Source organism: Actinoplanes sp. NPDC051470 (assembly GCF_040682035.1).
Classification (GTDB): Bacteria; Actinomycetota; Actinomycetes; order Mycobacteriales; family Micromonosporaceae; genus Actinoplanes.
Genome location: NZ_JBFBAA010000004.1, coordinates 67,152 through 182,494, shown reverse-complemented (window position 1 = coordinate 182,494; position 115,343 = coordinate 67,152). Strand labels below are relative to the sequence as shown.

Sequence of the window (115,343 nt, the reverse complement as noted above, 5' to 3'; positions counted from 1 at the left end):
CCGAACAGCGCGACCGCGGGCAGCAGGTAGACGAACGAGGGCATGGTCTGGGCCGCGTCGAGCAGCGGGCGCAGGCCGCGGGCGAAGCGGTCGTGCCGGGCCGCGAGCACCCCGAGGAGCAGGCCGAACAGCAGCGTCAGCACGGCCGCGACGAGCACCGTGGCCAGCGTCTGCATGGAGTGCTGCCACAGGCCCAGCCCGGACAGCCCGGCCGTGGCCAGGGCCGCGATCAGCCCCGAGCGCCAGCCGCCGGTCAGCGTCCCGAAGGCCAGCACCACGGCGACCAGCAGCCACCACGGCGTCGTCACGAGCAGCGACTCGAGCGGGTTGAGCAGGGCGGCGGTGATCCCGTTCTTGATCGCCTCGGTGGCGTCGTACCAGTGCAGCTCGGCCCAGCCGGTGACGTCGTTGACCGGCGCCGCGAAGGAGAACCGCCAGTCGCCCGGGAAGTCGTTGGTGAACCCGATGACCAGGGCGGCGACCAGGACCACGGCCGGCGCCACGAGCCAGATCCGGCGGACCCGCCGGGACGCCGCGTTGGTCGTCACCCGGTCGAGCACGATGGCCAGCACAACGATGGCCAGGCCCGCGTCGAAGGCGGCGCCGACGTTCACCCGCTCCAACGCGACCACGATGTTCAGGCCCAGGCCGGGCGCGTCGATCAGCGCGGTGACCACCACCATGGACAGCGCCATCATGATCGTCTGGTTGACCGCCAGCACCAGCGTCGGCCGGGCCATCGGCAGGCGGACCTTGCGCAGCACCTGCCAGCGGGTCGAGCCGAGCGCGGTGGCCGCCTCGACCGTGGTAGCGGACACCTCGGAGATGCCGAGCTGGGTGATCCGGATGGTGGCCGGCACCGCGTAGATCAGCGTGGCGATGATCGCGGCCGGCTCGCCGATCAGGAACAGCAGGGTCATCGGGGCGAGGTAGGCGAACGTGGGCAGGATCTGCATGACGTCGAGCACCGGCCGCATCGCCGCGCCGACCCACCGCACGCGCGCGGCCAGCACACCGAGCGGCACGCCGATCAGCACCGTCAGCACCACCGCGGACAGCGTCAGCACCAGCGTGTCGACGCTCTCGGTCCACAGGTCGAGCAGGCCCAGCGCGACGAAGCCGCCGACCGCCAGCAGCGCGCTCCGCCACCCGGCCAGCACCAGCGCGATCGTCCCGGCCGTCGCGATCAGGCCGATCGCGCCCAGCCCGTACAGCAGGCTCTGCACCGCGCCGACCAGCACCACCACGCCGAGCCGCAGGTAGTTGACGCCGTACAGGAAGACCGGGCTGGTGTCCCGGTTCTGGTCGACCCAGGTCCGCACGTCGGTCAGGAACCGGAACGCCCACGCGTCGTCGGAATCGGCCGCGCCATCGGTCCGGAAAATCAGATAGGCAACGATCGAGACCAAGATCAAAATCGCTATGAGGGTACGGCGCAGGGGCCACCGGCGTGCCGGTGCTGACTCTGCCGCCGGGGTGCCTTCGGCAGTGGCTGTGGCGGTAATGCTGGTCACGCGTGCACCTGTGGCCGATGGCCGATCAACGCCGGCACCAACTGGCCCGCGTCCACGACACCGATCCGCGAGTCGCCGTCCACCACCGCGATCGGCCGGGAAGCGCCCAGCACCCGGGACACCGCGTCGCGGATCACCGTGGACGCGGGCAGCGGCTTGTCCTCGGTCTCCTCGCCGTCGGCGACCGGCCGCACGATCCGGCGCAACGTCAGCACGTCGGCCCGTGGCACCTCCCGGACGAAGTCGGCCACGTACTCGTCGGCCGGGTCACCGACCAGATCCTCGGGCGTGCCCACCTGCACCAGGTCGCCGTCGCGCATGACCGCGATCCGGTCGCCCAGGCTCAGCGCCTCGGCCAGGTCGTGGGTGATGAAGACCAGCGTCTTGCCCACCTCGGCGTGCAACCGGCGCACCTCGGCCTGCATGTCCCGGCGGATCAGCGGGTCGAGCGCGCTGAACGGCTCGTCGAACAGCAGCACCGCCGGGTCGGTGGCGAGCGCGCGGGCCAGGCCGACCCGCTGCTGCATGCCGCCGGAGAGCTGGTCCGGGTACTGGTGCTCGTGCCCGGTCAGCCCGACCAGGTCGAGCACCTCGCCGGCCCGCTCGTGCCGCTTCGCCTTGCCGACGCCCTGGATCTCCAGCCCGTAGGCCACGTTGTCCACCACCTGCCGGTGCGGCAGCAGGCCGAAGTGCTGGAACACCATGGCCACCCGGTGCCGGCGCAGCTCGCGCAGCCGCTTCGGGCCCATCGTGCGCACGTTCTCGCCGTCGATCGACACCTCGCCGCTGGTCGGCTCGATCAGCCGGGTCAGGCACCGGACCAGCGTGGACTTGCCGCTGCCGGACAGTCCCATGACGACGAACACCTCGCCCGGCGCCACCTCGAAGCTGACGTCCCGCACGGCGGCGACGCAGCCCGTTCTCGCCCGCAGCTCGGCGCGGGGCAGCCGGCCGAGCTCGGTGCCGGGCACCCGCTCGGGCTTGAGGCCGAAGACCTTCCAGAGGTTCTCGACCTTGATCGTGGGAGTCACTGCTGTCCTCTGGTCACAAGTCCTGGGCAATCAGGTCGGCTGCCCGCTCGCCGATCATCAGCACCGTCACGACCGGGTTCACCGAGGTCATGGCCGGCATCACCGAGGCGTCCGCGATCCGGACGTTGGCGAAGCCGCGCAACCGCAGCCGGGGGTCGACCACGGCCAGGGGATCATCGTCGGCGCCCATCCGGCACGTTCCGGCGGGGTGGTAGACCGTGTGGTGCACGGCCCGTCCGTACGCGGAAAGCTCCTGATCGGTCTGAAGCTCTGGCCCCGGTGCGATCTCGCGGGTGATCCACGACGCGAACGGCTCGGTGGCGGCGACCTCACGGGCGATCCGGAGACCGTCGACGATGGTCTGCTCGTCGTAGCCGTCCGGGTCGGTGAAGTAGCGGAAGTCGAGCGCGGGCTTGGTCGCCGGGTCGGCGTCGACCAGCCACAACCGGCCGCTGCTGCGGGGGCGCGGGATATTCGGGGTCATCCCGAAGCCGTGCGCCGGGACGTCGTAGCCGAGGCGTTCGGTGTGCACGGTGAACGGGATCTGATAGAGGTGGAACATCAGGTCGGGGCGGGGGTCGGCGGGGTCGCGGCGCACGAAGAGGCCGACGTCGGCGTCCATCGCGGACTCCGGCGGCACCGGGCGGCTGGCCTCCCAGAGGATCAGCGACTCGGGGTGGTCGAGTAGGTGCTCGCCGACGCCGGGCAGGTCGCGGGCCACGTCGATGCCGAGCCGGCGCAGGTCGCCGGCCGGGCCGATGCCGCTGAGGAGCAGCAGGCGCGGGGTGTCGATGGCGCCGGCGCTGAGGACGTACTCCCGGCCCCGGATCGTGCCCTTGTCCGTGCGTACCCCGACGACCTTGTCCTTCTGGGTCTCGAGCTTGGACGCCCAGGTGTCGGTGAGGATGGTCAGATTCGGACGGTCGAGGTGCGGGTGCAGATAGGCCACCGAGGACGACGAGCGGACCCCGGTCTCGGGGTGGTAGCCGACCGGGAAGAAGCCGGTGCCGTCCGGGAAGGGCGCCGCGTTCAGGTCGGCGATCACCGGCACGTCGAGCGCCTTGTGCGCGGCCTCGACGAAGTCCACGGCGAGCGCGTTGCGCTCGGCCACCGGCACGATGTTCACGGCCAGGCGCTGCCAGTAGGGCAGCAGGTCCGGGTACGCCCAGCCGGCCGCCCCCGCGGCCACCCAGTCGGCGAAGTCCTCGGGCGGCGGCAGCAGGCTGATCATCGTGTTGTGCGACGAGCAGCCGCCGAGCACCTTGGCCCGGCTGTGCCTGATGTGCGAGTTGCCCCGCGGCTGCTCGACCGTCCCGTAGTCATAGTCGAACTCGGACTCGAGCAGGTTGATCCAGTTGCGCAGGCGCAGCACCCGGTCGTCGCCCACATCCGACGGTCCACCCTCGATCAGACAGACGGTGACGTGCGGGTCCGCCGAAAGCCGCGAGGCGACCACGGCGCCCGCCGTGCCTCCACCGACGACGACGACGTCGTATTCCTGCGTGTCCAGCGCACCCAACCTTCCGTGATCCGGTGATCACTAAAGAGGGTTCACCCACTGTCGTCAATCGAACACTGAGACTTTTACCTCAGTGCAACAAATGACCTGGGCAGTTCACAGGAACGTCTTGCCGTGTCGTCACCCGGCCAGGCGGAATCGCTCGGCGTGGATCTGGCTCTTGGGGACACCCAGCTCGGTGAGCGATTTCAGGACCGCGACGGTCATCTTCTCGGGTCCACAGATGTAGATGTCCCGTGCGGTGATGTCGGGGACCAGGGACTGGAGGCCGGCCGGGGCGAAGGGGTTGTTGCCCTCGCTCGTGCGGCCGGTGAGCACGTGCATCGTGGCGTCGCGCATCCGGGTCAGCGAGTCCAGCTCGTCGAACAGCACCGCGTGGCCCATGGTCGGCACCCGGTAGAGCACGGTGATCGGGCCGGTCAGCTCCTCCAGCAGGGCCCGGATCGGGGTGACGCCGATGCCGCCGGCGATCAGCACGCTGCCCGGGCGGGTGCGCTGCACGCTGGTCAGGGCGCCGTACGGGCCCTCCAGGAAAGCGCGCGTGCCGACCGGCAGGTCGCGCAGGCCGGCGCTCGTCCTCCCGATCGCCTTGGCCGTCAGGCGCAGTGACTTGCCGTTCGGCGCCGCCGACAGCGACCACGGGTTGACCTGCCACCACGGGTTGTGCCCGGGGAAGCGCCACAGCATGAACTGCCCGGCCCGGGCCGGCAGCTTGTCCAGGTTCCGGCCGGTGACGTGCACCGAGACGACGTCGTCCGACTCGGGAACCACGGCCGCCACCCGGAACTGGTGCCGGGAGTTGCGCCACACCGGGAGGACCACCCGGCCGATGATCAGCCCGGCCAGGGCCAGCGTCCAGAGCAGGAACCAGTACCGCCGCGACCACGACGACGCGGTGAATGTGGTGACCTCGAACAATTGGTGAATGAGAGCGAGCACGATAACCAGATAAAGCAGAAAGTGAATGGCGTGCCACGCTTCGTAGGAAAGGCGCCGCCGGGCATATCGGGCCGACACGATCGCGACCAGACCGATGATCAGGAAGGCCACCATTCCCAGCAACACCGGGAACGAGCCGGCCAGGCTGATGATCTGCACCGGCGGCGAGTTGCCGTCGAGCTGGGCGAAGCCGAGCACGATGAAGGTGACGTGCGCGAGCAGCGTCCAGAAGAGCGTGAAGCCGACCCAGCGGTGCAGCGTGGTCAGCTGGTCCATGCCCAGCCGGCGGTCGAGGAACGGCAGCCGCGAGATCAGCACCAGCTGGAAGATCATCACCAGCGCGACGTGCAGGCCGAAGAACTTCCCCACGGTGATCAGGGTGTTCTTCTCGGGGCCGTCCGAGGTGAAGAACATGTACCAGACGAACAGCAGGTTCACCCCGAGCACCCCGAACAGGACGAGTCGGGCGGCGGTCGCCGGGTGCACAGCGGATCTTGTCGGTGCTTGACTGGTGGCCGTCATCGCAGTCTCCTGTTCCTGGTGTCTCCTGTACTACACGCCGGAGCGGGCAACCGGTTCACTCTGACGTTCAGCCGACGCTGAGGCCCTTGACGCCCGACATCGGCCGAACGGCTGATATAGAGAGTTCGAGCCGAGTCCCATATTTCTTTCTTAATTGCGGCTCAAGACCGGCTCAATTCTTTTCCGGCAATTAGCTTTCTGACCTGCCAACTCCTAGCCTCCATCGAGTCAGCTCAGAAAAATTCTGGGATTTTCGAACCAGAGGTAGCAGTTATGCGTAGGTCCGCCACCCGCCGCGCCGCACCCGATCCGTCCGTCCGCCGCCGCCGTCTGATCGGCGCGGCCGGCGCGCTCGTCGTCTTCGGCGCCATCGCCGGGGTCTCGCAGCTCTCCTTCGCCGACGACGAAGCCGCACAGGTCAAGAACATCCAGATCAACGGCCTGGACGTGCTGACCAACACGTGCGACACGAGCCGGCTCGAGGGCCACGACGGCTTCCAGAAGGGTGACCGCTGCGTCTCCACCGAGTTCGGTGAGGTGCCGGTGGCGGCCAACTCCGCGACCCTGCTGATCACGTCGGCGCCGAAGACGGTGAAGGTCGGCGAGCCGTTCACCCTCAAGGTGAGCACCCGCAACCTGATCCGCGACCGGTTCCTGGGCGCCGCCGCGGGCGGTTACTACATCGAGAGCTCGGTCCTGAAGGACGGCATCGTCCGCGGCCACTTCCACACCGCCTGCCGCGTCCTCGACCGTGAGGACCAGGCCCCCGACGGCGCACCGGCGCCCGCCTTCTTCGTGGCGACCGAGGACCGCAAGGGCGGCAAGACCCCCGACGTGGTCGACATCAACGTCCCCGGCCTGCCCGCGGCCGGCAGCTTCCAGTGCTCCTCCTGGGCCGGCGACGGTTCGCACCGCATCCCGATGATGGAGAACGCCAAGCAGACCCCCGCGTTCGACTCGATCCGCGTCAAGGTCGAGAACGCCGACGACAACGGCGGCGACCAGGGCGGCGACAACGGTGGTGACCAGGGTGGCGACAACGGTGGCGACCAGGGTGGCGACAACGGGAACGGCGGCGGCGACCAGGGTGGTGACGGCAACCAGGGCGGCGGCGAGGTTCCGCCGGTCACGCCGGGTCAGCCCGAGACCGACTCCGGCACCGTGACCGAGCCCCCGACGAAGCCCGCGGACAAGCCGACCAAGCCGGCCAAGCCCGCGGACAAGCCGACCAAGGACACGGCCAAGCCGGCCGACAACAACGACGACGAGGAAGCCGTCCCGGCCGAGAACCTCACCGGCGGCTCGACCGCCGTGAAGCCCGCCACGGGTGACAAGAAGAAGGACGACAAGGCCAAGGCCGACGCGGCCGTGGCCGGTGGCGACGACGACCAGTCCGGCGACGACCAGTCGGCCGAGACCCCGGTGGCCGCGGCCGACACCAAGGACGACAGCAGGCTGGCGCTGACCGGCGCCAACACGCTGGTCATCGCCGGTGGCGGCGTGGCGCTGATCCTGGTCGGCTTCGTGATCTTCGGCTTCGCCCGCCGCCGGCGCCCGCAGCGCCACTACTACGGCTGATCGATCAGCGCCGCTACCAGAAGACCGCCGGGTCCCGCTCCAGGGGTCCGGCGGTTCTCTTGCGGGGTGTTCGTGAACCCGGGCGGGGCGAGCAGCGACCTGGCGCTGGCCGCGCCCCGGTTCCTCAGCCCCGCGCTGCTGGCCGCCGGCCTGGTCACAGCGCTCCGCGAGATCCTGAAGCGCCGTGACCGGGCCGGCGACGTGTACTGCCCGTTCGCGGCCGGCGACCCGGTCCGGAACCTCGAGACCATCGCCGCAAGCAACGGCCAAGCGCCCGCCGGTCGCGACCCCGCTCCCGCAGTCCGTCCACAACGGCAGCCGCTGATCCCGGTCTCCACACAGCACCGGCCGGCGCCCCGCCCGTGGGGCGCCGGCCCTTTTGCTCTGAGCGCGTATAGGCACCACCCGGCTCCCCGCGAATGCGCCCGTCAGGCCGCCCGCGCCCGCGACACGCCGCGACGACACGCCAGCTCTGAGCGCGTATAGGCAACACCTGGCGTTCCTTCGATCTGGGCACAACAACCGCGGACGCCCAGCTCAGCGGGGGTGGTGCCCATACGCGCTCAGAGCAAAGGGCGTGAGCGTGTGTGCCTTGGGTTGGCGTTACAGTGATCGACATGTCCGCTGCGCTGGAAGCCGTCGAGAAAGCGGGGCTGGCGCACGAGGTGGTGCGGCACGGGCCGGCCGGGAGTGTGGCCGAGGCGGCGCTCAAGCAGGACGTCGAGGTCCACGACGTGGTCAAGACGCTGGTGGTGCGCCGTGCCGACGACGACTTCCTGTTCGTGCTGGTCCCTGGCGGCCGGTCGATCTCGTGGCCCAAGTTGCGCGCCCTGCTCGGCGTGAAGCGGCTGTCGCTGCCGGACGCCGAGACGGCCAAGGCCGCGACCGGCTACGAGCGCGGCACGATCACCCCGTTCGGCGCGACGACGGCCTGGCCGGTGATCGCCGACGAGACGGTTCGCGGGCGGACCATCAATCTCGGCGCCGGCGAGCGGGGTGTCGGCCTCCGGGTGGCGGCCGACGACGCCGTGACACTCCTCGGCGGTGATTTCGCCGACATCTCGGAGCCCGAAGCAGAAATCGCAGAGCCCGAAAAAGATCAGTGACGGGAGCGCTCCCGCAGATGGCTCAACAACGGCCATCTGGGAAACGGGGGTCACTCCTCGGTGGATCGCCGCTGCTCAGGGCCCCGGTCAGCGGTAACGTCCCGGGCACGCGATCGTCGTCGGGACTGTGATGTCGTCCTCTGTCCTGATGCGTTGACGTGCAAGTTGCACACTCATAGTGTCGTTCGGGTGACGTCGGGTTTATGCAACGGATCCGGGCCGGGCGGCCGTGAGGAGTCTCGGTGAGTGTTGCGATCGGCATCAATGGCTTCGGACGTATCGGGCGCTGTCTCACCCGCATCGTCACCGCGCATCCCGACCCCGGGGTGACCATCGCGGCGATCAACGATGTGGCCGCAGCGGATCGTCTCGCCTACGGGCTGCGACGCGACAGCGTGCGCGGGACGTTCCCGGGCACGGTGACCGCGCGAGCCGGCAATCTGGTGGTGAACGATCAGTCGATCCGGGTGTTCAACCAGGCGCAGCCGGAACGCATCCGGTGGGCGGAGGCCGGGGTCGACGTGGTGATCGAGGCGACCGGCCGGTTCCGTTCCGGCGACGTGGCGCGCCGGCACATCACCCACGGCGGCGCCCGCAAGGTGGTGATCAGCGCGTCCGCCGACAACCCCGACGCCTTCCTGGTGGTCGGGGCCAACCAGCGGGCGTACGACCCGGACCAGCACGATGTGGTCTCACCGGCCTCGTGCGGGGTGAACGCGCTGACCATCATGGCCAAGGTGCTGCTCGACCGGTTCGGGCTGCACTCGGTCAGCACCTCGGTGATGCTCGCCCTGCAGGGCTGGCAGAAGGTGCACGACGGGCTGGTCGGCACCTCCCGCAACGATCCGCGGCTGGGCCGGGCGTCCGGCGACAGCATCGTGCCGCACAACTATGTGGTCGGTGACCTGGTGCGCGAGATCCTGCCCGGGATCGGCGACATGATGTTCAGCTACTACTGCGTCCCGACCCCGGTGGGCTCGCTGGCCGAGCTGGCCGGGCGGACCGACGAGCCGGTCACGGTCGAGGAGGTCAACCGGGCGATGGCCGAGGCCGCGGCCGGTCCGCTGCGGGGAATCCTGGGGTACGACCCGGACCCGACCGTCTCGATCGACGTGAAGAACAATCCGGCGTCGTGCCTGCTCGACCCGTCCGGCACCCAGGTCACGCCCGAGGGCGGGGTCCGGGTGCGCGGCTGGTTCGACAACGAGTGGGGCTTCTCCCACCGGCTGCTCGACCTGGCCCGCCTGGTCGGCGACCGGCGGTCCGAGACAACCCTCACGTCCGGCGCCTCCCGCTGGAGCATCGCCTAGGGTCGGTCGGGTGATCACTGTCGAGGATGTGCGCGCGGCCGAGGAGCGGATCCAGGGCCGGGTGCGGCGGACGCCGGTGCTGCAGGCCGGGCCCAAGACCTTCTTCAAGCTGGAGTACGCGCAACACGCCGGCTCGTTCAAGACGCGTGGCATGTTCAACCAGATCCTCGCCGCGGGGCAGACGCCCGCCGCGGGCATCGTGGTCGCCTCCGGTGGCAACGCCGGGCTGGCCGCCGCGTACGCCGCCGGTGAGCTCGGCCTCCCGGCCAGCGTCTTCGTGCCGGAGACCGCGCCGCCGGTGAAGGTGGCGAAGCTCGGCAAGCTGGGCGCCCGGGTGACCCAGATCGGCGCCGAGTACGCCGAGGCGTACGCCGCCGCAGTGGTGCACGCGGAGCAGACCGGCGCCCGGTTCTGCCACGCCTACGACGACCCGGCCATGGTGGCCGGCAACGGCACGCTCGGCCTGGAACTGCTGGACGAGCTGGAGTTCGACACCGTGCTGGTGGCGGTCGGTGGTGGCGGGCTGGCCGCCGGGGTCGCCGCGGCGCTGGCCGGCTCGGGCGCCCGGGTGGTGGCCGTCGAACCGGAGAACTGCCCGACGCTGCGGCGGGCGCTCGACGCAGGCGAGCCGGTCGACGTGCCGGTGTCCGGGGTGGCGGTCGACTCGCTGGGCGCGCGGCGGATCGGGCTCACCCCGTACCAAATCGCGATCTTGACCGGAATGACCTCGCTGCTGGTGGACGACCGGGCGATCGTGGAGGCCCGCCGGCGGCTGTGGGACGACTACCGGATCGTGGTGGAGAACGGCACGGCCGCGGCCTATGCGGCGCTGACCAGTGGGGTGTACAGCCCGGCCCGGGACGAGCGGGTGATGGTGCTGCTGTGCGGCGCCAACACCGACCCGGGTGATCTCGCGTAGCGGCTCAGGCGCGGCCCGGTTGCGCCGAACATTGAGAGCGTGGGAATCGAGGGAGTGACCGGCCGGATCGCCGACATCCAGAGCCGCATCATCGCCATGCAGACCCAGCAGGCGGCGACGGCCACGAAATCCACCTCCGCCACCAAGGCCACATCCGGCTCGGAGTTCGCGTCCTACCTGAATGACGCGGTGGCGACCCAGGACACCGGCGCGGCCAAGAAGAGCTACAAGCTGAACGGCAAGGGCATCCCGGACGATCTGGTCAAGTACGGCAACGGCAAGATCCCGCCGAACGCGCTGGGCCAGGTCGGCAACACCGGTCACAAGATGTGGGCACCCGCCGCCGAGTCGCTGAACACGATGATCGCCGCCGCCAAGAAGGACGGCGTGACCATCGGCATCACCGACTCCTACCGCTCGTACTCCGAGCAGGTCGACGTGGCCAAGCGCAAGGGGCTCTACTCGCAGGGCGGACTGGCCGCCAAGCCGGGCACCAGCGAGCACGGCTGGGGAATGGCGGCCGACCTCGACCTGAACGCCAAGGCGCTGTCCTGGATGCGCAAGCACGGCAACGAGTACGGCTTCGACGAGAACACGCCCCGCGAGTCGTGGCATTGGGCCTACAAGCCCAACGGCTGAGGTGTTGCCTATAGGTGCGCAGAGCTGCTCTGCGCACCTATAGGCATCACCCGGTCGCGAGCAGCTCGCCGTGCAGGATCGAGAGCCATCCGTCGGGGTTCTCCGCCCACGCCGTCCAGGCCGCGGCGATCTCTTGAAGACTTGCCTCGGTGGCCGCGCCGGTCGAGACCGCCTTGCGGGCGATGTCGGAGTTGGTGATGCGCTCGGCCCACATCCCGCCCCACCACGCGCGGTCCTCCGGCGTGGCGAAGCACCACGTGCTGGACGTCGCTGTCACGTCGGTGAAGCCGGCGGCATGCGCCCAGCTGAGCAGCTTGCGCCCGGCGTCCGGTTCGCCGCCGTTGGTTGTCGCCACGCTCCGGTAGAGCGCCAGCCACTCGTCCAGGCCCGGTGACTCGGGGAACCAGGTGAACGCGGCGTAGTCGCTGTCGCGTACCGCCACCAGACCGCCCGGGCGCACCACCCGGCGCATCTCGCGCAGCGCGGCCACCGGGTCGGCGACGTGCTGCAGCACCTGGTGCGCGTGCACGACGTCGAAGCTGTCGTCCGGGAAGTCGAGCGCGTGCACGTCGCCGACCGTCAGGTCGACGGTCGTCAGGCCCTGCTTCTCGATCTCGGCGCGGGTGATCGCGAGGGCGTCGGCGGAGATCTCCAGGGCCGTCACCCGGCCGGGTGCGACGCGCCGGGCGAGGTCGGCGGTGATCGTTCCCGGGCCGGCGCCGATGTCGAGCAGCGAGACTCCGGAAGTCAGCCGGGGCAGGAGGTACGCCGCCGAATTCTCTGCGGTACGCCAGCGATGCGACCGCAGAACCGACTCGTGGTGGCCGTGCGTGTACGTCGTCATGCCACCGACGCTAGCCCCGTCGTCCTCGAATGTGGGACAAGAATCCCGCGATATGGTATCGCTTTCTTCCCGGGGCGAGGTCAGGCCGTACCTTTGGTGCCCATGAGGATCGGCATTGTGGGCGCGACGGGACAGGTCGGCGGCGTCATGCGCCGCATCCTGGCCGAGCGCCGGTTTCCCGTGGACCAGCTTCGTCTCTTCGCCTCCGCCCGGTCGGCGGGCCGCACCCTGCCCTGGGCCGACGGCGAGGTGACGGTGGAGGACGCGGCGGTCGCCGACTACCGCGGCCTCGACCTCGTGCTCTTCTCCGCGGGCAAGGGCAGCTCCAAGGAGTACGCGCCACGCGTGGCCGAGGCCGGCGCGGTGGTCGTGGACAACTCGTCGGCGTGGCGGATGGACCCCGACGTACCCCTGGTCGTGGCCGAGGTGAACCCCGAAGCCGCGCACCACCGCCCGAAGGGCATCATCGCCAACCCGAACTGCACGACCATGGCCGCGATGCCGGTCCTGCGCCCGCTGCACGACGAGGCCGGGCTGATCGCGATGGTGGCGACCACCTACCAGGCGGTGTCCGGGGCCGGGCTGGCCGGCGTGGCCGAGCTCGACGAGCAGGTGCGGAAGGTCGCCGACCGGGCCACCGAGCTCGCCCACGACGGCTCGGCGGTCGAGTTCCCCCCGCCGCGCAACTTCGCCCGGCCGATCGCGTTCAACGTGCTGCCGCTGGCCGGCTCGCTCGTCGACGACGGAAGCGACGAGACCGACGAGGAGCAGAAGCTGCGCAACGAGAGCCGGAAGATCCTCGGGATCCCGTCGCTGCTGGTGTCCGGCACGTGCGTCCGGGTGCCGGTCTTCACCGGGCACTCGCTCCAGGTGAACGCGCGCTTCGCCCGGCCGCTGGCGCCCGAGCGGGCCCGGTCGTTGCTCGCCGCCGCTCCCGGGGTCGAACTGTCCGACATTCCGACGCCGCTCCAGGCGGCCGGGAAGGACCCGACCTTTGTGGGACGGATCCGGGTGGACGAGACCGTGGAGAACGGGCTCGCCTTCTTCCTCTCCAACGACAACCTGCGCAAGGGCGCCGCGCTCAACGCCGTGCAGATCGCTGAGCTGCTGGTCTCCTGACCGCCGGCCTTCCAGGACCCGCTCGGACCACGTCCGGGCGGGTCTTGTCGTCTGATCGGGGGGTCTTTCGCTCATTCCAATGTGGAAATTCTGGACTTTTTACCCGAATCGGTAGCGCATGGTCGGTTTGAGGTGCACAGTGATTTCATGAACGACAGTGGGCTTGGCGGGGGCGAGTACTTCTGGTGCCTCCGACACAAGCGGGTCGAGGCCGGGGATGACGTGTGTCCCAACAAGTACCGGCTCGGTCCCTACACCTCCGCCGACGACGCCACGCGGGCACTCGACACGGTCGAGAAGCGCAACGCGGCGTGGGACGCCGAGGACGCTCGCTGGACAGGGGAGAAAGGCTAAACCGGCGCCGACTTCCTGTGTCCAAGCCGGATTCTCGCAGTCTCCATGCGGAGACGATCCCGCAGTCATTCGCTAGGAGGAACATCCCCATGGCCGCTGCCAAGAAGGCGACGACCCGAACGGCCGGCGCCGCGAGCACCGCCGCATCCCGCACCACCGCAGCCCGGTCCACCGCAGGCCGGTCTTCGGCTGCTCGTCCCGCCGCTTCGCGGTCCGCCGCTTCCGGGGGCGCCGCTTCTGGGGCTGCCGCTTCTGGGGCCGCGGCTTCTCGGCCGGGCGCTTCGAAGGCGGGGGCGGTTAAGAAGGCTGCTACGGCTGCTAAGTCGGCTGCCGCTGCGGCTGGCGCCACGGCTAAGAAGGCTGCTGCTAAGGCGACGGCGGCTAAGAAGGCTGGTGCTGCTGCTAAGCCGGTTGCCAAGCGGGCGTCGGGTGCTGAGCCTGCTGCCACGCGCACTTCGGCGGGTTCTTCCGCTCGGTCGGCCGCGTCGAAGACGGCCGCTACTCGCACCGCCGCTACTAAGACGGCTGCCTCCAAGGCGACTGCCTCTAAGTCGGCTGCGTCCAAGGCTGCTGCTCCTAAGACGGCTGCCTCCAAGGCTGCTGCTTCTAAGACCGCTGCTTCCAAGACGGCCGCGACCAAGACCCCCGCGCAGAAGGCCGCCGCGACGAAGACGGCTGTTGCGAAGGCGACCAAGACCGCGATCGCCAAGACCGCCGCGGCCAAGACCACGGCGGCCGAGACGACGGCGGGCCGGACCACGGCGGGCAAGGCGACGACCGCTCGGAAGGCGGCCGCGAAGCCGTCCGCGACCGGAACCGCGCGGAAGGCGGCGGCAAGCCGTCCCACGACGCCGCGTTCGGCCGCCGCCGGCGCGACTCGCAAGGCGACGACCCCGCGCAGCTCGGCCAAGCGGGTCAACGCCGCGTCGTCGGCCACCCCGGCGGCGGCGGTCCAGTCACCGGCCACGGACGAGCCCACCGTCAAGCGGGTAAGCGCGGCGTCGAGGGGTTCGAGGGCGACGACGGTCCGGGCCACGACGGCGAAGCCCGCCGCCAAGCGCACGTCCGCCGCCACCAGCACGGCCGCCAAGAAGACCACGACCGCCAAGACCACGACCGCCAAAGCCGCGACCGCCAAGGCCACGACCGCCAGTAAGACGGCGGCCAAGTCGTCCACCGCAAGCCCGGCCCCGGCGAAGAAGGCGGCAACGAAGTCAGCCACCTCCCGCCCGGCTGCGACGAAGTCGGCTGCATCGCGTCCGGCCGCGGCGAAGAAGACAGCAACGAAGTCGGCCGCGGCCCGTCCGGCCGCGGTGAAGAAGACCGCGGCCAAGGCCACCGCGGCGAAGAAGGCCGCGGCCAAGAAGGCGCCGGCGAACAAGGCGACGAGCACCCGCCCGGCGGCGGCCAAGTCGACCACGGCGCGTTCCACGGCAGCGGCTAAGTCGACCACTTCGCGTTCGACCGCGGCGGCTAAGTCGACCACGGCGCGCTCGACGACGGCGGCCAAGAAGACCGCGGCTAAGAAGGCCGTGGCCAAGAAGGCGCCGGCCAAGAAGGCGACCAGCACCGCGCCAGCTACCGCCAAGAAGACGGCGACCAAGGCGACGGCCGCGAAGAAGACGGCCGCCAAGTCGACCACCGCCCGGCCGGCGGCCGCGAAGAAGACCGCGACCAAGGCCACCGCCGCCAAGAAGGCCCCGGCCAACAAGGCGCCGACCAGCAAGGCGACCGCGGCGAAGACAGCGACCGCCTCCAAGAAGGCCACCGCCGGCACCGCCCGCAAGGCCACCGCCACCAAGTCGGCCGCGGCCAAGAAGGCCTCGTCCGGCAACGCCGCCCGCAGCTCGACCGCCGCCAAGTCCGGTAACGCCCGGACCGCCAACACGGTCAAGACCTCGGCGACCAACGCGTCCCGGGTCAAGGCGCCGAAGTCGGCCGCCGCTTCGCGGACGGCCTCGGCCGGCAACGCGCGCATGGGCCGCACCCGCGTCCCCGCCCGCACGGCCTGACACTCAGCACCTCTGGACAGGGCTGCGCCTCTTTCGGCGTGGCCCTGTCCTTTTTGCGTACTTTGCGCGTGCCCGCCGCCACCCCCACCCCGGCACTGGGTGGGCGAAGAACGTAGCGCGGGCGGAGGGGCGGGAGGCGGTTGTCCACAGGCGGAACGTTGTGCGGTGTTGTGAGGCTGGTCGCGGCGGGCGCGTCGGCACTCGGCCTGGTAGGAAGGACCCGTGCCGACGAAACGGGTGGTTGCGCCGCAGATCGACTTCTCTGTGCTGCGGCGGGAGTTGAAGCTGCCCGAGGCGTTCCCTGAGGCGGCTCTTCACGAGGCCGAGAGCGCCGCGCGCCAGGAGCCCGAGGGTGTCGATCTGACCGCGGTGCCGTTCGTGACGATCGACCCGGCCACCTCGCGCGACCTCGATCAGGCGATGTGCCTGGAGCGCAACGGGCGCGGCTACCGGGTGCGTTACGCCATTGCTGACGTCGCGTCCTACGTGCGGCCGGGTGGTCCGCTCGAGGCCGAGTCCTGGGTGCGGGGGCAGACCGTCTATCTGCCGGACGGCAAGGTGCCGCTGCATCCGCCGGTGCTCAGTGAGAACTCGGTCAGCCTGCTGCCCGATGTGGTGCGCGCGGCCGTCGTGTGGGACATCGAGGTGGACGCCGACGGGGCGATCACGCGGGTGGGGCTGCGGCGGGCGAGGGTTCGGAGCCGGGCCAAGCTCGACTATGTGGGGGTCCAGGCCGAGGTCGACAAGGGTACGGCCGGTGAGTCGTACGCGTTGCTGCCGGAACTGGGCGGCCTGCTGGCGAAGAGGGCCGCCGCGCGGGGGGCGGTGAACCTGCCGCTCCCGGAGCAGGAGGTCGAGCCCGAGGGGGACGGGTGGCGGCTGGTGCTCCGGGCGCCGCTGGCGGTGGAGGAGCACAACGCGCAGATCTCGCTGCTCACCGGCATGGCGGCCGCCGATCTGATGCTCGGCGGCGGGGTCGGGTTGCTGCGGACCATGCCGGCGCCGCGGGCCGATGCGGTGGAGCGGTTGCGGGCGGCGGCGCGGTCGCTGGGGGTGGCCTGGCCGGACGGCGCGGATGTGGGCGCGGTGGTGGCGACCGTCGACCCGGGTGAGCCTCGTGGCGCGGCGTTCCTCGATCAGGCGGCCGAGTTGTTGCGCGGGGCGGCGTATACGGCGTTCGACGGGACGCCGCCCGAGCTGACCGATCACGGCGGGGTCGGTGCGCCGTACGCGCATGTGACGGCGCCGTTGCGGCGGCTGGCCGACCGGTACGCGACGGAGGCCTGCCTGGCCCTGCACGACGGGCGGGAGGTTCCGGGGTGGGTGCGGGAGGCGCTTCCCAAGTTGCCGAAGGTGATGGCGGACACCGACCGGGTGGCGTCGGCCGCGGGGCGCGGGGCGATCGCGCTGGCCGAGGCGGTGCTGTTGAGCGGGCGGGTCGGTGAGACGTTCGAGGCGGGTGTGCTCGATGTCGACGATCGGCCCAAGCGCGGGCCGGGCGGCACGGTGGCCATCGACGACCCGGCGGTGGTCGCGCGGTGCGCGGGAGAGCTGCCGCTGGGCGAGCGGGTCCGGGTCCGGCTGACGACCGCCGACCCGGCCAAGCGGGTGGTCGAGTTCACCCGGGACTGACGACCGGTCAGGATGGTTCGTGGGTGACCGCCCACAGGTGGCCGTCGGGGTCGGTGAAGTAGCCCAGGTAGCCGCCCCGATCGGAGCGTTCGCCCGCCTTGACCAGGGCCGCGCCGGCCTGCACGGCGGCGCGCAGGGCCTCGTCGACCGCGCCGGCCGAGTCGACGTTGATGGTGAGCAGCACGCCGCGGAAGTCGGTGGACGTGCGTGGGGTGATGCCGGCGTGCGTACTGATGTCGTCGGTCTTGACCAGCGACAACCGGCCACCTTCGGTCTGCAGGTAGCTGACGATGGCGGGCACCGAGTCGGGGGAGAGACGCCAGCCGAGCGTCTCGTAGAACTCGGTGGCCCGGGCGACGTCGGTGACGCCCAGGGTGGCCAGGCTGACTCGCGGCGGAACGGACATGGCCCGAATTGTGCCACTCGTGATCTTGCCGCGAGTCAGCGCGGAGGCTACTCGAAGGTGTGTTCGGCCGCCGGGAACTCGCCGCCGCGGACCTCGTCGGCGAAGGCCCTGGTGGCGTCGCCGAGGACGCCGGCGAGGTCGGCGTAACGCTTCACGAAGCGCGGGGCCTTGCCCGTACGCAGACCCGCCATGTCCTGCCAGACCAGAACCTGCGCGTCGGTGTCGGGGCCGGCGCCGATGCCGATCGTCGGAATCTCGAGTTCTTTGGTGACCGTCTTGGCGACCTCGCCCGGCACCATCTCGAGCACCACGGCGAACGCTCCGGCCTCGGCCACCGCGTGCGCGTCGGCCAGCACGTCGGCGCCGTCCCGCTCGCGGCCCTGGACGCGGTAGCCGCCGATCTGGTGCTCGCTCTGGGGCGTGAAGCCGATGTGGGCCATCACCGGGATGCCGGCCGTGGTGATCGCCTCGATCTGGCGGGCCATCCGGCGGCCGCCCTCGAGCTTGACCGCGTGACAGCCGCCCTCCTTCATGAAGCGGACGGCAGTGCGCAGCGCCTGGGTCGGGCCTTCCTCGTACGAGCCGAAGGGCAGGTCGCCGACGACCAGGGCGGTGCTGGTGGCGCGGACCACCGCGCGTACCAGCGGAAGGAGGTCTTCGACGGTCACCGGGACCGTCGTCTCGTAGCCGAAGACGTTGTTGGCGGCCGAGTCGCCGACCAGCAGGACCGGGATGCCGGCCTGGTCGAAGATCGAGGCGGTGTACTGGTCGTAGGACGTGAGCATCGGCCACCGGTCGCCGCGGGTCTTCGCGTTGATCAGGTCGCGGGTGCGGACGCGACGGGTGGGCGGGCCGCCGTACAGGGTGGGCACGTCAGACATCGGACTCTCCTTCCCTCGAGGCCGCGCTCGTGCGGTCCCCGGGTACCGGATTCGATCGTCGCACCGGACCCCGTCCTGCGGTCAGGGGTCAGTGCAATCTCTCACACACCCTCGCGAAACCGGTTCGTAATGGGCAGGCGGCGGTCGCGGCCGAACGCCTTGATCGAGATCTTGGTGCCGGGGGCGGACTGACGGCGCTTGTACTCGGCCAGGTCGACCATGCGCAGCGTGCGGTCGACGATCGCGGGGTCGTGGCCGGCCTCGATGAGCTGGTCGCGGCCCTGGTCACCGTCGATGTAGGCGAGCAGGATCGGGTCGAGCACCGAGTAGTCGGGCAGCGAGTCGGTGTCCACCTGTCCGGGCCGCAGCTCGGCGCTGGGCGCCTTGGTGATCGAGCTCTCCGGGATCGGCGGCTCCGCGCCGCGCCGGGCGGCGTCCGCGTTGCGCCACCGGGCCAGCTTCCAGACCATGGTCTTGGGCACGTCCTTGAGCGGGTTGAAGCCGCCGACCGAGTCGCCGTACAGCGTGGAGTAGCCGACCGCCAGCTCACTCTTGTTGCCGGTGGTGAGGACGAGGTGGCCCTCCTGGTTCGACAGCGCCATCAGGATGACCCCGCGGACCCGGGCCTGGAGGTTCTCCACGGCCAGGCCGGAGAGCGACATGTTGGCCAGGAACGCGTCGACCATCGGCTGGATCGGCTCGATGCGGTAGTCGAGGCCGGTGCGCTTGGCCAGGTCGGCGGCGTCGTCCTTGGAGTGGCCGGAGGAGTGCCCGCTCGGCATCGAGACGGCGGTCACCCGGTCGGCGCCGAGCGCGTCCACCGCGATCGCCGCGACCACGGCCGAGTCGATGCCGCCGGAGAGGCCGAACACGACCGAGCGGAAGCCGTTCTTCTCGACGTAGTCGTGCAGGCCCATGGTGAGCGCGGACCAGATCTCGGCCTCGTCGGTGACCCGTTCCGCGACGCCGCCGACCGCCGGGCCGTCGTTCAACGGGCGAGGTTCGATGGGTACGTCGACCCGGTGCACCGCCATGCCGTCGTCGGTGGCCGGCTGCTCACCCGGGTCATCCGCGCCGACCGGGAGCCCGAGGTCGTGGATCAGGAGCTCCTCGGTGAACTGCCCGGCGCGGGTCAGCAGCTCGCCGCCGGCCGTGACGATCATCGAGTCGCCGTCGAAGACCAGCTCGTCCTGGCCGCCGATCAGGTTCACGTAGGCCACGGTGGCGTTGGCCTCGGCGGCGCGGCGGCGGACCAGCGGCAGGCGGACGTCGTCCTTGTTCAGCTCGTACGGGGAGGCGTTGATGTTGACCACCAGGCCGACGCCGGCCCGCCGGGCCGCGGCGAACGGGCCCCCGGCCTGCCACAGGTCCTCACAGACGCTGAGCCCGACGTCCACGCCGCCGAAGCGCACCACGGTCAGCGTGTCGCCGGGCTCGAAGTAGCGGTCCTCGTCGAAGACGCCGTAGTTGGGCAGGTGGTGCTTGTAGTAGGTGGCGGTGACCACCCCGCCGATCAGCAGCGCGGCCGCGTCCCGGCGGCCCTTGCCGTCGTCGTCCACGAAGCCGACCAGCACGGCCAGGTCGCCGAGCCCGTCGGTGGCGAGGTCGGCCGCGAGCTGGACCAGGCCGCGCTGGGACGCGCTGACCACCGAGTCGCGGAACACCAGGTCTTCGATCGGGTAGCCGGTCAGCATCATCTCCGGGAAGGCGACCAGCTGGGCGCCGGCGTCCGCGGCGGCCCGGGACCACCGGCGTACTGACGCGGCGTTGCCGGGCAGGTCACCGACGGTGGAATTCACCTGGGCCAGGGCGATCCGGAGGGTAGGCATGCATTCATTCTTCCCCACCCAATGCCTCGGACCACCTGGTGGTCAGCGTAATCTCCATGAAACGGGGCCCGGCCAGACTGACGGCCGCTGCAAGACACAAAGGGGTGGACGTGGACCGACAGCAGGAGTTCGTGCTTCGTACGCTCGAGGAGCGCGACATCCGTTTTGTCCGGCTTTGGTTCACCGACGTGCTGGGCACCCTGAAAAGCGTGTCGGTGGCCCCCGCCGAGCTGGAGTCGGCCTTCGAGGAGGGCATGGGCATCGACGGCTCGGCCATCGAGGGCTTCGCCCGGGTGTACGAGTCGGACATGGTCGCCATGCCCGACCCGACCACGTTCCAGGTCTTCCCGTTCGAGGGCGGCGCCAACGGCGAGAGCGCCCGGATGTTCTGCGACATCCTGCTGCCCGACGGCAACGCGGCCTGGGCCGACCCGCGCCACGTGCTGCGCCGGGCGCTGGCCCGGGCGGCCGAGAAGGGCTTCACCTTCTACACCCACCCCGAGGTCGAGTTCTTCCTGGTCGAAGACGGTCCGGTCGACGGCAGCGTGCCGGTGCCGGTGGACACCGGGGGCTACTTCGACCACACCACCCACTCGGTGGCCCGCGACTTCCGCCGCCAGGCCGTGCTCGCGCTCGAACGGATCGGCATCTCGGTCGAGTTCAGCCACCACGAGGTCGCGCCCGGCCAGCAGGAGATCGACCTGCGGTACGCGGACGCGCTCACCACCGCCGACAACATCATGACCTTCCGGCACGTGGTCAAGGAGGTGGCGCTGTCGCAGGGCGTACGGGCCACCTTCATGCCGAAGCCGTACACCGACCAGCCCGGCAGCGGCATGCACACGCACGTGTCGCTGTTCGAAGGCGAGCGCAACGCGTTCCATGACGGCGACGACCCGCAGAAGCTGTCCAAGACGGCGCGGGCGTTCATCGCCGGCCTGCTGGTCCACGCGCGGGAATACACCGCGGTCACCAACCAGTGGGTCAACTCGTACAAGCGGCTGTTCCCGCTGCAACTGCCCGACCGGATCACCGAGTCGCCGGCCTTCGTCAGCTGGGGCCACCTCAACCGGTCGGCCCTGGTCCGCGTGCCGGCCTTCGGCAAGGCCAACTCGGCCCGGGTCGAGGTCCGCTCGCTCGACTCGGCGACCAACCCCTACCTGGCCTTCGCGGTGCTGCTGGGCGCCGGCCTCAAGGGCATCGAAGAGGGGTACGAGCTTCCGCCCGGCGCCGAGGACGACGTCTGGTCGCTGTCGCCGGCCGAGCGCAAGGCGATGGGCTACGACGCGCTGCCCGAGAACCTGTCCGAGGCGATCGACGTGATGGAGAAGTCGGAACTGGTCGCCGAGATCCTCGGCGAGCACGTCTTCGACTTCTTCCTGCGGAACAAACGGGCCGAATGGGAGCAGTTCCGCCGCGAGGTCACGCCGTACGAGCGGGCTCGGTACCTCGGCGCGCTGTAAGCCTGGTTCCAGATTCGTTCGCGAGGCGTCACCTCGCGAGGCGTCACCTCGCGAGGTGAATCTGAAACTTGGCTGTTTTCGGCCCTTGGTGGATCACCTGTTCGCGCAGGTCCGGTAGGTTGCCTGTCGAATCGGAAACGCGAGGGGGAAAGTCGTGCTGGAAGATCTGCTCAACGGCGCCGGGCGCAGTGTCGTCTTCGGACTCATCGGGGTCGGCCTCATGGCGGTCGGTTTCGTCATGGTCGACCTGCTCACGCCGGGCAAACTTCGAGACCTGATCTGGCGGGACAAGAACCCGAACGCCGCCCTGCTGCTCGCGGCCAACCAGCTCGGCATCGCGGTCATCGTGTTCACCGCGGTCTTCACCAGCTACGACAGCTTCGGCCAGGGTGTCGCGTCGACGCTGATCTTCGGCATCATCGGCATCGCGATCATGGGCTTCGGGTTCCTGGTCCTCGACTGGCTGACCCCGGGCAAGCTGGGCGACGTGATCTGCACGCCGGAGCGGCACCCGGGCGCCACGGTCAGCGCGGCCTCCCACTTCGGCGCGGCCCTGATCGTCGCCGCCTGCATCGCCTGAACGCTCCCAGCCAGTGGTAGCGCATCGCCTGAGCGCTCGAAGCCAGTGGTAGCCAGGAGCGGCATCCGCCCGGCGGATGCCGCTCCGGCCTACCACTTTCTTGTCGTACCTCGGCCGTAGGGTCCGGGCATGAACCGAACCGATCGGCTGTGCGGGATCGTCGAGGAGCTGCGCGCGGTCGCGCCGCGGCCGCGCAGCGCCCGCTGGCTGGCCGCGCGCTTCGAGGTCAGCGTCCGCACGATCGAGCGCGACATCAGCGCGCTGCAACAGACCGGCTCGGCGATCTACGCCGAGCCCGGCCGCACCGGTGGCTACTGCCTCGACAAGGCGGCCACGCTGCCGCCGGTCAACCTGACGCCGGCCGAGGCGGTGGCGATGGCCCTCGCGCTCCACCGGCTGCGGGGCACGCCGTTCGACGGCGACGCCGGCACGGCGCTGCGCAAGCTGGTCGCGGCCATGCAGACCGACGACGCGTCGGCCGCTCAGGCCCTGGCCGCCCGGGTCCACCTGATCGACGGCCTGGCCCCGGCCGCGCCGATGCCGCGGCTGATCACCGACGCGCTGTCGGCCGGCCGGGTGCTGCGCCTCTGCTACGGCGACCGGGACGGCGCCATGACCGAGCGCGAGGTCGAGCCGCTGGGCTACGTCGGCGGCGCCGACCACTGGTACCTGATGGGCTGGTGCCGCCTCCGCGACGGCGTCCGGGCCTTCCGCACCGACCGGATCCTCCGGGTGACCGCCACCGCCGAGGTCCCCGCCCCGCGTGTGCTGGGCGAGGACGACCTCGACATCCCGCGCCACCGCGTCGAACACCTGATCCTGGTCTAGTTGCGTATAGGTGCGCAGAGCTGCTCTGCGCACCTATACGCAACTACGCGACGGTGGTCAGCCGGCCGGCGGGGTGAAGAAGCCGAAGCGGTTGCCGTCCGGGTCGAGCACGTGGGCCCAGGTCAGCCCGCTCGGGGTGGTCGTCAGCGGCACGACGACCTTGCCGCCGGCCTCCTCGACCTGCCTCAGGGTGGCCGCGGTGTCGGCCACGACCAGCATGAAGACGGCGTAGCCGGGCTCACCGGTCAGGCCGTCGATGCCACCCGACGGCGGCTCGCCCGGCCCGGTCGTGACCATGCGGTACGACTTGCCGTCCGGCGAGGTCGAGTCGTCGTCCCCGAAGCTCCAGCCGAAGACGTCGCCGTAGAAGCGCTCGCTCGCCGCCCGGTCGTTCGTGCCGACCTGGAACCAGGCGTTGCCGTTGATACCCATTCGTTCCTCCTTGGAAGTTCCGCTCGGGATCACTGTCCGGCGGCGGAGCGACAACCCCCTGTCGGTGATTCCGGCCGGTTCGCGGGATAGCCTCAGGGCGTGGGCACCGCGCTTGTCATCGAGAACGATCCGTCCGATCCGCTCGCCCGGCTGGGTGAGTGGCTGACCGAGGCCGAGCTGCCGCTGACCGTCCTGCGGCCACATGCCGGTGACGCGCTGCCCGAGACGCTCGACGACTTCACCGCGCTGGTGGTGCTGGGCGGCGATCAAGACGCGTTCGCGGCCGCCGACGGCACCCCGGGCGCGCCGTGGTTCCCGGGGCTCGAGGGGCTGCTGCGGAAGGCGGTGCGTCATCGCGTACCCACGCTGGGGGTCTGTCTCGGTGGTCAGCTCCTCGCCGCGGCGCACGGTGGGCTGGTCGAGCGGTCGACGTCGGGGCCCGAGATCGGGCCGGGGCTGATCGGCAAGCGCGACGCCGCCGACACCGACCCGCTGTTCAAGTTCGTCCCGCTGCTGCCCGACGTGTTCCAGTGGCACCGCGACGAGATCACCGAGCTGCCGCTCCACGCGACCCTGCTGGCGGCGTCGACGCGCTGTCCGAACCAGGCGTTCCGGATCGGCGACCGGGCCTGGGGGCTCCAGTTCCACATCGAGTGCGACCTCGACATGATCGCACGGTGGGCCGGGGAAGACGCGGCCACGCTGGCCGAGATCGGGTACGACCCGGACGCCGTCGTGGCGGCCTGCGCCGACGCGCTCGCCGACGTGGAAGAGGTCTGGCAGCCGTTCGCCGCCCGGTTCGCCTCGCTGGCGCTGGGCACCCTGCCGGACGCCGACGTCCCCCCGAGCCCGGGCCCGGGCGGTCGCACGCTTCCTCTCCTGGGGCACTGATGTCTCTCCGGGGCCACTGATGACCAGGCCGAGCCGGTTGGCGCGATACGGCTTCGCGGACAACGGCGCCAAGGCGGGCGACCTGCTCGGACGGCACGGGCTCGGGCTGTGGGACGCGGAGAGCCAAGAACCGGTCGACCCGCGCGCGGGCGAACTGCTGCACACCATGTCCCGGGTGGCCGACCCCAACCTGGCGTTGCGTCAGCTGCACCGGATGGTCGAGACCTCGGTGCGCGACGCCGCCCGGGGCAACGGCGGCGGGGCCGCTCCGAAGAAGGACATCGAGCTGGCCGAGCAGGCGGCGGCGGTCGACATCATCGAGACGCTGCACGCCGACCAGGGGCTGCGGCGCCGGTTGCTGGCCGTGCTGGGCGCGTCCTCGGCGCTGGGCGATCACCTGGTGGCCAACCCGGGCGAGTGGCGGACGCTGGCCACCGGCAAGACCGGGCTGCCGCCCAGCGCGGAGGGTCACCTCGAATTTGATCAAGCGGTGGGGGACGGGCCGCCGACGGTGCCGCAGCTCCGGAAGGCGTACCGCATCGGGTTGCTGCGCATCGCCGCCGCCGACCTGACCGGCGGGCGGGGGCTGGAGCCGACCATGGGCGCGCTGTCCCGGCTGGCCGACGAGACGCTCGCGGCCGCGTACCGGATGGCCGTGGCCGGCGTGCCCACCGAGCCGGCGCTGGCCGTCGTCGCGTTGGGCAAGTGCGGCGGCAACGAGCTCAACTACGTGTCCGATGTGGACGTCATCTTCGTGGCCCGCGGCGACGAGGACCTGAGCGCCGGCACCGCGGTCGCGGCCAAGCTGATCGAGATCTGCGGCCAGGTGGCGTGGCCGGTGGACGCCGCGCTGCGCCCCGAGGGCAGCCGGGGGCCGCTGGTCCGCACGCTGGCCTCACACCAGGCCTACTACCACCGCTGGGCGCGCACGTGGGAGTTCCAGGCGCTGCTCAAGGCCCGCCCGGCGGCCGGCGACCTGGCCCTCGCGCAGGAGTGGATCGACGACCTGGCCCCGCTGGTGTGGCACGCGGCGGAGCGGCCGGAGGCGGTCGTCGACGTCCGCGACATGCGCCGCAAGATCATCGAGAACGTGCCCAAGGACAAGGTCGACCGCGAGATCAAGCGGGGCCCGGGCGGGCTGCGTGACATCGAGTTCGCCGTCCAACTGCTCCAGCTCGTGCACGGCCGGGTGGACGAGACGCTGCGCGGTCCGGGGACGCTGCCGGCGCTGCGGGCGCTGGTCAGCGGCGGGTACGTCGGGCGCGAGGACGGCGAGACGCTGCTGCGGGGCTACCGCTTCCTGCGCAGCGTCGAGCACCGGTTGCAACTGCAGAATCTCCGGCGTACGCACACCGTGCCGGACGACCCGGCCGGCGAACGCTGGCTGGCCGCCGCCCTCGGCTATGTCGCGCTGCCCGGGCGGGACGCGGTCGAGGCCTTCCGCTCCGACTGGGTCGGCCACGCCGCGCAGGTCCGCCGCCTGCACGTGAAGCTGCTCTACCGGCCGCTGCTCGAGGCGGTGGCCCGGGTGCCGGCCGAGGCGCTGCGGATGACGCCGGAGTCGGCCGGCAAGCGCCTCGAGGTGCTGGGCTTCGCCGACCCGACCGGCGCGCTGCGTCACCTCCAGGCTCTGACCGGCGGCGTCACCCGCACCGCGGCGATCCAGCGCACCCTGCTGCCGATGCTGCTCCAGGAGTTCGCCGACGCGCCCGAACCCGACCGCGGCCTGCTCAGCTACCGCCACGTCTCGGACAAGCTCGGCAGCACGCCGTGGTACCTGCGGCTGCTCCGCGACGGCGGCCCGGTGGCCATGCGGCTGGCCCGGGTGCTGAGCCTGTCCCGGTACGCGACCGACCTGCTCACCCGCGACCCCGAGGCGCTGCGGCTGCTGGCCGAGGACGCCGAGTTGCAGCCACGCTCCCGCGAGAAGCTGTTGGACGGCTTCACCGCCGCCGCCGACCGGCACACCGAAGACCCGGCCAAGGCCATCGCCGCCGTCCGGGCCTCCCGCCGCCGCGAGCTCTTCCGGGTGGCCTGCGCCGACATCCTGAGCCGGGCCGGCGAGCTCGCCCCGGCCGACCCGCTCGACGTGGACGCGGTCGGCATCGCCCTCTCCGACATCACCGACGCCACGCTGACCGCCGCGCTCAAGGTCGCCCGGCGCAGCCGTCCCGGCCCGCCCGGCCTGAAGGTCGCGGTGATCGGGATGGGCCGGCTCGGCGGCTACGAGATGAGCTACCCGTCCGACGCCGACGTGCTGTTCGTCCACGAGGCCCCCGAGGGGATGCCCGAGGGCGACGCCTCGGCCGCCGCGCGCGCGATCGCCGAGGAGATGCGCAGCCTGCTCAACGCGCCCGCCCCCGACCCGGCGCTCGGCATCGACGCCGACCTGCGCCCCGAGGGCCGCCAGGGTCCGCTGGTCCGCAGCCTCAACGCCTACCAGCAGTACTACGCGCGCTGGTCGAAGGTGTGGGAGTCGCAGGCGCTGCTGCGCGCCCGCTGGGTCTGCGGCGACCTCGACCTGGGGCGCCGCTTCGAAGACCTGGCCAACAGCATGCGCTACCCGCGGGGCGGGCTGAGCCGCGAGCAGGTGGTCGAGATCCGGCGGCTCAAGGCCCGGGTGGAGACCGAGCGGCTGCCGCGCGGCGCCGACCCGAACACGCACACCAAACTCGGCCGCGGCGGTCTGACCGATGTGGAGTGGGCGGTCCAGCTCCTTCAACTCCGCCATGCGTACGCGCTGCCGGAGCTCCGCCTCACCCGGACCTTGGAGGCACTGACCGCCGAGCGCGCCGCCGGCCTGATGACGGCGCAGGACGCGGCGGCGATGACGGCCGGGTGGACCCTGGCCGCCCGGGTCCGGAACGCGCTGACGCTGGTCCGGGGCCGGCCCACCGACCAGCTGCCCCGGCACGGCGTCGAGCTGGCCGGTGTCGTGCTGCTGCTGGGCGCCACCGACCCGGGCGAGTTCGTCGACTCGTACCTCCGGGTGTCCCGCCGCTCGCGCGCCGCCATGGAACGAGTGCTGGACAGCTGACCCCGACCGGCGAGCGCCGCCAGCCGCATCGAGGCGCGGAACCCCTAGCCGGCCTGGCGCGGGTCGGGGCCGTACTGGTTGGGGCCCGGGTTGCCGGGGAGCACGGTCAGCACCAGCACGATGAGGCCACCGATGGCCGGGATCAAGCCGAGCAGCTGGAACCAGCCGGTCATGCCGGCGTCGTGCAGGCGCCGGGTGGTGACCGCCAGGGTCGGCAGGAGGACGCCGGCCAGGTAGACGAAGATCAGCACCCCGGGCAGCACACCCGAGCCGTTCATCGCGGAGTCGAGGCCGAAGCCGACGCCCAGGGCGATGGCGTACAGGATGAAGTTGAACAGCTGGTACCACCAGTACTCGGCGCGGCGGGCGCGGCCGCTGAAGGTGGCGTACTTGCGGAAGCAGCCCAGCCAGTAGCCCAGCGGGCCGGCCTGCGGGGTGGATGTGACGGTCACTCTGTCCTCCAAGGACATTCGGAATCCGGGACGCTCATCCTAGGGATGTATCGAAACAGGTCAACCCGGTGTGGCCGGATCGGGACATTAGGGCCTGTCCTGCCGATCAGCCGAGTGCGAGGCGAGGTCCAGAGGGTGGCTGGCGTCGCCCGCGGCGCGCCCTCATCCTGGTGTTGGATGTGGGTGTGTCGCGGGTGCCGTCAGGCGCGCTCTGGACCACGCCGCAGCCCCGGTTGATCGGCAGGACAGGCCCTACAGTGATCTGATGAGGGACATTGCCGTGAACGGGCTGCCGGTGGCCACCTATGTCCCGGCGCCGGACGTGGACATCCGGCTGGGTCCGCGCCCCTACCTTCATCCGGTTCGCACCCTCGGCGGCGTGGTGGTCACCGACGTGCTCCGCGCCGACCACCCCTGGCATCTGGGCGCGTCGCTGGCCATGGCCGACGTCAACGGCTGGAACCTCTGGGGCGGCCGCACCTACGTCCGCGACGAGGGCTACGTCTGGCGCGACGACCACGGCCGCGTCACCCACGACGAGGACGACCGGCTGCGCTGGCGCGACGGCGCGGGGGAGGTGCTGCTCACCGAACGTCGCACGATGCGGGCCGCGGTGGTCGAGCTCGGGTGGGAGCTGACCATCGGGTACGCCCTGACGGCGCCGGCCGGCGCCGATGTGGTGCTGGGCAGCCCGGCGACGAACGGCCGTCCGGGCGGCGCGGGCTACGGCGGCTTCTTCTGGCGGGCCGGCGAGGGCGAGGCGACGGCCTTCACACCGTCCGGGGCCGAGCCCAACGGCAGCACCGACGACTGGGTGGCGCTGACCGTCGGCGGCGCGTACACCCTGGTCTTCTCGGGCCTGGCCGGCGACGACCGCTGGTTCGTCCGCACCTCGGAGTACGCGGGGGTCTGCGCCGCGCTCGCCTTCGAGCACCCGCTGACCATCCCGGCCGGCGCCACCCTGTCCCGCGAGATCCGCGTCCTCATCGCGGACGGCGTGCTGGACGGGGGTAGGCTGACGTAAACCTTACCCATGACTAGGGTGCGGGGTATGACTCAGTTGCGCCTCCTCGGGATGAGGGAACTCAGCGACCGGCTCGGCGTGAGCCGCCAGCGGGCCGACACGCTCAGCCGCCGCCGCGGTTTCCCGGCGCCCCTCGCCGCGCTGGAGCGGGGCCGGGTCTGGGACGAGCACGCCGTCGACGCCTGGATCGCCGATCACCGCCGGCCGGCGCTGGACGACGACGAGCCCTGATCCACGCGAACAGCGGCTGGTCAGGCGAAGGTCAGGTGCAACGCACCTTCCGAGGACGCCCAGGGCACGTCGAGCTCGGACGGCAGCCGACCGGTCGAGGCGGCCCGCCACAGCACCGCGTTGATGCCGGTGATCACCCGGACGCGGCCGGCGCCGGCACCGAGGTCGGTGATGAAGGCGTCGTCCAGCAGCGCCGGCAGCGGCCCGCCGGTCAGCGCCGCGGCCAGCGTGGTGAAGCCGAGCGTGCGGGCCAGCGGCGCCACCAGGGGAGTGCCGTCGCGGCGGTGGGCGATCAGGTTGTCGAGCAGGTCGATCCGTCCGGGCACCTCGACCGGGTCGGAGCCGGGCAGTCGCAGCCGGTCGGTCGGATATTCGAGCACCACCCGCCCGGCCGGGCCGTCGGCGATCACCTCGCCGGCGATGAAGTCCTCGCCGGCCAGCGTCACCGCGGCCAGCAGGGTGGCGCCGCCCCGGAATCCGACCCGGGCGAACACGGTGTCGTCGGTCGCGATCGGCCGGGTCCGGTAGCGTTCGGCGGTCAGCGACACCGGGTCGTCGCCGATCACCGCCAGGCTCTGCATCAGCGCGTGCGCGAGCGGATTGACCAGCGCCCCGTCGCCCAGCCCCTGCCGACCGGCCCAGGTCGCGCGGGCGTAGTAGGCGTCGTCCCGCTGCCAGGACGCGACCGTCGCGACGCGCGGATACGTGCCGGGGACGAGCCGGGCCAGCGCCGCCGACCCGAGCGCCTGGAACCCGACCTGACACGCCCGCCCGGTCGAGGCCAGCGCCGTGGCCAGCACCTCGTGCTCGGCCCGCGAGACCACCGGCGGCTTCTCCAGCAGCAGGTCGCAGCCGGCCCGGAGGGCGTCCAGGGCGATCGGCAGGTGGGTGTGCGGCGGCGTGCAGATCACCACGACATCGAGGGGCACGGAGCTGAGCAGCTCCCGATGGTCGGTGAAGACGGGTACGTCCCCAGCATCCTCGACCGGCGCCGGATCGGCCATCCCGGCCAGGGTGACGTCGAGCGACGCGATCCGCCGCCGGTGCCACTTCCCGTGTCCACCGGCCCCGATCAGCCCGACCCTCACCGGACGCCGGCCAGCACGGCGGCCGCCCCGTGTCTGGTCAGCGCCTCCAGCCACTCGCCGCAGAGCTCCCGGACGACCGCATCGCCGGCCAGCTCGGGCGGGAACACCGCGGACAGCCCGAACAGGGCGTCCCGCACCTCGGCCGGTGTCGAGGCGCCGGCCAGCGCCGCGCGGATCGCCGGCCCCAGCGGGTCGTCCAGCGGCAGCGCCGAGCCGTCGTCGGCGACGCCCTGGACGTAGCGCATCCAGGCCGCCACCACGAGCGCCGCCCAGCGTGGCGACGCGCCCGCGGCCCGCCGGTCGGCGATGGTGTGCAGCACCCGCTGCGGCAGCTTCTGCGACCCGTCCTTGGCGATCTGGACGGTCCGGTGCTCGATGGCCGGGTCGGCGAACCGCTCCAGCACCGAGTCGCCGTAGCCCACCACGGTCACCCCGGGCGGTGGGGTGAGGCTGCCGGCCACGTCGTCAGCGATGAACCGGCCCATCACCTCGCGCATCCCCGGCAACTCCAAGGCCGACAACACGGTCCTCCGCCCGGCCAGCGCGCCCAGGTAGGCGATGCCGGAGTGCACGCCGTTCAGCGTCCGCAGCTTGAGCCGCTCCCACGGTCCGGCGTCGCCGGTCAGCACCGCGCCGGCCGCCTCCCAGGCCGGCCGCCCGCCGGGGAAGTCGTCCTCGATCACCCACTGCTTGAAGGGCTCGGCCGCGACCGCCGCCCGGTCCTCCACGCCCAGCGCGGCGGCCGCCGCGGCCAGCGTCGCCGCCGTGCCGGCCGGGACGATCCGGTCGACCATGGTGCCCGGAAACGTCACGCCGGCGGCGATCCAGTCGGCCAGCGGCCCGGACGGGCACAGCTGCTGGAAGAGAGATCGGGTACGTCGTCCGTTGGACGGCAGGTTGTCGCAGCTGACCACGGCCAGCGGCCCGGCATCGGCCCGGCGCCGCGCGTCGAGCCCGCGCAGCAGCAGCCCCGGGATCCCGGCCGAAGCGCCCGGCAGCAGCTTCCCGGTCGCCGGGTCGGTGAAATACCCCTTCTCGGTCATGCACAGGGTGACCACCCGTACCCGCGGATCGGCGATCTTGGAGATCACCGCGTCGGCGTCGGCGGCCGCGTGCAACACCTCGGAGAAGGCCCCGATCACCCGGGTGGAGCGGCCGAGCGACGTGACGCTGAACAGCCGATCCTGAGCGCGCAGGGCCGCGACGACATCGGCCGAGTGGGGCGCCACCGCGGCGATGCCCCAGTCGCCGCCGGCCGCGGCCACCGCCTCCTCGGTGTAGACGGCCTGGTGCGCTCGATGGAACGCGCCGATGCCGACGTGGACGATCCCGGTCGAGGCCGGGCCGGGCAGCGTCAGGGGGCGGGACGCGGCCGGGACGCGCGACAGCGTTCCGAGTCCGATCAGCGCCATGCCGGACCGTCCGGGAAGGTGAACTCGGCGATCGACTCGGGCTTCATCGTGGCGCTGTAGCCGGGTTCGGCAGGGAGGACGTAGCGGCCGTCGCGCGTACGCACCGGATCGGTGAAGTGTTCGTGCAGGTGGTCGACGTACTCGACCATGCGCCCGTCGAGCTCGGTCGCCACGCGCAGGTAGTCGAACGCGAACAGGTGCTGGACCAGCTCGCACAGGCCGACGCCGCCGGCGTGCGGGCACACCGGGACGTTGAACTTGGCCGCCAGCAGCAGCTCGGCCAGCACCTCGGGCACCCCGCCGACCCGGCACGCGTCGACCTGCATGACGCCGATCGCCTCGGCCTGCAGCAGCTGCTTGAAGATCACCCGGTTGGCCGCCATCTCGCCGGTGGCAACCCGGACCGGCGCGACGGCCCGCTGGATCCGCGCGTGCCCGAGCACGTCGTCGGGGTGGGTGGGCTCCTCGATCCAGTACGGTCCGGCCTCGGCCAGCCGCGCCATGTTGGCGATCGCCTCGTCCACGTCCCAGACCTGGTTGGCGTCCATCATCAGCAGCGCGTCCGGGCCGATCGCGGCGCGGATCAGGCGGGCCCGCCGTACGTCGTCCTCGATGTCACCGCCGACCTTCATCTTCATCGCGCGCCAGCCGTCGTCGTACGCGGCCCGCGCCAGCGCTGTGACCTTGTCGTCCGGGTAGCCCAGCCAGCCCACGCTGGTGGTGTACGACGGCAGCCCGTCCCGTTCCAGCTCGGCCAGCCGCTCGGCCATCCCGACCTGGCCCTTGTCCAGGATCGCGGTCGCCTCCGCCGGGGTCAGCGCGTCGCGGATGTGCCGGAAGTCGATCTGCGCCACCAGCTCGGCGGTCGGCATCTCGGCCAGCAACCGCCACAACGGCCGGCCGGCCTCCTTGGCGCGCAGGTCCCACACCGCGTTGACCAGCGCCGCGGTGGCCAGGTGGATGACGCCCTTCTCCGGGCCGAGCCAGCGCAGCTGCGGGTCGGCGGTCAGCGATCGGCTGAAGTCCAGCCCGTCGAGCTCGGTCAGATCAAAACCGACGACGTGGTACGCGAGCGCGCGGATCGCCGCGCACACGACCTCGTTGCCCCGCCCGTTGGTGAAGGTGAAGCCGGCGCCGATGTGCGGGCCGTCGGTGCGCAGTTCGACGTACGCCGCCGAGTAGTCGCCCCGGTTGATCGCGTCCGAGCCGTCACCGGCCGCCGCGGTCGGGAAACGGACGTCGTGCACGGTGACGGACTCGATCCGGGTCATGCTTCAGCTCCCAGCCGGAAGATGCGTTTGGGCAGGTGGTAGGCGAGGTCGGCGATGGTCTCGGCGGCCTCGTCGAGCGGCAGCCGGCCCTGGGCGACCAGGGTGGCGAGGTAGGCGGCGTCGACCCGGCGCGCGACGTCGTGGCGTACCGGGATGGAGCAGAACGCCCGGGTGTCGTCGACGAACCCGGCGGTGTTGTAGAACCCGGCCGAGTCGGTGACCGTCTCGCGGAACCGCCGCAGCCCGTCCGGGGTGTCCAGGAACCACCACGGCGCGCCCAGGTAGAGCGCGGCGTAGCCACCGGCCAGCGGGGCCAGCTCACGGGTGAACGTGTCCTCGTCCAGCGTGTAGAGCACCACGCGCAGGCGCGGGTCGTTGCCGTACGCGTCGAGCAGCGGCGCCAGCCCGTGCACGTAGTCACTGGCCTGCGGGATGTCGCCGCCGGTGTCCCGGCCGTGGGTGCGGTGCAGCCACCGGTTGTGGTTGCGGACCGCGCCCGGGTGCAGCTGCATGACCAGCCCGTCGTCGATCGACATCCGGGCGAACTCGAGCAGCATGTGGGCCCGGAACAGTTCCGCGTCCCGGGCCGACGCGCGCCCGCTGAGCCCGCGCTGGAACAGTTCCGCCGCCTCGGCCTCGGGCAGCGAGACGGTCAGCGCGGTCGGGTGCCCGTGGTCGGAGCTGGTCGCGCCGGCCGCGACGAACGCCTCCCGCCGCAGCCGCAACGCGTCCAGGTAGCCGCCGAAGCGCGACGTGTCGGTCCCGGCCACCTCACCCAGCCGGGCGACGTTGCCGGCCCAGCCCTCGAACTCCATGTCGACCACGTTGTCCGGGCGGAACGTGGTGATCACCCGGCCACCCGGCCCGCCCCAGCCGTCGGCGGCGAGCTTGGCGTGGGTGGCCAGGTCGTCCAGCGGCGACTCGGTGGTGGCCAGGGTCTCGATGCCGAACTGCTGGAACAGTGCCCGCGGCCGGAACGCCGGCTCGGCCAGCCTGGCCGCGATCGCGTCGTAGATGTCGTCGGCGGTCTCCGCCCGCAGCGGCGTGTGCACGTCGAAGACGCCGGCGAACGTGCGCTCCATCCACAGCCGGGACGGCGTGCCGCGGAACAGGTGCCAGTTCTCGGCCAGCAGCCGCCAGATGACCCGGCCGTCGGTCTCCACCGGCTCGTCGCTGCCGTCCCGCGCCGGCACGCCCAGCCGCCCCGGCCGGATGCCCTGGCTGAGCAGCATCCTGGTCACGTAGTGGTCGGGCACCACGAGCAGCCGCGCCGGATCGGGGAACGGCCGGTCCTCGGCCAGCAGCGCCGGGTCGACGTGGCCGTGCGGGCAGATCAGCGGCAGCGCGGCGGCGACCGCGTGCAGCTCACGCGCGATGTCCCGCTCCCGGTCGCCACTCGCGAAGATCAGATCGTCGGCCACGCCCACTCCGTTCGTCCGGTCGCTCTTCCGCAGTGGTAGCCCAGGGCGGTATCCGAGGCCCGGATGGCGCTCTGGGCTACCACTGGTGGTCGTTGTCGAGGTCGAGCAGATCGGCCACGTGGACGGCGGCGCCGGTCTCCATCGAGCGGTTCGCCGCCAGCCCGGTGAGCAGGGCCAGCGCCCCGTCCCGCGCGGTCGCCGACCGGTTCAGCGGGTCGGTCGCCCCGCCGAGGAGGACCGCGAGCATCCGCTTGTCCGCCCCGCCGTGCCCGTCACGCTCGTCGTCGTCCCTTTGCTCTGAGCGCGTATAGGCAACACCCGTCTCGCCTGCGGCTTGCTCTGAGCGCGTATGGGCAACACCCGTCTCGCCTGCGGCTTGCTCTGAGCGCGTATGGGCAACACCCGTCTCGCCCGCGGCCTGCTCTGAGCGCGTATAGGCAACACCCGCCTCGCGGGCGGCGTCGCCGGGACGGGGAGTGCGGCCGGGCAACGGGACGACCTGCGGCGGCGCCCAGAACGGGTGCAGCGTGAGGGAGGCCCAGCCGCGTTCGGCCGCGGCCGCCTCGCCGTGCACCGCGGCGCCCTTCAGCGCGCTCGCCTCGCCCAGGCTGACGTGGTCGCTCTCCACGACCTCGAGCTCCAGCCGCCCCTTGCTGCCGTTGACCATCACGCGGTAGCCCTCCCACGGCGCGTAGGCCGTGAGGTGGTAGGTCATCGTGGCCCCGGTGTCGTACCGGACCAGCACCGCCATGTCGTCCTGGATGGTCACGCCGGGCGCGAAGACGTTGCGGTCGCGCAGGTAGCCGTCGGCCGACTCGGCCTCGAGGTAGAGCGCCCGCAACCGGTCGTTGTCCTCGAGCCGCATCGCGAACGGGTCGTCCCGGGCCGCCGGGCTGCCGTGCGCCCGCTCGTAGTCCCGCGCGTACCCGTGCCGTTCGCCGGCCGGCGAGCCGTAGAAGAACAGCCGGCCGGACGCGAAGACCGACTCCGGCCGCGCGCCCAGCCACCAGTTGACCAGGTCGAAGTGGTGGCCGGACTTGTGCACGAGCAGCCCGCCCGAGTTGGCCCGTTCGCGGTGCCAGCGCCGGAAGTAGTCGGCGCCGTGGCGTACGTCGAGCAGCCACTCGAAGTGCACCGACCCGATCTCCCCGACCGCGCCGGACGCGAGCAGCGTGCGGACCTTCTCGTGCACCGGGTTGAAGCGGTAGTTGAAGGTGACCGCCACCTGCTTGCCGGTTCGCCGCTGGGCGTCGAGCACCGCGCGGGCGCCCGGGGCGTCGGTGGTCATCGGCTTCTCGGTCAGCACGTCGCACCCGGCCTCCAGGGCGGTCACGATGTGCCCGGCGTGTTCCCGATCCATGCTGGTGACGACCAGGGTGTCGGCCCGCTGCTCGGCCAGCATCTCGGCGAGATCGGCGTACCCGGGCACCTCGGGGTGGCCGTCGAGGCGCAGCCACCGCTGATGGGCGGCGACGCGCAGCGGGTTGCGGTCGCACAGGCCGACCAGCTCGCTCGTCGCGGCGTGGTCGTGGGTGAGGGCCCGGACGAACATCTCGGCCCGTGCGCCGGTGCCGACGAGCGCGTAGCGGCGCGGCATTGGGGGACCCCCATTCTGATGACAAACCTTTGCAGCGGACGCTAGGCCCATCGACACAAATGAGTCAACGGCGTGCTCCACTTCGTACGTGAAGATGGGTTTTTGCGGGGAATAGTCGAAATGGTTTCGAAACATGTTGGCAGTCCGGATGGATTGACAGCACTGCAACCGCTTGCATTAATTGCGTCCCAGGCATCGATGAACACCGAAGGAGGTGGGGAGCGTGCCGGCCACGATCCGGGACGTCGCGCAGGCGTCCGGCGTACACATCTCCACCGTCTCGCGCACCTTCTCGGCGCCCCACCTGGTGAACGTGGAGACCCGCAGCCGGGTCCAGGCGTGCGCCGAACAGCTCGGCTATCGGCCCAACCGGGCCGCGCGGGCGCTGATCACCGGCCGGACGTTCAACATCGGCCTGATCGTCGCCGACATCGCCAACCCGTTCTTCCCGCCGCTGATCAAGGCGGCCGAGAGCCAGGCCCGCCGGCACGACCACCTCATCTTCGTGGCCGACACCAACGAGGACGCGGTGGTCGAGGAAGACCTGGTCCGGGCGCTGGCCAAGCAGGTGGACGGGGTGCTGCTGTGCAGCCCGCGGATGAGCAACAGCCTGATCGAGCAGCTCAGCCGCGAGGTGCCGCTGGTCGTGGTGAACCGCAGCATCGCCGGGCTGCCCGCGGTCGTGATGGACGTGGCCCAGGGCGCCCAGCTCGCCCTGGACCACCTGGCCGGCCTCGGGCACCGGCGGATCGCGCTGGTCACCGGCCCGCGCGGATCCTGGACCAGCCGCGAGATCCGGCGCGCGGCCCAGTCCGCCGAGCGGTCCGGCCGGTTCGAGCTCACCGTGATCGGGCCGAACCAGCCGACCGAGCACGGTGGCCGGGCGGTCGCCGAGCAGATCCAGCGCGGCGGGGTGACCGCCGTGCTCGCCTACAACGACCTGATGGCCATCGGCCTGATGGAGGGGCTGGACGCCCTCGGCCTGCGGGTGCCCGAGGACGTGAGCGTGGCCGGCATCGACGACATCACGCTCAGCCGGTTGACCCGCCCCAAGCTGACCACGGTGGCCACCCCCACCGCCGCCGCGGGCCGGGCGGCCGTCGACATGCTCCTCTCGCACAGCGACGACCGCCGCACCACCGCACATGTCTCCCTGCACACCGAACTGATCGTCCGGGACTCGACCGGACCCGTCTCCGCGTAACGCCCCCTTTTCCTGAGAAACAGAGAAGAGATCGCGATGCCGCGTGCCCGAAAACTCCTCGCCGCCGTCCTGATGTTTCCGCTCGTCCTCGGCGCCACCGCCTGTGGTGGCGGTGAAGAAAGCAAGGATGGCAAGGTCGTGCTGTCCTTCTACTGGTGGGGCGGCGAGACCCGCGCCGGCCTGACCGAGAAGGCCCTGAACCTCTACACGGCCGAGCACCCGGACGTCACGTTCAAGAAGACCTGGCAGGCCAACCAGGGCTACTTCGACAAGCTGGCCACGCTGACCGCGGGCGGCGACCCGCCGGACGTCTTCCAGATCGACGACAACTACCTCGCCGAGTACGCCGACCGGAAGGTCACCCTCGACCTGACGCCGTACCAGGCCGACAAGCGCCTGGACACCAGCCGGTTCCCCGAGCCGCTGTGGAAGTACGGCGTGGTCGACGGCAAGATGGCCGGCCTGTCCTTCGGCGAGAACACCCAGGGCCTGGTGTACGACAAGACGCTGCTCGAGAAGTTCAAGCTGCCCGAGCCGACGATGGGCATGTCCTGGGAGGACTACATCGCCTGGGCGTCGACGGTGACGAAGACCGCGAAGGTCCCGGGTACGCAGGACCCGAGCGCCGACTTCAAGGCGTTCTGGGTCTGGCTGCGGCAGCAGGGCAAGGACCTCTACCAGGGCAAGCAGCTCGGCTTCACCGAGGCCGACGTGACACAGTGGTTCACCCTCTGGCAGGGCGCCCGCGCGGCCGGCGCCACGCCCACCGCGGACGTCATCCACGAGGGCAACTCCACCGACATCACCAAGCAGCTGGTGGCGACCGGCAAGGCGGCCACCAGCTTCGTCTGGGTCAACCAGATGCCCGAGCTGAAGAAGAACGTCAAGGGCGAGCTGGGCGTCACGGCGTACCCGGGCAAGACCGGCGCGCAGTGGCCGCGCGCCTCGATGTTCTTCTCGGTCTTCCGCGGCAGCAAGCACAAGGACGTCGCCGTCGACGTCATCAACTTCCTGGCCAACGACCCGGAAGCCGGCCAGATCCTGGGCACCGAGCGCGGCCTGCCGTCCAACCTGGACATCCGCGAGCAGGTCGCGGCCGGCACCGACAACCCGGCGATGAAGCAGTCGATCACCGTGCAGGACGAGATCGGCAAGACCTACGGCGCCGCGCCGACGGTGCCGCCGGCCGGGCACAGCGTGGTCAAGAGCGAGCTGATCAAGGCGGCCGAGGAGGTGGTGTACGGACGGCAGACGCCGGACGCCGCGGCCAAGGCCTTCGTCGCCGCCGCGACCAGCGCGATCGGCAAGGGATGACCTCGTGGCCATCGCTCCGCCGGTAGGCGCGCCCCGCCAACGGGAGGCAGGGCCGGCCCGGGCCCGGCAGCGGCAGAACCTCGCCGGGTACGCGTTCCTCGGCCCGTGGCTGATCGGCCTGATGCTGATCACCGCGGTGCCGATGCTGCTCTCGCTCTACCTCAGCTTCACCGACTACGACGTGCTGTCACCGCTGTCCGAGGTGGAGTGGGTCGGCTTCGACAACTATCGGCGGATGTTCACCGAGGATCCGTCGTACTGGCACTCGGTCACCGTGACGGTCACCTACGCGCTGATCGCCGTGCCGCTCAAGCTGCTCGTCGCGCTCGGCGTGGCGCTGCTGGTGAACCGCGCGTTCCGTGGCGTCGGCCTCTTCCGCGGGCTGTTCTACCTGCCGTCGCTGCTCGGCGGCAGCGTGGCGCTGGCCATCGTCTGGGTCAGCATGTTCAACCGGGACGGCGCCTTCAACTCGCTGCTCGGCTTCTTCGGCGTCCAGGGCCAGGCGTGGGTGCACGACCCGGAGTACGCGCTGGAGACCCTGATGCTGCTGGCGGTCTGGCAGTTCGGGGCGCCGATGGTGATCTTCCTGGCCGGGCTCAAACAGGTGCCGGTCGAGCTGTACGAGGCGGCCGAGGTGGACGGCGCCGGCGCGGTACGCCGGTTCTGGCACATCACGGTGCCGATGCTCTCGCCGGTGATCTTCTTCAACCTGGTGCTGGAGACGATCAACGGCTTCCAGGGCTTCACGTCGGCGTTCGTGCTGAGCAACGGCGAGGGCGGCCCGGTCGACTCCACCCTGATGTACACGCTGAACCTCTACATCAACGGCTTCGTCAAGCTGGACATGGGCTACGCGTCCGCGATGGCCTGGATCTTCCTGATCGCCATCGGCCTGATCACGGCCGTGCTGTTCCGCACCGGCCGGTTCTGGGTGCACTACTCCGACGAGGGGAACGGCTGATGCGCCGCGTGCTGCGGGTCCTGCTGCTGGTCGCCATCCTGGCCGTGGTGCTCTACCCGCTGGTGTGGATGGTCGGCACCTCGGTCAAGTCGCCCGAGGAGATCGTCAGCAACATCGGGCTGATCCCTGACGAGTTCACGCCGGGCAACTTCGCCGAGGGCTGGAGCCACTTCGACCTGGGCTTCGGCCGGTTCTTCGCGAACAGCGTGCTGGTGGCCGGGCTGACCGTGCTCGGCAACGTGATCTCCTGCCTGCTGGCCGCGTACGCCCTGGGCCGATTGAGGTTCCGGCTGCGCGGGATGTGGTTCGCGGTCATGATCGGCACCCTGCTGCTGCCCGGCCACGTGCTGATCATCCCGCAGTACATCCTCTACAAGTCGCTCGGCTGGGTCGGCGGCGACTTCCCCTACCTGCCGCTGCTCGTGCCCCAGTTCCTGGCCACCGAGGCGTTCTTCGTCTTCCTGATGGTGCAGTTCATGCGCGGCATCCCGCGGGAGCTCGATGAGGCCGCCACGATCGACGGCGCCGGTCCGTACGCGATCTTCCGGTACGTGATCCTGCCGCTGAGCCGGCCGGCCCTGGTCACCACGGCGATCTTCTCGTTCATCTGGACCTGGAACGACTTCTTCCGTCAGCTGGTGTTCCTCTCCGACCTGAGCGACTACACCGTTCCGGTGGCGCTGACCCTGTTCATCGACTCGACGTCGGAAAGCGCCGTCGGGCCGATGTTCGCGATGTCGTTGCTGTCGCTCGTACCCGTGTTCCTGTTCTTCGTGGCCTTCCAGAGAATGCTCGTCGAGGGCATCAACACGAGCGGGCTCAAGGGATGAGATCTCATTGGCGGGACGCCTTTCGAACCGCGGGTGATCTCGCGATCGCCGGATTCCTGACGACTTTTCTCTGCTTCGGCGTGATCACCGCGGGGGCCGCTCTGCTGACCGCCAGCCGCGCGGTCGAGCACTACCTCAGCCATGACGCGTGGCCGTCGCCCCGGCAGCTGTGGGTCAGCTTCCGGCAGGCCCTGCTGCCCGGGTTCGCGGCGTCGGTCGTGGTCGCCGCCCTCGCCGCGGCGGTGGTGCTCGATCTGCTCGCGCTGCGGGCGGGCCGGGTGCCCGGCGGCGCGCCGATGCTGGTCGTAGTGGCGCTCGCCGGCCTGGCCGCCGCCGGGCTGGGCGGGCTGGTGCTGGTCTCGGCGGCCCGCCGGCGGCTTCTTCCGGCGGTACGCGACGCGCTGCGTACCGCCGTCTCCCACCCGGGCCGGGTGGCCGCCACCGCGGGCGTGCTCGCCGTGGCCGGGACCCTCGCCGTGCTCATCCACCCGGTCCTGGTCCCGGTCATGCTCGGCCATCTGCTCTTCGCCCTGCACGTGCTCGCCCGCCGTAACACCGGCCCGGTCGAAGCGACAGCGATCACCGGCTGAACATCCTGGGATCACCTGGGCCGGTAAGCGACAGGTAAGTGAACCGGGCTCGAATATCTGGGGCGGACGCTTCTCCCCACTTCCGTTGCCGGTGAGGACGGCCGGACGATGCGGGAGTGACCGAGTCCATCATTCTGGCCCTGGTCGTCGTTACCGCGCTGGGTTTCGACTTCACCAACGGGTTCCACGACACGGCGAACGCGATGGCCACGTCCATCGCCACGAAGGCGCTGCGGCCGAAGACGGCCGTGGCCTTGTCCGGCATCCTCAACCTCGTAGGCGCCTTCCTCTCCGTCGAGGTGGCGCTGACCGTGACGAACGCGGTCGTCAAGATCCAGGACAAGTCGGGCGCCCCGAAGGCCGAGCTGCTCGGCAACGGCGGATTCGACCTGCTCCTGATCGTGCTCGCCGGCCTGGTCGGCGGCATCGTCTGGAACCTGCTGACCTGGCTGCTCGGCCTGCCGTCGAGCTCGTCGCACGCGCTGTTCGGCGGCCTGATCGGCGCCACCATCGCCGGCCTCGGCTGGGCCGGCGTCAACTGGAACGGCGACGGCAGCAAGCTCGACGGCGTCGTCGGCAAGGTGCTGCTCCCGGCGGTGATGTCGCCGGTGATCGCCTGCATCGTCGCGGCCGTCGGCACCTGGCTGGTCTACAAGGCGGTGACCGGGGTCGCAACGAAATTTACGGAGAGTGGGTTCCGCTGGGGTCAGATCGGCAGCGCCTCGCTGGTCTCGCTGGCCCACGGCACCAACGACGCGCAGAAGACGATGGGCGTCATCACGCTGGCCCTGATCGCCTCGGGCGACTGGACCGACACCGGCGCCGTGCCGTTCTGGGTCAAGGCGGCGTGTGCGCTGGCCATCGCCGCGGGCACCTACCTCGGCGGCTGGCGGATCATCCGCACGCTGGGCAAGGGCCTGGTCGAGATCGCGCCGCCGCAGGGCATGGCCGCCGAGGCCTCCTCGGCCGCGGTCATCCTGGCCTCCAGCCACCTCGGTTTCGCGCTCTCCACCACGCACGTCGCGACCGGCTCGATCCTCGGCAGCGGCATCGGCAAGCCCGGCGCGCAGGTCCGCTGGAAGGTCGCCGGCCGGATGATCGCCGCCTGGCTGATCACGCTGCCCGCCGCGGCCGTCGTCGGTGGCGTCATGTGGTGGATCGGCCACCTGGTCGGCGGCCTGGCCGGCGCCGTGGTGGTCTTCATCGTGCTGCTGGGCCTGGCGACCTTCATGTTCCTGCGGTCCCGCCAGAAGCCGGTCGACCACAGCAACGTCAACGACGAGTGGGAAGACGAGCCCGCGGCCACCCGCGAGCGCGTCCCCGAAGGAGTCTGAGCATGCACAACCTCGGCTTCGCCCTCGAGGGCGCCTGGAAGGTGCTGGCCGCCGGCATCGTGCTCGGCGCCGGCCTCCCGCTGCTCTTCGCGCTCGGCATCCGCTCCCTGGCCTGGGGGGCGGGCGGTTCCGCGGAGGTCGACTCCGCCGCCCGCCCCAACCCGGCCGGCACCGTGATCGGCTGGGTCCTGTTCATCATCGTGCTGGCCCTGGTCGTGCTGGGCATCACCTTCATCGTGGCGTCCGGCTTCGGCAAGGCGCTCAGCTTCGAGCACATCTACCCGACCATCATCGACAAGTGACGCTTCGGCGTAGGAGATCACGGTGACCGAACCCCGTTCCAGCTTTGTCGTCCGGGCCGTGGACTGGCTCCGGCAGGGCTACCCGACCGGTGTGCCGCGGCAGGACTACGTGGTGCTGCTCGGCCTCCTCCAGCGGAAGCTGACCGAGGAGGAGGTCCGCTCGGTCGCCCAGGACCTGGCCGACAACGCGATCCTCAACGACGAGCCGGTGACCCACGAGGACATCGAGCAGATGATCCACGACTCGGTGCTCAAGCCGGCCAGCCCGGAGGATGTCGCCCGGGTCTCCGGTCGGCTCGCCGCCGGTGGCTGGCCGCTGGCCGACCCGCCGACCGACTAGAACTGGGCGACGGCGACGGCGATCTTGCCGCGCCACCCGGCCGGCCCGCGTCGGGGCTGGAATATACCGATCATCGGTATATGATGTTCGCCATGCATGGCGAACTCGAGGGACGTTACCGCCGCCTTCTGGCCGCGTATCCGAGCACGTACCGGCGGGAGTACGAGGAAGAGATGGTCGGCGTGCTGATGGCCGCCGCCGAGCCCGGCAGCCGTCGCCCGAGCCTGCGCGACCGGGCCGATCTGCTCGCCGGGGCGGTCAAGGTCCGCCTCCGGAATCGGCCCGGTCTGGGTGGCCTGCTGCGCGACAACGACTGGCGCCGGGCCCTGCGGGTGATCCAGATCGTCGGCACGCTGGCCCTGCTGGCCGTCCCGCTCCGCCGGCTCGGGCTGGCGTACACCTACCTGGGCTGGGACCGGGCGGCCTTCGAGCCGCTCTGGTTCCTGCACCTGGTCTGGCTGGTCGCCGCGGTCGTGGTGATCGCGGGCCGGCGCCGGGTGGCGGCCGGCGCCGCGCTGGCCGGGGCCGCGGTCGAGATCGCCGCGGTCGGTTCGCGGTACCCGGATTCACCCAGCCAGATGCTGCTGTCGGCCTGGCTGGTGGTGGCCGCGCTGCTGGTCGCCGCGGCCTCGGTCGCGCTGGTCTCGGGCGAGCCGGTGCTCCGGCCCCGCGGCCTCGGGTTCTTCGGCGGTGGCCTGGCCCTGCTCGCGGCGGCCGACATCGTCGACCACCGGACCGGGGACGGCTACTTCGTCGGCCAGTTGAGCTACGCGGTCACCATCGACGGCGACTTCCTCTTCCGGTGGGCGGTCCCGGTCTTTCTCGCCGCGGCCGGCCTGATGCTGATCGGCTGGTGGCGGCAGGGCGGCCCGGTCCGCCGCCGGACGGCGGTGCTGATCACGCCGGTCATCGCGATGGCGGCGCTGGTCACCTACGGCTTCGCCGGCTTCAGGTATTCGAGCATGCAGTTCGACTCGCCGATCTACCTGCGCGGTTTCCAATGGGCGATCCTGGCGCTCACCCCGCTGCTCGGCTTCGCCGTGAGCGTGGCGGCGCTGAACAGCTACGAGCGGGTCAGCCACCTGGTCCGCCTCGGCCGCGAGGCCGAACGCGCCCGGTGATCGGATAGTTGCCCGAAGGGCCATCGCGGCGGACGCCACCTTTGGTGCATGATGTCGCGTCGGCCGTGAGGGAGATGATCGTGCTGCAGCCCGGATTGCTACTCGGTGGGCGCTACCTGCTCGTGGCCAGGGTCGGCGCCGGTGGCATGGGCGAGGTCTGGCGGGCCACCGACGAGGTGCTCGGCCGGACCGTCGCGGTCAAGGTGATGCTGCCCGAGGTGGCCGGCCAAGCCGGCTTCGCCCGCCGGTTCGTGGCCGAGGCGCAGGCGATGGCCGGCGTCAGCCACCCCGGCGTGGCCAACATCCACGATTACGGCCAGGACCACGGCGTGACCTTCATGGTGATGGAGTTCATCGACGGCGAGTCGCTGGCCCAGGCGGTGGCCCGGGCCGGGCGGATGGCGCCGCCGGAGGTGATGCGGATGATCGCCGAGGCGGCCGAGGGGCTCCAGGCGGTGCACGACGCGGGCATCGTGCACCGCGACGTGAAGCCGGCCAACCTGCTGGTCCGGCGCAACGGCCAGGTGGTGCTCACCGACTTCGGCATCTCCCGGGCCGGCGACAGCACCGGGCTGACCCAGTCCGGCGCGGTGCTCGGCACGCCCACCTACCTGTCGCCCGAGCAGGTGCTGGGGCAGCCGGCCACGCCGCTCAGCGACCTGTACGCGCTGGGCGTCGCGGCGTACGAGATGCTCGCCGGCCGTCGCCCGTTCGTGGGCGAGAACGCGTACGCCGTCGCCCTGCAGCGGGTCCAGGCGCCGCCCCCGCCGCTGCCGGCCGACGTGCCGCCGAACGTGGCCGCCGTGGTCGGCCGCATGCTCGCCACCGACCCGGCGCAGCGCTGGCCGTCCGCCTCGACCCTGGCCGAGGTGGCGCGCGCGGCCGCCGGTGGCGCGCTGATGCCCGCGGCGCCGTTCCCGGGCCCGCACCCGCCGTGGCCGGCCGCGCCCCCCAAGCGGCGCCGCTCGCCGGTGATCGTCGCGGTCGCCGTGGCCGCGGTGGCCGTCCTGGCCGCCGGCTTCGCGGTCGTCAAACTCGCCGGCGACCGGGATGCCAGGGCCGAGGCCGGATCTTCGGGCGGAACCGTCAAGGACCGCGTCCCCGACCACTTCAAGCAGTGCGACCAGGGCTTCTGCCCGGTCGAGGAGATGTGCTGGGGCGGCCTGGTCGGGCTCAGCGGCCGGGCCGAGATGCCCCGGAAGGCGCCATGCGCCCAGGAGCACTACTGGGAGACGTTCGCCGCGATCGATCCGCCGCCCGGCTCGCTGGAGGGCAACCAGACCGACCTGATCACCACCGACGCGGCGGTGAAGAAGGCCTGCACCCGCGCCGTGATGGAAGCGCGGGCCAAGGACAAGGCCAAGGTGAAGGGCTGGACGATTGGCGCCTGGCCGATGCAGTTCTCCGGTACCACCGACACCCTGATCCACTGCCTCGCCAACTCCGGACAGGGCGAGGTCAAAGCGTCCGTGTTCGCGGTCTCCTAGGCTTCCGCGCATGGGTGTCTTCCTGGAGACCGAGCGGCTGCGGCTGCGCGAGTTCGAGTCCCGTGACGTGGCCGCGCTGGTCGAGCTGGACAGCGACCCGGTGGTGATGTTCCACCTCAACGGCGGCCGCGCCACCGGCGAGGAGGAGATCCGGGACGACGTCCTGCCGTACATGCTGTCCTGGTACTCGCGGCCGGGCGGCTTCGGCTACTGGGCGGTCGAGGAGAAGGACAGCGGCCGGTTCGTCGGCTGGTTCCACCTGCGGCCGGGCAACCGGCGTACCTCGTCGCCGGGCGCCGAGATCGGCTTCCGGTTCCGCCGCGACGTCTGGGGCCGGGGGTACGCGACCGAGGGCACCCGCGCGCTGATCGACAAGGCCTTCACCGACCTGGGCGTCGAGCGGGTCTTCGCCGAGACGATGGCCGTGCACACCGCCTCCCGCCGGGTGATGGAGAAGGCCGGCCTGCGCTACCTCCGCACCTTCCACGCCGACTGGCCGGACAAGATCCCGGGCGACGAGCAGGGCGATGTCGAGTACGCGCTGACCCGTGATCAGTGGCACCATTCCTGAGCATTTCCCGACACCATTCCCGGCCGTTCGGGTAATGGCGGCCCAACAGATCTTCCGGGCGCATGTAAAATGTCATACGAAACGTGAGAACCAGTCACGTTCAACATGACATTTGCGACTGTGTACGCCCCCCGACCGGCTGCGACCCTCATTTGCGACGCCGTCGTGAACGGGGGAGACCTTGTATCAATTCGCTTCCGTGGTCCGGTGGGGACGCAACACCGGCCAACGGGTACCGGCGCTGACCGAGTGCCCCTCGATCCCCTTACCCGTCCCGGTCGTGCCGGTTCGCGCCGCCACGGCCGGGCTCGGCGAAGCCGCCCTGCTGCTGCTGCTCGACAGCCTGGCGATCGCCGTGATCACCTACCTGACCGGCGCCGTGTCGCCCGCCGCGCTGCTCCTGGCGCTCGGGGTGGCCGGGCTCTACCGCTCCCGGATGAGCCACTCCGTCCTCGACGACCTGCCACGCATCGTGATCGCCACCGCCGTGGTGGTGGCCGGGGGCGCGCTGCTGGCCGCACCGGCCGGCCCGGCGCCCCGCGAGCTCGTCGCCGTCCCGCCGACCTGGGCCACGGTGCTGCTCGGGGCGGTGCTGGTCGCCCGTACCCTCGGGTATCGCCTGATCCGATGGCACCGCCGCCACCGGCCCGGCCGCGCCGCGATCGTGGTCGGCAGCGGCGACTTCGCCATCCGGGTGGCCGACGCGCTGCGTGACGACCGCACGTACGGCATCGCCCCGGTCGGCTTCGTCGGCCCGCCCGCCCTGACCCAGCCCACCCTCCCGGTGCTCGCCCCGACCGCCGACCTGGAACGCGCGGTCGCCCGGTACAAGCCGTTGCACCTGATCGTCGCGTTCCCCGCCATCCCGGACGCCGACCTGGTGCAGACGCTGCGCCGGTGCCGCCGCTACGGCGTGACCGTGCACGTGGTGCCGCGGCTGTTCGAGCTGGCCGTCGGGTGTGGACGGACCGAGTTCGTGCGGGGCATCCCGCTCGCCCGGTTGCGCCCCGAGCCGGCGCAGCTGCGGCGCTGGGCGGTCAAGCGGCTCATCGACATCGTCGGCTCGCTGGTCGGCCTGGTGCTGCTGGCACCGGTCTTCCTGCTCTGCGCGCTGCTGGTCAAGTGGGAGTCGCGCAAGAACGGCGTGCTCTTCCGGCAGGAACGGGTCGGCCGCGACGGCAAGCTCTTCACCATTCTCAAGTTCCGCTCGCTGACCCCCGCGGACGACCGGGAGTCGCAGGTCAAGTGGAACATCAACCACGACATGCGGCTCGGGAAGGTGGGCAAGCTGCTGCGGTTCAGCTCGCTCGACGAGCTGCCCCAGCTGGTGAATGTCCTGCGCGGCGAGATGTCGCTGGTCGGCCCGCGGCCGGAGCGCCAGTTCTTCGTGGACCAGTTCCAGCGCACCTACACCGGGTACGCCGACCGGCACCGCGTGCCGACCGGCATCACCGGCTGGGCGCAGATCCACGGGCTACGTGGCGACACCTCGATCGAGGAGCGGGTCCGGTTCGACAACCACTACATCGAACACTGGTCGCTGGCCCTCGACCTCAAGATCATTCTCCGTACGGTCGGCTCGATGCTCAGCATCCACCGGGTCTGACGCATGACAACACTCGACGATCTCCTCACCGTGCCCCCGCGCCGGCGCCCGGAAAACCTGCGCCGGCCGCGGCGCAACCCGCTGGCCGAGCTGGTGCTGAGCCCGCTGGCCGTGCTGTTCGCCGCGGGCACGGCCGTCAAGAACCGGCCGAGCATCCTGGTCGTCGCCAGCATCGTCGTGGTCTGCCTGCCCCCGGAGATCGGCAACCTCACCGGCGACGGCCGGATCACCGCGGCCGACCTGATCGCCGGCCTGCTGGTGGCGGTGCTCGGTTACCGACTAGTTGGTAACAACGGCGACCGGGCGCTGGCCGGACGGGGCTGGCTGCCGTTCGCCGGCGCGCTGGTCTCGTTCGCGCTGGCCACCGTGATCGCCTCGGACGTGCTCGCCTCCGCGGTCGGCTTCATCCGGTACGCCGAGATCTTCGTCCTGGTGCCGGTGGCGGTCGCGATGTCCCTGCGCGACCGCCTCGACGTCCGGCTCACCGCGGGCGCGATCATCGCGGTCACCGTGGTCGAGGGCGCGTACGGCGTCTACCAGTACCTGTCCGGCACCGGCGCCTCGTACGGCGGCGAGTTCGTCCGCGCGGTCGGCACGTTCGGCCCCGAGCAGGTCATGGCGCTGGCCGCCCTGCTCGGCTACGGCCTGGTCGTGACGCTGGCCCTCGCCCTGGCCATGCGGGGCCGGCCGCGGATCGGCCTGCTCGCGGTGTGCGGGTTCCTGGTGCTGGCGCTCGGTTTCACGCTGAGCCGGGGCGCCTGGATCGCCACCGCCGCCGCGCTGCTCGTGCTGCTGTTCGTCTGGCGCTGGCGCGCCGCGGCGTTCCTGTGTCTGATGGCGGTCCTCGGGGCCGCCATTCTCATGTGGTCGGCCGGCAGCGACGCCGACCCGTCCGGCAGCCGGCTCGACCAGCGGCTGACCAGCATCGTCTCGGTCGGCAGCTCGCCCGACCAGTCGGTCCGCGACCGGTACGCGCTGTGGGCCGCGGCCCGCGCGATCTGGGCCGACCACCCGGTGGTCGGGGTCGGCATGAAGGACTTCGTCGCCTACCGGGACAGCTATTCGAGCGTCGAGCTGTCGGCCGGCAGCGACGTCGGCGACCCCACCTCGGGCGTGACCCGGCAGGCGCTGATGTCGCCGCACAACCAATACCTGATGGTCCTCAGCGAGCAGGGCACGGTCGGCATCCTCGCCTTCGGCGGCCTGCTGGTGACCATGGCCGCCGGCGCGGTCCGCCGCCGGCGGGCGCACACGCTGCCCGGCGCCGAGGAGCGCTTCCTCGACCTCGCCGCGCCGGCCCTGATGGTCTGGACGCTCATCGACTGGATGTACGGCGACATCGGCGCCGGACCCAGCACCGTCCTGATGGCCACCCTGCTCGGCATCGTCGTCCGCCGCGCCGTGATCGTCCCCCGCCCCCGAACGGAAGAACCCCGAACGGTAGGACCCGCATGACCACGATCAAGCCGAGTCCCCTCCAGAAGACCCTCGTCCAGGCGACCATGATCACGCTGGTCGTGACGCTCTCCGGCTCGCTGCTCGGTTTCGTCCGCGACCTGTTCCTGGCCCGGTTCTTCGGCGCCGACGGCGGCACGGACGCCTTCCTGGTGGCCTGGACCGTGCCCGAGACCGCGTTCGCCGTGGTCGTCGAGGGCGGCATGTCGCTGCTGATGATCCCGCTGTTCAGCCGGGCCGTGGCCGAGGCCGACGGCGGCGACGCCGGTCTGTTCCTCCGGCGCGTGGTCGGCGCGACCATGCCACGCATCGTCGTGGTGCTGGTCGTGCTCGCCGGCGCCACCTTCCTCTGCGCGCCCTGGCTGGTGCACCTGATCGCGCCCGGGCTGGCCGACCCAGCCCTGGCCGTCACGTGCACCCGGCTGACCTCGATCACCGTGCTCACCTTCGGGCTGGCCGGCTATCTCAGCGCGGCGCTGCGGGCCAACCACGTGTTCGGCGCCCCGGCCGCGATCCACCTGGCGTACAACATCGGGATCTTGACCCTGATGGGCGCGCTGCACGGGTCGCTGGGTGTGGTCAGCGCCGCCGCCGGAGTCGCGCTGGGCAGCTTCTTCATGGTGCTGGTGCAGCTGCCGAGCTTCCTGCGGCACGTCGGCCTGCCGCGCCGGTGGCGCACCGGGGCGGCCACCGTGTCGCTCGCCGCGTTCCTGCCGATCACGATCTACACGCTGGTGCGGCAGGCGCAGGTGTTCATCGAGCGGTTCCTCGGCTCGTCGCTGGCCGAGGGGACCATCTCGCACCTCAACTACGCGCAGAAGGTCGCCCAGATCCCGATGCTGGTGGCCCTGCTGATCTGCACGGTCACGTTCCCCACGCTGGCCCGGAGGATGGCCGCCGGCGAGGCCGACGAGGCCCGCAAACGGCTCGAGGCCGATCTGCGTACGACCGCCGCGCTGATCCTGGTGGCCACCGCGTACCTGGTGGTGTTCGCCCCGGACATCGTGCACGTGCTGCTGGAGCACGGCGAGTTCGCCGCCGCCGACACCGCCGCCACCGCCGGGATCATGCGGGTGTACGCCCTCGGCCTGCTCGGCCACGTGCTGGTCACCGCGCTGTCCCGGCCGTTCTACGCCGGCGAGGAACGCAACTGGTACCCGGCCATGGCGATGGGCGCCGGGCTGGTGGTGACCGGCGTGGTGGCCGCGATCGGGGTGCGGTCGTCCGGCGCGTACGCCATCGCCGCCGCCAACGGCCTCGGCATCAGCACCGCCGCGGTCCTGCTGCTGCTCGGCCTGCGCGACCGCATGGTGGCCCTGGCGCTGCCCTCGCTCGGCCTGGCCGGGCTGCGCCTGGTGTTCGCCGCGGGCGGGGCGGGCGGGGCCGGCTGGCTGGTCAGCCGGTGGCTGGGCTCGTGGCCCGCGCTCGCGGTCGTCCTGATCGGCGGCGTGGTGGTGCTGATCGTGTTCGCCGGGCTGGCCCGGCTGGCCGGGGTCGACGAGGCCACCACGGTGGTCGCCAAGTTGAAGGGACGGTTCCGCTGATGTCCTCCTTCCCTCTGGTGCTGATGTACCACTCGGTCGAGTCCTACACCGAGGATCCCTACCAGGTCACCGTCTCGCCGCGCCGGTTCGAACGGCAGATGCGCTGGTTGCGCCGGCGCGGGCTGCGCGGGGTGTCGGTGCGGGAGCTGCTCGCCGATCCCCGGCCCGGGCTGGTCGGCCTGACCTTCGACGACGGGTACGCGGACTTCGTACACGAGGTCCTCCCGGTCCTGTCGTCCTTCGACTTCACCGCGACGGTGTACGTGGTGGCCGGCTCGCTCGGCGGCCACAACTCCTGGGACACCCCGGGTCCTCGGAAAAGCCTGATGACCGCGGCCGACATCGCCGCCGTGGCCGCGGCGGGCGTGGACATCGGCTCGCACGGCTTCGCCCACGTCCGCATGCCGGAGGCCGCCGACCTGGATGTCCAGACCGCGCACAGCCGGGAGATCCTGGCCGATCTCTCCGGGCAGGAGGTGACCGGGTTCTGCTACCCGTACGGCGCGGTCGGCGAGCGCGAGGTCGAAGCGGTCCGGGCCGCCGGGTACGACTACGCCTGCGCGGTCCAGCCGACACCGGTCATCGGGCGGCACGCGCTCCCGCGCACGTTCATCGGCGACCGGGACGCCACCCACCGCCTCTACGCCAAGCTGGCCCGCCACCGGCTCACCGTCGGCAGGGCCGCCTGATGCGCGTCCTGCACGTCATCACCGGGCTGAACGCCGGCGGGGCCGAGCATCAGCTGCGCGTGCTGCTGCGCCGGCTGCCGCACGACTGCGAGGTGGTCACGCTCTCCAACCCGGGGCCGGTGGCCGAGGCGATCCGGGCCGACGGCACGACCGTGCACGAGCTGACCATGAAGCACAACCACGACCTCACCGCGCTGCCCAAGCTGCGCCGGCTGATGCGGGACGGCCGGTACGACGTGGTGCACACCCACCTCTACCGGGCCTGCCTGTTCGGCCGGGTCGCCGCCCGGCTGGCCGGCGTGCCGACGATCGTGGCGACCGAACACTCGCTGGGCCACGGCGTGATCGAGGGCCGCCGCACCTCGGCCGGCGTACGCCTGCTCTACCGCCTCACCGAACGTCTCGGCCACACCACCGTCGCGGTGTCCGACGCGGTCGCCGGCCGGCTGCGGGCCTGGGGTGTCCGCGAGGACCGGATCGCCGTCGTGCCCAACGGGATCGACGCGAGCGAGTTCACCTTCGACGCGCGGCTGCGCTGGGCCGCCCGGACCCGGCTGGGCATCGCCCAGGACGCGGTGGTGATCGGTGGCGTCGGCCGGCTCGAGCCGACCAAGCACTTCGACCGGCTGATCCGGGCCGTCGCCGAGGTGCCCGGCGTGACGCTGCTGCTGGTCGGGCACGGTCCGGCCCGGGAAGCCCTGGAACAGGTGGCCGACCTGCACGGCGTGGCCGACCGGGTGGTCTTCGCCGGGGCGGTCGGGCACGCGCGGGAGATGTTGTGCGCGATGGACGTGTTCGCGTCACCGTCCGATTCGGAGACCTTCGGCCTGGCCGTCCTGGAGGCGCTGGCCTGCGGGCTGCCCGCGCTCTACGCCGTGTGCCCGCCGCTGGACGAGCTCACCTCGCCGGGCGGCCACGGTCCGCCGGACGCGCCCGGGGCTCGTCGGCTGTCGGCGTACCCGGAAGCCCTGCCCCGCACGCTGCGGGCCGAACTCGCCTGCCTCACCGAGCGGCGCGGCGGCCGGCTGCCCATCCCCGATGTGGTGGCCCGGTTCGACACCGGCCGGCTGGCCGCATCCATCGACCTTCTCTACCGGCGGCTCGCCGGGCACACCCTGCAACACGTTGAAGGAGCACACGGGTGAAATCACGGGAGTTCCTGCGACGGCTGGTCCGCCGCTTCGGATTGCTGCTCTTGCTCACCGCGATCGGCGGCGGGGCCGGTGCGGCCTACGCGGCGATCAAGACACCGACCTACACCGCCAAGGCGTACGTGGTCACGATCGGCGCCGGGGCCGAGCCGATCGTCGCGCTGAACTACGCCCAGGCGTACGGCCGGATCGCCACCACCGGCCCGGTCCTGGCCACCGCCGGGCAGACCCTCGGCGCCGACCGGACCGGCCTCAACCGGGTGACCGCGTCGACGTCGCCGGACGCCCCGGTCATCGAGATCACCGCGATCGGCCCGTCGCCGTCACGCACCGCGACCGTGGCCAACGCGGTGGCCAACTCGCTGATCTCCCTGGGCGACACCCGCAAGGGCGAGACCAGGGTGGGTCTGACCATGCTGGCCGCGGCCACGCCACCGGCCCGGCCGACCTCGCCCAAACCGCCGATGGAACTGGCCGTCGGGGCGGCGGCCGGACTGCTGATCGGCGGGCTGGCCGTGCTCGCCGGGGCCGGGCGCCGGTCGGAGGAGACGACGGCGCCGGCCACCGCTACCGCCGAGTCCGTCACCGTGGTCGCCGAGCCGGAACGGGTCTACGTCGAGGAGCCGGAGCCGGTGGCGATCACCAGCTTCTCCGGCATCTGGCGCTCCAAGCAGAAGGTGCTCACGGCGACGCCGGCATCCCCGCCCTCGCCCGACGAGGAGGCCGACTCGTCCGGCTCGTCGGACTCGTCGGACTCATCGGACTCGTCGGACTCGTCCGGCTCGGTCGCCGAGCCTTCCGGCCAGGCCGATGACCAGGAGCCGGTCCGGGTGGTCGGACGGGCCGTCGTGTTCCGGGTGGAGGAGAAATGACCGCATCGCTCACGCATCCGGCCGCCCTCACCGAATGGTCGGTGGAGACCCGCCGCGGCGACGCCGCCTTCGCCGGCCTCGCCGCCGACTGGGACGCCTTGCACGCGCGTTGCGCCGGGGCCTCGCCCTTCCAGGCGTACGCGTGGCTGCATTCCTGGTGGCGCTCCTACGGCCGGCCCGGTGGACTCCGGGTGTTCCTGATCCGGCACGCCGGCACGCTGGTCGCCGCGGCTGCCTTCGAGGTGCGCCACCAGGTGCTCCACCCGATCGGCGGGGCGCTGGCCGACTTCACCGACGTGCTGCTCGACGACGAGGTGGCCGCCCCCGCCGCGCAGGTGCTGGCCACCGCGCTGATCCGCGACCGCGGCTGGCACACCGCCGACTTCGGCGAGGCCCGCCCCGGCGCGGTCACCGCGTCGCTGCTCGCGCCGGCCTGGCCCGGCCGCGTCCACGAGACGCCCGGGTCGCTCTGTCTCGAACTGGCCGCCGGCCCGTTCGACGACCTGGTCCGGGACCTCCCGTCGCACTCCCGCAAGACCGTCCGCCGCCGCCTCAACCAGCTCAAGAAGGCCGCCCCCGCGGTGACCGAGGTCGAGGCCGATGCGGCCGGCCCGGCGATCGCCGCGCTGCTGCGGCTGCACGAGCGGCAGTGGGAGGGCCGCGGCGGCAACCCGGCCCACCGGACGCCGGCCTTCGCCGAGCACCTGACCCGGTCGGTCGGCGCGATGATCAAGTCCGGTCAGGCCTCGTTGCTCGAGTACCGGTTCGACGGCGAGCTGCTCGCCTCGTCGCTGTTGCTGATCGGCAACGACCTGGTCGGCGGCTACTTCTTCGGGGTCGACCCGGCGCTGCGCGGCAAGGTCGACGTGACCACGATGCTGCTCGCCGACGCGCTGCCGCTGGCCCACCGGCTCGGCCTGCCGACGATGAGCATGTTGCGCGGCGACGAGGCGCACAAGTCGACGTGGCGCCCGGTCGTCGTGCCCAACCGGCGGCTGCTGTTCGTGCGGCCGGGCAGCGTGGTCGGCACGCTCTACGCCCGGGGCGTCCTCGCGCTGCGCCGGCTGATCGCCGAGGCCAAGACCCGCACCCCTTGGGTCAAGCGCCTGCGCGACCGCCTCCGATGGCGCTCGCCGAAGCGCGTGTTGCCTATGCGCGCTCAGAGCGGCGCCGCCGAGCCGGTTGTGCCTGCCCAGCGTGAGCCCAGGGTGTTGCCTATACGCGCTCAGAGCAAAGGCGAGGGGGAGCGGTGACCGTCACCGTTCTGCATGTCGCCCAGCCACGGGAGGGTGGCGTGGCCGGCTATGTGCTCGCTGCCTGCCTCGACCAACTGGCCCGCGGCTGGAACGTCACGGTGGCCTGCCCGGACGGCGGGCTGCTGGCCGCCGAGCTGGCGAGCGCGGGAGTGCCGCGGCTGCGCTGGCCGGCCGTGCGCAGCCCGGGGGCCGAGGCGCTGGGCGAGACACTGCGACTGCGCGGGATCATCGAGCGGGTCCGGCCCGACGTGCTGCACCTGCACGCGGCCAAGGCGGGGCTGGCCGGGCGGCTCGGCCGCGCTCAGGGCCGGCCGGTGCTGTTCCAGCCGCACGGCTGGTCGTGGCTGGCCGTCGAGGGGCGGCTGCGCCAGGCCACGCTGGCCTGGGAACGCGCCGCCGCCCGATGGACCGACCTCTTCCTCTGTGTGGGTGACGCGGAAGCCGAGCAGGGCCGGAAACACGGCGTGCTGGGTGACGCGGGGGCCGAGCTGGGCCGGAGACACGGCGTGCTGGGTGACGCGGAGGCCGAGCAGGGCCGGAAACACGGCGTGCTGGCCGCGCGGGGGCGGACGCCGGCCCGGCGTGGGCGGTTCGCGGTGGTTCGCAACGGGGTTGATCTGACCCGGTTCCCGACGGCGAGCGAACACGATCGGGTCGAGGCCCGGCACACGCTCGGGCTGGATCCGGGCGCGCCGCTGGCGGTGTGCGTCGGCCGGGTCACCCGGCAGAAGGGCCAGGACGTGCTGCTCGCGGCCTGGCCGGAGATCCGGCGGCGCTGCCCGGCGGCGCGGCTGGCGCTGGTCGGTGACGGCGATCTGCTGCCGGCTCTGCGGGCGCGGCCGGAGCCGGGCGTCCGGTACGCGGGGGCGAGCACCGACGTCCGCCGATGGCTGGCCGCGGCCGACGTGGTCGTGCTGCCGTCGCGCTGGGAGGGGCTGTCGCTGACCGTGCTGGAGGCGTTCGCGAGCGGCCGCGGCGTGGTGGTGAGCGACATCCCGGGGCTGGCCGAGGTGACCGGGCCCGAGGTGGGCGCCCGGGTGCCCGCCGGCGACCCGGTCGCCCTGGCCGTGGCGGTGGCCGACCGGCTGGCCGGTGCCGACCTGACCCGGCGGGAGGGTGCGGCCGCCGCCCGGCACGCCGCCACCTTCGATCTGCGGCTGACCTGGGACCGGCTGGCCGCCGAGACGACCGCGGCGCTGCGCGGGAAGAAGGAGCTTGCGACATGGTGACGACGTACGCGTACGACCTGGCCGACCCGGCCTTCTGGCGGTTGCCGGAGGCGGAACGACTGGACGCCTTCCGCGGGTTGCGGGCTCTGGGTGTACCCCAGCGGTTCGGTGATTTTGTCGCTCTGGTGAAACACGCGCACGTGGTCGAGGCGAGCCGGAAGAGTGACGTCTTCATCAGCGGGACCGGTGTCACCACGCCGCGGCCGCCGCGCTGGGTGCGGACCGTGTTCGGCGACTCGATGGTCAACCTGGACGACCCGCGGCACGCGCGGCTGCGGGGCGTGGTGAGCAAGGCGTTCACGCCGCGGGTGGTCACCCGGATCGCCGGCGACGTCACCCGGCTCGCGGTGCGGATCGCCGAGGAGGTGCGGGAGGGGCGGCCCGAGGACTTCGTCGAGGCGGTCGCCGGGCGGCTTCCGTTCGAGGTCATCTGCGACATGATGGGCATTCCGGCGTCGTACCGGCCGGAGGTCCGCGCCCAGGTGGACCACAGCACCGAGCGCACCGGCGGGCGGTTCCGCGTACCCGGCAAGAACCTCCGCGCCCTCGCCCGCCTGCACCGCGTGGTCGGCGAGGTGGCCCGGCAGCGACGCCGGGAGCCGGCCGACGACCTGATCTCGGCGCTCGCCGGCGCCGGCCTGAACGCTCGTGAGCTGGGCTCGTTCTTCTCGTTGTTGCTGGTGGCGGGGGTGGAGACGACCCGGAACACGATCGCGCACGGGCTGCGGCTGCTCACCGACCACCCCGATCAGCGGGCGCTGCTGCTGGACGACTTCGCCGAGCACGGCGCCGGGTTCGTCGAGGAGGTGGTGCGGCACAGCTCGCCGATCATCCAGTTCCGCCGCACCGTGGCGCGGGACCACTCGCTCGACGGCCATCCGCTCAGGGCCGGCGAGGACGTGATGCTCTTCTACACATCAGCCAACCGGGACGAGGACGTGTTCGACGCCCCGGACGCCTTCGACATCACCCGCAGGCCGAACCCGCACGTGGGATTCGGCGGCGGCGGCCCGCACTTCTGCCTGGGCACCTCGTTGGCCCGGCAGGAGGTCACGGCGACCTTCCGCGAGCTGCTGGCCCGGATGCCCTCGATCCGGACCACCGGCGAGCCGGAGATGGCGCCGTCGAGCTTCGACAACCGGATCGCGCGCCTGCGATTCACGTTCTGAGGTGTTATTGATGCGCCGATACATCGCCCTGGCCACCGCTCTCCTGACCCTGGCCGCCTGCTCGCAGCAGGCCTACGAGGACACACCGGTGTCGCTTCCGCCGCCGCCGGCCGAGGCGCCGCCGCCGTCCGCCACGGCCGGGGGACCACCGCTGCCGGCCGGCCAGACCGAGGGCTGGGACCTGGTGTTCAGCGACGAGTTCGAGGGCGCCACGCTCGACCGGCAGCGCTGGGACGACCACTCGACCGCCGAGCCGGACATGGGCCGGGGCAACCCCGGCAACCAGCAGCTCGAGTGGAACCAGGCGGCCAACTGCCAGGTGCGGGAGAACGCGCTGGTGATGACGGCCCGGCGGCAGGCGGTCAACGCGGCCTCCGGCACCCGGTACGCGTGGACGTCGTGCCTGATCACCAGCACGCCCTCGTACAAGTTCCAGTACGGCTACATCGAGGAACGCTCGGTGCTGCCCTCGGCCAAGGGGTTCTGGCCGGCCTTCTGGACCTGGCAGGCGCGCGGGGTCGACAAGCACACCGAGACCGACGTGTACGAGTTCTACTCCGACAACCACGGCCGGCTCTACGGCACCCAGTTCTCCGGGGCGCGCGCCCGCTGCGACATCAAGCCGGAGTTCGACCCGACCGGCGACTGGCACACCTACGGCGTGGCGATCGAGCCCACCGGCACCACCTGGTACATCGACGGCATGCAGGTGTGCTCGTCGCCGGCGACCTCGGACGGCGAGACCAACATCATCTCGAACCTGGCCGTCTACTCGAAGATCCCACCCGATGCGGGTACGACCGTCGCGTCCAAACACGTGGACTACATCAGGGCCTGGCAACGCCCCGGAGCAGGCAACCCTTAGGCCCCATTCCAAATTCGCCCTCAGGGGGAGCCGCCCCGAAAGTGAATTTGGAATAAGGCCTAGCATCTAGCCCATGTCGAAGGTCCTCAAGAAGCTGCCGGTCGGCGAGCGCATCGGAATCGCCTTCTCCGGCGGTCTGGACACCTCCGTCGCGGTGGCCTGGATGCGCGAGCGCGGCGCGGTCCCATTCGCGTACACGGCCGATGTGGGCCAGTACGACGAGCCTGATCTCAGCGACGTGCCCGGCCGGGCCTCGATCTACGGCGCCGAGAACGCGCGCCTGGTCGACTGCCGGTCGGCGCTGGTCGAAGAGGGTTTCGCCGCGCTGGCCGCCGGGGCGTTCCACATCCGGTCGGGCGTGCAGGCCTACTTCAACACCACGCCGCTGGGCCGCGCCGTCGTCGGCACGATGCTGGTGCAGGCCATGCGCGAGGACGACATCTCGATCTGGGGTGACGGTTCCACCTTCAAGGGGAACGACATCGAGCGGTTCTACCGGTACGGCCTGCTGGCCAATCCCAGCCTGCGGATCTACAAGCCGTGGCTGGACGAGCAGTTCGTCGCCGAGCTGGGCGGCCGGCACGAGATGTCGGCCTGGCTGAGCCAGCGTGACCTGCCCTACCGGGACGCACAGGAGAAGGCGTACTCGACCGACGCGAACATCTGGGGCGCCACCCACGAGGCCAAGCGCCTCGAACACCTGGACACCTCGATCGAGATCGTCGACCCGATCATGGGCGTCCGGTTCTGGGACCCGTCGGTCGAGATCGCGGCCGAAGACGTCACGGTCGAGTTCGAGCACGGCCGCCCGGTCGCGCTGAACGGCCGCTCCTTCGACTCGGCGGTCGACCTGGTTCACGAGGCCAACGCCATCGGCGGCCGGCACGGGCTGGGCATGTCCGACCAGATCGAGAACCGCATCATCGAGGCCAAGAGCCGCGGCATCTACGAGGCGCCGGGCATGGCCCTGCTCTACATCGCGTACGAGCGCCTGCTCAACGCGATCCACAACGAGGACACCGTGGCGACCTACCACACCGAGGGCCGCCGCCTCGGCCGGTTGCTCTATGAGGGCCGCTGGTTCGACCCGCAGGCGCTGATGCTGCGCGAGAGCATGGCCCGCTGGATCGGCTACCCGATCACCGGCACGGTCACCCTGCGTCTGCGCCGGGGCCAGGACTACTCGCTCCTCGACACGACCGGCCCGCTGCTGAGCTACCACCCCGAGAAGCTGTCGATGGAGCGCAGCCACTACCCGGCGTTCGGACCGGACGACCGGATCGGCCAGCTCACCATGCGCAACCTGGACATCGCCGACTCCCGCAGCATGCTCGAGCAGTACGCCGCGCACGGCCAGCTCCAGTCGGGCAACGGGCTGATCGGCGAACTGGCCGCCGGTGGCGCCGCGGCGATCGCCCGGCACAGCGAGGCCGGCGAGGACGTCGCGGTCGACCCCGACGCCCTGGACCGCGCGGCCCTGGAGAGCGGCACCGACTGACCGGCTAGTGGAGCCAGCCGTTCTTGCGGACGATGCGGATGGCGTCCAGCCGGTTGCGGGCGCCGGTCTTCGAGATCACCGTCGAGAGGTAGTTACGGACCGTGCCGCCGGAGAGGTAGAGGCGGTCGGCGATGTCGGCCACCGAGTCGCCCTCCGCGGCCAGTCCGAGCACCTCGAGCTCGCGGGTGCTCAGCTCACGGTCGGTGTTCAGCGACGCGGTCTGGAGTCGCGGGTGGACGATCCGTTCGCCCGCGGCGAGCCGGCGCACCGAGTCGGCCAGCAGCGTCTCGGAAGCGTCCTTGAGCAGGAAGCTGAGGTCGCGGGCCCGGCGCCGGGGCGGGAGCATGCCGCGCTTGCTCGGGTCGCAGAGCAGCAGCGTCGAGCACGAGGGCAGCTTCGCGCGGAGTTCGGCGGCGACCGGGAGCACCTGGCTCACCATGTATTCCGTGTCGATCACGATGACCTGCGGTGACAGGGTGGCGGCCCTGCCGACCACGTCGGTGTCGAACGGAATGGTGCCGAGCACCTCGATGTCGGCCTGAGCGTTGAGCAACTGCCGTACCGGAACACCGAAATAGCCGGTGTCCCGCACCACCAGGAGCCCGATCATCAGATCACCCCACCCGATCGCCGCCTGCCTCGGAGGTTAGTGGGTGCGGGCGACCCCGCACAGTCCACCGGAGGGGACCTTGGCGATCTTCCACTCTTCGGCTGTCCCGACCTGATAAGGATTCGTTGCCGCAGGTCAGGCGGATTGGTAATGATCAATACTCGACAGTTATGGAAGGTCGATGGGCGAGATGTCCGGCCAAAGCCTGACCGATCGACCGACCGAGATCTGACAGAACCTCGGGTCGTCAAGCTCCGAGCAGCCCCCGCAGATGGGCCGTCTCGGCCTCCCCGGCGAGGTCGCCGTGCCGCTGATGCAGGGCGAGGGCCCGGTCCAGGTGCTCGTGGGCCTCGGCCGGTTGGCCCGCGGCGATCAGCGCCTCGGCGAGACGGTTCAGCAGCACGCCCTGACGGCGGGTCTCGCCCCGGTGTTCCGCCGCCCGCAAACCGGCACGGTAGATCTCCAGAGTGATCCGGTGCTCGCCGGTGTCCTCGGTGGTCAGGTGCCAGTCGAGCAGGCGGGCGGCAGCCGCGGTGCGGTCCGGTTCGGACGTCTCGGCCTCGAGGCGCTCGCGGGCGTGCACGGCGATGACGTCGTGCATCCGCCACTCGTCGCCGTGCCGTTCCAGCAGCCGCGCGTCGGTCAGTTCGACCAGGCAGGCGGCGACGTCGGCCGCGGGCCGCCCGGTCAGCACGGCCGCCATCGGAAGGGTGAACCTGCCGTCCGGGGCCAGGCTGAGCATGCGCAGGGTGACCGCGGCGGTGGAGTCGAGCCGCTCGTACGCGAACTCGAAGGCCCACGCCATCGGCTCCTTGTCGGATCGCCCGGCGGCGAGCGCGTTCCCGCTCACCCGGAAGCTGCGGGCGTAGCCGGCCACGATGCGCAGGGCCAGGGGCAGCCGCCCGCAGGCCCGGGTCAGCGCGTCGGCCGACCGGGGATCGCCGAGCAGGCGGCTCGCCTCGCGCGGGGTCAGCGGCGGCAGCAGGACACGGCGGGCGCCCTCGATCGAGACCAGACCGCCCAGCCCCGGCCGGCCGGTCACCACCACCACGCCGCCCGGGTTGCCGGGCAGCAGCGGGCGCACCTGGTCGGCGTCGGCCGCGTTGTCCAGGATCACCAGCATCCGGCGGCCGGTCATCAGGCCGCGGTAGACGGTCGTGGCCTCGGCCGGGTCGCACGGGATGCGGCCGGGCGGCCGGCCCAGCGCGCGCAGCAGCCGGGTCAGGGCCTCGGCGGTGGTCAGCGCCGGGCCGGGGGCGGCGCCGCGCAGGTCGAGGCGGATCTGCCCGTCCGGGAAGCGGTGCTGGGCGTGGGCGGCCCAGCGTACGGCCAAGGTGGTCTTGCCCACCCCGGCCGGGCCGCCGATCACCGCGATCGTGCCGTCCCGCAGCGCGTCCAGCTCGGTCAGCGCCGCCTCGCGGCCGACGAACCAGGGGGCCGGATCGGACGCCGCGGTGTCCGCGGCCGCGGGCAGCGGATCGGGGTCGCCGCGCAGCACCGCCTGCTGCAACCGGCGCAGGTCGGGGCCGGGCTCGATGCCGAACTCGCCGACCAGCCGGGCCCGGCCCCGCCGGAACGCCTCCAGCGCGTCGCCCGGCCGGCCGGCCCGGTGCAGCGCGCGGATCAGCAGGATGAGCAGGTCTTCCCGATGTGGATGGTCGGCGACCAGCGTGGTCAGCGGCCCGATCGCCGAGCCCGGCCGCTCCCGGTCGATCTCGGTGGTCCACCGCGTGACCAGCGCGCCCAGCCACTCGGCCGGGTCGACGGCACGGCCGCGCCACAGGGCCAGCACCCGGTCGAGCTGGGCGGCGCGCACCTCGGGATCGGGGAGCGCCGTCGCGATCGCCAGTGCGTCCCGGAACCGCGCGGCGTCCACGGAGGAGTCCATCGTGTACAGACTGCACGATGATCACTGCCGTGACCATCGACAAGCGGTTGAACAATCATCCGGTGGTGCCCTTGACCCACGGCAGGGCCAGGCGTTCGATCATCACGACGAGGTAGAAGAGCACGATGCTCATCACGGCCAGCAGGGCGATCGCGGCGAACCCCAGCCCGATGTCCGAACCGGAGTTCTGGATCACGAAGCCGAGCCCCTCGGACGAGCCGAACAGCTCGCCGACCAGCGCGCCGATCACGGCCAGCGGCATGGCCACCTTGAGCCCGACGAAGACCTGCGGCAACGCGCCGGGCAGCCGGATCCGGTAGAACGTCTGCATCCTCGAGGCCGACAGCGAGCGGGCCAGCTCGGCCAGGTCGGCCGGCGTCGAGGAGAGACCGGCGGCGGTGGAGAGGATGATCGGGAAGGCGCACATCAGCACCACCAGGATGACCTTCGGTCCCTGGTCGAAGCCGAGCCAGACCACCAGCAGCGGCGCGAAGGCCAGCTTGGGGACCGCGTTCAGCGCCACCAGCGTGGGCATGAACGCCCGCTCGATCAGGCTCGACCCGGCCAGCAGCGCGCCGACCCCGATGCCGATCAGCACCGACCAGCCGAAGCCCTGCCCGGTCTCGGAGAGCGTGATCGCCGCGTTCTCGAGCAGGTACACCCACTCGCGGGCCAGCGCCTCGGCGACCTGGGGCGGGGCCGGCACCAGGAACGACTCGATCTCGAAGACGATGATCGCCAGCCACCACGCGCCGACGGCGATGACGGCGCCGGCGATGGCCAGGCCGGCCGACCAGAGGGGACCCGAGGCGCGCGGCTGCTTCTCGGGCGCGAGGGCGGTCGTCATGATGCTCCTCCAACGGCGCGCGGTCAGGGTCGTACGGTCAGCTGTTGGCCACGTCGAAGTTGATGATGTCCCTCGGGTTGATCGTGGTCGGGATCGCGCCCGCGCCCTGGAGCACGGCGACGTTCCGGGTGACCTTCTGCTCGTCCAGCGAACCGACCGCGGCGCCGCCGGCCTTGGCGTACGGGATCATCAGCTTCATCTCGGCCGCCGCCACCGGCATCGGCTGGGTCTTCTGGTACTTGGCGTAGATCTGACCGGCTTCGTCCGGGTTCTCCAGGGCGTACCGGAGGCCCTTGAGCATCGCCGTGTTGAACCGCTTCACCTTGTCCGGGTTCTCGTTCATCGTCTTCCGGCTGACGCCGAGCCCGTTGCCGTAGAGGTCGACCAGGTGGTCGCTGAACGGCAGCACCACCGCGGTCTGGCCCTTCTGCTTGGCCACCTGCTCGACCTGCGGCTTGCCCACCACGAACTGGGTGGCGGCGTCGACCGATCCGGCGCCCAGGCCCTTGACCAGGTCCTGCGGGGGCATCTGGACCCAGGTGACCGACGTCGCGTCGACGCCGGCCAGCTTCGCGTAGGTGTCGAACAGCGTCTTCACGATGCCGCCCTGGATGTAGGCGATCTTCTTGCCCTCGAGGTCCTTCGGCGAGCTGATGCCGCTGCCGGACAGGGCCATGAGGCAGGCCAGGTTGCTCTGCTGGATCGCGCTGACCACGGTGAAGTCCTTGAAGGCGCCCTTGCCGTACGCGATCAGCGCGGCCGAGATGTCGAGCACCGCGAAGTCGACCTGCCCGGCCTGGAGGAGCTTGAGGTTGGCCTCGGTGCCGATGCCCGGCTTCACGTCGACCTCGAACCCGGCGTCCTTGAACCAGCCCTTCTCCATCGCCACGTAGACGTAGCTCTCGCGGCCCAGGATGCCCGCTCCGGTCAGGTACGAGACCTTCTCGAGCCGGCCGCTGCCCGGGGCGCCGGCCTCGGTCTTCTTGTCGTCGTCCGAGCCGGAGCAACCGGCGGCCACGATCAGGGCGGCGGCCGCGGCCACCGCGCCGATCACACGGGTCATCCTCTTCACGACTGAATCTCCTCTGGAGTGGGGCGCGCGTCGCAGTACGGGCCCTGTCCACTGTGGGGTTCAAACGGGCGATGAGCTAGTGGCGTGGTGTCACTCGTTCGAGTCACGCGACCGGTTGATCCCGCGTTCGGCCGGGCCTTGTCTGCGGCGCCCGCCTCTTTCGGCTCAGGCCTCGCCGGCCATCAGGTCACTGAAGAGGCCGCCGGCGTTCGGGCTGGTGAAGAGCCGGTCGAGCCGGGCGCGGGCGATCTTGTGCCGGAACGGGCCGGAGGTGGCCGGGTCGCCCGAGTCGTGCAGCATCTCGGTCATCCACCGGCTGAACTCCTGATAGGACCAGGTGCGGTCCAGGCAGGTCTTCGAATAGTCGCGCAGCGGTTGGGGGTCGCCGTCGCGTACGGCCGACCGCACCGCCTTGGCCAGCACCTCCGCGTCGGCCAGGGCCAGGTTCATGCCCTTGCCGCCCATCGGCGTGATGATGTGTGCGGCGTCGCCGACGAGGAAGAGGCGGCCGTACGACATCGGGTCGACCACGAAGCTGCGCATGTCGACGACGGCCTTCTCCAGCACCGCGCCGGCCGGCAGATCGGGGTCGCCGATCCGCAGCCGGAGCTGGTCGAAGATCCGCCTGTCGTCCCAGGCGTCCAGATCTTCGCCGGGCGCGCACTGCAGGTAGAAGCGGCTGCTCCTGGGCCCGCGCGGGAAATGCGCCGCGAAACCGTGCGCGCTGACCGCGAACATGGGGTGGCGCGGCGGCGGCACGTCGGCCAGCACGGTGAACCAGCCGATGCCGTGGTCGTACGCATAAATTGTCTGCTCGGCCTCGGGCACGCTCCGGCGGCTCACACCATGGAAGCCGTCACACCCGGCGAGGTAGTCGGCCTCGATCTCGTGCGGCCTGCCGTCCTCATCGCGATACGTCACGACCGGCCGCTCGCTGCCCGGTCTTTCCAACGTGACGTCTTCGCAGCCGAACCGCAGGTCGCCGCCGTCCTCCTGGAACGCCGTGATCAGGCGCTGCACCAGGAACTGCTGCGGCAGGATCCGGCCGAACTTCCCGCCGGCCAGGTCGGCGATGGGCAGGAACCGGGGCCGGCCGTCCACCCGGAACTCCTGCACCCCGTCGGTCCGCGAGTCTTGCAGGACCCGGTCGGCCAGGCCCCACTCCTCGAACATCCGGGCCGCCCGATGTTCCAGCACGCCGGCGCGTTGCCGCTGCTCGACGTACGCCCGGCTCTGCCGCTCGACCACCACGCAGTCGAGACCCGCCGTGCGGAGCAGGTTGGCCAGCGTGAGACCGGCCGGACCGGCCCCGATGATCGCGACGGTGGTGGTCTCGTGAGCCGCCTCAGACATTCATGCTCCTCATCAGCCTGCGCCCCGGCCAGCACATTAGGAGATGCCCTTCCGGGCACCACATGCGGGTCGCCTTCCCCGCCGGCCACGGCCACCCACCGTTCGCGCCTCGCTCCAGTCGCGCCCACGCCTGCCGATCGGTCAGGCATGGTGACGCGATGGCTGCGCCGGTCTGGCCGCTGGCCGGCGCGTTCGCGGCCGAGACCTGGGCCTGACCGCCGTCGCCGAGGGCGTAGAGACCGCCGAGCAGGCAGCCGACCTGCACCGCCTGGCTACCGCTTGGCCCAGGGCTGCCACGTCGGCAGGCCAGTCGTGCAGCCCGACTTCCACAAGCCGGCCGAGCTAACCACCACCTGACCTGGCGTCAGACTGGGCGGGAGTCTGCCCGCGCTTTGGCGAAGAATTCGGCCATGTCGGCGGCCATCGCCTCCGGTGCCTCCATCGCCACGAAGTGGTGGCGGGAGATGTTGTGTTCGGGCCAGTGGGTGATGCGGTTGGTGCGCTCGGCGAAGCGCCGGATTCCGGGCGGCCCGGTGAAGACGCCGGTCGGGACGGCCCGCTGACCCTCCGGCCAGGCGAACCCGCTTGTGTCGTACATCGGCCACGACGACGTCCCGAAGGTGCGCGTAAACCAGTAGACGCTCAGGTTCGTCAGCAGCGCATCGCGGTCGAGCACCTCGTCGAGCGGCTCCTTGGCCGCGCTGAACTCGTGGAACTTCTGCAGCATCCACGCCAGCGCGGCGACCGGCGAGTCGTGCCACCCGTAGGCGAACGTCTGCGGCGCCGCCCGCAACAGCGCGTGGTGGTCGACACCGGACATCCAGTCTTGTTGCTGCATCGCCGCGAACGCCGCCCGCTCCTCCTCGGTCATCTCGGGCACGTCCGCCTCGGTCGGGAAACCCAGCCCCGCGATCACGTAGACCCCGGCGACGTGCTCCGGATCAACCTTGGCCACCTCGGGCGCGACATAGGCGCCGAGGTCACCGCCCTGCGTCCCGTACCGCTCGTAACCCAGCCGGCGCATCAGCTCGGCCCACAGCCCGGCCACCCGCGCCACGCTGAACCCGGCCTCCCGCGGCGGCGCCGAGAACCCGAAGCCCGGCACCGACGGCACGACCACGTCGAAACCGCGGGCCACGAGCGGCCCGATCAGGTCGCGGAACTCGACGAACGTGTTCGGCCACCCGTGTGTCAGCACCACCGGGAACGCGTCCGGCTCACCCGACCGCACGTGCAGGAAGTGGACCGCCTGCCCGTCGATCTCCTCGATGAACTGGGGGAACTCGTTGAGTCGCCGCTCCTGCGCGCGCCAGTCGAAACCGTCGCGCCAGTAGCCGGCCACCTCCCGCAGATAGTCCGCCGGCACGCCTCGCCGCCAGTCGTCGCCGGGCAACTGGGGCGTCCACCTCGTACGGGCGAGGCGATCGTGCAGGTCGTCGAGGTCGGTCTGCGGGATCTCGATGCGGAAAGGTGTCATGCCACCGACGCTAGGAGCCATTGCGGTCAGTTCCTGTCCGGATAGGTGCGCGGCGTGTAGACGAACGTGCCACCATCGGCCCGGCTCACCGCGCGGGTCCGGCTCGACCCGACGATCAGCAGGCAGCGCATGTCCACCGTGGCCGGATCAAGCTCTCCGAGCGTGGTGACCCGGACGGTCTCGTCGGGCCCGCCGACGTCCCGGCCGACCACCACGACCGTCTCGGGATCGCGCTCGGCCAGCAGCAGCCGGCGCGCCTCGGCCAGCTGGGTGACCCGGGTGCGTGACGCCGGGTTGTAGATCGCGATCACCAGGTCGGCGCGGGTGGCCGCGGTCAGCCGCTCGGCGATCACCTCCCACGACTTCAACCGGTCGGACAGCGAGACGACACAGAAGTCGTGGCCCAGCGGCGCACCGACCCGGCTCGCCACCGCCTGCGCCGCGGTCAGGCCGGGCACGATCCGGATCGGCACGTCCTTCCACTGCGGATCGTCGGCCGTCTCCAGCACCGCGGCCGCCATCGCGAACACGCCCGGGTCGCCCGAGGACACCACCGCCACGCGCCGCCCGCGTTTGGCCAGGTCGAGCGCGAACGCCGCCCGCTCGGCCTCGACCCGGTTGTCCGACGCGTGCCGCTGCTGCCCGGGAACATGGGGCACCCGGTCGACGTAGGTCACGTAACCCACCACGTCGTCGGCCTCCGCCAGGGCGGCCCGCGCCTCGGGCGTCAGCCAGTCGCGGCTGCCCGGTCCCAGCCCGACGACCGTGACACCGCCGATGTCCCGGGTGGCCTTGACGCGGTTCGACGGGTCGCGGCTCGGCACCAGCGCCAGGGAGAAATACGGAACCGAATCGGGATCCACATCGGCCACCCGGCCGGTGCGCTCGCGGTCGGTCGTGGCCCGTTCCACATACCAGGCCTCGTCCAGCCGCCCGGCCCTCTCGAGCGCCTCGCGCACACCACCGAAGGTCCGCCCGAGCTTCATCACCGCCGCCGAGTCGGTCTCGGCCAGCCGGGCCGCCAGCACGTCGGGCGGCAGCGTCCCAGGCAGCACGGTCAGCACCTCGTCGCGTTCCACCAGCGGCCGCCCGAGCACCGCCGCCGCCGCGCTGACCGACGTCACACCCGGCACCACCACCGTCTCGAAGCGGTCAGCCAGCCGTTTGTGCATGTGCATGTAGGACCCGTAGAAGAACGGATCGCCCTCGGCCAGCACCACGACATCGCGTCCGGCCTCAAGATGGACCGCGAGCCGCTCGGCGCTCTCGGCGTAGAACTCGTCGATCGCGCCCTGATAACCGCCGGGATGGTCGGTCGTCTCGGTGGTGACCGGGTAGATCAGCGCCTCCTCGATCTGCCCGGGCCGGAGGTAGGGCTCGGCGATCGCGCGCGCGTTGCTGCGCCCGTGGCGCGCGGCGTGATAGGCCACCACCCCGGCCGCCGTGATCAGCCGGGCGGCCTTGACCGTCACCAGTTCCGGGTCGCCGGGGCCCAGCCCGACGCCGTACAGCCGGCCGCTCATTCCCGCTCCGAGGCCAGCGCGTTGACCGCCGCCGCCGTGATCGCGCTGCCGCCCCGCCGCCCACGCACCACCAGGAACTCCAACCCGGACGCGGCCAGCGCGTCCTTCGACTCGGCCGCGCCGATGAAGCCGACCGGGATGCCCAGCACCGCCGCCGGCCGGGGCGCGCCGGCCGCCACCATCTCGAGTAACCGGAACAGAGCGGTCGGCGCGTTCCCGATCGCCACCACCGCGCCGTCGAGCCGGTCGCCCCACAGATCCATCGCCGCGGCGCTGCGCGTGGTGCCCAGCCGCTGGGCGAGCCCGGGAACGGCCGGGTCGCGCAGGGTGCACACCACGTCGTTGTTCGCGGGAAGACGACCGCGCGTCACGCCGGACGCGACCATCTCGGCGTCGCAGAGGATCGGCGCGCCGTCCTGCAACGCCTTGCGGGCGGCCGTGGCCAGGCCGTCGCTCCAGCCCACGTCGGGCACCAGGTCGACCATGCCGCAGGCGTGGATCATCCGCACCACGACCGGCGCCAGGTCGGCGGGCAGCCCGCCGAGGTCGGCCTCCGCGCGGATGGTCGCGAACGACCGCCGATAGATCTCCGCGCCGTCGCGCTCGTATTCCATCACGCCCTCCTCGCCCTCGTGACCAGCGCGCCCACGCCGCTCACGGGTGCCGTACCGCTTCCCTGCGGCCCGGTCACCGTGTAACCGTCCCCGGTCGCCTCGACCCGGACATGCTCTCCCGCCGGGCTGCCGCAGCCGCGCGCGCAGCCGATCCAGTGCACCGGCAGGCCTTCGCCGAAGGTCGTGGCCGCGTCGGCGTCATGTCGCACGTCGGCCAGCGCCCTCGCGCACCCCGGTCGCCCGGCGCAGGCGGTCACCCCGGACCAACGCGACCCGGGCGCCACCTCGAGACCCACACCGGCCAGGTCACGCAGCCACCGCTCGGCGTCGTCGCGGCTCTGATCGAGGACGACCACGCCACGCCACGGCGTCACGGTCAGGTCACCGGCCTCGGCCAGCACCGCGAGCTGAGTCTGGTGGAGCAGGCCGAGCGGGGCCAGCGCGGCCGCGGCGAACCGCCCGTCGGCTTGCTCGACGACGCCGATCGGCTCGGTCGCGACCGGTGGCGTCACCGCGCTCGACGGGTTCAGCGCGACGCCCAGGCGGGTCGCTGTGCGTGTGGCGACCTCGGCCGGGCCGTCGGCCAGCTCGCGCAGGCGCCAGGCCGGGACGGACCGCTCGGCCCGCACCTCGAGGAAGGAGTACGCCCCGGCGGTCAGCGCCGCGACCACCGCGTCGACGGGCACCCGCAGGCCCTCGTCGCGCCCGGCGAACAGGATCGCCGCGCCCTCGGCCGTCTCGACGGCGGCCAGATCGGCGGCGGCCGGCGCCGGGCCGACCGCGAACAGGAAGCGCCCGGGCAGGCCGGCCAGGCCGGGCTCGGCACACACCGCCCGGTCGAGGGCGCGGACCAGCGGGCGGACCTCCCACCCGCCGGCGGTGGGAACTGCGGCGATGTTGCGTACCAGCTCATGGGTTTCGGACGGCAGCAGGCCGCACCCCCGCAGCGCCTCGGCCAGCGCCTGGGCCGGGGCCTCGACGAGGGCACGGAGCTGGGCGTTGGCCCGGGAGGTGATCTCGAGGTGGTCGTCACCCCAGCGGCGCGCGATGGTCGCGAGCGTTGCCACCTGTGCGCCGGTGAGCAGGCCGCCGGGCAGCCGGACGCGTGCCAGCGGCCCGTCGGCCGCGGCGTGCAACCGCAGCGCGCCGGGACAGGCGTCGACGTCCGAGTGCCGGACCGAAGGAGAACTCACGGGCCGGACACTACCCAGCCCAGCAGACGCTGATGTAAGCCTGCGTCAGCAGCGTCACATCGGCCGGGGCCGCTTGACGGCGCTGATCGCGGACCGGAAGGGTGGAAGGCCACGAGCGGCGAAGGTTCGTGGAGGAAGCCGGTGCGATTCCGGCGCGGTCCCGCCACTGTCACGAGCCAGGAACTCCACGAATGTGTCGTCAACCCTTCGACCCCGGGGCGCGGACCCCGGATGGGAGCGCGCGTGTTTCTCCTGCTGTCGACCTCTGACACCGACCTTCTGAGCGCCCGGGCCAGCGGCGCCGCCTATCGGCCGGCCAACCCCGCACGCACCGGGGCCGACGAGCTCCCCGCGCTGCTGGAAGGCGTCGATCTGGTCGTCGTGCGCCTGCTCGGCGGCCGCCGCGCCTGGCCCGAGGGCCTCGACGCGCTGCTGGCCGGCCAGGTCCCGGTCGTGGTGCTCGGTGGCGAGCAGGCGCCCGACGCCGAGCTGATGAAGCTGTCCACCGTCCCGGCCGGGGTGGCCGCCGAGGCACACGGCTATCTCGCGTACGGCGGCGCGGCGAACCTCGCGTCCCTGCACGACTTCCTCTCCGACACGATCCTCCTCACCGGCCACGGCTTCGCGCCCGCGGCCGAGGCGCCCGACTGGGGTGTCCTCGAACGCGAGGCGGCCCCCGCGACCGGCCCGACCGTGGCGATCCTCTACTACCGCGCCCACCACATGGCCGGGAACACCGCGTTCGTCGAGGCGCTGTGCCAGGCCATCGAGGCGCAGGGTGCGACGCCGTTGCCCATCTTCACCGCCTCCCTCCGGCGCATCGGCCCCGAGCTGCTCACCGAGCTGCGACGGGCGGACGCCCTGGTGGTGACCGTGCTCGCGGCCGGCGGCACCCAGCCCGCCACGGCCGGCGCCGGCGGTGACGACGAGGCGTGGGATGTCGGCGTGCTCGCCGAGCTCGACGTGCCGATCCTCCAGGCGCTCTGCCTGACCAGCAGCCGGGCCACGTGGGCGGCGAGCGATGACGGGCTGTCCCCGCTCGACGCGGCCACCCAGGTGGCGATCCCCGAGTTCGACGGCCGGATCATCACGGTGCCGTTCTCGTTCAAGGAGATCGACCCCGACGGCCTGTCGATCTACGTGGCCGACCCGGAACGCGCCGCCCGGGTGGCCGGCATCGCGTTCCGGCACGCCCGGCTGCGACACATCCCGCCGGCCGAGCGGCGCGTCGTGCTCATGCTGTCGGCCTACCCGACCAAGCACTCACGCATCGGTAACGCCGTCGGTCTCGACACGCCGCAGTCCACGGTCCGGCTGCTCGCCGCGCTGCGCGACGCCGGCTACCGCGTCGGCGGGTTCGACCAGTACGACGGCGACGGCCTGATCCACACGCTGATCGCGGCCGGCGGGCAGGACCCCGACTGGCTCACCGAGGAGCAGCTGGCCGGCAACCCGGTGCGGATCAACGGCGAGAAGTACGCTCGGTGGTTCGCCACGTTGCCGTCGGAACTGCGCGCCGCCATGACGGAACACTGGGGCCCGCCACCGGGCGAGCTCTACGTCGACCAGGGCGACATCGTGCTCGCCGCGCTCCGTGACGAGAACGTTGTCGTGATGGTCCAGCCGCCCCGTGGTTTCGGCGCCAACCCGGTGGCCATCTACCACGACCCCGACCTGCCGCCCAGCCACCACTACCTGGCGGCCTACCGCTGGGTGGCCGACGAGTTCCGCGCCGACGCGGTCGTGCATGTCGGCAAGCACGGCAACCTCGAGTGGCTGCCCGGCAAGAACGTCGGCATGTCGGCGGCCGACGGCACCGACGCCGCGCTCGGCGACCTTCCGCTGATCTACCCGTTCCTGGTCAACGACCCCGGCGAGGGCACCCAGGCCAAGCGCCGGGCCCACGCCACGCTGATCGATCACCTGATCCCGCCGATGGCGCGGGCCGAGTCGTACGGCGACATCGCCCGCCTCGAGCAACTGCTCGACGAGCACGCCAACATCGCCGCGCTCGACCCGGCGAAACTGCCCGCGATCCGGGCCCAGATCTGGACGCTGATCCAGGCCGCCCGCCTCGACCACGACCTCGGCCTGTCCGACCGGCCCGGCGACGAGGAGTTCGACGAGTTCATCCTGCACGTCGACGGATGGCTCTGCGAGGTCAAGGACGTGCAGATCCGCGACGGCCTGCACGTGCTGGGCGCGGCGCCGGCCGGCGAGGCCCGCGTCAACCTGGTGCTGGCGATGCTGCGCGCCCGGCAGATGTGGGCCGGTAAGGTCGCCGCGCTGCCCGGCCTGCGCGAGGCCCTCGGGCTGGCCGAGGACGCGCCCACCCACGAGGTCGACCGCGTCGAGGCGCAGGCCAAGGCGCTGGTACAGGCCATGGAGGACGCGGGCTGGCCGGCCTCGGCGGCCGGGTTCACCGACGACGAGCAGGTTCAGGGGGTGCTGGAGTTCGCCGCCGCCGAGATCGTGCCGCGGCTCGCGCGGACCACCGACGAGATCACCCACACGCTGCACGCGCTGTCCGGCGGCTACGTCCCGGCCGGGCCGAGCGGGTCACCGCTGCGCGGCCTGATCAACGTGCTGCCGACCGGCCGCAACTTCTACTCGGTCGACCCCAAGGCCATCCCCAGCACGCTGGCCTGGGAGACCGGGCAGGCGATGGCCGACTCGCTGCTCGCCCGCTACCGCCAGGACTACGGGGACTGGCCGAGGTCGGTGGGCCTGTCGGCCTGGGGGACCAGCGCGATGCGTACGGCCGGCGACGACATCGCCGAGATCCTGGCGCTGCTCGGCGTCCGCCCGCTGTGGGACCAGGCGTCCCGCCGCGTCACCGGCATCGAGCCGATCACGCTCGGCGAGCTGGGCCGCCCCCGCATCGACGTGACGGTCCGCATCTCCGGCTTCTTCCGCGACGCGTTCCCCCATGTGGTGGCGTTGCTCGACGACGCGGTCAAGCTGGTCGCCGAGCTGGACGAGCCTCATGACCAGAACTTCGTCCGCGCGCATGCGGTCGCCGACCGGGAACAGCACGGCGACTGGCGGCGGGCCACCACGCGGATCTTCGGGTCGCGGCCGGGCGCGTACGGCGCCGGCATCCTGCCGCTGATCGACAGCCGCAACTGGCGCGACGACGCCGACCTCGCCGAGGTCTACGCGGTGTGGGGCGGGTTCGCGTACGGGCGGGACCTCGACGGGGTGCCGGCGCGACCGGACATGGAGTCGGCGTACCGGCGCATCGAGGTGGCCGCCAAGAACATCGACACCCGCGAACACGACATCGCCGACTCGGACGACTACTTCCAGTACCACGGCGGCATGATCGCCACGGTCCGCGCGCTGACCGGGCGGGCGCCCGCGGCGTACATCGGCGACTCCACCAACCCCGACGCGACACGAACCCGCAGCCTGACCGAGGAGACCGCGCGCATCTTCCGCGCCCGCGTGGTCAACCCGCGGTGGATCGCGGCGATGCGACGGCACGGCTACAAGGGCGCGTTCGAGCTGGCCGCGACGGTCGACTACCTCTTCGGGTACGACGCGACGGCCGGCGTGGTGGCCGACTGGATGTACGAGCAACTCGCCGCGTCCTACGTGCTCGACCCCGAGAACCAGGCGTTCATGACCAAGTCGAACCCCTGGGCTCTGCACGGCATCACCGAGCGCCTGCTCGAGGCGGCCGACCGCAAGCTGTGGGACTCGCCCGACCCCGAGACGCTGGCCGCGTTGCGCGAGGTCTACCTGGCCACCGAGGGCGACCTGGAGGGCGATGACGAGTAGCTAATCCCGGTCGCGGCGCCGCAGGAGGTAGGTGTCCATGATCCAGCCGTGGCGCTCGCGGGCCTCCGCGCGCACCTGCTTGATCTCCTCGGCCACCTCTTCGACCGGACCGGACCGCAAGATCTCGTCGGCGGTGCCGATGTAGGCGCCCCAATAGATGTCGGCGTCCGTCACGGTGCCGAACGACAGGGCGGCGTCGAGCATCACCACGACGTCCTCGACGCCGGCCGGCCACCCTTCGGTCGTGAGCCGCCGGCCGGTCGTGATCTGCACCGGGCGGCCGACCCGGTTGAGCGGCACGCGATGCTTCGCGGCCAGCGCGGACACGCTGCTGATGCCGGGGATCACCTCGTACTCGAACGTGATCGCGCCGCGGCCCAGGATCTCGTCGAGGATCGCGATCGTCGAGTCGTAGAGCGTGGGGTCGCCCCACACCAGGAACGCGCCGGTCTCGTCGTCGAGCAGGTGCTCGGTGATCAGCGCCTCGGTTACCGCCGAGCGGCGGCTGCGCCAGTCCTCGACCGTGCCCACATAGTCGTCGGGCTTGCGGTCCCGATCGGGGTCGCGGCCCTCGGCGATCCGGCGGCTCGGCCGGGCGTACCCCTTCAGCATGCGCCGCCGCAGCTCGATCATGCTTTCCTTGGCCTCGCCCTTGTCCAGCAGGAAGAACACATCGGTCCGGCCGATCGCCTTCGCCGCCTGCAGGGTCAAGTGGTCCGGGTCGCCGGCGCCGATCCCGATGACATAGATCTTCCGCACGGCCCCACTATGACGGACGCCCCGCGCCGGTCACCCGGGCGGGGCGTGCGTCGCTCCGCTGGTCAGCGTCGCCGATACCGGCCCCGGCGCGGGCGGCGAGGTCCTCGCGTTCCCGACCGGGGCGCTTGGGCCGCGGCCTCACGGAGCAGGTGCTCATGCCGAAGCCGGTTGGCCTGCACAACGAGGTACATGCTGCCGTTCACGCCGTTCCTCCAATGTCCCGGCGGCCCGGTCGTTCCGGCCGCCGCCAAGAGAGTCGCCGCTGGCTCTTGCGCGCGACTTGCCGCTCTTGCGCGCGGCTGAACACGGCTCCGGCGAGCGCGGGTCTTGGGGTGGCTGGTTCGGCGGAGGGCGGGAACGTCGGTGAGAGCTGCGGGGCAACGCGACCGGCGGTCGGGGACCGTGGGTCAGAGCTGCGGGGCAACGCGCCGTGGGTCAGGAGGTCGCGGTCAGAAGGCTGTGGATCAGGGGGCGGTGGCGGCGGCTCGGGCGTATTCGAGGGCCAGCTGGAGGGCGCCGGTCAAGGGGGCGTCGGCGCCCAGGGCGCCGTGCTCCAGGCGGGTGGGGCCCGGGAAGGTGATCAGCTCCCGGACCTTGGGGAGCAGGGAGGGGTGGGTGCCTACGGGGCCGCCCAGGAGGAACAGGGCCGGGTCAACCACGGCGGCCACCGAGACGATGGCTCGGGAGAGGGCCTCGGCGAGCTGGCGGATGGCTGTCTCGGAAGGCTGGTCGAGGAGGGCCAGGACGGCGTTGACGTCTACGTAGGGGGCGTCGTTGCGGTCGAAGCCGCCCGCTCGGAGGTCGCCGGACAGGGTGGGGGAGACGATGCCCGGCAGGTAGCCGATCTCGCCGGCCAGGCCGTGCGCGCCTCGGATCAGCTGGTGGCCGATGTAGAGGCCTACGCCCATGCCGGCGCCCAGGTAGACGTAGGCGAAGCTGGACTCGCCGGCGGCCCGGCCCAGGCGGTGCTCGGCCAGGGCGGCCAGGTTGACATCGTTGTCGGCGAGGATGGGCGCGTTGGTCAGGTCGGCCAGCATGCGTTCGGGGCTGAGCAGGCCGTCGGGGAACGGCGTGCCGTGCAGGGCGACCACGGATTGGGTGGCGGGGTCGACCGGGCTGGCGATCGAGACGCCGATCGCGCGGAACGGGCCCCGCCCTACCGCGAAGCCCGCCCGGCCCGGATCGGCGGCCCGCGCGCTGAGGGACGAGGGCGGCGAGGCCGCAGAGAGCGCGGGGCTGATCGGAGACGGCGCCGGGCTAATGGGAGACGGTGCCGGACTGGTGGCCGATGGTGCGGGGCTGGTGGGGGACGGTGCCGGACTGGTGGCCGATGGTGCGGGGCTGGTGGGGGACGGCGCGGGGCTGGTGGGGGACGGCGCGGGGCTGGGGGGTGGCGGGGGAGTGGACAAGGTTGTTCCGCTGGTGGTGGCCAGGCGGATGACCAAGGAGCGGACCGAGGCGGTCAGCTCGGCCACGTTGCCGGGGGAGGTGGGTGGGTTGGCGTCCTCGTGGAGGACCGCGCCGGAGAGGTCGGTGGCTCTTGCTCGCACGCCGGTTTGGGAGATCTCCAGGCCCAGCACCCAGCCGGCTCGGGCGCCGAGGGAGTAGAACGTGCCTACGCGGCCGCGTTTGCCTGTCTCCTGGAGGCCCGACGCGTCGAGGAGGCCCTGCGCGACCATGCGGCGGACCGCCTCCGACACTGTGGGGCGGGAGTAGCCGGTCAGGGCGGCCAGTTCGGCGCGGGTCGTCTGTCCGCGCCGGATGGTCTCGTCGAGCAGGCGCCGGTCGGTGGCCGCGCGCAGCACCGCCTGCGGGAGCGCCCGCTCCGGATCGGTCACCGTCCCGCCCTCCCCACCGGTCATCCACGACGACGACAAAGCGATCGCGCCGGCGCCGAAAGGTCTCGGCCGGCGTCGACAGCGATCGCGCCGGCCGAGCCCACACCCAGCCGGAAGGCCGGGCGGCCGCCCGCATGAGGGTCTCCACAGTAGATCAACTTCCTGTGACCCGCCTGGGGGCCGCGCCCGGCGCGACTTCCGACACACCGCCGCTGCCGATGAAGGGTGACGTTGCGCCCTTGGTGGTGCTTTGCAAGGAAAGCGGCGCAGCGTCGGCGCTGGGTGAGGTTGCTCTGCGAGGTAGGCGGTCAAAAGGGCGGACGAGGAGGGCGGTTGAGGAGGGCAGGCGCCGCGGCAAACGCTAGTTGTGGGTGACGGTGAGGCGGTAGAACTTGACCTTCGCCCCGTTCGTGGTGCTCTCTGAGGACGACTGGTTGTAGGAGCCGGCCTTGAAGTACTGCTTGTACGGGTTGAAGGACGACGGGATGGTGTAGTTCGTTGTGCTGCCGTTGGCGGTCAGGTTGATGCGGTTGCCGGTCACGTTGATGACGTAGGTCCATCGCTGGCCCAAGGGCACGTTCCCCACGTGGTGGAGGGTCTGGCCGCCGGCGGGGGAGTTCTCGGTGCCGAGGAAGATGTCGCCGTTGGGGCGGTAGTAGAGCTCGAGCAGCGGCTTGGTCGACGAGCCGCCCGAGCCCAGGTGCACCTGGCCGACACAGACGTTCTTGGTCACCGCCGGGATCCGCAGCTCGGCGCTCATCGTGTGGTTGCCGGCCAGCGGCCAGTCGGCGGCGCTGCCGTTGGCGTTCATCTCGCGCAGCTCGGACCGCGCGTAGTTGGAGTTCGGCGTGGTCACGCCCTTCTCCGGCGCCCAGAACGTCATCGAACCGTCGTTCTTGTCGGTCCAGAAGTAGGCCGGGTTGGTGTACCCGCTGCGCCCGCGGAGCTGGGACGGCGGGATCGTGGTCGGACTGCCGGGTGACCCGATCGGCAGCTGGAGCGACCAGATCGACAGGTCGAAGTTGCCGCCGGGCGGCAGTGCGGGGTCGAGCGCCGCGGCCGACGCGGACGAGACGCCGGCGACGCCGAGCACACCGGCGACGCCCGCCGACACGGCAACCGCCAGAAGAAGCCTTCTCTTCATGGACACAACCCTTCAACGAACCAACGGGGAGAACTGGAAGGTTATTTAACAGTTCGAAGGATGTCAATGAATGAAGGGACAAGCGGAAGGAGAGCGAACGAAGAGGCAAGCGGGAGGAGAACGGATTCGCCAACCCGAAGGAAAGTCAGACGCGCGCAAGCAAAGGCAACGACGCTCCAGAACCGCAGAGGGCAAGAGGCACACCCAGGGCGAGCCCCGCAAATAGAACCGGAGTGGCGGGACAGCGTGGCGGGCATCGTGGCGGGGCAGCCTGGCGGTTAGTCAGACAGGATGGGGACTGATGGGCCTAGCTCTCGGCCCAGGGTGGCGGCCCGCATGATGGACGAGCTGCCGTACTTGTCGCGTACCGCGTCGAGGGCGTTGTCGAGCTGATCGACATCGGGAACGGGAGCGAACGGCAGCTCGAGCTGTTGGTGGCCGTCGGTGTCGAGGTTGCTCACCGCCAGCCCGATCAGCGTGAGCCCCCGTTCGGCGATCAGGGCCCGGTTCTCGGTCAGCAGCGCGCGAGCGGTGGCCAGGATCGACGCCGTCTGCATGGACGCCTTCCACATGCTGCGGGATCGCGTCGCCCGGGTGAAGTCGTTGAACCGGAACCGCAGGGTGACCGTGCGCCCGGACCGTTTCGCCGCGCGCATCCGCCTGGTCACCCGGTCGGCCAGGGCGGCCAGCACCGCGTCGATCTCGTCGAACGAGCGCTCGCGCCGCCCGAGCGCGCACTGTGAGCCGATCGACCCGCGGCGCACACCGGTGCGTACTCGTCGAGGGTCGCGGTTGTGGGCCAGCGCGTGCAGGTGGCGGCCGGCGTGCGAGCCGAGGATCGCCACCAGCGCCGCCTCGCCGATGCGGGCCACGTGGCCGACCGTGAGGATGTGTCGCTCGCGCAGCTTGCCGGCGGTGATCGGGCCGACGCCCCACAGCCGCTCGATCGGCAGCGGATGGAGGAACGCCAGCTCCTGATCGGGCGGCACCTCCAGCAGCCCGTCCGGCTTGCCGACGGCGCTGGCCACCTTGGCCAGGAACTTGGTTCGGGCCACCCCGACGGTGATCGGCAGCCCGACCCGCTCGCGGACCTCGGCGCGTAATCGCCCGGCGATGGCGACCGGCGTACCGCGGATCTTGAGCAGCCCGCCCACCTCGAGGAACGCCTCGTCGATGGAGATGCCCTCGACGATCGGCGTGGTGTCCTTGAACACGCCGAACACCGCCTTCGACGCCGCCGTGTAGGCCGACATACGCGGCGGCACGACGACCGCGCGCGGGCACAGGCGGCGGGCCTGGGTGACGCCCATCGGTGTGCGTACGCCGAACGCCTTGGCCTCGTAGCTCGCGGCGAGCACCACACCCATGCCGACCAGCACCGGACGCCCGCGCAGGGCGGGGTCGTCACGCTGCTCGACGGACGCGTAGAACGAGTCGAGGTCGGCGTGCAGAATGGTCGCCTGATCATGCACGGAGTTAGATTAGAACACTTGTTCGACCATTGGGAGGCCCCGACCGTGTCCCGTCCACCCCTCGCCGAGCAGTTCGACCTGCGGCCCCACCCCGAGGGCGGCTGGTTCCGTGAGACCTTCCGCTCGACGACCACGATCAACCTCGATGGGTACGCCGGCCCGCGCGCCGCCGCGACCGCGATCTACTTCCTGCTCCAGCCGGGCGAGCGCTCGGCCTGGCATGTGGTGCGTTCCGACGAGCTGTGGTTCTGGCATTCCGGCGGCCCGCTCGAGCTGAGCCTCGGCGGCCGGGGCGAGTCCCCCGTGCTGCAGAACACAGCCGTGCTGGGCGTCACCAATCCACAGGTGCTGATCCCGGCGGCCACCTGGCAGGCGGCTGTTCCCGCAGGTCAGGAGCCTGTTCTGGTGAGCTGCGTGGTGTCCCCGGGCTTCGATTTCGCCGACTTCCGCCTGGCCGAGTGAGCCCGCGGATGCAGGCCGAGTGAGCCGCGGGTGAGGGCGGAATAGCGACCCCCCGGACGCAGTTGGACCGTCGGGTTCAACCAAGGAAGGGAAAGACCGATGCTGCGGCTTTCCGCACGCGTCTTCGACACCACCCGGGCTTCGGGGTGCCGGCTCGACGCGCATCGCGAGGACGACACGCTCCACCTGGGCATCTATCTGCCCGGCGCCGACCCGGCCGACGTCGCCGTGGACGTGACGGACGACATGGTCACGATCAGCGCGGCCCGCCGCCGGAGCGACGAGCAGGTGGTCGAGGATCAGATCGTGCTGCCGGACGGTCTCGACTGTGACCGCCTCGACGCCCGGTACGCCGAGGGTGTGCTCACCCTGCGGATTCCGAAGAAGGCCGGAACTCCAGCCAGTTCACGTTGACGAAGTCGTCGGGGGCCTCGTTGGCGAAGGTCACGAAGACGGTGTGCGGCCCGGTCACCGGCGTCATGTCGGTGGTCTGAGTCACCCAGTTCTGCCACCCGCCGGTTCGCGCCGTACTCAGCGTCGCGACCGGCGGGTTCTCCGCGCTGTCGATCCGGACGAGGATCTTGCCGTCCTTGTCGGTGTCCGACGCCACCCGCACGTTCACCGAGGCCGGTGCCGCCGGCCCGAAGTCGACGTGGTCGAACCGCAGGAAGTCGCCGTTGTTGATCCACCCGGCGTTGCGCCCGCCCCCGGTGTCGGAGGTGTCCTGCATCTCCAGCCCCGAGACCTGAGCCGCGTCCTCGACCTGCAAGGTGATCTTGCGTGCGGGCGGGGGAGGACTGGCCGACGGTGACGGTGACGGCGAGGGCGAGGAGGACGGAGGCGGGGGCTCGGCAACGGTCGGAGAAGACGCCGACGACCGCCCGAGCAGCCAGCCGGCCACGAGCAGCACCACCACACCGGCCGCGATGAGCAGCCGGTTGCGCAGCGTGCGCGATCGCGATTTGTAGACCGTCGCCGACATAGCGGAAGAGGCTAGCGGATCAGGCCGGGACCTCGGCGACGATCGACTCCGCCGGCGGCTCGGCGAAGTGGCACGCCACCTTCTGTGCGGGCGCCTTCTCGTCCAGCGGCGGGTCGATCTCGGCGCAGATGTCCTCGGCCTTCCAGCAGCGGGTGCGGAACCGGCAGCCGGACGGCGGGTCGACCGGGCTGGGCACGTCGCCGACCAGTCGGATCCGGGTCTTCGGCGGCACGCCCCGGACGACGGCAATGTCCGGCACCGCGGAAAGCAGCGCCTGCGTGTACGGGTGCTGCGGCTTCTCGTACAGCGCGTCGCGTGGCGCCTCCTCGACAACCCGGCCCAGGTACATCACCGCGACCCGGTCACAGAAGTGCCGGACCACGCCGAGATCGTGCGCGATGAACACGAACGCGATGCCGAGCTCCTTGCGCAGGTTCTCCAGCAGGTTCATCACCTGGGCCTGGATCGACACGTCGAGCGCGGACACCGGCTCGTCGGCCACGATGATCTTCGGCTGGGTGGCCAGCGCCCGGGCGATGCCGATGCGCTGCCGCTGACCGCCGGAGAACTCGTGCGGGTAGCGGTTGTAGTGCTCGGGGTTCAGGCCGACCATCTCGAGCAGCTCCTGCACCCGCGGCAGCTCGCCCTTCTTGTCAACCAACTCGTGGGTACGCAGGGCGGTGCCGACGATGGCGCCGACCGTGTGCCGGGGGTTCAGCGACGAGTACGGGTCCTGGAAGATCAGCTGGATCTCCCGCCGGTACGGCCGCAGCTTCCGCTCGGACAGGTGCGCGATGTCGTGGCCCTGGTACTTGATCTTCCCGCGGGTCGGTTCGAGCAGCCGGGTGATCAGCCTGGCCGTGGTCGACTTGCCGCAGCCGGACTCGCCGACCAGGCCGAGGGTCTCGCCGGCGTTGACGGTCAGGTTGACGCCGTCCACCGCCTGCACCCACTTGGTGCCGCGGGCCAGCAGCCCGTCGCCCGACGTCCTGAAGTGCATCGCCAGGTCGTCCAGCTGCAACAGGGGTGCGCCCTCGACGCGGCGGATCCCGCCCTCGGCGGAGCGCCCGTTCGCTGTGGTGGTCATGGTCGTTCCTTACGGCAGCCGGGGCAGGATCTCGGACCGGAAGATCTGGTCCGGGTCCTTGAGATGGCAACGCGATGTGCGGCCCGGGTCCGCGGTCCGCGGGATCAGGTCGGGTTTGAGGGTGGTGCACAGGTCGCCCGGGACCCGGTCGCGGAACTCGCAGCGCGGGTGGAAGGCGCAGCCGGACGGCACGGCGAGCAGGCTGGGCGGCGTGCCGGGGATCGGGTGCAGCGGCTGCGGCTCGCCGGCCAGCGCCGGGATGCTTTCCAGCAGGCCCCAGGAGTACGGGTGCAGCGGCTGCCCGAGGATCTTGTCGACCGGGCCGTGCTCGATGGCGTTGCCGGCGTACATGACCAGGATGTCGTCGGCGATCTCGGCCACCACGCCCAGGTCGTGCGTGATGAAGACGACCGCGGAGCCGAAGTCGCGCTGCAGGTCGGCGATCAGGTCGAGGATCTGCGCCTGCACGGTCACGTCCAGTGCCGTGGTCGGCTCGTCGGCGATCAGCAGCTTCGGGTCATTGACCAGCGCCATCGCGATCATCGCGCGCTGCCGCATGCCGCCGGAGAACTCGTGCGGGTAGTTGTCGATCCGGCGCCGCGGGTTGGGGATGCCGACCCGGTCGAGCATCTCGATGGCGCGCGCCTTGGCCTTGCTCCGGGAGACCTTGTTGTGCGTCCGGTACGCCTCGGTGATCTGGTCGCCGATCGTGAAGTACGGGTGCAGCGACGACTGCGGGTCCTGGAAGATCATCGCGGAGTCCTTGCCGCGGTAGTTCTCCAGGTCCTTCTCGCTCAGCCCGACGATCTCCCGGCCGCCCACCTTGATCGAGCCGGAGATGCGGGCGGTCTTCGCGTCGTGCAGGCCCATCACGGCCATGCTGGAGACGCTCTTGCCCGAGCCGGACTCGCCGACGATCGCCAGCGTGCGGCCCAGCGGCAGCGAGTAGCTGAGGCCCTGCACCGCCTTGACCATGCCGTCCGCGGTCGGGAACTGCACCTGCAGGTCGGTGACCTGGAGGTACGCCTCTTCGTTGAGCCCGCGGGCGCGGGCCGTGCGGGTCACGGTCTGCGGGGCCCGGATGCTCTGGTCGCTCATGTCGCCGCCTCAGTGGTGCGTAGGACTGGGTGGATCATCCGAGCCGGACCCGCGGGTCCAGGAACGTGTACGCGATGTCCACCACGAGGTTCATCACGACCAGCACGATCGAGCCGACGAGCACGCCGCCGAGCAGCACCGGCAGGTCGGACTGGCCGAAGGCCCGGAGGGTCAGGTTGCCGAGGCCGGGCAGGTCGAAGATCCGCTCGGTGAAGATGGCGCCGGTGAGCTGGGCGGCCAGGTCGACACCGAAGATCGTCGCGACCGGGGTGACCGCGGCGCGCAGACCGTGGCGGTACACGACCCGGTTCTTCGAGATGCCCTTGGAGCGCGCCGTGCGTACGTAGTCCTGGCCCAGCGCCTCGATCATCGAGGCCCGCGAGTAGCGCGTGTAGGCCGCCGCGTTGGTGAAGCCCAGGCAGAGCCAGGCCGCGAGCAGTCCGCTCGCCCAGGCCAGCGGATTGTCGGTCAGGTTGGTATAGCTGGTGTCCGGTAGCGGGGGGATCAGGTACAGCGCGACGATCAGCGCGAAGACGAAGTACGGGAACGAGTTGAGCACCAGCGCGGTGCCGACCACGGCCTTGTCGAGCGGCGTACCCCGGACCTGCGCCGCCGCGGTGCCGGCCAGGATGCCGATGCCCAGGTAGACCACCGCGCCGCCGAGCACGATCGACAGGGTCACCGGGACCGCCTGGGCGAGCAGCTTGGTGACCGGCTGGCCGAGCGTGTACGAGTAGCCGAGGCAGGGCGCCGAGCATGTCTGTACGGTGCCGCCGGACTCGAACTCGCGGTCGACGACCAGGCCCTTGAGGTACAGGCCGATCTGCACCGCCGCCGGCTCGTCGAGGTGCAGGCTGTGCTGGATGTTCTGGAGCCGCTCGGGCGTGCACCGCGGCCCGCACATGACGCCGGCCGGGTCGGTGGGGGCCAGGAAGAACAGCGCGAAGCTGGCCACCAGCGTCACGATCACCACGGAGACGGCGCTCACGAGGCGTCGAAGGATGTAGAGCAGCACAGCTCGCTCCTGCGTTCGGGATTGTTCAAGGTGGAACAGTCGGGGGGAGGGGAGAGGGGCCTACGTTCGCGGTGGCCCAGCCGCCCCGGAGGACGACCGGACCACCGCGGGTCCCGCTGGGTGAGGAGCGTCAGCTCTTCAGGTACATGCTGGAGAGAACCGGCAGGCTGGTGGTCGGGTCACCGACGGACTTGCCGACGTTGGTGCCCTGGACGAGCGCCAGCTTGTCGTAGTACAGCGGCAGAGCGATGTACTTCTCGAAGATCTCCTTGTCGAGCGCGGCCCACTTGGGCGTGGCCTGCTCGGTCGGGAGGTTGTTGATGTCGTCGATCTTCTTGTCCAGCTCCTTGTCGGCGAGCATGCCCCAGGTGCTGCCGTCGGCGACGCTGCTGGACTTGAAGAGCACCGGGAACCACGAACCACCGGTCGGCCAGTCCGAGCACCAGCCGCGCGGCGACTGACCGGTGTTCACCGGGGCGTCGTAGTCGCTGGTCTTGGAGCGCAGGTCGGCGGTGGCCACACCGATCGCCTTGACCTTGAAGCCGGCCTTGGTCAGCGCGTCGGTGCGGACCTGGCTGACCTGCTGCGGGATCGGCTTGGTGTTGTCGTAGTAGTAGCTGATCTCGAAGCCGACCTTGCCGGCCGCCTCGAGCATCTTCTTGGCGCCCTCGGGGTCGCCGGCGCCGGTGCCGCTGAGGTCGGGGACCGGCGGGTACTTCTCGTAGCCCGGCACGGACGGCGGAAGCACCGTGCTGGCGCGCTCGGCGACGTAGTCGTTGAAGCCGCCGGCCTTGAAGCTGGCGTCGTACGGCCACGCCTTGGCGATCGCCTTACGGATCTCCAGCGGGATCTTCCGGCTGTCCAGCTGCCACACGATCGTGCAGGAGCTCTGACCCTGGAGCAGCTGCGTCTCCTTGCCCTTGAGCTGCGGGATCAGCGAGGAGTCGAGCGGGTCGTAGTTGATCGCGTTGGCGTCCGCGCCGTTGCTGTTGAGCACCGCGGTCTGGCTCTTCACCACGTCGACACCCCAGTTGAAGGTGAAGGTGTCGGGGTAGGCGTGCCGGACCGGGTCGGTCTTCGGGTCCCAGTTCGGGTTCCGCTTGAGCACCAGCTTGGTGCCGGCCTGGTACGTGTCGAACATGTACGGGCCGGTGGCGACCGGGTGGTTCTTGTAGTCCTGCTTGGTGTCCTTCGCCTTCTGGATCGGCGTGAACAGCGGGAAGGACATGTAGAACGGCAGGTCCTGGAACTTCTGCCGGAGGTGGATGATCAGGGTGTCGGTGCCCTGGGTCTCCACACCCGAGTAGGTGTCGCCGCTGGTGTACGGGCCCTTGTACTTGTCGCCGTCCTTGAAGTAGGCGAGCTGGTAGGCCGGCCCGTTCGGGTAGACGTCGTGCGCGAACGAGCGCTTGATCGCGTACGCCAGGTCTTCCACCTTGACGACCGTGCCGTCCTCGTACTTGATGCCCTGCTGCATCTTGAACGTCCAGGTCAACCCGTCGGCCGACGGGGTGCCGACGTCGGTCAGGTCGGGCACCAGGGTCGGCTTGCCGTCGCGGATGTCGAACTGCGTCGGGGTGCGCAGCACCAGCTTGCTGATGCCGTTGGCGTCGACGTAGTAGTTGTCCGTCGGGTCGAAGGTGGCCGGCGTGGTCTGCGCCTGGATCTCGAGGTTGCCGCCCTTGTGGGAGCCCTCGATCTCGGGCGCGGGACCCTTGGCGTTGGCGTCGATGGCCTGCGACTGCGTCGTGATCTTGCCCGTGTCGGCGTCACCGCCGCCACTGTCGCGGTTCGACGACGGGCTCGAGCAGCCCGCCAGGGCCAGGGCGACGGCGGCCGAAGCTGCCACCGCCACATGGAATCGCCTACCCATTTCTCCTCTTCTCATTACTGGGCGTGACAGAACGTCACCGTCGGGTGCGGGGGTCGAAGGCGTCCCGCACCGAGTCGCCGAGCAGGCTCAGCGACAGCACGAGGAACGTGATGGCGGCCACCGGGATCCACAGATAGAGCGGGTCTTCCCGGTAGTACGACTGTGCTTGGGAGATGGTCACGCCCCACGAGGGCGTCGGCTCGGTGAGGCCGACACCGAGATAGGTAAGACCGGCCTCGAGCACGATGACGGTCGGCAGGGCCAGCGAGACCGAGATGACGATGGGCGCCACCAGGTTGGGCAGCAGCTCCTTGAACAGCACCTTGCGGGTCGGCACGCCGAGGACCTTGGCCGCCTGGACGAACTCGCGCTCGCGCAGGGAGAGCACCTCACCGCGGATCAGCCGGGCCAGCGGGGCCCAGCCGAAGAAGGAGAGCACGAAGATCAGCGAGTAGAAGCGGACGGTGGCCACCTCGTTGGTGCCCGCGCCGTCGGCCGAGCCGACGAACACGGTCAGCAGGACCGCCGGTACGGCGATCGCGAAGAGCAGGTAGGGCAGGCTCAGGACGAAGTCGATGACCCAGGAGAGCACCCGGTCGATCCAGCCGCCGGCGAATCCGGTGATCAGACCGGCGGACACCCCGATGATGGTCTGGATGATCGTCACCGAGCTGGCCACCAGCAGCGACGGGCGGGCGCCGTAGACGAACCGGGCGAACAGGTCGCGGCCGAGCCGGGGCTCGATGCCGAGCCAGTGCTCGGTGTTCGGGCCGATGGTCGGGAAACCGTACTCGTCGGTGAGGTCCTGGTGCAGCGTCGCGATGTCCTGGCCCTCGAGTTTGGCCAGCAGCGGAGCGAAGATCGCGATCAGCACGAAGAACAGGAACACGCACGCGCAGACGACCGCGAGACGGTCCTGGCGGAGCCGGGCGAAGGCGATCGCCGTCGGGGACTTGCCCCGTGTGGAGACCCGCTTCGCCTGCGTGGCCGGGACCGGGGGCGGGCCCGGGTCAATCAGCGGTTCCACGCGGTGTCACCTCCCATAACGCACGAGACCTCCACGTGCCTTGGTGCGTGAGAGGTATTCGGGTGCTGCGGGTGCGAACGTAGCCCGACATTCGGTTCGTAGGAAATGAGTTGACGCATCGAATGAATAACGTATGGCGTATGACACGCGTCACAACACGGTCCGTTCCCTTTCGCAGAGTGGGACGCCATTGTGCAAAACCGGCGTTTTGCTGATTCGATTCGCCCCATACGCACCAGATCACACTACATACGGCTATCAGCCTTGCACGCAAAGTCACAGGCGGTCAGCCGGATGAGTTGTTACGTCGCGGTTTCCGAAGTGTGCTCGCCGCCCCCCACCTCGGCATCGACTGTGGTACACGCTCCGTGGCCGGCGCCGGAAGATCTCTCGCGTCGCCCCGGCGCGGGGCGGGTCCTTCCCGTCGGCAGCGGTTCCGGCGGGGCGCTTGCCGGTGAGCAAGCGATGACGGATGGTTACTCGTCGATGCGGACGCCATTCCCTTCGTCCTTTCCGATTGGTATCGACGGCAGTGGATGATCTTGCCCGGAATGGTGCCTCGCGACCGGCTCGGAGACCGTTCCGCATTGACCGTTTGGCATCTGTCGAAGTGGCACTCATGATCGTGAGAGCGCTCTCACAGTCGAGGCGAAGTCTCCCGACTGTGACGGAGCGTGACGGTCAGGCGTACCCCATGTCCGCCCCCGACGCGACCCTGGCCGGACCGGTGGCGCGAACCCGCCGGGGTCCGCGCCGGACAACCAGGAGTCGCTGGTGCACAGCGGCGACCCCACGTCGATCGGGATCACGCTGACCGCGTTCTGAGCCTTCCGCCGGTGGTAGCTCGTGGCGGTATCCGGCCCTCGGATACCGAGAAGCGCTACCACCGGCTTCGGGGTCACGGCGGGCGACCTCACCGGCGCCGGAAGCGGCGCCGGTCCCCGTTAGATCTTCGGGAGCAGGACGTTCACCACGTCCTTCTCCTTGGCCGCGTTCTCGTCGTCGCTGTCACCGCGGGAGTAGACGTCCACCTGCACCGTCCCGTAGAGGACGTAGAGGTGGCCGGCCAGCGTGAACGCCTTCTCGCCGAGCCCGTCGACCTCGGTGGCGCCGTCGATCTGCACCTCGTAGTCGGACGGCGTGGTGCGGGACAGGAACACCGCGAGCTGGCCGCTGGGCTGTTGCCACTGGCAGAAGCGGGCGGCGTCGCCCGGGCTCGCGCCGTCCTCGTCCCGCTGGCTGATCTCCCGGCCGGTGAGCTGCTTGACCTCGGCGTCACTCAGCAGCGTGCACGGGTCGGGGATGTCGCCGGAGTCCTTGACCGAACCGATCTTCGACTCCGATGACGGCGTCGGCTCGGCGGTGGCCTCATCGGTGGCGGTCGTCGCGGCCGGCGTGGGCGCGGGCGCGGCCTGCACCTTGTCGAGGAGGGAGCAGCCGGTGAGGGAGAGGAAGGTGACGAGAGCGGCGGCGGCTAAACGGGGGCGTTTCATTCTTCTCCCTGGGTCGACCGTCGTCCGCGGTGGGCGACGTGCGACAAGCTTGCAGGTCAGAGGCTTGCCGGGGACAGACCGCGACGGGGTGATGACACGTTCTGGGGAGATCTACACCGGAGCGAGGGCCGCGAGCAGCTCTTCGGCCCGCTCCCGGGCGGCGGTCGGGTCGGCGTCGGGTCCGCCGATCAGCGGATCCCAGTTCAGGTCGTAGAACAACTCGGTGACGCCGGCCTCGGCGTACAGCTCGGCGCCGGCCTTGATCTGTTCGATGCTCCCGGAGAGCGGCCGCGCGTCGTCGCGCTCGCCGGCCAGGACCACGCCGCGCACCACGATCCGCACGGCGTCGGGATCCTTTCCGGACTCCTCGGCCGCCGCCGCACGATCTGGGTGCCGCGGCGGATGTCGTCGAGGCCGGCGGCGCTGCGGCTCACCCAGCCGTCGGCGATCCGGCCGGCCCGGCGCAGCGCGCTCTCCGCGGTCCCGCCGAGCAGGATCGACGGCCCGCCCGGGGCGACCGGCTTCGGCCGCATCCGGCTCGGCGGCACGGTGTAGAGCTCGCCGTCGAAGGCCGCCACGTCGGCGGTGAAGAGCGTGCGGAGGATCGCGACGTATTCCTCGGTACGCCGCCCGCGCGGCGCCGGGTCCGACCCGGTGGCCGTGAACTCCGCCGCCGACCAGCCGGTGCCCAGCCCGAGGTCGACCCGCCCGCCGGAGAGCACGTCGAGGGTGCTCGCCTGCTTGGCCAGATAGGTCGGGGAGAGGTACGGCAGGTTGATCACCGCGACGCCCAGCCGGATGCGGGACGTGAGCGCGGCCGCATAGCCGAGCGTCACCACCGGGTCGAGGACACTGCGATAGACCGGATCGAGCTGGTCACCCTCGGCGACGAGCAGCCGCTGGAACGTCCACAGTCCGTGGTACCCGAGATCCTCGGCCGTCCGGGCGATGTGTCCGACCTCGGCCGGCTGGGCCCAGGCGCCGGAGACGGGCAGGCCGAAGCTGATCAACATGCCCCGATCATAGGGGCGCGCGTGGCCGGTCAACCGGCGCCGCGGAGAGGGCCGGCTACACCGTGAAGGCGCGCTGCATGTTGGCCACACCACCGGCCAGCGTGGTGAGCAGCCGGGCCTCGGCCGAGCCGGCCGGTGACAGCATCAGCAGCCGGTCGACCCGGGCGCCCAGCGCGGCCAGCGACGACCGGAAGCTGCTGCGGTCGGCCGGGCAGCGCAGCGCCTGGTCGGCGTAGTGCCGGACGAACGCGTCGTAGTCGACCAGGCAGGCGCAGGCCGCGGCCATCCGGTCGGTGGTCGCCCGGCGCTCGGTGAGCCCGTGCAGCATCCGCTCGACCGCGTTGGACAGCCAGTCGCACTCCAGCCGCAGCTCGGGGTCGGCCGACGCGCGCAGGATCAGCGGGATCGCCTTGCGCAGGCAGCGGTCGGCGCGTTGCAGATGGGCCGGCACCGTGCGGCGCGGGTCGCGGCTCTGCGGCGTCTCGGTGGTCAGCCCGGTGAAGTCGACCGGTCCGCTGGCGTCGGGACCCTCGGCCCGGATGTCGGCCTCGCCGATCTCGGCCGCGCGGGCCAGCGACTTCTGCGCGGCCCGGTGCAGGGCGCCGGCCTGGAGGAAGGCCGACCGGGTGCCGCGGGCGTCGATCTTGTCGGCGGCCAGCCCGAAGCGTTGCGCGGCGAACGGCCGGTCGGCGGCCAGCGCGCGATCACCGGCCGCGAGCTCCTCGGCGGTCACCCACGCGATCGCGCGTTGCAGAACCGGGTCGGTCAGCGCGGTGCGGCCGTTGCCGGTGCAGCGATCCTGGGCGTACGCCCACCGCTCGGTGAGCGTCTGGTCGTCGATCTGGTCCAGCCGCCGCGCCCGCACGCACCGGTCGAGCAGCTGCGCCGCCTCGAGTCGCAGGCCCTTGCGGAGCCGGGCCCGGGCCACCTCGACGGCGGTCTCCACGGGGGCGCGACGCTGCTCGGGAATGCGTCGCGTGGTCTTTGGTTCGTGGGGGCGAGCGGGCGCCGTATCGAGGGAGTCGGCCAGCACGTCGCCCAACTTAACACCCGACGTCACCGTGAATATACTCATGGTGATCTTTATTGCCGGACGAATCTGGACAACCCGGCGGCTTACCGGCGGGCGCGCCGGACCGCCTGGCCGGCGCGTGGATGGCGTGCGGGTGCTGTGCCGTACCCAGAAAAAGCCGGCCGCGGACCGGCTGGCCCGCGCCCGGCGTTGTCGCAGTGGTAGCCCAACCCGGGATCGTGCGGGCAGATACCGCGTTGAGCTACCACTGAGGGTTACGCGGCGAGCTTGCGGCCCACCTCGGCCGCCTTCTCACCCAGCGCGGTCCGCAGCACGGCGACCGTCTCGTCGGTGGACCTGCCGTCGGCCAGCTTGGCCAGGAACGTGCCGGCCACCTCGGGGTTGGCCTCGATCAGCGCCTCCATCATGTTCCACATGTCGGTGAACAGCACGTCGTGGGTGGAGCGGCCACGACGACCGACCTCCTGCTGCCACGGGGCGATGCGCAGGGCCTTGCGCCACGGGTTGTCGGCCGCGCTGGGCGCCATCCGGGCCAGCCACCAGGAGTCCATCCGGGCGTTGAAGTCGGCCTGAGTGATCGTTGCCATGTCGTCGTCCTCGGCTTCCAGTAGGCCCCAGGGCCGCGTGCTGCTCTCCTGGGCGGTCGTGTAACGGGAGGAGAAGTGGGCGTGCTTGTCGTGCGGGTTCGAGCCGGTGTACTCCCGGGCGGTCCAGCCCCAGCTCCGGGACCAGACGCGGCGGTTGTAGATCACGTTCTGCAGCCGGTCGTCGGCGCCGCTGCGGTGCCGGGTCACGATGATCTCGACGGCCTTTTCCATGGTCCAGCCCGACCGGCGCAGGTCGATGTCCACGTCGATGGCGTGCACCTCGTTGGTGTTGTCGGCGTCCTCGTACGGCGTGCTCCCGGTCTCGTCCGGGTTGTGGTCGCTCGAACTCGAGGCGTGCGCCGAGTCGCCGATCGAACCGTCGCTGCTCTTGTCTCGGGCCGGCGCCAGCGTGTTGAACTCCTCACGCAGGCTCACCAGGCACGGAACCAGAATCCAGCTGGCCATCGATCGGCACCTCCTCCCAGGGGTCGGGCACCGGATCACCGGCGTACTGCTCGGGTGGGCCCGGGTCGTGCGGCTCCGCGTACTGTTCGCCCTCGGCGATGTCGTCCGCGGACAACGGCTCCTGCCGCTGCTCCTGGGGGACCACCGACCGGGGGACGGACGGATCGGTCACAACACTCGCTCCTTGATCGTGGCGGGAACCAGATGATTCCGCGCTAACGGCGAGGGAGAGTACCCAACGAGTGCGACAGCCATGTAGGTTCACCCGTGAATCACCGATGAGTGCACAAAGGCGACGATCACGCGCTGTCGCGGATCACCAAGGTGGGTTGGAACGTCACGGAGCGTGGAAGCCGGCCCGGGCTGGCGATCTGGGCCAGGAGCATCTCCGCCATCTCCGCCGCCATCTCCTCGACCGGCTGGCGAACGGTGGTGAGCAGGGGCCGGCACTCGAGCGCGGCGCTGCTGTCGTCGAAGCCGACCACCGCGACGTCCTCCGGCACACGGTGACCGAGGTCCTGCACGGCGCGTAACGCCCCCTCGGACATCAGGTCACTGGCGACGAACAGGCCGTCCACGTCCGGATGGGCGGCGAGCAGCCGCCGCGCGCACTCCTCGCCGCCGGCCCGGGTGAAGTCGCCCTCGAGCGACGGCACGTCCCGTCCCAGCGCGGCGCGGAAACCCTCCAGCCGGTCCAGGCCGGCCGGGATGTCCAGCGGTCCGCTGATCGTGGCGAGCCGCCGGCAGCCGCGCGCGAGCAGGTGCTCGGCGGCCAGGCGGGCGCCGAGCCGCTGGTCGACGTCGACGTAGGACGCGGCGATCGGCTGCGACGGGCGGGCCGACATCACCGCCGGGATGCCCAGCTCGTGCACCTGCCGGGGGAGCGGGTCCTGCTCGTGGCTGCTGATCAGCAGGACGCCGTCGACGTGGCCCTGGCGCAGGTAGCGGATCACGTGGTGATGGTCGCCGGCGTCGGTCGGGATGATCACCAGATGGATGTCGTGGGGGCGCAGCGCCCCGGTCGCGCCGGCCGTGATGCGCCCGAAGTAGGGGTCGGTGAACACCCGGTTGAGGAACGACGTGTCGTTCGGGCGCTCCGGCTCGGAGATCACCAGCGCCACCGAGTTGGTGCGGCGGGTCACCAGCGTGCGCGCGGCCAGATTCGGGACGTACCCGGTGTCGGCGATCGCGCGCTCCACCATCTCGCGGATCTTCGCGTCGACGCTCGGCGCGCCGTTGATCACCCGGGAAACAGTCGCGCGGGACACCCCGGCCGCCTCCGCGACCTGGTCCATGGTGGGATTCTGCCCACCTCGCGGGGGCCGAGGCGTCATGGCGTCTGTTATAGCACCGGGTCGCCGGAGAGTCGGGGAAGCGCTTCCTCGACTCTCCGGCTTCAGGTCACGACGGACGACCATCCGCGCCGCACTTGATGATCGGGCGGATGCAGTCGTTGACCCGGCGCGCCATCTCGGCGACCGGCCACGCGTTGAAGAAGTCGCCGTGCATCGTGTAGCCGGCGCCGGACGCCAGCCGGAAACCGGCCGGGTTCCCGCTGACCGGATACCGCATCACCTGGCGCAGCTTCGGCACCACCACCGGGTGGCTCGACGGGCAGGCCCCGCCGACCGGGTACGCCATGTGGCTCTTGTGGTCGGCCGAGTCCAGGTCGCGCCCGTTCCAGCACTGCGGGAAGTCCAGGTACGACTCCAGCATCGTCCCGGCCGGGCAGGTCACGAAGTCGTGCGACGGCGGCACCTGACCGGCGTGCAGGCAGGACCAGCGCGAGATCGTGTTGTCGTTCGGGCCGGCCGCCTTGGCGTTGCCCGCGACGATGCGCAGGCCCAGCGGCAGCGGCTGGGTGGTGGCGATCAGGTCGTCGCGGACACCCTCGCCCAGGTAGTAGAAGACGCCGGTGGTCGGCTCGACCGGCACGTTGTTGTTGTAGAACGTGGGGATCCAGTACGACGACTTGTCGATCGACGGGTTGCAGTTGCTGTTCGCGTTGAGCAGGTCGTTGACCGTCGTGTACGCGTTGGTCACGGTGCTGCCGAAGAAGCTGTGCATGTGCGACGCGCCCGGCATGCTCGGGAAGACGATCGGGTCGTCCGGGAGCCGGTGGCTGTAGGGGCAGTCGGCCAGGAACTCGGCCACCCGCACGATGTCGGCGTCGGCGGCCTTCGGCACGGCGAGCGCGACGGCGGCGAGCAGGGCGGCGAGCACGGCTTTGACGAGGCGCATTACTCCTCCTTGGGGAAAACGCCGGGACGGGGATGGGGGCCCCGTCCCGGCGTGGTGCCGAGCCGGTCAGATCACTGGAGGACGCGTACGTAGTCGACCAGCATGCGAGACGGGAACGGCGTGGTGCTGTCGATCGGGCCGGGGAAATCTCCGCCGACAGCGAGGTTGAGGATCAGGTAGAACGGGTGGTCGAAGATCCACGGGCCGCGGGTGTTCTCCACGGTCTCCTTGCTCGCCGTGAACACCAGCTGGTTGTCCAGGAAGAACCGGATGCCCTTGCTGTCCCACTCGGCCGCGTAGAGGTGGTAGTCCAGGGACAGGTCCACCGGGGCGGTGGACTTCTGGCCGTACCCGCCGCCGCCGTTGTAGGCCGGGGCGTGCAGCGTCGTGTACGTCTCGTTGGTGTTCCGGCCGAGGACCTCCATGATGTCGATCTCGCCGTTGTACGGCCACGGGCGGCCCTGCAGGAAGTCGGCGCCCATCATCCAGAACGCCGGCCACAGCCCGTTGCCCTTCGGCACCTTGATCCGGGCCTCGAACCGGCCGTACTGCGCGTGGAACTTGTTGCTCGTGTTCATCCGGCCCGAGGTGTACTGCCGGCCCTGGTAGTCCTGCCGGCGGGCCTCGATGACCAGGTGACCCTGACCGTCCATCTGCGCGTTCTCACTGTTCGGCGTGTAGTACTGGATCTCGCCGTTCTGCGGGACGCCCGGGTCGTAGGTCCACTTGGCCGTGCTCGGCTTGGTGCCCGACGGGTCGTTGAACTGGTCCTCGAACACCACCCGGGTGGCCGGGAACGCCGGGTCGGCGGGCTGAGCGGGCGGGCTCTGCGGGTTGCCGCCGGTGCCGTAGACGCTGAACTCCCAGAGCGAGTAGCCGTACGCGCTGCTCCTCGCCGTGCCGTACATCCGGACGTAGCGGCCGGTGCCGGTGGCGTTGATGACGTCCTTCAGCCCGTTGCCGGTGGTGGTCGAGAAGAAGCTCGTCCAGTTGGCGTTGTCGTTCGAGACCTGCAGCTGGTACGACGTCGCGTACGCCGGGTCCCACTGCAGCACCACCTGGCTGATCTGCGCGGTGGCGCCCAGGTCGACCGAGATCCAGCCCGGGTCCACCCAGCCGTTGGTCGACGAGGTCGCCCAGCGGCTGGCCGGGTCGTTGTCGAAGGCCTTGTCCGGGGTGCACGGGTTGCAGTTCACGTCGTTCTGCGAGGTCGAGGCCAGGGCCGGCCTGTTGTACGACAGCAGCCGGGCGGTGCCGCCGGGCGGCGGGTTGTCCGGCGGCGGCGTGGTGCCACCGTCGGAGAAGACCTGGAACTCCCAGAACGAGTAGCCGTAGATCTCCAGGGCCCGCTGGGTGAGGTTGATGCGCACGTACCGGGCGGTGCCGGTGACCGGGATGCTCTGCTGGCCGCCCGCGCCGGTCGTGGTCGCGTACGCCTGGGTGTAGCTCGAGCCGTTCGTCGAGAACTGGATGGTGAAGGCGCGGGCGTACGCACCCTCCCAGTTGATCGCGACGCGGCTGACCGCGGTCGACGCGCCGAGGTCGACCTGGAACCACTGGGACCCGGAGAACGCGCTGGACCACCGGGTGCCGGCGTTGCCGTCGACCGCCTCGCCGGGCAGGTAGGCGCCCGGCACCTCGGTCGACGATGCCGTGGCCGGCTTGCCCTGCGACACGTTGACCTCGGCCGCCTCGGCTCCGGTGGCCGCGACCAGGCTGCCGAGCAGGCCGACCAGGACGACGCCGAGGCCGGCCAGTCCTCGGCGACTTCGTCGGAGAACAGGGGATGTCATACGGGGATCTCCTTGCGGGGAATCAAGGGGACGGATGGAAGAGGGATGTGTCGGAGCGGTTACGGGGATGTAAGAAAACGCTCTCTGACAGGTCACTCTGAACTCCGGTTTCACGACTGTCAATGCCTGGTGACGGGCTTGGGAAGCGCTTTCTCGGATAACCCCAGGTAGCGCCCCGGTTCCGGAACCACAAGGCGCGGCCGCCCGCTGGTGGAGGGGGTGGTAGGTCGTGGCGGTGTTTGTGGTCCGGATGGCGTGCTGGGCTACCACTGGCGGCGGCGGTGGTAGGCCAGGGCGGTTGTCAGTTGGCGGACCGTCTCGGCGGGGTGGTCGGTCAGGTCCGGGGCCGTGAAGCGGAGGACTTCCCAGCCGGCCTCCCACAGGGCGTTGAGCCGGGCCGCGTCGCGGCGGAAGGTGGCCTGCTCGCGGTGCTGGTCGCCGTCGTACTCGGCGGCCACCCGCCACTTCGGCCAGCCCAGATCCACCCGGGCGACGAATCGGCCGCTGTCGTCGCGCACCTCGAACTGCGGGGTCGGGGCGGGAAGGCGCGAGGTCGCGATCAGCACGCGGAGACGTGACTCCATCGGGGACTCCGCCCGGGGGTCGATCAGCGGGAGCCGTGTCAGTAGCGTCCGGGCCCTCTGGAGCCCGCGATGGGCGCAGATGTAGTCGGCAATCTCGGCGACCGTCACCAGGTGCCGGCGGCAGAGAGCGTCGACGGCCGCGACCGCGGGCGCCAGGTGTTCCTGGCGGCCGAGGTCGAAGGCGGTCCGCACCGGTGTCGTCACCGGCATCCCGGCGAGTTCGACGATGTCCTCGGCGTCGAGGAACGTTCGGAAGACCCGAACTCGTGGATGTCGCCACGGATGAGTTGCCTTCGGGACCGTCACCGTGACCGGTGCGTCATGCGGAAGCAGGTCCACGCCGTACAGGTAGGCGGCGCTGTAGCGGTCGATCGCGCTCCGCTCGTGAAGGGTGAGCGCGACCGCGGAACACCAGAGCCGATGGTCGACCGTCGCGTCAGCCGCGGCATAGGTGTCCGGCAGCAGCCGGCGCCACGATGGTCCGGCCAACATGTGGCGGGTGACCAGGCCTCTGGCCACCGCGTCCCGGCCTCGGAACGGTGCCGTCCGGAGCTGTTCCGCGACGTGCGCTCGACTTCCCATGAGCCAACCTTGGCGTCACCGGCCGCCGTCCGTCGGCACCCCTGTGGACAACCGAGGATCAGTGGTAGGCCAGAACGGTATTTCCCGCTCACATGCCGCGCTGGGCTACCACTGCTCGGGGGGCGTCGTGGCGGACGCGGTTGCGGCCGGCGGCCTTGGCGCGAACACGCTCGCGACGAAGATGCGGTAGGCCGGCGGGCGGCCGCCGCGGCCGCTGATCAGCCGAGCCAGCACGGCCAGGACCAGGATGTCGGAGACCTGGTCGGCCAGCGACACGGCCCGGGCGGGGTGTTCGCAGGCTTGAGCGGTCATCGCCTCAGCAGTCACACGGATGCGGGCTGTGATTTCCGGGCGCGGCGAGGGATCAGCGTCGCCGTGTAGAGCAGCAGCGCGGCCAGGCCCAGGACCAGGGCGGCGGCGCTCACCGCGCGGTCCACCGACTGGGCGGTGACCATCAGCGGCAGGGCCTTGACCGCGACCGAGCCGCCGAGGGCGCGGACCGAGGCGCTGTAGGCCAGAGCCGTCGTCACCCCCTTGAGCGGGGCCTCGGCGGCGACCCGGGCGTCCATGTCGCCCTCGAAGGCGGTCTGGCTTAGGCCCGCGGCGAACTGGGCGAACAGGACCGCGTAGGCGTGGGCCGGCGCGAACATCCAGCCCACCAGCATGCCCAGCCCGAACAGCGACCAGCGCAGCACCGCGGGCAGGCGCATCGAGCCGATCGCCTCGACCGCGACCGTGGCCAGCAGGCAGCCCAGGCTGAACGCCACGGCGGCGCCGGCCACCCAGGTGCGGCCGTGCAGCTCGGTGGTGAGCGGGACGGCCAGCAGGGTCGGTCCGGAGGCGAGCAGCATCACGCCGCCACCGGCGGCGAGCAGTTTGGGGGAGACGGCGGTCCGGCGGCGGGCCGGGCTGGACGGGACGTGGGTCGCCACGCGGCGGCCGCTCAGGGCCAGGGCGGGGATGCCGGCCGTGGGTGTCTCGTCCGGACGGACCCGGGCCCGGCGGGCGCCGGCGATGGTCGGGAGCAGGGAGCCCGCGTAGACCACGAAGACGGCGGCCAGCCACCAGCCGGTGGGATGGCCGGCCGCGCCGGCCGGGAGCAGGGCGGCGAGCCCGGTGCCGGCCGCCTCGACGGCCGCGATGCCCAAGGCGTACCGGGTCATCGCCTTCGGGCCGGGCGCGACCGCGCTGACCTCGGCCCGCATGCCGGCGAAGCCGGTCCAGGCCACGATGTGCATGATCAGGATGCCGGTCGCCAGGGACCAGGTGGGCGCGCCGGCGATCAGGCCCCACAGCACGGCGACGCGCAGCACGATCTCGGCGCCGGCGGTCGAGCGCAGCAGGATGCGGCCGGGCAGGCGGCGGGCCAGCCAGCCGGTGATCGGCGCCGAGAGCACGACGCCGGCCAGCATCGCGGCGTTGTAGAGGGCGGCCTCGGCCAGCCCGCCGCGGTCGACGGCGAGCAGCACCAGCACGGTCCAGCCGAGCGCCATGCCGAACGAGTCGACGACGCCGGCGGCGAGCAGTTCCCGGAGCCGGCCGGCCCGGCGGAGACCGCCGGCCGTCGCCTGACGATGGCGAGCGGGCCGGGCGGCCTCAGCGGGCATGACCCTCGCCGACGAACAGCGGGGTGGGCGGCGGGAAGCCGTTGAACGCGGAGGCGTAGCTCAGCGTGTACGCGCCGGCCGACCCGATGTAGAGGATGTCGCCGACGTCGATCGTGGCCGGCAGCGTGACCCCGGTGAACACGGTGTCCGAGCTGTCGCAGCTCGGCCCGGTCACGGTGAACCGCCGGCCGGGCAGCTCGGCGGCGTGCCGCACCGACGTCCACAGCGGGTAGTCCCAGCCGTTCGCGGTCTGCAGCGTCTCCATCAGCCCGTGGTAGGCGCTCACGTCGACGAACAGCCAGTTCTCGTCGCCGCGGCGCTCGCGCCCGATGACCGTGGTGGCCAGCACCGACGATTCGGCGACCAGGAACCGGCCGGGTTCGGCGGCGAGCAGGGCGGGCCGGTACGGCAGCAGCTCGGCCAGCGCCGACGTGACCACGCCGCCGATCGTCTCGATGCTCGGCACGCCGTGCACGTACCGGGCCGGGAAGCCGCCGCCCAGGTCCAGCATCTCCAGCGTGATGCCGTCGGCCCGGAGCCGGGACATCAGCCGGCCGGCGTCGCCGATCGCCTGCCGCCACGCGAGCGGGTTGTCGCACTGCGAGCCGACGTGGAAGGTGATCCCGTACGCCCGCAGCCCCAGCCGGTCGGCCAGGGTGAGCAGGTCGTACGCCTCGTCCGCGGTGGTGCCGAACTTCCGCGACAGCGGGAACACGCTGGCCTCGTCGGCCACCCGCAGCCGCACGTAGACCGCCGATCCGGGCGCCAGCTCGGCGATCTTCGCGAGCTCGCCGGGCGAGTCGAAGCTGAACCGCCACAGCCCGGCCCGGTGCGCCTCGGCCACGTGCGCCGGCGGCTTGACCGGGTTGCTGTAGAGCACGTCGGCCGGGTCCACCCCGGCCCGCTCGAGCATCCGTAGCTCGCCCAGCGAGGCGATCTCGAAGCCGGACCCGCGGGCGGCCAGCTCGGCCAGGATCTCCGGCGCCGGGTTGCTCTTCATCGCGTAGTACGCGCGTACCCCCGGGATCGCCTGCTCGAGCTGCGCGTGCCGCGCCGCCACCGTGCCCAGGTCGGTGACCAGGTACGGGGTGGGCACGTCGATGACCTCGAGCATGTCCGGGGCCAGGGCGGACGGCCACTGCGCGGGCACGCGGGCGGGGGTCAGCAGCGCGGAGGTCATCGGGGTTTCGTCTCCAGGGGGTGGGGGATCAGACGGCAGCAGGGGTGGCGCTTCCGTCGTGGAGCAGGCGCCCGGCAACGGCGGCGGGCACGGGCGGGGAGAAGTAGAAGCCCTGGGCGAACCGGCAGCCCATGGCGCGGAGCGCGGCGAGCTGGCCGTACTCCTCGACGCCCTCGGCCACGGTGGACATGTTCAGGCTCTGGCCGAGCTGGACGATGGTCCGGGCCAGCGCGGCGTCGTCGGTCTGTGCGCCGATCCGCTCGACGAACGAGCGGTCGATCTTCAGCGTGTCCACCGGGAAGCGCCGCAGGTAGGCCAGCGACGAGTAGCCGGTGCCGAAGTCGTCGATGGCCAGCGAGACCCCGAGCGCCTTGAGCCGGACCAGCTGCTCGAGGTTCTCCTCGGTGTCGGTCATCAGGACGCTCTCGGTCATCTCCAGGCACAGCTTGTCGGCCGGCATGCCGGTCTCGGCCAGCACCTCGGCGACGACCGCGGCCAGGTCGATCCGGTCGAACTGGCGGACCGAGACGTTCACGGCCATCCGCAGGTCCTGCTCGCGAACGCCCCAGGCGACGGCCTGGCGGCAGGCCTCGGTGAGCACCCAGTGGCCGAGCGGCACGATCAGGCCGGTGGCCTCGGCGATCGGGATGAAGTCGAGCGGCGAGATCATCCCGCGGGTCGGGTGCTGCCAGCGGACCAGCGCCTCGAACCCGGACACCCGGTTGTCGGCCAGGTCGATCGAAGGCTGGTAGTAGAGCTCCAGCTCGCCGCGCTCCAGCGCCAGCCGCAGGTCGGCCTCCAGCTCGAGCCGCTCGACCAGCCCGGCGAGCATCTGCGGGTGGTAGCTGGCCCAGCCCGAGCCGCCGGCCTCCTTGGCCCGGTACATGGCCAGGTCGGCGTTGCGCATGAGCTGGTCGGCGCCGGCCTCGCCCTGGCCGTTGAGCAGCGCGTCGGCGAGCAGCGCGCCGGCGGCCAGGCCGATGGACGCCTGGACGTGCATCTCCCGGGTGTCGATCCGGAACGGGTCGTGCAGGCTGTCCACGATCCGCTGGGCGACCTGCTCGGCGTCCGGGGCGCCCAGCGGCGCGGCGATCAGCACGGCGAACTCGTCGCCACCGAACCGGGCGACGATGTCGTCCGCCCGCACCGCGGCGCGCAGCCGGTCGGCCACCCGCACCAGCAACTGGTCGCCGGCCAGGTGCCCGAGGCTGTCGTTGACCTCCTTGAACCCGTCCAGGTCGAGGAAGAGCACGGTCACGTCCTCGCCCTCGGCGCGGGCGTCCAGCGCCTCCGACACCTGCTCGCGGAACAGCGCCCGGTTGGCCAGCTGGGTGAGCCCGTCGTGGTACGCCTCGTGCACGAGCTGCTCCTGGAGCAGCTTGCGCTCGCTGATGTCACGGGTGTTCAGCACCAGGCCGCCGACGCTGGGGTCGCCGAGCAGGTTGGTGATGGTGATCTCGGCCTGCCGGTAGCCGCCGTCGCCGCGGTGCAGGGTCAGCTCGATGGAGGTGGTCGCGTACGGGCGGCCGCCGAGCGAGCGCAGCGCCTCGGCCAGCGTGGCCGCGGCCGCGGGGGTCAGCATGTCGGTGAGCCGCCGGCCGGTGAGCCGCTGCGGCGAGGCGCCGAACACCCGCTGGAGCGACTCGCTCTGGTAGAGCACCTCGGACTCCGGGCTGACCACGGTGACCACGTCCGTGCTGTGCTGGACGAGCGCGTGGAAGCGCTGTTCGCTGGCGGACAGCTCGGCCGTCCGGTCGGCCACCCGGCCCTCCAGGTTGCGGGTGAGGCTGCGGTTCTCCAGCAGGGTGAGCAGCTGCCGGCCGACCATGAGCAGGATCAGGGCGGAGCGGGTGTACACGACGAAGGCGTTGCTCTGGCCGGTGCGGGCGAACCAGACGACGGTGATGGCCAGGGCGGCCAGCACGGCGACGTACGGCAGCAGCACGCCGATCTGGGCGCCCTCGACCGCCTCGGCGTCCGACCCCGAGGTGTCCGTGGCGGCGTCGGCCGGCTTGCGCGCGGCCAGCAGGATCAGCGAGAAGCCCGCGAACCAGCCGATGTCGGTGACCCCACCGGACTGGTAGATGCCGATCAGGTTCAGGTACGCGTACCCGATGTCGGAGATGGCGAAGGCGACCACGCCGGCGCCGACCAGGGCGAGCCGCCCGAAGTCGCGGCCCTGCTGCCGCTGCAGCGCCGTCATGTAGATCACGATGGTCACGATGACCACGTCGCCGAGCGGGTAGGCCAGCGAGATGGGCAGCGCCAGCATGCTGTCGTGGCCGGTGTTGAGCATCGGCGTGATGATCAGGATCCACGCGATCAGCACCAGCGAGGTGGCCACCATCAGGCCGTCGAGCACGCTGCGGGCCCGGTTGGCCAGCGCCTGGGCCTGGCTGGGCAGGACGAGCAGCCCGGCCGGGGTGAACACGACCATGCCCATGTAGCCGATGTCGGCCTGGGACGGGAACGGCACCTCGTCGCCGCGGTACGACTCGAGGTAGACCCACGCGCCCTGGCCGAGGCCCCAGGCGAGCACGCCGAGGCCGATCAGCGCCCAGCCCCAGCGGGCCCGGCCGCGGTACGAGCGGGCGCGCAGCAGACAGGCCAGGGCCGCGGTGATCGCGCCCAGGCAGAGGCCGACGTTCGAGATGCTCTGCGAGACGCGTTCGCCGCCCACGCCGGTGCTGAGCACGACGCCGATGGCCAGCACGACCAGCGCGACCACGAGACACAGCCCGGGCCAGCCGCGCGTCAGGCGTCGGCGTCCCTCGGGTGCGCTGGTCCCTGCCATCGTCGGATGTCTCCATGCGGCTCCGGACCGCGCCGGACGGCGGTCGTACAGGACGAGATCGGAACCTGGGCGGCGTCCTTGAGTGATTCCGGAGGGTGACGACGCTTCCGCCGGGTGCAAAACGGTTGCCCATTGACATCTGTCATTTGTTGGTGACAACGTTGTCACGCTCTCGTCATGGAGGTATGTCGATGATCCGCCGTCTGCTGGTGACCGCCGTCCTGCTGCTGCCCTTCGCGTCCGCGTCACCGGCGGCGGCCGCCGACCCGGCGCCCGTGGACCTCGTCCACCCGTTCGTCGGCACGCAGAACTTCGGCAACACGTTCCCCGGCGCGGCCGCGCCGTTCGGCATGGTCCAGGTCAGCCCGGACACCGGCGGGCAGGGCGGGTACGACTACACCGCCGACGCCATCCACGGCTTCAGCCAGACCCACCTCAGCGGCGTCGGCTGCGGTGTGGCCGGCGAGCTGCCGATCATGCCGACCACCGGCGCGGTGACGTCCTCCGATCACAATGCGTACAAGTCGGCGTTCTCCCACGACGACGAGCAGGCGTCACCCGGCTACTACCGGGTCGGGCTGTCCCGCTACGACATCGACGCGGAGTTGACGGCCACCGCCCGCACCGGCTGGCAGCGCTACACGTTCCCGGACACCGACCGGGCCAACGTGCTGTTCAACACCGGCAAGGCGAACCAGAACGTGTTCGGCTCGGAGATCCACGTGGTCGGCGACCGCACCGTCGAGGGCCGGGTCAACGCCGGCAACTTCTGCGCCGGCAAGGACGACCACACGGTGTACTTCACGGCCAGCTTCGACCGGCCGTTCGCCACGTTCGGCTCCTGGCGCGGCGGAACGATCGCGCCGGGCAGCCGGGATGCGGCCGGCGAGGGCGGAAACGGGGCGTACGTCACCTTCGACGCCGCCACCGACCGGGATGTGGTGGTCAAGGTCGGTCTCTCGTACACCGGCCCGGAGGGCGCGCGGAAGAACCTGGCCGCCGAGACCGCGGGGTCCTACGACTTCGACCAGGCGCGGGCCGCGCTGCGCGCCCGGTGGGTGGACGAGCTCGACCGGATCAAGATCGACGGGGGTACGGGTGACCGCCGCGCCGCCTTCTACACGGCGCTGTACCACTCCCTGCTGCACCCGAACGTGGCCGGCGACGTGGACGGCCGGTACGTCGGCTTCGACCGCACGGTGCACACCGCCGACGGCTACACGCCGTACCAGAACTTCTCGCTGTGGGACACCTACCGGCCGCAGAACCAGCTGCTGGAGCTGATCGCGCCGGACGTGGCCCGGGACGTGGCGCTGTCGGTGGTGGCCATCGGGCGCGACGGCGGGTGGCTGCCGCGCTGGGCGCTGGCCAACAGCGAGACCAACATCATGACCGGCGACCCGGTCACCCCGTTCCTGGTCGAGGCCTGGTCGAAGGGGCTGCTGGCCGGGCACGAGGAGGAGGCGTACGCGCTGCTTCGCGCCAACGCGGTCTCGCAGCCGCCCGCGGAGTCGCCCTACAACGGGCGCACCGGCGTGGCGTTCTATGCCGACCGCGGCTACATCCCGTCCGGGCTGAAGCTGGGCACCGACTGCGTGCACAAGGGCGGCGACAACGACTGCGTGCACCCGGCCTCGGCGACCCTCGAATATGCCGCCGCCGACGCCTCGCTCGCGCTGATGGCCGCCGGGCTCGGCAAGACCGGGGACGCGACGCTGCTCGCCGGGCGCGGCCAGTGGTACCGCAACCTGTGGGACAAGGGCACCAAGCAGTTCCGCCCGCGCACGGTCGACGGGACCTGGCTCACCCCGTACGACCCGGTGCACGCCGCCGAGCAGTTCCACGAGGGCGGGGCGTACCAGTACCAGTGGCTGGCGCCGCAGGACCCGTCCGGGCTGGTGGCGCTGATGGGCGGCCGGAAGAAGACCGAGAAGCGGCTGGACGACTTCTTCGTCTACGACAAGCTGCTCACCGACCCCGCCGGCACCGCCCGCAACGACTGGATCGCGGCGCCGTACGACTACTACGAGAAGCCCACGTACAACCCGAACAACGAGCCCGACCTGCTCGCGCCCTACATGTACCACTGGGCCGGCGCCCCGGCGAAGGCCGCGACCGTGGTCCGCGCCGCGATGACGCTCTTCACCACCGGCCCCGACGGCATGACCGGCAACGACGACCTGGGCACGATGAGCGCCTGGTACGTCTTCTCGTCGCTCGGGCTCTACCCGACGATGAGCGGCGCCAACTTCCTGGCCGTCTCCAGCCCGCAGTTCCCCGGCGCCACCGTGCGCACCGGCGAGGGCACGCTGTCGATCACCGCACCCGGCGCGTCCGACGCCAACCGCTACATCCAGCACGTCCACCTCAACCACACCACCCTCACCAAGAACTGGGTGACCTGGGACAGCGTGGCCAAGGGCGGCACGATCAAGCACACGCTCGGCGCCACGCCGTCGGGCTGGGGAACCGGCAAGAACGCCGAGCCGCCGTCGGTGAACCAGGCGCCTCTCGACACCCGCCGGCACGTCGACGCGTCGCTGCGCCCGGCCACGGCCGCGCTGCCCTCGGGCGGCACCACGTCGTTCACGGTGGACATCGTGGCGCAGGCCCCGGCCACGATCCGGCCGACGGTCACCGCCACCGGCCCGGCCGGTTGGAAGGTCACCGTCAAACCCAAGCAGCTTCCGTACCTGGTCTCGTCGAATCTGCCGGTCTCGGCCACCGCCACCGTCACCGTGAAGGTCCCCACCGGCGTGGCCGAGGGCTCGTACCCCATCTCGGTCAAGGTCGATGAGGTTGCTCTCACCGGAAACGTCGTGATCCGGCCGGCGCTGTCCTGCGTGGCCGGCACCGCCTGCGCGCTCGACCTCACGCCGGAGCTGACCCGGGACGGCACGGCCACCGTCGCCTCGCCGGACGAGGGCAACTTCGACACCGGCGGCTGGAGCTTCGACGCCGCCCTGCTGCCCGCCGCCGGCCCGGTCACCTGGGACGGCGTCGGTTATCAGGCTCCCGACCCGACGGGTACGGCCGAGAACTTCGTGACGGCCACCGGTCAGTCGCTGGTGCTGCCGGCCGGGTCGTACTCGTCACTCAACGTCGTCGCCACCACCCACAACGGGCCGGTGAGCGGGGCGCTGACCATCGGCTACGCGGACGGGACATCCGAGACGCAGACCATCACGGTGGCCGACTGGTGCGGCTCGCCGACCGCCGGCACGTCGGCGGTCCTGGCCATGCCGCACCGGATCAAGGCCGGGCAGGGCGTGGACGGGCCGCCGGTCAGCCTCTTCGGCCTGCGCGTGCCCGTCTCCGCCGGCAAGTCGATCCGGTCGGTGACCCTGCCGGACGATTCACGGCTGAACGTCTACGCGCTGACCCTTCAGTAGGCCGAACCTGTCGTGCTGGGGCCATCAGGCCCCCAGCACCCAGCCGTAGACGCGCTCCACGTGCAGGCGCAGCACGATCCGCTCGTCCGCGACCATCACGCGCCGGTACTCGTCCCAGTCCGGGTGCTCGCCCTGGATCCTGCGATAGACCTCGACCAGCTCCTCGACGGTGGCGTCGTCGATGCTTCTCGCGGGCTCGGTCCACGTCGCCGTCGCCTCGGCCACCGCGTAGCCGTGTCCCGTGGTCGCCTTGGTGTGCAGGCTGGCCCGCGGGTCGCGCTTGAGGTTGTGCACCTTGGCCAGCGGAACGCGGGTCGAGATGCGGATGAGGTGGTCTTCGCCCAGGTACGAGACGTCCGAGAGCTGCGGCCGGCCGTCCTTCTTGATCGTCGCCAGCGTTCCCTCGTGCGACCCCGCGATCACGTCCCACAGATCCATGCCGTCAGCCTATTAGTACGCTTGACGATATATCTCGCGCGACGTACTGTCTCCGCCGTGCATGAATCCACGTTCCTCATCCTCACCGCGCTCGCGGCCGAACCGCTGCACGGCTACGGCATCGTCCAGGCCGTCTCCGTCCTCTCCGACGGCGAGGTGAAGCTGCGGCCCGGCACGCTGTACGGCGCCCTCGACCGGCTCGCCGAGCAGGAACTCGTGGTCGTCGACCGCGAGGAAGCCGTCGACGGGCGGCTGCGGCGCTACTACCGGCTCACCGACACCGGGGCCGCCGCGCTCACCACCCAGGCCGCCCGCCTCCGGCGCCATGCGGTCGCCGCCGAGCGGAACCTGGGTCTGGCATGAACCAGACGCTGCTCCTCGCCGCCTATCCCGCCCGCTTCCGCCGCCGCCACGGCACCGAGCTGATGACCACCCTGATGGAGATGGGTACGCCGTCCCGGGCCGACCTGTGGCACGTGGTGCTCGACGGTCTGCGCGAACGGTTCCGCCTGCCCGCCGCGCGTCCGGTCGCGGTGCTCGCGGCGGTGCTGGCCCTGGTCATCGGCGGCGCGGTGGGCGCGGCGGCCGGGTCGTTCGCGGGCACCTTCGGGTACGCCGCCCTGCCCGACGCCCGAACCCTGGCCGGCCAGGCCATGCCGGCGGTCGGCCCGTCGGCGATGCTCAACGACGGCGACACCTACCTGACCGTCGCCGACACGCTCCCGCCCGGCGCCGTGCCCGCCGACGTCGCCGAGCGGACCCGCCGGCGCCTGGCCGCCGCCGGCTGGACCACCGGCCCGGTCACCGCCGGCCACTTCCGGGCCGCGACCGGCGGCGTCGAGCTGAGCGTCCACGCCTACGACGCCCCGACCTCGATGCTCCAGGTCGCCGGCTGGCCCGCCCGTCCCGCCTCGTACGGGTGGCTGGCCCTCGGCGGGGCCCTGCTCGGCATGCTGGCCGGCTGGCTCCTCGCCGCGTACGCCGCCCACCGCATCACCGCCGGCCGCCGCCGGACCGCCGCGACCGTGCTCGGGCTGACCGGCCTGATCGCGCTGCTGGCCCCGTCGGCGATGTTCACCTGGTCGCTGGCCTACTACCTGACCGTGGTCGACCCGGTCGGCATGGGCGGCCTGGTCACCGGCTTCGGGCCGTCCCTCGACCTGGTGCGCGCGGTCGGCCTCCAGGGCTATCTGGCCGTGAACCAGACCTACTACCAGCTGACCGTCCTGGGCCTGGCCGCGATCGCCGTGGCGCTGATCCTCGCCCGCCCCCGGGCCGCCGCGCCCGCCCTCCGTTCAGCCTGACGCGCCCACCGGGCGAGCGTCTCGCGTATGGGGCGCAGCGTCTCAGCGATGGCCGGCGGCGGGTGCGGATCGGTTGACTGGTCGCATGTTCGCACTTCGGGTGACCGTCCTGATCGCCGCGACGATGACGACCGGCCTGACCGCCGGCGTCTTCGGCCTCTACCAGCACACCGTCATGGCGGGCCTGGCGCGCGCCGACGACCGCACCTTCGTCGGCGCGTTCCAGGCCATCGACCGGGCCATCATCAACCCCTGGTTCATGCTCAGCTTCCTCGGCGCGCTGCTGCTCACCGTGGCCGCGGCGATCCTCAACCCCGGCCGTACCCTCTCGCCGTGGATCGTCGGGGCCCTGGTTCTCTACCTGGTCGTCGTGGTGATCACGATGGCCGTCAACGTGCCCATGAACGACGCCCTCAAGGCCGCCGGCGACCCCGACCGGATCGCCGACCTGGCTCTTGTTCGCGAGCGCTTCGACGAGGCGCGGTGGCTGGCCTGGAACCTGGTGCGCACGATCGCGACCACGGTCGCCTTCGGGGCCCTGTGCTGGGCGCTGGTCGCCCGGGGCCAGGCCGGCTAGGGCGCTCAGATCGTCATGATGGTTCGGGCCACCTCGTCGACGAGTTCGCGGGCAAGGAAGCCGGTGCGGCCGTGCCGGGGGATCAGCCGCTGGCCGCTCACCGCGTGCACGTGGGCGCCCCAGCACGCCGCCTGCTCCGGCTCGGCGCCCCGGCCGAGCAGACCGGCGATCACCCCGGCCAGCACGTCGCCGCTGCCCGAGGTGCCCAGCCCGGCGTCGCCGCTCTCCTCGCGCCAGCTCCGGCCGTCGGGGGCGGCCACGTGGCTGTGCAACGAGACCACGGCCTGGTGTTCGGAGGCCACGGCCCGGGCGGCGGTGGCCAGGTCGTCGCCCGGCTCCCGGCCGAGCAGATGGCCGGCCTCGGTGAGGTTCGGGGTGAGCACGACCCGCTGGGCGCGGCCGTCGAGCACGTCGGGCTGATTGCTCAGGGCGCCGAGGGCGTACGCGTCCAGAACGATCGACGCCTCCTTGTCGGCGACGGACAGCAGCTCGCGCATCAGGCGGGTGGTCTCGTCGATGTCGTCCAGGCCCGGGCCGATGGCCAGCACGTCGGCCGCCTCGGCCAGCTCACGCAACTCGCCGGGCAGCTCGGCGTCCTTGGCCGGCAGGCTGACCACCTTGGCCTCGGGCACGGCGATGCTCAGCGCCGCCGCGGTCTCGCCGTCGACCGCCAGCTGCAGCACGCCGGCGCCGGCCCGCAGCGCGGCCACACCGGCCAGCAGCACCGCGCCGGGCGTGAAGCGGGAGCCGCCGACCACCAGGACGGTGCCCCGGGACTTCTTGCCGCCCTGCGGGTCGGGGAGTGGCCACCCCCGAAGCAGGCCGGGGGTGATGACCTCTTCCTCAGGCCGGTTCGGCATTGACGTTCTCCTGGCGTGTCGGTGCGGCGCCTGCCCGGTGCAGGTGCTCGACGTGGTTGAAGACCTCCGGTCGCAACCGGTCGCCGGCGCGGCGCCAGCTGCTGACCGAGCAGTTCGCCACGGCCGTCCCGTGTGCCACGGCCATCAGGTCGGCCTCGCTCAGCTCCTCGGCCAGATAGCGGACCAGCAGCACGGTCGCCTCGTGGGCGAACAGCACCACCCGGCCGTCCGGGTGGTCCTCCCGCACCTCGCGCAGCAGGGCCCGCAGCCGCAGCAGCACGTCGGCCCAGGACTCACCGCCCGGCGGCCGGTAGTAGAACTTGCCCAGCCGCGTTCGCCGGGCCGCCTCGTCCGGTAGCCGAGCCCGCACCCCGGCCCCGGTCAGCAGGTCGAGGACGCCCAGCTCACGGTCCCGGAGTCGTTCGTCCACGACGACGGGTACGCCCGACCCGTGCAGGGCCGTCGCGGCGGTCTGCCGCGCCCGCAGGTACGGCGACACGATCGCCACGTCCAGCGGCCGCTCGGCCAGCCATCGCCCGACCGCCTCGGCCTGCTCGAGCCCGTGCTCCGACAACGGCACGTCGGCGTCCCGCTCCGGAATGTCGATCGCCTCGAGCCCGTCCCGTTCCGCCTGCTCGGCGATGACGTTGCCGGTGCTCTGCCCATGCCGCACCACCGCCAGCCACTCCAGCCGCTCGACCGCCAAGGAACGCCCCTTCCGTCACGACTCCCGGTACCCGGTTTACCCACCCTGGGCGGAATAATCGCGGGGTGACCGACAACGACGCGGTGCTCGACGCGGTGATCCGGCATGCGAATCTCGAGGACGAGCTCGACCACGACGACGTCCGGCGGTTGCTCGGCTCGTTCGACGGAGATCTCGCGCGGGTGCGCGAGGCGCTCGACCGCTTCCTCGATGAGGAGAACGTCTACGGGCGCGACCTGATGGCCGAGCTGATGGTCGGCGCCGAGGGCGCGGCGGCCCTGCCGGCCCTGCTCCGGGCGGCCGACCGTGACCTCGGCGACGATCAGGACGGCCTGCGGTCCTCGGTGGCCGAAGCGCTGGCCGCGGATCCGGTCGCCGCGCGGGCCATCGTTCTGGGGCTGGCCGGGAGCGACGACCCCGAGCAGCGCCGGATCGGCCTGGGCGCGTTGCCGCTCGTCGCTGACGAGCGGGACGGTGATCTTCTGGCGACGGCCACCCGTCATCCCGACCCGGCGGTGCGGCTCGGCGCGGTCGAGGAGATCTCCGGTAGCCGGTTCCTCGAGGTTCTGACGGTTGCGGTGCGCGATGTGGATGAGGGGGTACGCCGCGCAGCGATCACTCGGCTCGGTGGGTCCGGCCGTGCGGACGCGGTCGGTGCGGTCGCTTCCACCGCGACCGATCCGGTGGCCCGGGTTCGGGCTCTCGCCGCCTATGCGCTCGGACGGCTCGGTGGGGCGGAGGCGATTCCCGCCCTGCTGCGCCTGCTCCGTGATGACGACAGCCAGGTGCGCGACCGGGCGCGTGACTCGCTCGGCACGATCGGCGGACCGGCCGCCATCGACGCGCTCCTCGCCGAGCTGGCCTCGGCGACCGACTCGCGGGCGCGGGTGCAGGTGGCGAAGGCCCTGGCCAAGGCCGGCTCGCAGGTCACGGAGCTGGCCCGGCACGAGGATCCGGAGGTGCGGGCGGCCACGCTCAGCGGGCTGGCCACGGCGGCTGACGGGTCGGCTCGCTGGGCGGGACTGGTCGCGGACCTGGCCGGTGATCCTGAGGCGGACGTCCGGATGCGGGTGGCCGTGGTGGTGCGGCATCTCGCCCCGGACGACGTGACAACCGTCCTGGAGCGGCTGGCCGGTGATCCCGATGCGCGGGTCCGCGAGACGGCGGCACGGGAGTTGAGCCGGAGGTGAGTCGCACGCCCGGCGGTCGCGGCAACCAGCGTGACGGGCCGCCTGGCCCGCGGAGCGGGGACGGGGGCTCTGGTGTGCCCGTACCGGAAAAGGGTTCAGAGGACGAGCCGGCTCCAGAAGGTGACCGTCGGGCGGGCCGGTTCGCCGCCGGCGCCGGGGCCGATGCCGAACTCGCGGTGGAGGAAGTCTTCGAGGTTGTTGCCGTAGCAGATGACGTCGGTCTGGTAGATGGACAGGACCGGGTGGCCGCTGGTGCCTCGGCCGGCCGGGAGGTAGCGGTGGGCGTAGACGGGAATCATCCGCGGGGCGGTGAACAGGCCGGCGCGGGCGGCGTTGAGCGCGGCGTCCTCGGCGGCGGGGCGCGGGCCCCAGCCGTCGTACCAGAAGTCGTTCTGGGACACGTCGAACAGGACGCCCTCGACCGGCAGGGCCAGCCGGTCGCGGAGGGCGGCGCGGTCGCCGTCGCGCCAGTCCGGCCAGCCGCGGCCGAAGGGCAGCCCGGCGGCCAGGAATGCGCGATGATCGTCGGCGAAGGTGAAACCGAACTCGTCCTCGGCGGCGGTCAGCTCCGGCTCGGTCAGCCCGGGGCGCATGGGGAAGCGGCCCGAGGTGGCGAGAAGATCGGCAGCGGTCACTACGCCACCTTAACTATTCGTACTGCGATCGGTGCAGTTACTGCTCCGGATGGAGGATCGGCAGGTGACCGCAGGCGGACGACGCGCGGGGCGCCGGTGGATCCCTAGCGTCGGCGGCATGAGAAAACGCATCACAAGACTCGACCTGACGGCGGCGGCGCTGACGCTCATCGGGGTGCCGGTGGGGGTGGCCCTGACCGGCGCGACGATCGACAACACGATGACCCTGACGCTGGCCGCCTGGCTTGCCGTCCTGGCTCTGTTCGCGCGGCGGTGGCCGCTGGTGATCACGATCGTGTCGGTCGCCTTCGTGGTCGCGATGCGCGGGTCCGATCTGCTCGGCGCGGGCTGGGCCTGGCCGGCCACGGCGGCGTTCGTGGCGCTGGTCCTCGCGGGGCGGTTGCGCCCGGCGATCATCACGGCGGGGGCGACCCTGCTGTACGGCGTGCAGTGGGACGCGTTCGTCGATCTCGACCACGGCCAGAGCTGGGCGGTCACCCACGTCGGGGCGGAGGCCCTGTACCTGGTCGCGGTGCTGGCGGCGACCACCGCGTACCGCAACAACCTGCGCTGGCGGGCCGAGCTGACCGCCCGGATGGCCGCCGACGAGCACGAGCGGGAGCAGGCGGCTCGCCGGCGCCGGGCCGAGGAGCGGGTGGAGATCGCCCGCGACCTGCACGACGTCGTCTCGCACACGCTGGCCGTGGTGGGCGTGCACCTGAACGTGGCGATCGACGCGTTCGACGACGACCGGGCCGAGGCCCGTGAGGCGTTGCGGCTGGCGCAGGATGTTCGCAACCGGGCCATGCTGGACCTGCGCGCGCTGGTCGAGGTGCTGCGCGACGGCGCGCGGACCGACCAGCCGGCCGGTGAGCTGAGCGGGCTGGAACGACTCGCCGATCAGGTGCGCGACGCGGGCCTGGCGGTGTCGGTGACCGAGGATGGCGACCGGCGGGACGTGTCGGCGCCGGTGGCGACGGCGATCTACCGGGTGGTGCAGGAGGCGTTGACCAACACGATGCGGCATGCGGGCGCGACCAAGGTCGCGGTGAGTCTGCACTATCGACCGACGGAGGTGCAGGTGGAAGTGGTTGACGACGGGCGCGGCGGCTCGGCTTTCACCAGCGGGCACGGCATTCCGGGGATGCGCGAGCGGGTGGCCGCGCTGGGCGGCGTCTTCTTCGCCGGCGATGGTGACGGCGGCTTCGCGGTACGCGCGACGATCCCGGTGAGCCCGGTCGCATGACCATCACCGTCCTGCTCGCCGACGATCAGCAGCTGGTCCGCGCCGGCTTCCGCAGCCTGCTCAAGCGAGACCGGGAGATCACCGTGGTGGCCGAGGCGTCGACCGGCGACGAGGCGGTCCGGACGACGAAGGCGACGAAGCCGGACGTGGTGCTGATGGACATCCGGATGCCGGGGCTGGACGGCATCGAGGCCACCCGGCGGATCGTCGCCGACCCCGGCCTGCGGGACTGCCGGGTGATCATCCTGACCACGTTCGAGACCGACGAGTACGTGTTCGCGGCGCTGGAGGCCGGGGCCAGCGGCTTCCTGACCAAGGAGGTCGACCCGGAGGGGGCTGCGGCACGCGGTGCGGGTGGTGGCGGCGGGGGAGGCGCTGCTCTCGCCGTCGGTGACCCGCCGGGTGGTGTCCCAGATCGGCCTCCGGAAGACCACCCGGCCGGCGGGCAAGCGGCTCGCCGCCCTCACCGCCCGCGAGGTGGAGGTGGTCCGGCTGGTCGCGACCGGGCTGTCCAACGAGCAGATCGCGGCCGAGCTGGTGATCAGCCCGCTGACCGCGAAGACGCACATCACCCGGGCGATCGCCAAGCTGGGCGTACGGGACCGGGTGCAGCTGGTCATCCTGGCCTATGAGGACGGGCTGGTGGCACCCGGCTGACATCGATGTCATCAGGGTCTTGTGCATCGATGTCGGTGACGGTCAGGATGTGTCGGGTGTGTTAATTGCCCGCCCCCACCATCCTCTTGGAGTCCGCATGCAACCGGCTCGACGGGTCGCCGCCATGGCGTCCTTAGCGCTGCTGGCCTCGCTGGCCACCGGCAGCCCGGCGCACGCCGCCGACCCGCCCTTCGCGTCCTCGTTCGAGGCCGGCGACCCGCAGCCGACCTGGTCGGACACGGTGGACACCGGCGCGGACGGCCCGCGGGCGAGCGGCGTCTCCGGCCCGGTCCGCTCCGGCCCGCCCGGCAGCCTGCGCGACAGTGTCATCGCGATCACCGCGAACGCCCAGCCGAACTCCAGCGAGGGTGCGAACAACCTCAACGACGGCGATTCCGAGACCAAATGGCTGGTGGACACGCCGACCAGCTGGGCCCAGTACGCGCTGGACGCGCCGGCCCGGGCGATCCGGTACACGCTGACGTCGGCCAACGACGCCCCCGAGCGTGACCCGCGGGACTGGCAGCTCCTCGGCTCGAACAACGGCGCCGACTGGACCACGGTGGACGCCCGGACCGGGCAGACCTTCGCCGACCGGCACGTGACCAACACGTACGAGATCGCGACCCCGGGCCCCTTCTCGATCTACCGGCTGAACATCACCGGCCACCCGTCCGGCAACCTGACCCAGCTCGCCGACTGGGAGCTGAACGACGGCACCACCTCGGAGCCAGAGCCGTTCATGGTCAGCCACATCGGCGCCGGCCCGACCAGCTCGCCGACCGCCAAGGCGGGCGTGGGCTTCTCGGGGCTGCGGGCGTTCCAGATCGCCGGGCGGCACACCGCGGCCGGGCGCGCGTACTCGTACAACAAGGTCTTCGACGTCGATCTGGCCGTCACCGCCGACACGGAACTGTCCTACCTGGTCTTCCCCGAGAACACCAAGGACGACCTGAGCAACCCGGCCACGTGGACCGCGGTCGACCTGGCCTTCACCGACGGCACCTACCTGTCCCAGCTGAACGCCGTCGACCAGCACGGCGTCAAGGTCAGCCCGGCCGCGCAGGGTGAGTCGAAGACGCTGTACACGCAGCAGTGGAACCTCGTCAACAGCCGCATCGGTCAGGTCGCCGAGGGCAAGACCGTCGACCGGATCCTGATCGGCTACGACAAGCCGGCCGGGCCCGCGCAGTTCAAGGCCTGGTTCGACGACATTTCGGTCGCTCCCGTCACGCCGGCGGCTTCGAAAGATCACCTGTCCGACTACGTCGACACCCGCCGCGGCACCAACGCGTCCGGCGACTTCTCGCGGGGCAACAACTACCCGGCCACCGCGGTGCCGCACGGCTTCAACTTCTGGACGCCGGTGACCGACGCCGGCACGACCCGGTGGCTGTACGAGTACCACCGGGACAACGACGCCAACAACCGGCCGAACATCGAGGCGTTCTCGCTCAGCCACGAGCCCAGCCCGTGGATGGGTGACCGGCAGACCTTCCAGGTGATGCCGTCGGCGGCGTCGGGCACCCCGGACGCGAACCGGGCCGCGCGGGCGCTGGCCTTCGGGCACGAGAACGAGGTGGCCAAGCCGTACGGCTACGGCGTCACCTTCGACAACGGGATGAAGACCGAGTTCGCGCCGACCGACCACGCCGCGATCTTCGACTTCACGTTCACCGGGAACAGCTCGAACCTGATCCTGGACAACGTGGACGGCGACGCCGGCCTGACCATCGACGCCGCCAACCGGACCTTCTCCGGCTGGTCCGACGTGAACAGCGGCGACGGCTCGGCCGGCGTCACCCGGATGTTCGTCTACGGCACCGTCGACGCCCCGGTCACCGCGAGCGGGCTGCTGCCCAGCGGCAACCGGCCGTCCACCGGCTACCTGAAGTTCGACACCACCATCGACAAGACCGTGTCCATGCGCGTCGCCACCTCGCTGCTCAGCGTCGACCAGGCCAAGAAGAACCTGAACCTGGAGCTGGCGGCCGACGCCACGGTCGACTCGGTCAGCGCCGCGGCCCGCGCCCTGTGGGACCAGAAGATGCACATCATCGAGGTCGAGGGCGCGTCGCCGGACCAGCTCACCACGCTCTACTCGAACCTGTACCGGCTGTTCCTCTTCCCGAACTCGGCGCACGAGAACACCGGCACGGCCGGCGCTCCGGTGTGGAAGCACGCGGTGCAGTCGTCGACCACCACCCCGCCCAGCACGCCGACCGAGACCGGGGCCCCGGTCAAGGACGGCAAGGTGTTCGTCAACAACGGCTTCTGGGACACCTACCGCACCACCTGGCCGGCCTACTCGCTGTTCACCCCGTCCGAGGCCGGTGAGATGGTCGACGGCTTCGTCCAGCAGTACAAGGATGGTGGCTGGATCTCCCGCTGGTCGGCCCCGGGCTACGCCGACCTGATGGTGGGCACCAGCTCGGACGTCGCGTTCGCCGACGCGTCGCTCAAGGGCATCAAGTTCGACCAGAAGGCGGCGTACGAGGCGGCGCTCAAGAACGCGACCGTCACCCCGCCCAACAACAACGTCGGGCGCAAGGGGATGGCCACCTCGATCTTCAAGGGCTA

100 protein-coding genes, 1 pseudogene and 1 riboswitch (2 of these 102 cut by a window edge) are annotated in these 115,343 nt (G+C 71.4%); of the genes and pseudogenes, 49 read left to right on the top strand and 52 right to left on the bottom strand.

The annotated features are described in order from the left end of the window. The 4 genes from AB0M54_RS09975 to AB0M54_RS09960 all read right to left on the bottom strand — a co-directional run. Positions 1–1,409 carry the 5' portion of an ABC transporter permease subunit gene (locus AB0M54_RS09975; protein WP_364470228.1) on the bottom strand. Its footprint begins 403 nt before the window's first position, so 1,409 of the gene's 1,812 nt are visible here — the first part of the coding sequence; the start codon lies at positions 1,407–1,409; its stop codon lies off the left edge, out of view. Positions 1,410–1,510: 101 nt separating this feature from the next. After that, complete coding sequence (locus tag AB0M54_RS09970; RefSeq protein ID WP_364470226.1) at positions 1,511–2,545, bottom strand: glycine betaine/L-proline ABC transporter ATP-binding protein; 1,035 nt, start codon at positions 2,543–2,545, stop codon at positions 1,511–1,513. 13 nt (positions 2,546–2,558) lie between these two features. Then, the gene (locus AB0M54_RS09965; protein WP_364470224.1) at positions 2,559–4,064 is read right to left on the bottom strand and encodes a GMC oxidoreductase; all 1,506 of its coding nucleotides are present in this window, start codon (positions 4,062–4,064) and stop codon (positions 2,559–2,561) included. 120 nt (positions 4,065–4,184) lie between these two features. After that, entirely contained in the window at positions 4,185–5,525 is a 1,341-nt protein-coding gene (locus tag AB0M54_RS09960; protein ID WP_364470222.1) for a ferredoxin reductase family protein, read from the bottom strand. Positions 5,526–5,798: 273 nt separating this feature from the next. Between AB0M54_RS09960 and AB0M54_RS09955 the strand changes: the two genes are divergently transcribed. From AB0M54_RS09955 to AB0M54_RS09930, 6 genes are all read left to right on the top strand, one after another. Beyond that, a complete protein-coding gene (locus AB0M54_RS09955) occupies positions 5,799–7,103 on the top strand; it encodes a hypothetical protein (protein WP_364470220.1) in 1,305 nt (434 codons plus the stop codon). A 66-nt stretch (positions 7,104–7,169) separates the two neighbouring features. After that, complete coding sequence (locus tag AB0M54_RS09950) at positions 7,170–7,589, top strand: hypothetical protein (protein ID WP_364316134.1); 420 nt, start codon at positions 7,170–7,172, stop codon at positions 7,587–7,589. 131 nt (positions 7,590–7,720) lie between these two features. After that, positions 7,721–8,209 (top strand): YbaK/EbsC family protein, encoded by a 489-nt coding sequence (locus tag AB0M54_RS09945; protein ID WP_364470218.1) that lies wholly within the window; start codon positions 7,721–7,723, stop codon positions 8,207–8,209. 242 nt (positions 8,210–8,451) lie between these two features. Continuing rightward, complete coding sequence (locus AB0M54_RS09940) at positions 8,452–9,519, top strand: glyceraldehyde 3-phosphate dehydrogenase NAD-binding domain-containing protein (protein ID WP_364316139.1); 1,068 nt, start codon at positions 8,452–8,454, stop codon at positions 9,517–9,519. Positions 9,520–9,529: 10 nt separating this feature from the next. Then, the gene (locus AB0M54_RS09935; protein ID WP_364316142.1) at positions 9,530–10,438 is read left to right on the top strand and encodes a serine/threonine dehydratase; all 909 of its coding nucleotides are present in this window, start codon (positions 9,530–9,532) and stop codon (positions 10,436–10,438) included. A gap of 39 nt (positions 10,439–10,477) precedes the next feature. Continuing rightward, entirely contained in the window at positions 10,478–11,077 is a 600-nt protein-coding gene (locus AB0M54_RS09930) for a M15 family metallopeptidase (protein WP_364316144.1), read from the top strand. Positions 11,078–11,123: 46 nt separating this feature from the next. Here AB0M54_RS09930 and AB0M54_RS09925 read toward each other — a convergent pair whose 3' ends face one another. Next, positions 11,124–11,921 carry a methyltransferase domain-containing protein gene (locus AB0M54_RS09925; RefSeq protein ID WP_364470216.1) on the bottom strand — a complete coding sequence of 266 codons (798 nt, stop codon included), beginning with the start codon at positions 11,919–11,921 and terminating at the stop codon, positions 11,124–11,126. A 102-nt stretch (positions 11,922–12,023) separates the two neighbouring features. On the opposite strand from AB0M54_RS09925, the gene AB0M54_RS09920 reads away from it, so the two are divergent. Next, positions 12,024–13,040, top strand: coding sequence for an aspartate-semialdehyde dehydrogenase (locus AB0M54_RS09920; protein WP_364470214.1), 1,017 nt, complete (start codon positions 12,024–12,026; stop codon positions 13,038–13,040). A gap of 145 nt (positions 13,041–13,185) precedes the next feature. Here AB0M54_RS09920 and AB0M54_RS09915 read toward each other — a convergent pair whose 3' ends face one another. Continuing rightward, positions 13,186–14,964, bottom strand: coding sequence for a hypothetical protein (locus AB0M54_RS09915; RefSeq protein WP_364470212.1), 1,779 nt, complete (start codon positions 14,962–14,964; stop codon positions 13,186–13,188). On the opposite strand from AB0M54_RS09915, the gene AB0M54_RS09910 reads away from it, so the two are divergent. After that, positions 14,927–15,406: a hypothetical protein gene (locus AB0M54_RS09910; protein ID WP_364470210.1), complete on the top strand. Its 480-nt coding sequence runs from the start codon at positions 14,927–14,929 to the stop codon at positions 15,404–15,406. The two genes, AB0M54_RS09915 and AB0M54_RS09910, sit on opposite strands and share 38 nt — an antisense overlap. A gap of 222 nt (positions 15,407–15,628) precedes the next feature. Continuing rightward, entirely contained in the window at positions 15,629–17,038 is a 1,410-nt protein-coding gene (locus AB0M54_RS09905; RefSeq protein WP_364470208.1) for an RNB domain-containing ribonuclease, read from the top strand. 7 nt (positions 17,039–17,045) lie between these two features. On the opposite strand, the gene AB0M54_RS09900 is transcribed toward AB0M54_RS09905, so the two are convergent. The 3 genes from AB0M54_RS09900 to AB0M54_RS09890 all read right to left on the bottom strand — a co-directional run bounded on the left by AB0M54_RS09900 (position 17,046) and on the right by AB0M54_RS09890 (position 20,154). After that, positions 17,046–17,444: a VOC family protein gene (locus AB0M54_RS09900; protein WP_364316158.1), complete on the bottom strand. Its 399-nt coding sequence runs from the start codon at positions 17,442–17,444 to the stop codon at positions 17,046–17,048. A 47-nt stretch (positions 17,445–17,491) separates the two neighbouring features. After that, positions 17,492–18,325 carry a 3-methyl-2-oxobutanoate hydroxymethyltransferase gene (panB, locus tag AB0M54_RS09895; protein ID WP_364316160.1) on the bottom strand — a complete coding sequence of 278 codons (834 nt, stop codon included), beginning with the start codon at positions 18,323–18,325 and terminating at the stop codon, positions 17,492–17,494. A gap of 101 nt (positions 18,326–18,426) precedes the next feature. Continuing rightward, positions 18,427–20,154, bottom strand: a complete 1,728-nt coding sequence (locus tag AB0M54_RS09890; protein ID WP_364316162.1) for an NAD+ synthase — start codon at positions 20,152–20,154, stop codon at positions 18,427–18,429. Between the two features lie 110 nt (positions 20,155–20,264). Between AB0M54_RS09890 and AB0M54_RS09885 the strand changes: the two genes are divergently transcribed. From AB0M54_RS09885 to AB0M54_RS09875, 3 genes are all read left to right on the top strand, one after another. After that, positions 20,265–21,617: a glutamine synthetase family protein gene (locus AB0M54_RS09885; RefSeq protein ID WP_364316164.1), complete on the top strand. Its 1,353-nt coding sequence runs from the start codon at positions 20,265–20,267 to the stop codon at positions 21,615–21,617. A 154-nt stretch (positions 21,618–21,771) separates the two neighbouring features. Next, positions 21,772–22,197, top strand: coding sequence for a DUF350 domain-containing protein (locus AB0M54_RS09880; protein WP_364316166.1), 426 nt, complete (start codon positions 21,772–21,774; stop codon positions 22,195–22,197). Between the two features lie 129 nt (positions 22,198–22,326). Continuing rightward, positions 22,327–23,025 carry a WYL domain-containing protein gene (locus tag AB0M54_RS09875; RefSeq protein ID WP_364470206.1) on the top strand — a complete coding sequence of 233 codons (699 nt, stop codon included), beginning with the start codon at positions 22,327–22,329 and terminating at the stop codon, positions 23,023–23,025. 57 nt (positions 23,026–23,082) lie between these two features. Here AB0M54_RS09875 and AB0M54_RS09870 read toward each other — a convergent pair whose 3' ends face one another. Further along, positions 23,083–23,457 (bottom strand): VOC family protein, encoded by a 375-nt coding sequence (locus AB0M54_RS09870; RefSeq protein WP_364316172.1) that lies wholly within the window; start codon positions 23,455–23,457, stop codon positions 23,083–23,085. A gap of 99 nt (positions 23,458–23,556) precedes the next feature. Here AB0M54_RS09870 and AB0M54_RS09865 point away from each other — a divergent pair, with 99 nt between their 5' ends. Then, entirely contained in the window at positions 23,557–24,348 is a 792-nt protein-coding gene (locus AB0M54_RS09865) for a type 1 glutamine amidotransferase (protein WP_364470204.1), read from the top strand. Positions 24,349–24,367: 19 nt separating this feature from the next. Further along, entirely contained in the window at positions 24,368–27,385 is a 3,018-nt protein-coding gene (locus AB0M54_RS09860) for a bifunctional [glutamine synthetase] adenylyltransferase/[glutamine synthetase]-adenylyl-L-tyrosine phosphorylase (RefSeq protein ID WP_364316177.1), read from the top strand. 44 nt (positions 27,386–27,429) lie between these two features. Here AB0M54_RS09860 and AB0M54_RS09855 read toward each other — a convergent pair whose 3' ends face one another. Beyond that, positions 27,430–27,837, bottom strand: coding sequence for a DUF805 domain-containing protein (locus tag AB0M54_RS09855; protein WP_364316187.1), 408 nt, complete (start codon positions 27,835–27,837; stop codon positions 27,430–27,432). Positions 27,838–28,102: 265 nt separating this feature from the next. Between AB0M54_RS09855 and AB0M54_RS09850 the strand changes: the two genes are divergently transcribed. Together AB0M54_RS09850 and AB0M54_RS09845 are read left to right on the top strand one after the other, a co-directional pair. Further along, positions 28,103–28,861, top strand: a complete 759-nt coding sequence (locus tag AB0M54_RS09850; protein WP_364316189.1) for a PmoA family protein — start codon at positions 28,103–28,105, stop codon at positions 28,859–28,861. Between the two features lie 27 nt (positions 28,862–28,888). Beyond that, positions 28,889–29,092, top strand: a complete 204-nt coding sequence (locus AB0M54_RS09845; protein WP_364316192.1) for a hypothetical protein — start codon at positions 28,889–28,891, stop codon at positions 29,090–29,092. Positions 29,093–29,112: 20 nt separating this feature from the next. Here AB0M54_RS09845 and AB0M54_RS09840 read toward each other — a convergent pair whose 3' ends face one another. The 5 genes from AB0M54_RS09840 to AB0M54_RS09820 all read right to left on the bottom strand — a co-directional run bounded on the left by AB0M54_RS09840 (position 29,113) and on the right by AB0M54_RS09820 (position 35,881). Then, the gene (locus AB0M54_RS09840; RefSeq protein ID WP_364470202.1) at positions 29,113–30,180 is read right to left on the bottom strand and encodes a Gfo/Idh/MocA family oxidoreductase; all 1,068 of its coding nucleotides are present in this window, start codon (positions 30,178–30,180) and stop codon (positions 29,113–29,115) included. Further along, a complete protein-coding gene (locus AB0M54_RS09835; RefSeq protein WP_364470200.1) occupies positions 30,177–31,592 on the bottom strand; it encodes a mannitol dehydrogenase family protein in 1,416 nt (471 codons plus the stop codon). Before AB0M54_RS09835 ends, AB0M54_RS09840 begins: the two co-directional genes overlap by 4 nt. Continuing rightward, positions 31,583–32,863 (bottom strand): enolase C-terminal domain-like protein, encoded by a 1,281-nt coding sequence (locus tag AB0M54_RS09830; protein WP_364470198.1) that lies wholly within the window; start codon positions 32,861–32,863, stop codon positions 31,583–31,585. The genes AB0M54_RS09835 and AB0M54_RS09830 overlap by 10 nt, the downstream gene beginning before the upstream one ends. Then, a complete protein-coding gene (uxaC, locus tag AB0M54_RS09825) occupies positions 32,860–34,284 on the bottom strand; it encodes a glucuronate isomerase (RefSeq protein ID WP_364470197.1) in 1,425 nt (474 codons plus the stop codon). The genes AB0M54_RS09830 and uxaC overlap by 4 nt, the downstream gene beginning before the upstream one ends. 76 nt (positions 34,285–34,360) lie before the next feature. Continuing rightward, on the bottom strand, positions 34,361–35,881 hold the full coding sequence (locus tag AB0M54_RS09820) for a Gfo/Idh/MocA family oxidoreductase (protein ID WP_364470195.1): 1,521 nt from the start codon (positions 35,879–35,881) through the stop codon (positions 34,361–34,363). Positions 35,882–36,104: 223 nt separating this feature from the next. Between AB0M54_RS09820 and AB0M54_RS09815 the strand changes: the two genes are divergently transcribed. The 22 genes from AB0M54_RS09815 to argG all read left to right on the top strand — a co-directional run bounded on the left by AB0M54_RS09815 (position 36,105) and on the right by argG (position 59,269). Continuing rightward, positions 36,105–37,085 carry a LacI family DNA-binding transcriptional regulator gene (locus AB0M54_RS09815; protein ID WP_364470193.1) on the top strand — a complete coding sequence of 327 codons (981 nt, stop codon included), beginning with the start codon at positions 36,105–36,107 and terminating at the stop codon, positions 37,083–37,085. A 36-nt stretch (positions 37,086–37,121) separates the two neighbouring features. Then, on the top strand, positions 37,122–38,399 hold the full coding sequence (locus AB0M54_RS09810; protein WP_364316210.1) for an extracellular solute-binding protein: 1,278 nt from the start codon (positions 37,122–37,124) through the stop codon (positions 38,397–38,399). Positions 38,400–38,403: 4 nt separating this feature from the next. After that, a complete protein-coding gene (locus AB0M54_RS09805) occupies positions 38,404–39,360 on the top strand; it encodes a sugar ABC transporter permease (protein WP_364470191.1) in 957 nt (318 codons plus the stop codon). Next, positions 39,360–40,190 (top strand): carbohydrate ABC transporter permease, encoded by an 831-nt coding sequence (locus AB0M54_RS09800; protein ID WP_364470189.1) that lies wholly within the window; start codon positions 39,360–39,362, stop codon positions 40,188–40,190. The genes AB0M54_RS09805 and AB0M54_RS09800 overlap by 1 nt, the downstream gene beginning before the upstream one ends. Before the next feature lie 80 nt (positions 40,191–40,270). After that, the gene (locus AB0M54_RS09795; protein WP_364470187.1) at positions 40,271–40,780 is read left to right on the top strand and encodes a hypothetical protein; all 510 of its coding nucleotides are present in this window, start codon (positions 40,271–40,273) and stop codon (positions 40,778–40,780) included. Between the two features lie 116 nt (positions 40,781–40,896). Further along, positions 40,897–42,114 carry an inorganic phosphate transporter gene (locus AB0M54_RS09790; RefSeq protein ID WP_364470185.1) on the top strand — a complete coding sequence of 406 codons (1,218 nt, stop codon included), beginning with the start codon at positions 40,897–40,899 and terminating at the stop codon, positions 42,112–42,114. 2 nt (positions 42,115–42,116) lie between these two features. Then, on the top strand, positions 42,117–42,416 hold the full coding sequence (locus AB0M54_RS09785; RefSeq protein WP_364316220.1) for a hypothetical protein: 300 nt from the start codon (positions 42,117–42,119) through the stop codon (positions 42,414–42,416). Positions 42,417–42,438: 22 nt separating this feature from the next. Next, positions 42,439–42,756, top strand: a complete 318-nt coding sequence (locus AB0M54_RS09780; protein ID WP_364316223.1) for a DUF3349 domain-containing protein — start codon at positions 42,439–42,441, stop codon at positions 42,754–42,756. A gap of 92 nt (positions 42,757–42,848) precedes the next feature. Further along, the gene (locus tag AB0M54_RS09775; RefSeq protein WP_364470183.1) at positions 42,849–43,877 is read left to right on the top strand and encodes a hypothetical protein; all 1,029 of its coding nucleotides are present in this window, start codon (positions 42,849–42,851) and stop codon (positions 43,875–43,877) included. A gap of 80 nt (positions 43,878–43,957) precedes the next feature. Next, a complete protein-coding gene (locus tag AB0M54_RS09770) occupies positions 43,958–45,364 on the top strand; it encodes a serine/threonine-protein kinase (protein WP_364470181.1) in 1,407 nt (468 codons plus the stop codon). A gap of 10 nt (positions 45,365–45,374) precedes the next feature. Further along, positions 45,375–45,935, top strand: a complete 561-nt coding sequence (locus tag AB0M54_RS09765; protein ID WP_364470179.1) for a GNAT family N-acetyltransferase — start codon at positions 45,375–45,377, stop codon at positions 45,933–45,935. A gap of 280 nt (positions 45,936–46,215) precedes the next feature. Further along, positions 46,216–47,541 carry a sugar transferase gene (locus AB0M54_RS09760; RefSeq protein ID WP_364316233.1) on the top strand — a complete coding sequence of 442 codons (1,326 nt, stop codon included), beginning with the start codon at positions 46,216–46,218 and terminating at the stop codon, positions 47,539–47,541. Positions 47,542–47,544: 3 nt separating this feature from the next. Next, positions 47,545–48,996 (top strand): O-antigen ligase family protein, encoded by a 1,452-nt coding sequence (locus AB0M54_RS09755; protein WP_364316235.1) that lies wholly within the window; start codon positions 47,545–47,547, stop codon positions 48,994–48,996. Continuing rightward, complete coding sequence (gene murJ, locus AB0M54_RS09750) at positions 48,993–50,540, top strand: murein biosynthesis integral membrane protein MurJ (RefSeq protein WP_364470177.1); 1,548 nt, start codon at positions 48,993–48,995, stop codon at positions 50,538–50,540. The genes AB0M54_RS09755 and murJ overlap by 4 nt, the downstream gene beginning before the upstream one ends. Beyond that, positions 50,540–51,229: a polysaccharide deacetylase family protein gene (locus AB0M54_RS09745; protein WP_364470175.1), complete on the top strand. Its 690-nt coding sequence runs from the start codon at positions 50,540–50,542 to the stop codon at positions 51,227–51,229. Before murJ ends, AB0M54_RS09745 begins: the two co-directional genes overlap by 1 nt. Beyond that, positions 51,229–52,374, top strand: coding sequence for a glycosyltransferase (locus AB0M54_RS09740; protein WP_364470173.1), 1,146 nt, complete (start codon positions 51,229–51,231; stop codon positions 52,372–52,374). Before AB0M54_RS09745 ends, AB0M54_RS09740 begins: the two co-directional genes overlap by 1 nt. Continuing rightward, on the top strand, positions 52,371–53,252 hold the full coding sequence (locus tag AB0M54_RS09735) for a Wzz/FepE/Etk N-terminal domain-containing protein (protein WP_364470171.1): 882 nt from the start codon (positions 52,371–52,373) through the stop codon (positions 53,250–53,252). The genes AB0M54_RS09740 and AB0M54_RS09735 overlap by 4 nt, the downstream gene beginning before the upstream one ends. After that, entirely contained in the window at positions 53,249–54,505 is a 1,257-nt protein-coding gene (locus AB0M54_RS09730) for a GNAT family N-acetyltransferase (RefSeq protein WP_364470169.1), read from the top strand. The genes AB0M54_RS09735 and AB0M54_RS09730 overlap by 4 nt, the downstream gene beginning before the upstream one ends. Then, positions 54,502–55,737 carry a glycosyltransferase gene (locus AB0M54_RS09725; RefSeq protein ID WP_364470167.1) on the top strand — a complete coding sequence of 412 codons (1,236 nt, stop codon included), beginning with the start codon at positions 54,502–54,504 and terminating at the stop codon, positions 55,735–55,737. Before AB0M54_RS09730 ends, AB0M54_RS09725 begins: the two co-directional genes overlap by 4 nt. Next, positions 55,731–56,906, top strand: a complete 1,176-nt coding sequence (locus AB0M54_RS09720) for a cytochrome P450 (protein WP_364316253.1) — start codon at positions 55,731–55,733, stop codon at positions 56,904–56,906. Before AB0M54_RS09725 ends, AB0M54_RS09720 begins: the two co-directional genes overlap by 7 nt. Before the next feature lie 10 nt (positions 56,907–56,916). Beyond that, the gene (locus AB0M54_RS09715; protein WP_364316255.1) at positions 56,917–57,771 is read left to right on the top strand and encodes a glycoside hydrolase family 16 protein; all 855 of its coding nucleotides are present in this window, start codon (positions 56,917–56,919) and stop codon (positions 57,769–57,771) included. 73 nt (positions 57,772–57,844) lie between these two features. Beyond that, positions 57,845–59,269: an argininosuccinate synthase gene (gene argG / locus AB0M54_RS09710; RefSeq protein ID WP_364470165.1), complete on the top strand. Its 1,425-nt coding sequence runs from the start codon at positions 57,845–57,847 to the stop codon at positions 59,267–59,269. Positions 59,270–59,273: 4 nt separating this feature from the next. Here argG and AB0M54_RS09705 read toward each other — a convergent pair whose 3' ends face one another. The 9 genes from AB0M54_RS09705 to AB0M54_RS09665 form a co-directional block, all read right to left on the bottom strand. Next, positions 59,274–59,879: a response regulator transcription factor gene (locus AB0M54_RS09705; RefSeq protein WP_364316260.1), complete on the bottom strand. Its 606-nt coding sequence runs from the start codon at positions 59,877–59,879 to the stop codon at positions 59,274–59,276. Positions 59,880–60,126: 247 nt separating this feature from the next. Then, positions 60,127–61,767: a BTAD domain-containing putative transcriptional regulator gene (locus AB0M54_RS09700; RefSeq protein ID WP_364470163.1), complete on the bottom strand. Its 1,641-nt coding sequence runs from the start codon at positions 61,765–61,767 to the stop codon at positions 60,127–60,129. 55 nt (positions 61,768–61,822) lie between these two features. Then, a complete protein-coding gene (locus AB0M54_RS09695; protein ID WP_364470161.1) occupies positions 61,823–62,614 on the bottom strand; it encodes an ABC transporter permease in 792 nt (263 codons plus the stop codon). 37 nt (positions 62,615–62,651) lie between these two features. Further along, a complete protein-coding gene (locus AB0M54_RS09690) occupies positions 62,652–63,677 on the bottom strand; it encodes an ABC transporter substrate-binding protein (RefSeq protein WP_364316269.1) in 1,026 nt (341 codons plus the stop codon). A gap of 174 nt (positions 63,678–63,851) precedes the next feature. Then, positions 63,852–65,039 carry a 4-hydroxybenzoate 3-monooxygenase gene (locus AB0M54_RS09685; RefSeq protein WP_364470159.1) on the bottom strand — a complete coding sequence of 396 codons (1,188 nt, stop codon included), beginning with the start codon at positions 65,037–65,039 and terminating at the stop codon, positions 63,852–63,854. A 364-nt stretch (positions 65,040–65,403) separates the two neighbouring features. Beyond that, the gene (locus AB0M54_RS09680; protein ID WP_364470157.1) at positions 65,404–66,516 is read right to left on the bottom strand and encodes an epoxide hydrolase; all 1,113 of its coding nucleotides are present in this window, start codon (positions 66,514–66,516) and stop codon (positions 65,404–65,406) included. 26 nt (positions 66,517–66,542) lie between these two features. Next, positions 66,543–68,039 carry a precorrin-2 C(20)-methyltransferase gene (locus AB0M54_RS09675; RefSeq protein WP_364316277.1) on the bottom strand — a complete coding sequence of 499 codons (1,497 nt, stop codon included), beginning with the start codon at positions 68,037–68,039 and terminating at the stop codon, positions 66,543–66,545. Next, positions 68,036–68,656 carry a precorrin-8X methylmutase gene (locus tag AB0M54_RS09670; RefSeq protein ID WP_364470155.1) on the bottom strand — a complete coding sequence of 207 codons (621 nt, stop codon included), beginning with the start codon at positions 68,654–68,656 and terminating at the stop codon, positions 68,036–68,038. The genes AB0M54_RS09675 and AB0M54_RS09670 overlap by 4 nt, the downstream gene beginning before the upstream one ends. Then, entirely contained in the window at positions 68,653–69,846 is a 1,194-nt protein-coding gene (locus AB0M54_RS09665; RefSeq protein WP_364470153.1) for a precorrin-3B synthase, read from the bottom strand. Before AB0M54_RS09665 ends, AB0M54_RS09670 begins: the two co-directional genes overlap by 4 nt. A gap of 72 nt (positions 69,847–69,918) precedes the next feature. Continuing rightward, a riboswitch (cobalamin riboswitch) is annotated at positions 69,919–70,051 on the top strand. A gap of 26 nt (positions 70,052–70,077) precedes the next feature. On the opposite strand from AB0M54_RS09665, the gene cobN reads away from it, so the two are divergent. Further along, complete coding sequence (gene cobN, locus AB0M54_RS09660; protein ID WP_364470151.1) at positions 70,078–73,629, top strand: cobaltochelatase subunit CobN; 3,552 nt, start codon at positions 70,078–70,080, stop codon at positions 73,627–73,629. Here cobN and cobF read toward each other — a convergent pair whose 3' ends face one another. The 4 genes from cobF to dinB all read right to left on the bottom strand — a co-directional run bounded on the left by cobF (position 73,630) and on the right by dinB (position 78,842). Next, the gene (gene cobF / locus AB0M54_RS09655; protein ID WP_364316286.1) at positions 73,630–74,388 is read right to left on the bottom strand and encodes a precorrin-6A synthase (deacetylating); all 759 of its coding nucleotides are present in this window, start codon (positions 74,386–74,388) and stop codon (positions 73,630–73,632) included. A 464-nt stretch (positions 74,389–74,852) separates the two neighbouring features. Then, positions 74,853–76,250 carry an ROK family transcriptional regulator gene (locus AB0M54_RS09650; protein WP_364316289.1) on the bottom strand — a complete coding sequence of 466 codons (1,398 nt, stop codon included), beginning with the start codon at positions 76,248–76,250 and terminating at the stop codon, positions 74,853–74,855. Between the two features lie 337 nt (positions 76,251–76,587). Then, positions 76,588–77,370, bottom strand: coding sequence for a polysaccharide lyase family 7 protein (locus AB0M54_RS09645; protein WP_364470149.1), 783 nt, complete (start codon positions 77,368–77,370; stop codon positions 76,588–76,590). Positions 77,371–77,648: 278 nt separating this feature from the next. Further along, positions 77,649–78,842: a DNA polymerase IV gene (gene dinB / locus AB0M54_RS09640; protein WP_364470147.1), complete on the bottom strand. Its 1,194-nt coding sequence runs from the start codon at positions 78,840–78,842 to the stop codon at positions 77,649–77,651. A gap of 45 nt (positions 78,843–78,887) precedes the next feature. Here dinB and AB0M54_RS09635 point away from each other — a divergent pair, with 45 nt between their 5' ends. Both AB0M54_RS09635 and AB0M54_RS09630 read left to right on the top strand, forming a co-directional pair. Next, positions 78,888–79,304: a cupin domain-containing protein gene (locus AB0M54_RS09635; protein ID WP_364470145.1), complete on the top strand. Its 417-nt coding sequence runs from the start codon at positions 78,888–78,890 to the stop codon at positions 79,302–79,304. 99 nt (positions 79,305–79,403) lie between these two features. Next, on the top strand, positions 79,404–79,718 hold the full coding sequence (locus AB0M54_RS09630; RefSeq protein WP_364316299.1) for an Hsp20/alpha crystallin family protein: 315 nt from the start codon (positions 79,404–79,406) through the stop codon (positions 79,716–79,718). Here the strand turns inward: AB0M54_RS09630 and AB0M54_RS09625 are convergent. The 19 genes from AB0M54_RS09625 to AB0M54_RS09535 form a co-directional block, all read right to left on the bottom strand. After that, the gene (locus AB0M54_RS09625; RefSeq protein ID WP_364470143.1) at positions 79,669–80,286 is read right to left on the bottom strand and encodes a carbohydrate-binding protein; all 618 of its coding nucleotides are present in this window, start codon (positions 80,284–80,286) and stop codon (positions 79,669–79,671) included. The two genes, AB0M54_RS09630 and AB0M54_RS09625, sit on opposite strands and share 50 nt — an antisense overlap. A 19-nt stretch (positions 80,287–80,305) precedes the next feature. Next, positions 80,306–81,286, bottom strand: coding sequence for an oligopeptide/dipeptide ABC transporter ATP-binding protein (locus AB0M54_RS09620; RefSeq protein WP_364317153.1), 981 nt, complete (start codon positions 81,284–81,286; stop codon positions 80,306–80,308). 96 nt (positions 81,287–81,382) lie between these two features. Beyond that, entirely contained in the window at positions 81,383–82,348 is a 966-nt protein-coding gene (locus AB0M54_RS09615) for an ABC transporter ATP-binding protein (protein ID WP_364317154.1), read from the bottom strand. 157 nt (positions 82,349–82,505) lie between these two features. Continuing rightward, entirely contained in the window at positions 82,506–83,486 is a 981-nt protein-coding gene (locus AB0M54_RS09610) for an ABC transporter permease (protein WP_364470141.1), read from the bottom strand. A gap of 130 nt (positions 83,487–83,616) precedes the next feature. Further along, on the bottom strand, positions 83,617–85,335 hold the full coding sequence (locus AB0M54_RS09605) for an ABC transporter substrate-binding protein (RefSeq protein ID WP_364470139.1): 1,719 nt from the start codon (positions 85,333–85,335) through the stop codon (positions 83,617–83,619). Positions 85,336–85,393: 58 nt separating this feature from the next. After that, the gene (locus tag AB0M54_RS09600) at positions 85,394–86,386 is read right to left on the bottom strand and encodes an ABC transporter permease (RefSeq protein WP_364470137.1); all 993 of its coding nucleotides are present in this window, start codon (positions 86,384–86,386) and stop codon (positions 85,394–85,396) included. 944 nt (positions 86,387–87,330) lie between these two features. Continuing rightward, positions 87,331–87,879, bottom strand: a complete 549-nt coding sequence (locus tag AB0M54_RS09595; protein ID WP_364470135.1) for a DUF3558 family protein — start codon at positions 87,877–87,879, stop codon at positions 87,331–87,333. Positions 87,880–88,082: 203 nt separating this feature from the next. After that, positions 88,083–88,892, bottom strand: coding sequence for a TIGR03619 family F420-dependent LLM class oxidoreductase (locus AB0M54_RS09590; RefSeq protein WP_364470133.1), 810 nt, complete (start codon positions 88,890–88,892; stop codon positions 88,083–88,085). Positions 88,893–88,947: 55 nt separating this feature from the next. After that, on the bottom strand, positions 88,948–89,838 hold the full coding sequence (locus AB0M54_RS09585) for a hypothetical protein (protein WP_364316317.1): 891 nt from the start codon (positions 89,836–89,838) through the stop codon (positions 88,948–88,950). Positions 89,839–90,179: 341 nt separating this feature from the next. Next, positions 90,180–90,977, bottom strand: coding sequence for a hypothetical protein (locus tag AB0M54_RS09580; protein WP_364470131.1), 798 nt, complete (start codon positions 90,975–90,977; stop codon positions 90,180–90,182). Beyond that, positions 90,934–91,149 carry a hypothetical protein gene (locus AB0M54_RS09575; RefSeq protein ID WP_364316321.1) on the bottom strand — a complete coding sequence of 72 codons (216 nt, stop codon included), beginning with the start codon at positions 91,147–91,149 and terminating at the stop codon, positions 90,934–90,936. Before AB0M54_RS09575 ends, AB0M54_RS09580 begins: the two co-directional genes overlap by 44 nt. A gap of 127 nt (positions 91,150–91,276) precedes the next feature. Continuing rightward, entirely contained in the window at positions 91,277–92,272 is a 996-nt protein-coding gene (locus AB0M54_RS09570) for a LacI family DNA-binding transcriptional regulator (RefSeq protein WP_364316323.1), read from the bottom strand. 106 nt (positions 92,273–92,378) lie between these two features. Beyond that, on the bottom strand, positions 92,379–93,218 hold the full coding sequence (locus AB0M54_RS09565) for a DUF1996 domain-containing protein (RefSeq protein ID WP_364316326.1): 840 nt from the start codon (positions 93,216–93,218) through the stop codon (positions 92,379–92,381). Positions 93,219–93,289: 71 nt separating this feature from the next. After that, entirely contained in the window at positions 93,290–95,011 is a 1,722-nt protein-coding gene (locus AB0M54_RS09560) for a discoidin domain-containing protein (RefSeq protein WP_364316327.1), read from the bottom strand. 263 nt (positions 95,012–95,274) lie between these two features. Continuing rightward, entirely contained in the window at positions 95,275–96,177 is a 903-nt protein-coding gene (locus AB0M54_RS09555; protein ID WP_364316330.1) for a DUF559 domain-containing protein, read from the bottom strand. Positions 96,178–96,282: 105 nt separating this feature from the next. After that, positions 96,283–96,489: a hypothetical protein gene (locus AB0M54_RS09550; protein ID WP_364316332.1), complete on the bottom strand. Its 207-nt coding sequence runs from the start codon at positions 96,487–96,489 to the stop codon at positions 96,283–96,285. An 11-nt stretch (positions 96,490–96,500) separates the two neighbouring features. Then, positions 96,501–97,784, bottom strand: coding sequence for a hypothetical protein (locus AB0M54_RS09545; RefSeq protein ID WP_364316334.1), 1,284 nt, complete (start codon positions 97,782–97,784; stop codon positions 96,501–96,503). After that, positions 97,774–98,964 (bottom strand): type III PLP-dependent enzyme, encoded by a 1,191-nt coding sequence (locus tag AB0M54_RS09540; protein ID WP_364316336.1) that lies wholly within the window; start codon positions 98,962–98,964, stop codon positions 97,774–97,776. Before AB0M54_RS09540 ends, AB0M54_RS09545 begins: the two co-directional genes overlap by 11 nt. Before the next feature lie 28 nt (positions 98,965–98,992). Next, a complete protein-coding gene (locus AB0M54_RS09535) occupies positions 98,993–101,758 on the bottom strand; it encodes an EAL domain-containing protein (RefSeq protein WP_364470129.1) in 2,766 nt (921 codons plus the stop codon). A gap of 191 nt (positions 101,759–101,949) precedes the next feature. Here AB0M54_RS09535 and AB0M54_RS09530 point away from each other — a divergent pair, with 191 nt between their 5' ends. Beyond that, positions 101,950–105,150, top strand: a complete 3,201-nt coding sequence (locus AB0M54_RS09530) for a GH92 family glycosyl hydrolase (protein ID WP_364470127.1) — start codon at positions 101,950–101,952, stop codon at positions 105,148–105,150. Between the two features lie 24 nt (positions 105,151–105,174). On the opposite strand, the gene AB0M54_RS09525 is transcribed toward AB0M54_RS09530, so the two are convergent. Continuing rightward, entirely contained in the window at positions 105,175–105,588 is a 414-nt protein-coding gene (locus tag AB0M54_RS09525) for a PPOX class F420-dependent oxidoreductase (RefSeq protein ID WP_364316341.1), read from the bottom strand. 57 nt (positions 105,589–105,645) lie between these two features. Between AB0M54_RS09525 and AB0M54_RS09520 the strand changes: the two genes are divergently transcribed. The 3 genes from AB0M54_RS09520 to AB0M54_RS09510 all read left to right on the top strand — a co-directional run bounded on the left by AB0M54_RS09520 (position 105,646) and on the right by AB0M54_RS09510 (position 107,469). Then, entirely contained in the window at positions 105,646–105,951 is a 306-nt protein-coding gene (locus AB0M54_RS09520) for a helix-turn-helix transcriptional regulator (RefSeq protein WP_364316344.1), read from the top strand. Then, positions 105,948–106,892 (top strand): hypothetical protein, encoded by a 945-nt coding sequence (locus tag AB0M54_RS09515; RefSeq protein ID WP_364470125.1) that lies wholly within the window; start codon positions 105,948–105,950, stop codon positions 106,890–106,892. The genes AB0M54_RS09520 and AB0M54_RS09515 overlap by 4 nt, the downstream gene beginning before the upstream one ends. An 85-nt stretch (positions 106,893–106,977) precedes the next feature. Next, a complete protein-coding gene (locus tag AB0M54_RS09510; RefSeq protein WP_364470123.1) occupies positions 106,978–107,469 on the top strand; it encodes an anthrone oxygenase family protein in 492 nt (163 codons plus the stop codon). A 5-nt stretch (positions 107,470–107,474) separates the two neighbouring features. Here the strand turns inward: AB0M54_RS09510 and AB0M54_RS09505 are convergent, their stop codons facing one another. Both AB0M54_RS09505 and AB0M54_RS09500 read right to left on the bottom strand, forming a co-directional pair. Continuing rightward, entirely contained in the window at positions 107,475–108,329 is an 855-nt protein-coding gene (locus AB0M54_RS09505) for an NAD(P)H-hydrate dehydratase (RefSeq protein ID WP_364316352.1), read from the bottom strand. Then, positions 108,313–109,035, bottom strand: a complete 723-nt coding sequence (locus AB0M54_RS09500; RefSeq protein WP_364316355.1) for a histidine phosphatase family protein — start codon at positions 109,033–109,035, stop codon at positions 108,313–108,315. Before AB0M54_RS09500 ends, AB0M54_RS09505 begins: the two co-directional genes overlap by 17 nt. A gap of 65 nt (positions 109,036–109,100) precedes the next feature. Between AB0M54_RS09500 and AB0M54_RS09495 the strand changes: the two genes are divergently transcribed. Continuing rightward, positions 109,101–110,225, top strand: a complete 1,125-nt coding sequence (locus AB0M54_RS09495; protein ID WP_364470121.1) for a HEAT repeat domain-containing protein — start codon at positions 109,101–109,103, stop codon at positions 110,223–110,225. Positions 110,226–110,320: 95 nt separating this feature from the next. On the opposite strand, the gene AB0M54_RS09490 is transcribed toward AB0M54_RS09495, so the two are convergent. Next, positions 110,321–110,818 (bottom strand): hypothetical protein, encoded by a 498-nt coding sequence (locus tag AB0M54_RS09490; protein ID WP_364317157.1) that lies wholly within the window; start codon positions 110,816–110,818, stop codon positions 110,321–110,323. Positions 110,819–110,978: 160 nt separating this feature from the next. Here AB0M54_RS09490 and AB0M54_RS09485 point away from each other — a divergent pair, with 160 nt between their 5' ends. From AB0M54_RS09485 to AB0M54_RS09475, 3 genes and pseudogenes are all read left to right on the top strand, one after another. Further along, positions 110,979–112,106, top strand: a complete 1,128-nt coding sequence (locus AB0M54_RS09485; protein ID WP_364470119.1) for a histidine kinase — start codon at positions 110,979–110,981, stop codon at positions 112,104–112,106. Further along, positions 112,103–112,763: pseudogene (locus AB0M54_RS09480) on the top strand (response regulator transcription factor). The gene AB0M54_RS09485 and the pseudogene AB0M54_RS09480 overlap by 4 nt, the downstream one beginning before the upstream one ends. 124 nt (positions 112,764–112,887) lie before the next feature. Next, positions 112,888–115,343 carry the 5' portion of a GH92 family glycosyl hydrolase gene (locus AB0M54_RS09475; RefSeq protein WP_364470117.1) on the top strand. Its footprint extends 1,732 nt past the window's final position, so 2,456 of the gene's 4,188 nt are visible here — the first part of the coding sequence; its start codon is at positions 112,888–112,890; its stop codon lies off the right edge, out of view.

Bases quoted from the DNA above. Each gene is read 5' to 3' on its own strand.
- AB0M54_RS09960 (WP_364470222.1), bottom strand. From the start codon at position 5,525: ATGACGGCCACCAGTCAAGCACCGACAAGATCCGCTGTGCACCCGGCG.
- AB0M54_RS09955 (WP_364470220.1), top strand. From the start codon at position 5,799: ATGCGTAGGTCCGCCACCCGCCGCGCCGCACCCGATCCGTCCGTCCGC.
- AB0M54_RS09945 (WP_364470218.1), top strand. From the start codon at position 7,721: ATGTCCGCTGCGCTGGAAGCCGTCGAGAAAGCGGGGCTGGCGCACGAG.
- AB0M54_RS09925 (WP_364470216.1), bottom strand. From the start codon at position 11,921: ATGACGACGTACACGCACGGCCACCACGAGTCGGTTCTGCGGTCGCAT.
- AB0M54_RS09920 (WP_364470214.1), top strand. From the start codon at position 12,024: ATGAGGATCGGCATTGTGGGCGCGACGGGACAGGTCGGCGGCGTCATG.
- AB0M54_RS09900 (WP_364316158.1), bottom strand. From the start codon at position 17,444: ATGTCCGTTCCGCCGCGAGTCAGCCTGGCCACCCTGGGCGTCACCGAC.
- panB (WP_364316160.1), bottom strand. From the start codon at position 18,325: ATGTCTGACGTGCCCACCCTGTACGGCGGCCCGCCCACCCGTCGCGTC.
- AB0M54_RS09890 (WP_364316162.1), bottom strand. From the start codon at position 20,154: ATGCCTACCCTCCGGATCGCCCTGGCCCAGGTGAATTCCACCGTCGGT.
- AB0M54_RS09875 (WP_364470206.1), top strand. From the start codon at position 22,327: ATGAACCGAACCGATCGGCTGTGCGGGATCGTCGAGGAGCTGCGCGCG.
- AB0M54_RS09870 (WP_364316172.1), bottom strand. From the start codon at position 23,457: ATGGGTATCAACGGCAACGCCTGGTTCCAGGTCGGCACGAACGACCGG.
- AB0M54_RS09860 (WP_364316177.1), top strand. From the start codon at position 24,368: ATGACCAGGCCGAGCCGGTTGGCGCGATACGGCTTCGCGGACAACGGC.
- AB0M54_RS09850 (WP_364316189.1), top strand. From the start codon at position 28,103: ATGAGGGACATTGCCGTGAACGGGCTGCCGGTGGCCACCTATGTCCCG.
- AB0M54_RS09845 (WP_364316192.1), top strand. From the start codon at position 28,889: ATGACTCAGTTGCGCCTCCTCGGGATGAGGGAACTCAGCGACCGGCTC.
- AB0M54_RS09835 (WP_364470200.1), bottom strand. From the start codon at position 31,592: ATGGCGCTGATCGGACTCGGAACGCTGTCGCGCGTCCCGGCCGCGTCC.
- AB0M54_RS09830 (WP_364470198.1), bottom strand. From the start codon at position 32,863: ATGACCCGGATCGAGTCCGTCACCGTGCACGACGTCCGTTTCCCGACC.
- AB0M54_RS09820 (WP_364470195.1), bottom strand. From the start codon at position 35,881: ATGCCGCGCCGCTACGCGCTCGTCGGCACCGGCGCACGGGCCGAGATG.
- AB0M54_RS09810 (WP_364316210.1), top strand. From the start codon at position 37,122: ATGCCGCGTGCCCGAAAACTCCTCGCCGCCGTCCTGATGTTTCCGCTC.
- AB0M54_RS09800 (WP_364470189.1), top strand. From the start codon at position 39,360: ATGCGCCGCGTGCTGCGGGTCCTGCTGCTGGTCGCCATCCTGGCCGTG.
- AB0M54_RS09785 (WP_364316220.1), top strand. From the start codon at position 42,117: ATGCACAACCTCGGCTTCGCCCTCGAGGGCGCCTGGAAGGTGCTGGCC.
- AB0M54_RS09775 (WP_364470183.1), top strand. From the start codon at position 42,849: ATGCATGGCGAACTCGAGGGACGTTACCGCCGCCTTCTGGCCGCGTAT.
- AB0M54_RS09765 (WP_364470179.1), top strand. From the start codon at position 45,375: ATGGGTGTCTTCCTGGAGACCGAGCGGCTGCGGCTGCGCGAGTTCGAG.
- AB0M54_RS09755 (WP_364316235.1), top strand. From the start codon at position 47,545: ATGACAACACTCGACGATCTCCTCACCGTGCCCCCGCGCCGGCGCCCG.
- murJ (WP_364470177.1), top strand. From the start codon at position 48,993: ATGACCACGATCAAGCCGAGTCCCCTCCAGAAGACCCTCGTCCAGGCG.
- AB0M54_RS09745 (WP_364470175.1), top strand. From the start codon at position 50,540: ATGTCCTCCTTCCCTCTGGTGCTGATGTACCACTCGGTCGAGTCCTAC.
- AB0M54_RS09740 (WP_364470173.1), top strand. From the start codon at position 51,229: ATGCGCGTCCTGCACGTCATCACCGGGCTGAACGCCGGCGGGGCCGAG.
- AB0M54_RS09730 (WP_364470169.1), top strand. From the start codon at position 53,249: ATGACCGCATCGCTCACGCATCCGGCCGCCCTCACCGAATGGTCGGTG.
- AB0M54_RS09720 (WP_364316253.1), top strand. From the start codon at position 55,731: ATGGTGACGACGTACGCGTACGACCTGGCCGACCCGGCCTTCTGGCGG.
- AB0M54_RS09715 (WP_364316255.1), top strand. From the start codon at position 56,917: ATGCGCCGATACATCGCCCTGGCCACCGCTCTCCTGACCCTGGCCGCC.
- argG (WP_364470165.1), top strand. From the start codon at position 57,845: ATGTCGAAGGTCCTCAAGAAGCTGCCGGTCGGCGAGCGCATCGGAATC.
- AB0M54_RS09705 (WP_364316260.1), bottom strand. From the start codon at position 59,879: ATGATCGGGCTCCTGGTGGTGCGGGACACCGGCTATTTCGGTGTTCCG.
- AB0M54_RS09700 (WP_364470163.1), bottom strand. From the start codon at position 61,767: ATGGACTCCTCCGTGGACGCCGCGCGGTTCCGGGACGCACTGGCGATC.
- AB0M54_RS09695 (WP_364470161.1), bottom strand. From the start codon at position 62,614: ATGACGACCGCCCTCGCGCCCGAGAAGCAGCCGCGCGCCTCGGGTCCC.
- AB0M54_RS09690 (WP_364316269.1), bottom strand. From the start codon at position 63,677: ATGACCCGTGTGATCGGCGCGGTGGCCGCGGCCGCCGCCCTGATCGTG.
- AB0M54_RS09685 (WP_364470159.1), bottom strand. From the start codon at position 65,039: ATGTCTGAGGCGGCTCACGAGACCACCACCGTCGCGATCATCGGGGCC.
- AB0M54_RS09680 (WP_364470157.1), bottom strand. From the start codon at position 66,516: ATGACACCTTTCCGCATCGAGATCCCGCAGACCGACCTCGACGACCTG.
- AB0M54_RS09675 (WP_364316277.1), bottom strand. From the start codon at position 68,039: ATGAGCGGCCGGCTGTACGGCGTCGGGCTGGGCCCCGGCGACCCGGAA.
- cobN (WP_364470151.1), top strand. From the start codon at position 70,078: ATGGGAGCGCGCGTGTTTCTCCTGCTGTCGACCTCTGACACCGACCTT.
- AB0M54_RS09650 (WP_364316289.1), bottom strand. From the start codon at position 76,250: ATGACCGGTGGGGAGGGCGGGACGGTGACCGATCCGGAGCGGGCGCTC.
- AB0M54_RS09645 (WP_364470149.1), bottom strand. From the start codon at position 77,370: ATGAAGAGAAGGCTTCTTCTGGCGGTTGCCGTGTCGGCGGGCGTCGCC.
- AB0M54_RS09630 (WP_364316299.1), top strand. From the start codon at position 79,404: ATGCTGCGGCTTTCCGCACGCGTCTTCGACACCACCCGGGCTTCGGGG.
- AB0M54_RS09625 (WP_364470143.1), bottom strand. From the start codon at position 80,286: ATGTCGGCGACGGTCTACAAATCGCGATCGCGCACGCTGCGCAACCGG.
- AB0M54_RS09620 (WP_364317153.1), bottom strand. From the start codon at position 81,286: ATGCACTTCAGGACGTCGGGCGACGGGCTGCTGGCCCGCGGCACCAAG.
- AB0M54_RS09615 (WP_364317154.1), bottom strand. From the start codon at position 82,348: ATGGTCAAGGCGGTGCAGGGCCTCAGCTACTCGCTGCCGCTGGGCCGC.
- AB0M54_RS09595 (WP_364470135.1), bottom strand. From the start codon at position 87,879: ATGAAACGCCCCCGTTTAGCCGCCGCCGCTCTCGTCACCTTCCTCTCC.
- AB0M54_RS09590 (WP_364470133.1), bottom strand. From the start codon at position 88,892: ATGTTGATCAGCTTCGGCCTGCCCGTCTCCGGCGCCTGGGCCCAGCCG.
- AB0M54_RS09580 (WP_364470131.1), bottom strand. From the start codon at position 90,977: ATGGCCAGCTGGATTCTGGTTCCGTGCCTGGTGAGCCTGCGTGAGGAG.
- AB0M54_RS09570 (WP_364316323.1), bottom strand. From the start codon at position 92,272: ATGGACCAGGTCGCGGAGGCGGCCGGGGTGTCCCGCGCGACTGTTTCC.
- AB0M54_RS09565 (WP_364316326.1), bottom strand. From the start codon at position 93,218: ATGCGCCTCGTCAAAGCCGTGCTCGCCGCCCTGCTCGCCGCCGTCGCG.
- AB0M54_RS09560 (WP_364316327.1), bottom strand. From the start codon at position 95,011: ATGACATCCCCTGTTCTCCGACGAAGTCGCCGAGGACTGGCCGGCCTC.
- AB0M54_RS09555 (WP_364316330.1), bottom strand. From the start codon at position 96,177: ATGGGAAGTCGAGCGCACGTCGCGGAACAGCTCCGGACGGCACCGTTC.
- AB0M54_RS09550 (WP_364316332.1), bottom strand. From the start codon at position 96,489: ATGACCGCTCAAGCCTGCGAACACCCCGCCCGGGCCGTGTCGCTGGCC.
- AB0M54_RS09545 (WP_364316334.1), bottom strand. From the start codon at position 97,784: ATGCCCGCTGAGGCCGCCCGGCCCGCTCGCCATCGTCAGGCGACGGCC.
- AB0M54_RS09540 (WP_364316336.1), bottom strand. From the start codon at position 98,964: ATGACCTCCGCGCTGCTGACCCCCGCCCGCGTGCCCGCGCAGTGGCCG.
- AB0M54_RS09535 (WP_364470129.1), bottom strand. From the start codon at position 101,758: ATGGCAGGGACCAGCGCACCCGAGGGACGCCGACGCCTGACGCGCGGC.
- AB0M54_RS09530 (WP_364470127.1), top strand. From the start codon at position 101,950: ATGATCCGCCGTCTGCTGGTGACCGCCGTCCTGCTGCTGCCCTTCGCG.
- AB0M54_RS09525 (WP_364316341.1), bottom strand. From the start codon at position 105,588: ATGGATCTGTGGGACGTGATCGCGGGGTCGCACGAGGGAACGCTGGCG.
- AB0M54_RS09515 (WP_364470125.1), top strand. From the start codon at position 105,948: ATGAACCAGACGCTGCTCCTCGCCGCCTATCCCGCCCGCTTCCGCCGC.
- AB0M54_RS09510 (WP_364470123.1), top strand. From the start codon at position 106,978: ATGTTCGCACTTCGGGTGACCGTCCTGATCGCCGCGACGATGACGACC.
- AB0M54_RS09505 (WP_364316352.1), bottom strand. From the start codon at position 108,329: ATGCCGAACCGGCCTGAGGAAGAGGTCATCACCCCCGGCCTGCTTCGG.
- AB0M54_RS09490 (WP_364317157.1), bottom strand. From the start codon at position 110,818: ATGCGCCCCGGGCTGACCGAGCCGGAGCTGACCGCCGCCGAGGACGAG.
- AB0M54_RS09485 (WP_364470119.1), top strand. From the start codon at position 110,979: ATGAGAAAACGCATCACAAGACTCGACCTGACGGCGGCGGCGCTGACG.